The sequence below is a fragment of the Paenibacillus sp. FSL K6-2859 genome, from assembly GCF_038008265.1.
GTDB lineage: Bacteria > Bacillota > Bacilli > Paenibacillales > Paenibacillaceae > Paenibacillus_AQ > Paenibacillus_AQ nitricinens.
This window is the reverse complement of sequence record NZ_JBBOYU010000001.1, coordinates 461372-576714: the sequence shown is the minus strand read 5'-3', so window position 1 is coordinate 576714 and position 115343 is coordinate 461372. Positions and strand designations below refer to the sequence as shown.

The 115343-nt window shown below is 45.0% G+C and carries 94 protein-coding genes, 1 tRNA gene, 2 pseudogenes and 3 riboswitches (2 of these 100 running past the window's edge); of the genes and pseudogenes, 36 read left to right on the top strand and 61 right to left on the bottom strand.

Going from position 1 to position 115343, the window contains the following annotated elements:
* From MHB64_RS02530 to MHB64_RS02520, 3 genes are all read left to right on the top strand, one after another.
* Nucleotides 1-740, top strand: partial view of an FAD-dependent oxidoreductase gene (locus MHB64_RS02530; RefSeq protein WP_094874533.1) — the 3' end only. The gene continues 1141 nt to the left of window position 1, outside the view; only the last 740 of its 1881 coding nucleotides appear in the window; the start codon falls outside the window, past its left edge; it ends in the stop codon at nt 738-740.
* A gap of 247 nt (nt 741-987) precedes the next feature.
* Nucleotides 988-1437, top strand: coding sequence for a hypothetical protein (locus tag MHB64_RS02525; protein WP_341133646.1), 450 nt, complete (start codon nt 988-990; stop codon nt 1435-1437).
* Nucleotides 1438-1454: 17 nt separating this feature from the next.
* Nucleotides 1455-2435 carry a polyprenyl synthetase family protein gene (locus tag MHB64_RS02520; protein ID WP_094878688.1) on the top strand — a complete coding sequence of 327 codons (981 nt, stop codon included), beginning with the start codon at nt 1455-1457 and terminating at the stop codon, nt 2433-2435.
* 619 nt (nt 2436-3054) lie between these two features.
* On the opposite strand, the gene MHB64_RS02515 is transcribed toward MHB64_RS02520, so the two are convergent.
* From MHB64_RS02515 to MHB64_RS02470, 10 genes are all read right to left on the bottom strand, one after another.
* A complete protein-coding gene (locus tag MHB64_RS02515; protein WP_094874531.1) occupies nt 3055-3939 on the bottom strand; it encodes a UbiA-like polyprenyltransferase in 885 nt (294 codons plus the stop codon).
* Nucleotides 3940-3979: 40 nt separating this feature from the next.
* A complete protein-coding gene (locus tag MHB64_RS02510) occupies nt 3980-5266 on the bottom strand; it encodes an aspartate aminotransferase family protein (RefSeq protein ID WP_341133645.1) in 1287 nt (428 codons plus the stop codon).
* Between the two features lie 99 nt (nt 5267-5365).
* Nucleotides 5366-7291: a peptidase U32 family protein gene (locus MHB64_RS02505; RefSeq protein ID WP_094874529.1), complete on the bottom strand. Its 1926-nt coding sequence runs from the start codon at nt 7289-7291 to the stop codon at nt 5366-5368.
* A gap of 43 nt (nt 7292-7334) precedes the next feature.
* Nucleotides 7335-8126: an energy-coupling factor transporter transmembrane component T family protein gene (locus MHB64_RS02500; protein WP_042184497.1), complete on the bottom strand. Its 792-nt coding sequence runs from the start codon at nt 8124-8126 to the stop codon at nt 7335-7337.
* Nucleotides 8119-9024, bottom strand: a complete 906-nt coding sequence (locus MHB64_RS02495) for an ATP-binding cassette domain-containing protein (RefSeq protein ID WP_094874528.1) — start codon at nt 9022-9024, stop codon at nt 8119-8121. Before MHB64_RS02495 ends, MHB64_RS02500 begins: the two co-directional genes overlap by 8 nt.
* Entirely contained in the window at nt 9015-9869 is an 855-nt protein-coding gene (locus MHB64_RS02490; RefSeq protein WP_094878683.1) for an ATP-binding cassette domain-containing protein, read from the bottom strand. Before MHB64_RS02490 ends, MHB64_RS02495 begins: the two co-directional genes overlap by 10 nt.
* Before the next feature lie 29 nt (nt 9870-9898).
* Nucleotides 9899-10456, bottom strand: coding sequence for a Gx transporter family protein (locus tag MHB64_RS02485; protein WP_094874526.1), 558 nt, complete (start codon nt 10454-10456; stop codon nt 9899-9901).
* Nucleotides 10440-10829 (bottom strand): NusG domain II-containing protein, encoded by a 390-nt coding sequence (locus tag MHB64_RS02480; protein ID WP_094874525.1) that lies wholly within the window; start codon nt 10827-10829, stop codon nt 10440-10442. The genes MHB64_RS02485 and MHB64_RS02480 overlap by 17 nt, the downstream gene beginning before the upstream one ends.
* An 820-nt stretch (nt 10830-11649) precedes the next feature.
* Nucleotides 11650-12585 carry an alpha/beta hydrolase gene (locus MHB64_RS02475; RefSeq protein WP_341133644.1) on the bottom strand — a complete coding sequence of 312 codons (936 nt, stop codon included), beginning with the start codon at nt 12583-12585 and terminating at the stop codon, nt 11650-11652.
* A 172-nt stretch (nt 12586-12757) separates the two neighbouring features.
* A complete protein-coding gene (locus tag MHB64_RS02470; protein WP_341133643.1) occupies nt 12758-14995 on the bottom strand; it encodes a choice-of-anchor A family protein in 2238 nt (745 codons plus the stop codon).
* Nucleotides 14996-15105: 110 nt separating this feature from the next.
* A riboswitch (cyclic di-GMP riboswitch) is annotated at nt 15106-15196 on the bottom strand.
* Nucleotides 15197-15688: 492 nt separating this feature from the next.
* Here MHB64_RS02470 and MHB64_RS02465 point away from each other — a divergent pair.
* The gene (locus MHB64_RS02465) at nt 15689-16081 is read left to right on the top strand and encodes a hypothetical protein (RefSeq protein WP_094874463.1); all 393 of its coding nucleotides are present in this window, start codon (nt 15689-15691) and stop codon (nt 16079-16081) included.
* A gap of 444 nt (nt 16082-16525) precedes the next feature.
* Entirely contained in the window at nt 16526-16900 is a 375-nt protein-coding gene (locus tag MHB64_RS02460) for a winged helix-turn-helix transcriptional regulator (RefSeq protein WP_341133642.1), read from the top strand.
* A 64-nt stretch (nt 16901-16964) separates the two neighbouring features.
* Here the strand turns inward: MHB64_RS02460 and MHB64_RS02455 are convergent.
* From MHB64_RS02455 to MHB64_RS02440, 4 genes and pseudogenes are all read right to left on the bottom strand, one after another.
* Nucleotides 16965-17507 (bottom strand): annotated as a pseudogene (locus tag MHB64_RS02455) (NAD(P)H-dependent oxidoreductase).
* Nucleotides 17508-18048: 541 nt separating this feature from the next.
* Nucleotides 18049-18180, bottom strand: a complete 132-nt coding sequence (locus tag MHB64_RS02450) for a YjcZ family sporulation protein (protein ID WP_218832805.1) — start codon at nt 18178-18180, stop codon at nt 18049-18051.
* Between the two features lie 205 nt (nt 18181-18385).
* A tRNA-Thr gene (locus tag MHB64_RS02445) sits at nt 18386-18457 on the bottom strand.
* A 95-nt stretch (nt 18458-18552) separates the two neighbouring features.
* Nucleotides 18553-18861 carry an MTH1187 family thiamine-binding protein gene (locus MHB64_RS02440; protein ID WP_094874465.1) on the bottom strand — a complete coding sequence of 103 codons (309 nt, stop codon included), beginning with the start codon at nt 18859-18861 and terminating at the stop codon, nt 18553-18555.
* Between the two features lie 376 nt (nt 18862-19237).
* Nucleotides 19238-19471: riboswitch (cobalamin riboswitch) on the top strand.
* 217 nt (nt 19472-19688) lie between these two features.
* Between MHB64_RS02440 and MHB64_RS02435 the strand changes: the two genes are divergently transcribed.
* The 4 genes from MHB64_RS02435 (at nt 19689) to MHB64_RS02420 (ending at nt 25854) form a co-directional block, all read left to right on the top strand.
* On the top strand, nt 19689-21674 hold the full coding sequence (locus tag MHB64_RS02435; protein WP_341133641.1) for an anaerobic ribonucleoside triphosphate reductase: 1986 nt from the start codon (nt 19689-19691) through the stop codon (nt 21672-21674).
* Nucleotides 21671-22186: an anaerobic ribonucleoside-triphosphate reductase activating protein gene (gene nrdG, locus MHB64_RS02430; RefSeq protein ID WP_341133640.1), complete on the top strand. Its 516-nt coding sequence runs from the start codon at nt 21671-21673 to the stop codon at nt 22184-22186. The genes MHB64_RS02435 and nrdG overlap by 4 nt, the downstream gene beginning before the upstream one ends.
* Before the next feature lie 55 nt (nt 22187-22241).
* Nucleotides 22242-24575: a ribonucleoside-diphosphate reductase subunit alpha gene (locus MHB64_RS02425; RefSeq protein ID WP_094874468.1), complete on the top strand. Its 2334-nt coding sequence runs from the start codon at nt 22242-22244 to the stop codon at nt 24573-24575.
* Between the two features lie 247 nt (nt 24576-24822).
* Nucleotides 24823-25854 carry a ribonucleotide-diphosphate reductase subunit beta gene (locus tag MHB64_RS02420; protein ID WP_094874469.1) on the top strand — a complete coding sequence of 344 codons (1032 nt, stop codon included), beginning with the start codon at nt 24823-24825 and terminating at the stop codon, nt 25852-25854.
* Between the two features lie 172 nt (nt 25855-26026).
* On the opposite strand, the gene ssuE is transcribed toward MHB64_RS02420, so the two are convergent.
* Nucleotides 26027-26575 (bottom strand): NADPH-dependent FMN reductase, encoded by a 549-nt coding sequence (gene ssuE / locus MHB64_RS02415; protein WP_094874470.1) that lies wholly within the window; start codon nt 26573-26575, stop codon nt 26027-26029.
* A 497-nt stretch (nt 26576-27072) separates the two neighbouring features.
* Here ssuE and serS point away from each other — a divergent pair, with 497 nt between their 5' ends.
* Together serS and MHB64_RS02405 are read left to right on the top strand one after the other, a co-directional pair.
* Nucleotides 27073-28359, top strand: coding sequence for a serine--tRNA ligase (gene serS, locus MHB64_RS02410; protein ID WP_341133639.1), 1287 nt, complete (start codon nt 27073-27075; stop codon nt 28357-28359).
* A 377-nt stretch (nt 28360-28736) separates the two neighbouring features.
* Entirely contained in the window at nt 28737-36644 is a 7908-nt protein-coding gene (locus tag MHB64_RS02405) for a 5'-nucleotidase C-terminal domain-containing protein (RefSeq protein ID WP_341133638.1), read from the top strand.
* A 161-nt stretch (nt 36645-36805) separates the two neighbouring features.
* On the opposite strand, the gene MHB64_RS02400 is transcribed toward MHB64_RS02405, so the two are convergent.
* From MHB64_RS02400 to MHB64_RS02350, 11 genes are all read right to left on the bottom strand, one after another.
* Nucleotides 36806-37444 carry a histidine phosphatase family protein gene (locus tag MHB64_RS02400; RefSeq protein WP_341133637.1) on the bottom strand — a complete coding sequence of 213 codons (639 nt, stop codon included), beginning with the start codon at nt 37442-37444 and terminating at the stop codon, nt 36806-36808.
* A gap of 38 nt (nt 37445-37482) precedes the next feature.
* Nucleotides 37483-38286 carry an aminoglycoside N(3)-acetyltransferase gene (locus tag MHB64_RS02395; RefSeq protein WP_280787180.1) on the bottom strand — a complete coding sequence of 268 codons (804 nt, stop codon included), beginning with the start codon at nt 38284-38286 and terminating at the stop codon, nt 37483-37485.
* A 149-nt stretch (nt 38287-38435) separates the two neighbouring features.
* Complete coding sequence (locus tag MHB64_RS02390; protein WP_341133636.1) at nt 38436-39998, bottom strand: response regulator; 1563 nt, start codon at nt 39996-39998, stop codon at nt 38436-38438.
* Nucleotides 39995-41905, bottom strand: a complete 1911-nt coding sequence (locus tag MHB64_RS02385; protein WP_341133635.1) for a cache domain-containing sensor histidine kinase — start codon at nt 41903-41905, stop codon at nt 39995-39997. The genes MHB64_RS02390 and MHB64_RS02385 overlap by 4 nt, the downstream gene beginning before the upstream one ends.
* A 119-nt stretch (nt 41906-42024) precedes the next feature.
* Nucleotides 42025-43725 carry an extracellular solute-binding protein gene (locus MHB64_RS02380; protein ID WP_094874189.1) on the bottom strand — a complete coding sequence of 567 codons (1701 nt, stop codon included), beginning with the start codon at nt 43723-43725 and terminating at the stop codon, nt 42025-42027.
* 109 nt (nt 43726-43834) lie between these two features.
* A complete protein-coding gene (locus tag MHB64_RS02375) occupies nt 43835-44725 on the bottom strand; it encodes a carbohydrate ABC transporter permease (RefSeq protein ID WP_094874190.1) in 891 nt (296 codons plus the stop codon).
* 18 nt (nt 44726-44743) lie between these two features.
* Nucleotides 44744-45694 (bottom strand): ABC transporter permease, encoded by a 951-nt coding sequence (locus MHB64_RS02370; protein WP_256990030.1) that lies wholly within the window; start codon nt 45692-45694, stop codon nt 44744-44746.
* A gap of 305 nt (nt 45695-45999) precedes the next feature.
* On the bottom strand, nt 46000-49227 hold the full coding sequence (locus MHB64_RS02365; RefSeq protein WP_341133634.1) for a cellobiose phosphorylase: 3228 nt from the start codon (nt 49225-49227) through the stop codon (nt 46000-46002).
* A gap of 28 nt (nt 49228-49255) precedes the next feature.
* The gene (locus MHB64_RS02360) at nt 49256-50593 is read right to left on the bottom strand and encodes a glycoside hydrolase family 30 protein (RefSeq protein ID WP_094874193.1); all 1338 of its coding nucleotides are present in this window, start codon (nt 50591-50593) and stop codon (nt 49256-49258) included.
* 305 nt (nt 50594-50898) lie between these two features.
* Nucleotides 50899-51918 (bottom strand): LacI family DNA-binding transcriptional regulator, encoded by a 1020-nt coding sequence (locus tag MHB64_RS02355; RefSeq protein ID WP_094874194.1) that lies wholly within the window; start codon nt 51916-51918, stop codon nt 50899-50901.
* A 52-nt stretch (nt 51919-51970) separates the two neighbouring features.
* Complete coding sequence (locus MHB64_RS02350; RefSeq protein WP_094874195.1) at nt 51971-52453, bottom strand: hypothetical protein; 483 nt, start codon at nt 52451-52453, stop codon at nt 51971-51973.
* Between the two features lie 362 nt (nt 52454-52815).
* Between MHB64_RS02350 and MHB64_RS02345 the strand changes: the two genes are divergently transcribed.
* Nucleotides 52816-53541, top strand: coding sequence for an HNH endonuclease (locus MHB64_RS02345; RefSeq protein WP_094874196.1), 726 nt, complete (start codon nt 52816-52818; stop codon nt 53539-53541).
* 104 nt (nt 53542-53645) lie between these two features.
* Here MHB64_RS02345 and MHB64_RS02340 read toward each other — a convergent pair whose 3' ends face one another.
* On the bottom strand, nt 53646-53843 hold the full coding sequence (locus tag MHB64_RS02340) for a YwbE family protein (protein ID WP_042184438.1): 198 nt from the start codon (nt 53841-53843) through the stop codon (nt 53646-53648).
* 61 nt (nt 53844-53904) lie between these two features.
* Here MHB64_RS02340 and MHB64_RS02335 point away from each other — a divergent pair, with 61 nt between their 5' ends.
* Nucleotides 53905-54207: a hypothetical protein gene (locus MHB64_RS02335; RefSeq protein WP_094878233.1), complete on the top strand. Its 303-nt coding sequence runs from the start codon at nt 53905-53907 to the stop codon at nt 54205-54207.
* 28 nt (nt 54208-54235) lie between these two features.
* Here MHB64_RS02335 and sdaAA read toward each other — a convergent pair whose 3' ends face one another.
* The 3 genes from sdaAA to MHB64_RS02320 all read right to left on the bottom strand — a co-directional run bounded on the left by sdaAA (nt 54236) and on the right by MHB64_RS02320 (nt 56667).
* The gene (gene sdaAA / locus MHB64_RS02330; protein WP_060626723.1) at nt 54236-55114 is read right to left on the bottom strand and encodes an L-serine ammonia-lyase, iron-sulfur-dependent, subunit alpha; all 879 of its coding nucleotides are present in this window, start codon (nt 55112-55114) and stop codon (nt 54236-54238) included.
* Complete coding sequence (sdaAB, locus tag MHB64_RS02325; protein ID WP_076285196.1) at nt 55111-55821, bottom strand: L-serine ammonia-lyase, iron-sulfur-dependent subunit beta; 711 nt, start codon at nt 55819-55821, stop codon at nt 55111-55113. Before sdaAB ends, sdaAA begins: the two co-directional genes overlap by 4 nt.
* 264 nt (nt 55822-56085) lie before the next feature.
* Nucleotides 56086-56667 carry a DUF4269 domain-containing protein gene (locus MHB64_RS02320; RefSeq protein WP_094874199.1) on the bottom strand — a complete coding sequence of 194 codons (582 nt, stop codon included), beginning with the start codon at nt 56665-56667 and terminating at the stop codon, nt 56086-56088.
* A 129-nt stretch (nt 56668-56796) separates the two neighbouring features.
* On the opposite strand from MHB64_RS02320, the gene MHB64_RS02315 reads away from it, so the two are divergent.
* Both MHB64_RS02315 and MHB64_RS02310 read left to right on the top strand, forming a co-directional pair.
* Nucleotides 56797-57696, top strand: coding sequence for an SDR family oxidoreductase (locus MHB64_RS02315; RefSeq protein WP_341133633.1), 900 nt, complete (start codon nt 56797-56799; stop codon nt 57694-57696).
* A gap of 32 nt (nt 57697-57728) precedes the next feature.
* Nucleotides 57729-58184: a hypothetical protein gene (locus tag MHB64_RS02310; RefSeq protein WP_341133632.1), complete on the top strand. Its 456-nt coding sequence runs from the start codon at nt 57729-57731 to the stop codon at nt 58182-58184.
* A gap of 7 nt (nt 58185-58191) precedes the next feature.
* Here MHB64_RS02310 and MHB64_RS02305 read toward each other — a convergent pair whose 3' ends face one another.
* From MHB64_RS02305 to MHB64_RS02295, 3 genes are all read right to left on the bottom strand, one after another.
* Nucleotides 58192-59832: an NAD(P)H-hydrate dehydratase gene (locus tag MHB64_RS02305; protein WP_341133631.1), complete on the bottom strand. Its 1641-nt coding sequence runs from the start codon at nt 59830-59832 to the stop codon at nt 58192-58194.
* A gap of 46 nt (nt 59833-59878) precedes the next feature.
* The gene (locus MHB64_RS02300; protein ID WP_341136042.1) at nt 59879-60511 is read right to left on the bottom strand and encodes an NAD(P)-dependent oxidoreductase; all 633 of its coding nucleotides are present in this window, start codon (nt 60509-60511) and stop codon (nt 59879-59881) included.
* A gap of 217 nt (nt 60512-60728) precedes the next feature.
* Entirely contained in the window at nt 60729-61142 is a 414-nt protein-coding gene (locus MHB64_RS02295) for a GNAT family N-acetyltransferase (protein WP_094874204.1), read from the bottom strand.
* 256 nt (nt 61143-61398) lie between these two features.
* Here MHB64_RS02295 and MHB64_RS02290 point away from each other — a divergent pair, with 256 nt between their 5' ends.
* Nucleotides 61399-61707 carry a hypothetical protein gene (locus tag MHB64_RS02290; RefSeq protein WP_094874205.1) on the top strand — a complete coding sequence of 103 codons (309 nt, stop codon included), beginning with the start codon at nt 61399-61401 and terminating at the stop codon, nt 61705-61707.
* Between the two features lie 331 nt (nt 61708-62038).
* Here the strand turns inward: MHB64_RS02290 and MHB64_RS02285 are convergent, their stop codons facing one another.
* From MHB64_RS02285 to MHB64_RS02270, 4 genes are all read right to left on the bottom strand, one after another.
* Nucleotides 62039-62263 carry a YezD family protein gene (locus tag MHB64_RS02285; protein WP_042184406.1) on the bottom strand — a complete coding sequence of 75 codons (225 nt, stop codon included), beginning with the start codon at nt 62261-62263 and terminating at the stop codon, nt 62039-62041.
* Between the two features lie 111 nt (nt 62264-62374).
* Nucleotides 62375-63238, bottom strand: coding sequence for a sulfate ABC transporter permease subunit CysW (gene cysW, locus MHB64_RS02280; RefSeq protein WP_042184404.1), 864 nt, complete (start codon nt 63236-63238; stop codon nt 62375-62377).
* A gap of 512 nt (nt 63239-63750) precedes the next feature.
* A complete protein-coding gene (gene cysT / locus MHB64_RS02275; RefSeq protein ID WP_076285184.1) occupies nt 63751-64605 on the bottom strand; it encodes a sulfate ABC transporter permease subunit CysT in 855 nt (284 codons plus the stop codon).
* A 266-nt stretch (nt 64606-64871) separates the two neighbouring features.
* Entirely contained in the window at nt 64872-65999 is a 1128-nt protein-coding gene (locus MHB64_RS02270) for a sulfate ABC transporter substrate-binding protein (protein ID WP_094869717.1), read from the bottom strand.
* Between the two features lie 441 nt (nt 66000-66440).
* Here MHB64_RS02270 and MHB64_RS02265 point away from each other — a divergent pair, with 441 nt between their 5' ends.
* Nucleotides 66441-68651 (top strand): poly(ethylene terephthalate) hydrolase family protein, encoded by a 2211-nt coding sequence (locus tag MHB64_RS02265; protein WP_341133630.1) that lies wholly within the window; start codon nt 66441-66443, stop codon nt 68649-68651.
* A 128-nt stretch (nt 68652-68779) separates the two neighbouring features.
* On the opposite strand, the gene MHB64_RS02260 is transcribed toward MHB64_RS02265, so the two are convergent.
* Nucleotides 68780-69829, bottom strand: coding sequence for a lactonase family protein (locus MHB64_RS02260; protein ID WP_094869702.1), 1050 nt, complete (start codon nt 69827-69829; stop codon nt 68780-68782).
* A gap of 250 nt (nt 69830-70079) precedes the next feature.
* Between MHB64_RS02260 and MHB64_RS02255 the strand changes: the two genes are divergently transcribed.
* From MHB64_RS02255 to MHB64_RS02245, 3 genes are all read left to right on the top strand, one after another.
* Entirely contained in the window at nt 70080-70340 is a 261-nt protein-coding gene (locus MHB64_RS02255) for a GlsB/YeaQ/YmgE family stress response membrane protein (protein WP_094869701.1), read from the top strand.
* A 233-nt stretch (nt 70341-70573) separates the two neighbouring features.
* Nucleotides 70574-71074: a CcdC family protein gene (locus MHB64_RS02250; RefSeq protein WP_094869700.1), complete on the top strand. Its 501-nt coding sequence runs from the start codon at nt 70574-70576 to the stop codon at nt 71072-71074.
* A gap of 171 nt (nt 71075-71245) precedes the next feature.
* Nucleotides 71246-72208: an L-lactate dehydrogenase gene (locus tag MHB64_RS02245; protein WP_341133629.1), complete on the top strand. Its 963-nt coding sequence runs from the start codon at nt 71246-71248 to the stop codon at nt 72206-72208.
* A 70-nt stretch (nt 72209-72278) separates the two neighbouring features.
* Here the strand turns inward: MHB64_RS02245 and MHB64_RS02240 are convergent, their stop codons facing one another.
* Nucleotides 72279-74525: a heavy metal translocating P-type ATPase gene (locus MHB64_RS02240; RefSeq protein ID WP_341133628.1), complete on the bottom strand. Its 2247-nt coding sequence runs from the start codon at nt 74523-74525 to the stop codon at nt 72279-72281.
* 232 nt (nt 74526-74757) lie between these two features.
* Between MHB64_RS02240 and MHB64_RS02235 the strand changes: the two genes are divergently transcribed.
* Nucleotides 74758-75519 (top strand): CPBP family intramembrane glutamic endopeptidase, encoded by a 762-nt coding sequence (locus MHB64_RS02235; protein WP_280787168.1) that lies wholly within the window; start codon nt 74758-74760, stop codon nt 75517-75519.
* A 107-nt stretch (nt 75520-75626) separates the two neighbouring features.
* On the opposite strand, the gene MHB64_RS02230 is transcribed toward MHB64_RS02235, so the two are convergent.
* The 7 genes and pseudogenes from MHB64_RS02230 to MHB64_RS02200 form a co-directional block, all read right to left on the bottom strand.
* Nucleotides 75627-75992, bottom strand: a complete 366-nt coding sequence (locus MHB64_RS02230) for an ArsR/SmtB family transcription factor (RefSeq protein ID WP_094869696.1) — start codon at nt 75990-75992, stop codon at nt 75627-75629.
* 109 nt (nt 75993-76101) lie between these two features.
* Nucleotides 76102-76835, bottom strand: a pseudogene (locus tag MHB64_RS02225) (ABC transporter permease).
* Between the two features lie 2 nt (nt 76836-76837).
* Nucleotides 76838-77554 (bottom strand): ABC transporter permease, encoded by a 717-nt coding sequence (locus MHB64_RS02220; protein WP_094869694.1) that lies wholly within the window; start codon nt 77552-77554, stop codon nt 76838-76840.
* Nucleotides 77551-78462, bottom strand: coding sequence for an ABC transporter ATP-binding protein (locus MHB64_RS02215; RefSeq protein ID WP_094877907.1), 912 nt, complete (start codon nt 78460-78462; stop codon nt 77551-77553). Before MHB64_RS02215 ends, MHB64_RS02220 begins: the two co-directional genes overlap by 4 nt.
* A 70-nt stretch (nt 78463-78532) precedes the next feature.
* Entirely contained in the window at nt 78533-79957 is a 1425-nt protein-coding gene (locus MHB64_RS02210; RefSeq protein WP_341133627.1) for a HAMP domain-containing sensor histidine kinase, read from the bottom strand.
* Complete coding sequence (locus MHB64_RS02205; RefSeq protein ID WP_094877905.1) at nt 79954-80628, bottom strand: response regulator transcription factor; 675 nt, start codon at nt 80626-80628, stop codon at nt 79954-79956. Before MHB64_RS02205 ends, MHB64_RS02210 begins: the two co-directional genes overlap by 4 nt.
* A gap of 149 nt (nt 80629-80777) precedes the next feature.
* Complete coding sequence (locus MHB64_RS02200) at nt 80778-81197, bottom strand: pyridoxamine 5'-phosphate oxidase family protein (RefSeq protein WP_341133626.1); 420 nt, start codon at nt 81195-81197, stop codon at nt 80778-80780.
* Between the two features lie 161 nt (nt 81198-81358).
* Here MHB64_RS02200 and MHB64_RS02195 point away from each other — a divergent pair, with 161 nt between their 5' ends.
* The 6 genes from MHB64_RS02195 to MHB64_RS02170 all read left to right on the top strand — a co-directional run bounded on the left by MHB64_RS02195 (nt 81359) and on the right by MHB64_RS02170 (nt 87608).
* Nucleotides 81359-82573 (top strand): MFS transporter, encoded by a 1215-nt coding sequence (locus MHB64_RS02195; RefSeq protein ID WP_341133625.1) that lies wholly within the window; start codon nt 81359-81361, stop codon nt 82571-82573.
* An 80-nt stretch (nt 82574-82653) separates the two neighbouring features.
* Entirely contained in the window at nt 82654-84108 is a 1455-nt protein-coding gene (locus MHB64_RS02190; RefSeq protein WP_341133624.1) for a hypothetical protein, read from the top strand.
* 154 nt (nt 84109-84262) lie between these two features.
* A riboswitch (TPP riboswitch) is annotated at nt 84263-84373 on the top strand.
* Nucleotides 84374-84534: 161 nt separating this feature from the next.
* Nucleotides 84535-85584, top strand: coding sequence for an ABC transporter substrate-binding protein (locus MHB64_RS02185; RefSeq protein ID WP_341133623.1), 1050 nt, complete (start codon nt 84535-84537; stop codon nt 85582-85584).
* 113 nt (nt 85585-85697) lie between these two features.
* Entirely contained in the window at nt 85698-85991 is a 294-nt protein-coding gene (locus tag MHB64_RS02180) for a thiamine-binding protein (protein ID WP_036682688.1), read from the top strand.
* Entirely contained in the window at nt 85988-86749 is a 762-nt protein-coding gene (locus MHB64_RS02175; protein WP_076300092.1) for an ABC transporter permease, read from the top strand. Before MHB64_RS02180 ends, MHB64_RS02175 begins: the two co-directional genes overlap by 4 nt.
* 16 nt (nt 86750-86765) lie before the next feature.
* Nucleotides 86766-87608, top strand: a complete 843-nt coding sequence (locus MHB64_RS02170) for an ABC transporter ATP-binding protein (RefSeq protein ID WP_341133622.1) — start codon at nt 86766-86768, stop codon at nt 87606-87608.
* A 114-nt stretch (nt 87609-87722) separates the two neighbouring features.
* On the opposite strand, the gene MHB64_RS02165 is transcribed toward MHB64_RS02170, so the two are convergent.
* The 7 genes from MHB64_RS02165 to MHB64_RS02135 all read right to left on the bottom strand — a co-directional run bounded on the left by MHB64_RS02165 (nt 87723) and on the right by MHB64_RS02135 (nt 95300).
* Nucleotides 87723-89273, bottom strand: a complete 1551-nt coding sequence (locus MHB64_RS02165) for a flavocytochrome c (RefSeq protein ID WP_094869686.1) — start codon at nt 89271-89273, stop codon at nt 87723-87725.
* A gap of 216 nt (nt 89274-89489) precedes the next feature.
* Complete coding sequence (locus tag MHB64_RS02160; RefSeq protein ID WP_373455877.1) at nt 89490-89879, bottom strand: RidA family protein; 390 nt, start codon at nt 89877-89879, stop codon at nt 89490-89492.
* A gap of 14 nt (nt 89880-89893) precedes the next feature.
* Complete coding sequence (gene nhaC, locus MHB64_RS02155; protein WP_341133621.1) at nt 89894-91381, bottom strand: Na+/H+ antiporter NhaC; 1488 nt, start codon at nt 91379-91381, stop codon at nt 89894-89896.
* A gap of 78 nt (nt 91382-91459) precedes the next feature.
* The gene (locus tag MHB64_RS02150) at nt 91460-92638 is read right to left on the bottom strand and encodes a MalY/PatB family protein (RefSeq protein ID WP_341133620.1); all 1179 of its coding nucleotides are present in this window, start codon (nt 92636-92638) and stop codon (nt 91460-91462) included.
* A 36-nt stretch (nt 92639-92674) separates the two neighbouring features.
* On the bottom strand, nt 92675-93352 hold the full coding sequence (locus tag MHB64_RS02145; protein WP_341133619.1) for a helix-turn-helix transcriptional regulator: 678 nt from the start codon (nt 93350-93352) through the stop codon (nt 92675-92677).
* A gap of 238 nt (nt 93353-93590) precedes the next feature.
* Complete coding sequence (locus tag MHB64_RS02140; RefSeq protein ID WP_341133618.1) at nt 93591-94340, bottom strand: WecB/TagA/CpsF family glycosyltransferase; 750 nt, start codon at nt 94338-94340, stop codon at nt 93591-93593.
* 78 nt (nt 94341-94418) lie between these two features.
* Nucleotides 94419-95300 carry a nucleotidyltransferase domain-containing protein gene (locus MHB64_RS02135; protein WP_341133617.1) on the bottom strand — a complete coding sequence of 294 codons (882 nt, stop codon included), beginning with the start codon at nt 95298-95300 and terminating at the stop codon, nt 94419-94421.
* A gap of 185 nt (nt 95301-95485) precedes the next feature.
* Here MHB64_RS02135 and MHB64_RS02130 point away from each other — a divergent pair, with 185 nt between their 5' ends.
* Nucleotides 95486-96529: a YncE family protein gene (locus tag MHB64_RS02130; protein WP_341133616.1), complete on the top strand. Its 1044-nt coding sequence runs from the start codon at nt 95486-95488 to the stop codon at nt 96527-96529.
* A 68-nt stretch (nt 96530-96597) separates the two neighbouring features.
* Here the strand turns inward: MHB64_RS02130 and MHB64_RS02125 are convergent, their stop codons facing one another.
* Nucleotides 96598-98121: a DHA2 family efflux MFS transporter permease subunit gene (locus tag MHB64_RS02125; protein WP_094869679.1), complete on the bottom strand. Its 1524-nt coding sequence runs from the start codon at nt 98119-98121 to the stop codon at nt 96598-96600.
* A 192-nt stretch (nt 98122-98313) separates the two neighbouring features.
* Here MHB64_RS02125 and MHB64_RS02120 point away from each other — a divergent pair, with 192 nt between their 5' ends.
* The 5 genes from MHB64_RS02120 to MHB64_RS02100 all read left to right on the top strand — a co-directional run bounded on the left by MHB64_RS02120 (nt 98314) and on the right by MHB64_RS02100 (nt 103732).
* Nucleotides 98314-99204 carry a TetR/AcrR family transcriptional regulator gene (locus MHB64_RS02120; RefSeq protein ID WP_341133615.1) on the top strand — a complete coding sequence of 297 codons (891 nt, stop codon included), beginning with the start codon at nt 98314-98316 and terminating at the stop codon, nt 99202-99204.
* A 25-nt stretch (nt 99205-99229) separates the two neighbouring features.
* On the top strand, nt 99230-99919 hold the full coding sequence (locus tag MHB64_RS02115; RefSeq protein ID WP_094877892.1) for a response regulator transcription factor: 690 nt from the start codon (nt 99230-99232) through the stop codon (nt 99917-99919).
* On the top strand, nt 99916-100920 hold the full coding sequence (locus tag MHB64_RS02110; protein WP_341133614.1) for a sensor histidine kinase: 1005 nt from the start codon (nt 99916-99918) through the stop codon (nt 100918-100920). The genes MHB64_RS02115 and MHB64_RS02110 overlap by 4 nt, the downstream gene beginning before the upstream one ends.
* Nucleotides 100921-101034: 114 nt before the next feature.
* Nucleotides 101035-101796, top strand: a complete 762-nt coding sequence (locus MHB64_RS02105) for an ABC transporter ATP-binding protein (RefSeq protein WP_094869677.1) — start codon at nt 101035-101037, stop codon at nt 101794-101796.
* Nucleotides 101786-103732, top strand: coding sequence for an ABC transporter permease (locus MHB64_RS02100; protein ID WP_341133613.1), 1947 nt, complete (start codon nt 101786-101788; stop codon nt 103730-103732). Before MHB64_RS02105 ends, MHB64_RS02100 begins: the two co-directional genes overlap by 11 nt.
* A gap of 59 nt (nt 103733-103791) precedes the next feature.
* On the opposite strand, the gene MHB64_RS02095 is transcribed toward MHB64_RS02100, so the two are convergent.
* Both MHB64_RS02095 and MHB64_RS02090 read right to left on the bottom strand, forming a co-directional pair.
* Nucleotides 103792-104337 (bottom strand): GNAT family N-acetyltransferase, encoded by a 546-nt coding sequence (locus MHB64_RS02095; protein ID WP_094877889.1) that lies wholly within the window; start codon nt 104335-104337, stop codon nt 103792-103794.
* A 69-nt stretch (nt 104338-104406) separates the two neighbouring features.
* Entirely contained in the window at nt 104407-105078 is a 672-nt protein-coding gene (locus MHB64_RS02090) for an O-methyltransferase (protein WP_094869674.1), read from the bottom strand.
* Between the two features lie 394 nt (nt 105079-105472).
* On the opposite strand from MHB64_RS02090, the gene MHB64_RS02085 reads away from it, so the two are divergent.
* Nucleotides 105473-106369 (top strand): LysR family transcriptional regulator, encoded by an 897-nt coding sequence (locus MHB64_RS02085; RefSeq protein ID WP_341133612.1) that lies wholly within the window; start codon nt 105473-105475, stop codon nt 106367-106369.
* Between the two features lie 80 nt (nt 106370-106449).
* Here the strand turns inward: MHB64_RS02085 and MHB64_RS02080 are convergent, their stop codons facing one another.
* Entirely contained in the window at nt 106450-107682 is a 1233-nt protein-coding gene (locus tag MHB64_RS02080; RefSeq protein WP_256990483.1) for an MFS transporter, read from the bottom strand.
* A 187-nt stretch (nt 107683-107869) separates the two neighbouring features.
* On the opposite strand from MHB64_RS02080, the gene MHB64_RS02075 reads away from it, so the two are divergent.
* Nucleotides 107870-108445 carry a TetR/AcrR family transcriptional regulator gene (locus MHB64_RS02075; protein ID WP_341133611.1) on the top strand — a complete coding sequence of 192 codons (576 nt, stop codon included), beginning with the start codon at nt 107870-107872 and terminating at the stop codon, nt 108443-108445.
* A 42-nt stretch (nt 108446-108487) separates the two neighbouring features.
* Here the strand turns inward: MHB64_RS02075 and MHB64_RS02070 are convergent, their stop codons facing one another.
* The 3 genes from MHB64_RS02070 to MHB64_RS02060 form a co-directional block, all read right to left on the bottom strand.
* Entirely contained in the window at nt 108488-108970 is a 483-nt protein-coding gene (locus MHB64_RS02070) for an NUDIX hydrolase (protein ID WP_094869671.1), read from the bottom strand.
* A gap of 33 nt (nt 108971-109003) precedes the next feature.
* Nucleotides 109004-110719 carry an ABC transporter ATP-binding protein gene (locus MHB64_RS02065; RefSeq protein WP_094869670.1) on the bottom strand — a complete coding sequence of 572 codons (1716 nt, stop codon included), beginning with the start codon at nt 110717-110719 and terminating at the stop codon, nt 109004-109006.
* Nucleotides 110720-111036: 317 nt separating this feature from the next.
* A complete protein-coding gene (locus MHB64_RS02060) occupies nt 111037-113289 on the bottom strand; it encodes a beta-L-arabinofuranosidase domain-containing protein (protein WP_341133610.1) in 2253 nt (750 codons plus the stop codon).
* Nucleotides 113290-113434: 145 nt separating this feature from the next.
* Between MHB64_RS02060 and MHB64_RS02055 the strand changes: the two genes are divergently transcribed.
* A complete protein-coding gene (locus tag MHB64_RS02055; protein WP_341133609.1) occupies nt 113435-114328 on the top strand; it encodes a helix-turn-helix transcriptional regulator in 894 nt (297 codons plus the stop codon).
* 342 nt (nt 114329-114670) lie between these two features.
* On the opposite strand, the gene MHB64_RS02050 is transcribed toward MHB64_RS02055, so the two are convergent.
* A protein-coding gene (locus MHB64_RS02050; RefSeq protein ID WP_094869667.1) for a sigma-70 family RNA polymerase sigma factor crosses the window boundary here: on the bottom strand, nt 114671-115343 show its 3' end. The gene runs 884 nt beyond the window's last position; 673 of the gene's 1557 nt are visible here — the last part of the coding sequence; the start codon falls outside the window, past its right edge; it ends in the stop codon at nt 114671-114673.

The window sequence follows — 115343 nt, the reverse complement described above, 5'->3', positions numbered from 1 at the left end:
ACTTTATCAATATGTTCTACCTGTCTCAGGTTGTAGGCTTCAATAAAGTTTGGACTTACATGATGCATGAGTTCTTCCATGTTGAGAACCGTAAGAGCTTCTTGGGCGGACACTTCTCCAAGCGTTCACCTAACTTCTGGCTCGTTCCGCTTCGCATGTTGCTTGGTGGAATGTGGTTATATGAAGGTATAGATAAGTTACGGAAAATTTGGGTAGATCCTAATAAGATATTCCTAATTCCAGCCGCTCCTTTTGCAACGGATGCTTCATCAGCAGCCAGCGTAGCGGTGGATGCAGTTAAAACAACAGTAGATGCACAATCTGCAGCTTCAGCAGTATCCACTGCAAAAGAAGCGGTTGAAGCATTGCCAGTTCCTGGTTTCGTATATGATATTACGAACTTCTTCATGGATTTGATGTTCTACAACAACGACGGAAGTTATACTTTCCTCGCGAAATGGTTCCAAATCGGTATGGTATGTGCAGAAATCGTGTTCGGTATTATGCTCATCGTTGGTCTGTTCACAGCTATTGCTTCTATAGCGACGATAGCCATGTCCGTCATGATCTGGTCGACCAAAATGGCTTCTACAGAAATGTTATGGTATGTTGGTGCGGGTATCGCCTGCATCGGCGGATCGGGCAGCACATTTGGCCTAGATTACTATGTACTTCCTTGGCTTAAGAAACATTGGAAGAGAGTTCCAATCGTCAGACGATGGTATCTATACACCGACTGATTATAAAGCCCTGATTTCGTGTAATCATTTATTTTAAAGAAAATATGTAGATTGCATGTCAGTAAGCTAAATATGGATGTACTTCAGAGTAATGTGTCCCTAGGACACATTACTCTCCTTATTTACAAGAAGAAAATAATCTTCCTAATATCAGGAAATGGTCAGTTTATTCTTTAATGAATGGTTTTGTAGGGATGATCAGGGGTATGGTTTCTTCCGGCAAAACCGACAAGAAGGAGAGAATCTTGTGAACAAACAACTCATAGAAGATACCCTCCGGTTGTTGCATACTGAAATGTCACCTATTGCCGGAATTGAGCTTAATCCCTCTCCGGCTGCATGTGAGCAGCTAATCTCGGTACTAGAACGCCATGATCTGGAATACAACCGCAAAGTCAATTTGCTGGGTATTTACACTATTCTCACTTTGGCAGCTGAGCGCCATATGGAATGTATCCCACATCATCCCGACCTTACACGCAACATTTTGGATGGAGATTATTTGTACAGCTTTTACCTTCAGTTTGCGCTGAAATGCCGTGAGCTCGACCTAGTTGCTTATTTAGCTCCTTCGATCAAAAAAATGCAAATTAGACGGTCAAATGGAGACTTCGCGGAACATGATCCAGCGGCTGGAATCGAACAATTCTTGATTCAAGAGTGCAGACAGCGTAGTCGCACAAGCAAAGCCATTTGACAGGTGGGATCTATAAGATGAAGCTGCATGAGGCCTTAAACATAGACATAGATGAAATTAATCGTGAAATCGTAAATCTTGTGGCACGAGATAAGGATGTTCCTAAGAAATCTCAACTCGGGCAGAGTGTTCTTGAGCTTATAAATTCTGGAGGTAAACGCCTCCGCCCTCTTATGGTCATTGTTGGCAGTCGTTTTGGCCGAAAGGATACAGGTCGAAGAGCGCTTCAATTAGCTGCTGCCGCTGAATTTATTCATGTTGCCTCATTAATTCATGATGATATCATCGACGATTCTGAGTTACGGCGGGGCAAACCCGCCCTACATACTAAGACGGGCACACGATCAGCAGTGCATATTGGCAATTATATGTCCGCTCGGGTTATCGAACTGTTAAGCAAATATACCGGAGACAAAAACAAATATGTTCATGACTTATCTTCTGTAGCTACTGCTCAGCTCTGTCTAGGTGAGTATCAGCAAATGGAACATGCTTTTGATTATGAGATTACAATGGAGCAGTATCTGGAGAAGTCCTTAAATAAAACAGCTCTCCTTATGGCTACCTGCTTACGTGTGGGTGCATTATCCACCGAAAGCTCAGAGGAAGTGGCCAACCTCCTGTATACCTTTGGCGAAGCCTTAGGCATGTCTTTTCAAATACAAGATGACCTGCTGGATTTCACGCAGTCTGAGGCTGTGCTTGGTAAGCCCGCCGGTAGCGATCTGCGTCATGGTCAGGTTACCCTGCCAGTGCTTTATGCATTACAGGATCCAAAGCTTTCGCCTGTGATTCGTGCAATCGGCCCTGATTCTTCCGATGCTGAGGTGGTACATGTGCTCGCCCTTATTAAGAGAAGCGATGCCCTAGCTCGCGCAGAAAGGGTCAGCCAGAACTACCTGGATAAGGCTGGAGCGATTGTGCAGCAGCTCTCCTCCTATCCGGCGCATGCCGATCTGGATACGCTACTGCAATATTTTGCCGACCGTGATCGCTAAAGCAGATGCTAACGTAGCAATTAAAAACGGATACCTCCCATTCACTTGGGTGGGTATCCGTTTTTTTGTGTACTTTAGCTAAACAAGCCGAACGTAGCGCAGCGCCCGTGAGCGTGTTTAGCCTTTTAGCTTCCAGGCTCTACTATTCAACATATAGGGAAATCCTCCCTTTAATTAGCTTAAAATCGATTGGAATCCACGATTATAAGGAATTCCTCCCTCTAAAAACTTGAATTTGTATGGTTTATAGACTAATCAGCCAATTTAGAGGGGGACTTTCCCTATAACAAGATCTAAAGTCAATAAAGCTCGGAAATATAGGGAGGTTTTCCCTATAAGTCTACCTTGGATTAGTTCAGCCCTCTCACACGGCTCTAGCCCCCCTCGCAGATGCCCACAAAAACAAAAAAGGAAAGCCGCGTTGCCAGCTTTCCGATCCCTTTGCCTACCCTGTTTTGGGTAGGCTGTTGTCTTTTGTTGTTAGCTTGGAGGCAATGCGCCAATGGTTAGGACTTCACTGCGTGGAATTTTGGAACTGTAGAAGCGTAGCGCTCGAAAGTCCAACATTCCACGCAGTGCAGCTTCCTAACCTCCTAACCATCCATCGAACTAACTCTCCCTAGCTAACATAGAAAAAATCAATCAGCGTACACAATAAAATCACCATGCTGATCACCTGATTCAGATTATAAGAGGCCACCTTCATCAACTTACGATTGGATGGTTTAATAATCTTATGCTCGGTCATCAGGAGCAGCGTCGCAATGCCAATCCCCACCAGATACATCCAGCCGAGGTCACGCCATACATATAGGAACAATAGCAACATAATCATGATGAAATGTAGACCTTTTGAAATGCGCAGGGCATTCTCCAGTCCGAAAAAGCTAGGAATAGACCATAGCCCATGCCGCCGGTCAAATTCGATATCCTGAGTGCCGTAAATAATATCAAAACCGGCAATCCACAGCATAACTACTGTTCCGATGACAAACGGTGTAAATGCGATATTTCCAGTGACAGCAAACCATGCACCAATCGGTGCAGAGGCAATAACAAACCCTAAATATAAATGACTGAGAAAGGTAAACCGCTTCGTATAGGAATAAGTTGATATCAATACGATAGCCACCGGCGATAAGATCAAGCAGAGCAAATTAAGCATGCCTGAAGCTACAATGAAAATAGCATAGTTGACGATAACAAAGACAACAACTTCTTTTTCCGCCAGTAAACGTCGAGGCAGATGCCGATGTGCCGTACGAGGATTCTGTTCATCGAACGTACGATCCACCAGCCGATTGAAAGCATTGGCGCCATTACGGGCGCCGATCAATGCAATCAATCCCCAGATCATCAAATGTCCCGATGGCCAGCCCCCTGCGGCCCATACCATCGATATAATGGCAAACGGCAGCGAAAAAAGCGTATGAGAGAACATGACCAGTTCGCTGAACATTTTAAGTTTTAGTCCCGCAGTTTTACATATGTTTAGAATCGCCATTCGTGCATTCCTCTTTCTTTACTACTTGTGTTTAAGTTCATTAATGATTATGCTCTGCAAGAACTTCGTTCAGGACGTTAAGCATCCCGTCAATATCTTCTTCCGTAATAATCATCGGTGGCTGGAAGGCCAGTACATTACGTCCTATGCCATTTTTGCCGATTAGATAACCCCGGTCCTTCATCGTTTCCAGCACTTGATCTGTAAGTGCCGCTGCGCCTTCAACATCTGCACCGGCAAGTTCTGCACCCAGCATAAGTCCAGTTCCCCGCACCTCAATAATTAGCGAAGGATAACGGGCTTGTAGCGCCTCCAAACCTGCTTTCAATCGTTCTCCGAGTTCTACCGAGCGTTCCGGAAGCCGTTCATCTCGAATATAATCAAGCACAGCCAGCGCTGTTGCAGCAGATACCGGATTGCCCCCAAACGTAGAGGCTGACGGGCGGTTTAGTGCAAGGGCAATCTCATCGGTTGTAGCAAAGGCTGCGACCGGAATTCCGTTGCCAAGTGCTTTGGCCATACTTATAATATCGGGTACGACATCAAAATGCTCCATAGCAAACATTTTGCCAGTACGTCCAAATCCAGTTTGAATTTCATCAGCAATCAGGAGCACGCCATATCTCTCCAACAATGCTTTTACATCCCGGAAGTAGGATCGGGTTGGCATGATCATTCCGCCGTTGCCTTGGATTGGCTCTAAGATCATAGCAGCGATAGTATTGCCCTTCTCTTCGAGCACCCGCTCCAGCGAATCCAGGGATAACGAAGCCGCTTCCTCCAGAGATAGATCCTGATGATACGGACGAGGAATAAACTCGACATCATGATCCAAATATTTATCCGTGCGCCACATTGGCAGACCTGTCACACTCATAGTCAGATTGGTACGGCCATGTAGACCGCTCTCCAGCGCTATGAACCCTTTACGTCCCGTATACATCCGTGCTAATAGCAGAGCTCCCTCATTCGCCTCAGAGCCACTATTAACGAAGAAGGTTCGACGTAAATCACCCGGCATTACCTCTTCCAAACGTTCAGCTAAATCTACACTTGGTTGGGTTAAATAAATAGTTGTCGTATGCTGCAGCTGTTGCAGTTGTTCAATCGTACGTGCTGTTATGGCTGGATTACAATGCCCACAAGCGACTACGGATACACCCGCGAAAAAGTCCGTATAGGATTTACCCTTCTCATCATAAACAAACTGCATTGAACCACGAACAAGCTGAGGTGCATCACGGTAAAAATGCTGTGTACAAGGATAGAAATATTGCTTACGTTTGGATGCTACCGCTTCTCTTCCGATGAAGTCTTGTTGTTCCATGAAGGGTTCTCTCTCCTTTTTGTGAAAATAGTAACTTATTCATAGAGTCCTGTGCATCACCCTATTACACGGCGATATCTAGTCCCCATTAAAATACAATTAGTTGAACTGCAATGAGCCCAAAGTATAACCCGCATAGACCGGCTTGAGGCCGCCCAGCATGTCATCCTTCTTATCGGATCCGTTAATTGCCTGTTGATATGAAATAATAATTTCACGAAGCTGTTCGACGCTATAGGTTGCTCCTTCAATACGGAAGCTTGATATTCCTAGTTCACTCATTTCATTCAACAATGGTAAATAGCAGAGTTCTTTGGCAAATAACAGATGGCAACGGCCGTGCTGATCACGATATACCGGATTCTCACCTTTGTCTGTCTTTAGAACCAAAACACTATTGTGCACATATTCATTATCCTCTTCAGCAATAGGCTCCATCAACTCAGTATTCTCATAAAGATCATGTTCCATATACATTAGTGCAGGTGTACCATGAACTACCACTTCCAAAGGCGCTTTACAACGTGAGGCAAAGGTAGCAAAATGCTCCACCGTCATTTCCGGAGACACTGAAAGCTGAGTCAAGCCTAAGTTAGTATATAATTGCGCTGACAGATGATTGTATACATTTAAATTACTGTCCCCAATTAGCGGGTATCCTGTAGCGTTGTAACGACGAATGGCTCCTAAATTTGTAACGATAAGACCGTCAATCGGCAAGCGTTCTCCCTGAAGTAATTGATCATATTGATCAAAATGCAGCTCTGTCATCATACGTGGCAAACCTAAGTAAATTTTGCTATCGCCTTTCCGTTCACCAAGTTCCTTAATGTCCCGTTTCGTAAAAGGTTGATCGGGTTCAAAAACATCCCCCGGCAAGTACAAGCTATCAACACCAAGCTCTAAGACCATCCGGGCCTGTTCCATATTATTTACTCGGACAGCTAGCTTAGCTTTTGTCTTCTGCGGTTGCTTAACCTCAGCCAAACTCTCCCGCACCTGCTCAACACGTTTTTCAGATAATTCCCGCTCTGCGGTTGGTGTACTGAACACTTTTCCAGTGCTATAAAATTTGCCTGTACCTTCGTAACGGCGGTTAATGTTAGCCAAGCCTGGTTTGCCAAAAGCATAAGCTGTCGAAAAGTCACGTTTGCGGTTGTTATAGAGTTCTTTAGTATCGACCGTACGGTCAAAGCCAATCGGATCATCGATATACCGGTCAATAGCTTCACCATAACTATTCGCCAGCATCACCATAAATTCCTTATCCCGCATGCGGCCCTCTATTTTGAAGGAGGTAATGCCTGACTCAATTAATTCCGGCAGATGCTCATACATGAACATATCTTTTACAGCCAATGGATATTCAGCAGGATAAACATAACCATCTTTTTTCACCCGATAATCCCAGCGACAAGGCTTCATACATTTCCCACGGTTACTGCTCATACCGAATACATGAGAGCTGAAATAACAATTCGCTCCGTGAACTGAGCACATATCTCCGTGAATAAAATACTCCAGTTCCATCCCACTCCGCTGACCAAGCAGTTTAGCTGTCTGCAAATCCATTTCCCGTGAAGTAACCACACGACTTACACCCAGATCACGCAGCGCGTAGATCATTTCCAGGTTGTGCACATTCATCATTACCGAAGAGTGAATCGGAAGATTAAGCCCCATCTCGCGAATAAGCTCCAGCACTGCCATATCCTGAACAATTAAGGCATCTGGGCGAGCACCGTCAAGGAAACGCAGATATTCTTTAGCCTCTTCCACATCTTCTTCACTAAACAGGTTATTCACTGTGATATACACTTTTTTGTCTAGACGGTGAGCAATATCTAGTGCCTCTACGATCTCCTCATGAGACAGATTATATCCTTTACGCATCATTCTCATATTCAATACAGGTCCACCAAAATAAACTGCATCACATCGTGCCTGGATCACTTCCTTGAAAATCTCAAACGTTCCTGCGGGTGCTAATAATTCAATCTCTCTACCGTTAAAATAACGTGCCATTCAAGTTCCCTCCCAAGTTGATACTCTCCATACAAGTTGTACTTTACACCAAAGCTACTGCAATCCCCATTACAATAAACATAGTAATAAAAATAGTATCGAATATGCCCCACCTTAGTCGGTGATACTGGCTACGCGGAGCATCCATACGAAAGCCACGGGCTTCCATGGAATATACCAGATCCTGCGCACGCCTAAACGCACTAGCGATAATCGGAACCAGCAAGGACACTAACATTCGTCCCTTTTCCTTTAAAGGCAGCTCCTTCAGATCAGCACCCCGTGAGGCCTGCGCTTTCATGATAATCTGCGACTCGTCTAGAATCGTAGGTATGAAACGAAGGGAAATGCTGATCATCAGTGTGATACGGTCGGGCTTCAAACCAAACTTTTTGAAAGGAGCCAAAATCCCCTCCAGCCCTTGATTCAGCTTACCCGGCGTTGTGGTGAATGTAAGTAGTGCCGTGAACGTGATCAGAAAAAACATGCGGATGACCGAAAATGCGCCTAATCTTAGCCCTCCCTCATAAATAGACCACGAACCAAGCGTCAGCACCGCCTCACCCGTCTTCACAGACAGCAGCTGTACGATAAAGATAAATAGCATTAAATACCGTAAAGGCTTAGCTGCTTTCAGAAAGTATTTAAGCGGAATCCGAGTGGAAGCCATAACCGCTATTGAGAAAATAGCCAGCAGCGCCATAGCCATCCACGAACGGGAGAGCAGGATAACAGCTACGTATAATAGCATTCCAGTGATTTTGGCACGAGCATCTAGCTTATGCACCCATGAACCGGTCTCAATACTGCGCCCTATGATTAGCTTCTCATTCATGGCTATCCCTCTTTCCTTCGTGCTGCTCGCTAGAGTTGCCTGATCCAGATGGCAGCGAAGCAATTAGCTCTGCTAAGCTCTCTGCCGTTAAGCGAGGAGCTTCATCCGTAAGACCAAAGCGATCAGCGACTGCACGCCAGTAACGAAGAGACTGCGGAACCGTCAAGCCACACTGTTCCAGAATCGAAGGGTCATCTGCCAGCGCCTTTACGCTGCCTTGAAACGCCGTGCTGCCCTCTTTAAGGACAAGCCAGTTGTCCGCGTAAGGCAATAACTCATCCATCCGATGCGTGACGACGATGATCGTTCTCCCCTGTTCACGGCATAAACGCTCCAGCAAGTGGATTAGCTCTGCACGGCTGATGGGATCAAGCGTAGCCGTCGGTTCATCCAGAACGATGACCTCAGGGTCCATAGCTAGCACGGAGGCGATAGCTGCCTTGCGCATTTGCCCACCGCTCAATTTAAAAGGATTCCGCTCTAGCAGCGCAAGATCCAGCCCCATATCTAGCATGGCCTGTCTTGCGCGTGCCTTTGCCTCTTCGAGGCTCATGCCGAAGTTAAGAGGACCGAAGATAAGATCCTTTTCGACCGTATCTTCAAACATTTGCTGCTCTGGAAATTGAAATACCAATCCGACTCTACGGCGCAGCGGCATCAACTTAGGTGATTTCTCCCCCGCCTGGATGGTTACATCGAGCACTTTTACCGTACCCTCCGTTGGTTTCAATATCCCGTTAAACAACTGCAGTAGCGTCGATTTACCAGAGCCTGTCGCCCCAGCAATACCAACCATAGAGCCTAGTGGAACACTGAGGTTAATGTCGCGGAGCGCCGTCAGCTTCCATAGGCTTCGGTCAGCATAGGAATAACTTACTTGCTGTAATTCTATGGCCATAACGTGTCTATAAGCTCCTTTTCACTGGCGGGAACATCCACATAGATGCCCTGATTCTGCAGCTCGCGTGCAAGACGCCAAGGATACGGCTCACACAGATGGCATTTTTGCAGAAGCTCTTCGTCCCGGAACAGCTCCGCCGGTGTAACATCAGCAGCTAAACCACCTCCATGCAGTGCAAGCACCCGATCCGATGCCAAAATCTCATCTGCATCATGTGTAATCATAAGAATCGTATACTTTCCTTCCGCTCGCATATCCTGCAAAATACCAAGAAGATCATTTCTGCTTCCTTCATCCAACATAGAAGAGGCCTCGTCAAAAATGACGATGCCTGGTTCCATAGCAAGAATGGAGGCGATAGCGACACGCTGCTTTTGGCCTCCAGACAGCTCACCTGGGTGTTTGGACAACAGATGATTTATTCCCAGCCTCGTCGTATAAGCGTGTAATCGTTCAGCCATCTCTTCGTACGACAAACAAAGCCCTTCCAGGCCGAATAAGATATCTTCCTCTACAGTGGCTCCAATAAACTGATTATCTGGATTTTGGAACACCATACCGATGCATTGCCGAATGCTTCCGATCGTCTCCTCACTGAGTTGCATACCACTAACCACAATTTCACCAGCACTCTTAGGCAGCAAAGCATTTAGTAGCTTAACTAGCGTAGACTTCCCGCAGCCATTGGGGCCAACCAAGCTAACCCATTGTCCCTGTGAAATAGATAACGTTATATTTTGAAGAATCGGATGCTCAGGATCATAACCAAACGATACCCCATCCAAAGAGATGACAGCTTGTCCTTCTCCCTCTAACTCTTGACCATCATATGATTCATTCATGTTAGTCATCCTTCCGCTGATGTGACTAATCAGTCCAAAAACTCTTCAAACAACGATATTTTTGACAATGAAGCCACCAAATAACGGACTGCATAGCCCACGGCAATTCCTGTTACTACTCCAGTGATCAGCAGCATGGGAAGATAATAAAAAATACTAAGGGACGAGAATACCATAGAAGCTGCCAGCAGCTGACCGATATTATGTGCAATTCCACCAGCTATACTAATTCCGATCAAGCTTATACTTTTACCTTTGCCACTAAGCAGCATTAACACGAACATTACAACAAAGCTAAAAAGCGAACCGAATAAACTGAACAATAAGCTCGAAAAGGTACCTAGCAGAAATGCAGTAAGCAGTGTTTTGAGAATGACAAGCAGGAAAGCGTCCCGTCCACGTAAAAAGTAAATACAGGTCAAAATCATAATGTTAGCTAGTCCAAGTTTAGCACCTGGCACCAGTCCCATCCCTGATAATGGGATCTGAGCCTCTATTAGACTGAGCACTACCGCCACTGCGGCAAAAATCGCAATAATTACCGTTCTTTTTAAAGCTGTTGCAGATTCACTACTGGACATAGGCATCTATATCATCCTCCCCCGACGCACTTGTGATCTCCACTAATACTCTATGTGGTAGACAGACAATCGTCTGTTTGGGCAGGGTAATAAAACCAAAACCTAGGCATACTTGATCCGGGCAATCGGCATCGTACATTTCAATCCCGTAATCATGCACCTTCAAGATGTTATAACCACGTTCGGTACGGACCTCAATGGTTTGTTCTTCTTTTGTAAGCTTTACCGTTTTAAATAACTCGCCGTCCACAGTCACATTGGCTACGAGATTTTTACCGGCCCCACCTTTATCATCATTGTCCGAAAACCATCTCGGTACGAGAAAAGCGAGCGCAGCAATCAATACGATGGAAATCAACCACACATCTGCGCGTTTCATATAAATCTCCCTTATTTTTTAATTAAAATCCAGACTTATTAATTATAACGGTCTGCCCTCAATCCTTCAATCAATGTTGGGGTTTTATGTAAGTTTTAAAGACCTGTTCACAAAATAGGCACGCAAAATAACCCCCACAGACTCAAGCCTTTCGCTTCGAGCAAATTCAGGTGTAATTTGCAGCGTTTGCAAAAATTAAACTTACACTTTAGCCCATTTGAACCGAGATTGCCCATCTCTTCTGGTTTACTAGCTTTTCCGAAATATTCCACAATTAATCTAGTCTAAGTCACATTCGGATCTGAAACGCCCCCTCTGGAGACTTGTTCCCCTCCTAAGCAAAACCATCCTTATCTTGGAATTCATTATTATATTTGCCTTTTAAACAATGCTGTGTTATATTTATATCGTATTTGTTTTTCGATATATTGTATATCCCCATCAAGAAGATGTCAGGCCGACTATTTTACACTTCGGCAATTTGGACACAGAGGCTTCATGTTTTCTTGCAGAAACTTTCCTTTTTATGAGATTAAATTCGAAATATAGCATTCCGATTCACACTGGCGCGGTCAATGGAGCCGCAAGGGCAAAAGAGAGGTAGGGCTTTTGTCGTATTGGAAGGATTATTCTCGCCACACGGCTGCTGGAAATAACAAGGAATTAAGACACCCGTTACTCACGAACGGCGGGGGATGAATATAACGAAAAAGCATGGCTGTACGAACCTTACACAAGGACACATGCCATGTGTGGAAAAATATAGGCGCCCGATAACCGCTACCAAGCGGATATCGGGCGCTGTCTACGTTCAGGGCCACTAATTTACATATTGATTCACAAAAGCTGTTACTACATTTATGTAACCCGTTTTATCCGTATCATAAGCTAATCCATGCCCCGCTTGCGGCACTACGAACTTCTCTTTTGGACTCTGACATGCCTCATATAATTCATTCATCATACTATATGGTACAAAATTATCAGCATCCCCATGAATAAAAAGAATCGGCACCTTCGCCTTACGCACCTGTTTCAAGGCAGACGCTTCACTAAAACCATACCCTGCTTTCAAACGAGTAATTAGACTTGCACTTTGGATAAAAGGGAAGCTTGGCAAGTGATACATACGCCTTAGTTGGTAAGCTAATTGTGCTTTAACTGAGCTGTAAGCGCAGTCCGAGACAATAGCTTTGACCTGCGGTGGGAGATTTTCACCTGAGGTCATTAGCACTGTAGCACCGCCCATAGAAACCCCATGAAGCACAACTTGAGCACTGAGCCCAGTCTTTTCTATTATATATTTAATCCAGTTTAAATAATCCTTGCGCTCATGCCATCCAAAGCCAATATAATTTCCAGCGCTTTCCCCATGTCCCCTGGCATCGGGAATCAGGATATTAAAGCCCAGTCTCTCGTAATAGATTTTGGCGTACGCCCCCATATCCTTCCCTTTTCCAGAATAACCGTGGGCTAGAATCGCCGTACGACCTTCAGCACGATCCGAAAGGAGCAAATACCCTCTTAGTTGTAGCCCGTCCTCAGATGTAATCTCCACATTCTCAAAGCTCTGACTGGAGATCCAATCCTTCCCCTCACCCCAAGAAGCCCCGGCAACCGGGGGATCAACCTTCAAGTCACGATTAGTACTCAGGAATTCCTTCGGTGCTCGTTTAATAGCAATGCCATAAAAGAAAAAGCCAGCATAGATCAGAGCTCCAATAACGATGACAGCACTAATGAAGAACCATACCAATTCGTCTTCCCCGTCCTTTCCTTATGTTCGTTGTAAATCAGTATAACATCTACTTAGAATGCGCCAAAATAGAACAATCATGACAAAATAGAGCCGCCATCGGAATATGTCCCGAAAGCGGCTCTTCTATTCTTCACGGCTTAGCTTGCGTTCACGCTATAATCACCGTTTATTATTTCTTGTTCGAGAATCTATTTCTCATTAGCAATCCAATAAGAGCAAAACCTAGACCTGCTGCATAATAAGGAACTGGACTTGATTCTCCCGTTTTTGGCAGTTCATCCACAGGTGGATTACCTAGCGGAATTGTATCATCCACTACTGCAATATCCTCTGGTGACGGCGTTTCCGTTGCCACCGGTCCTAGTGGGATTTCATCGTCGTCAACAAGGACTTCTGTATTGCTCGACGGGGTTGGTGTGGGTACTGGTGCTGGCGTCGATGAAGCTACAGGACCCAGCGGCACAGGGTCATCATTAACAACAATAGTGCCAATTACAAATGATGGTGTTGGTGTCGGAAACACCGGAGGCTCCGGCGTTGGCGTTGGTGTCACTTCCGACGACGATGTCGGTGTTGGTGTTGCCTCTGGCGACGATGTCGGTGTTGGCGTCACTTCCGACGACGATGTCGGTGTTGGCGTTACCTCTGACGACGGCGTCGGTGTTGGCGTTGCTTCCGGCGACGGTGTCGGCGTTGGCGTTGCTTCCGGCGACGGCGTCGGTGTTGGTGTTGCCTCTGGCGACGGTGTCGGTGTTGGTGTCACGTCGGGTGTTGGTGTTGGCGTCACGACTGGCGTTGGCGTTACTTCCGGCGTTGGTGACGGTGTCACGCTTGGCGTTGGCGTTACTTCCGGCGTTGGTGACGGCGTCACGCTTGGCGTTGGCGTTACTTCCGGCGTTGGTGACGGCGTCACGCTTGGCGTTGGCGTTACTTCCGGCGTTGGTGACGGCGTCACGCTTGGCGTTGGCGTTACTTCCGGCGTTGGTGACGGCGTCACGCTTGGCGTTGGCGTTACTTCCGGCGTTGGTGACGGCGTCACGCTTGGCGTTGGCGTTACTTCCGGCGTTGGTGACGGCGTCACGCTTGGCATTGGCGTTACTTCCGGCGTTGGTGACGGCGTCACGCTTGGCGTTGGCGTTACTTCCGGCGTTGGTGACGGCGTCACGCTTGGCGTTGGCGATGGTGTCACGCTCGGTGTTGGTGTGTGCGTTGGTTTTGGTGTGTGTGTTGGCTTTGGTGTCGGTGTTGGCTTTGGTGTCGGCGTCATGCAAGGCGTTGGCGTCGGTGCCACGGTCGGCGTTGGCGTTGGGGCCACGGTCGGCGTTGGCGTTGGTGCTACGGTCGGTGTTGGTGTTGGTGCTACGGTCGGCGTTGGCGTCGGTGCCACGGTCGGCGTTGGCGTTGGGGCCACGGTCGGCGTTGGCGTCGGTGCCACGGTCGGCGTTGGTGCTACGGTCGGTGTTGGTGTTGGTGCTACGGTCGGCGTTGGTGTCGGTGTCACGGTCGGCGTTGGTGTCACTGTTGGTGTCGGCGTCACTGTTGGCGTCGGCGTAGGAGGCGACTCTACCCCTTCATATGGATACCAATGCATCTGCACACCACCAGCAAATCCTTTCGCAATCAATGTCCCATGCAGTTCTCCGGAATTATAAGTTACTTTTGCAAGCGGAGCTAGAATAGTTCCTTCTATTGTTAAACTTCCAATGTTTACAGTGCTAGCTTCATAAAAATTAAATAATACCTTGTTAGGGCTGCCTCCCCAAATTTGAAAGCTTGGAATTTCAACTGAACTTCCGCTAACGTTAACGATAACTGTGGCGTTATTTGCAATATTAAACTGTAAGCCATTAGCACCAACGAAATCAGCAGCACTTAGATTAAGAACGTTAAATGATTCCGGAGCATCAATTGTTATTTTCCCATATTCCTTTTTGAAAGTTCCGACTGTAGCAAGTGAAGAGAATTCATTAGAACGTCCAATAAGATATTGCTCTTCATAATCAAAATCAATAGGTGTCCCTTTTCTCGCTGGTTCTTTAAGATCTACACCGTTTCTGATAAAAACACCACCATGAACGGATGCTCCATGAACAGTCCCATTAGTAAAAGTGATGTCATTGCCAGCAATAAGGACATCTCCACCTGGATTATCCTTGGATACGCCGTAATTCTGCAAAGTAATATTACCTTTGGCCGCCAGGCGCCCGTGAACCTGATCATTAGATTGATTGAAGTCACCAAGGATAAAAGTATTAAAATTTCCTGCAATGCCTAACACAGGTGTAGGAATATACGGAAGCACAGGCCCTGCCGCACTGACCAAATAACCACCTCCAGAAAGCCCACTACCCACCATCAAAATCCCCGCTATTACTAATGAGAGCAACGGTTTCATTCTTCTTTTCAAAATGCGCACCTCCTAAAACTATGATTTATAATTAAACAGAATAATTACCAGAACTCTAAAGAACCTAATAACAAAAAAAGACCGCCAAAAAAGAAGTAGAATTCCCTTCTCATGGCAGTCGGACGGTCATAGTGTCTTTTAGACACTTTAGACTCCTGAACTTTGCGTCCCACCCTTTCAGGCGGTTTGCTATTATCATGATTATATATGTATAGCCTTTGCAAATTAGAACTAGTAGCTTAAGCATCCTATTAAATAATGGTCTATGACTTTTAATACTTTGGAACTAACAATAGTTTAGCGCTCCATCCCCTCAATTGTCAATCAATTCCTTTTGATATTTACACGCGTAAGCAAGCACAAAAAAAGCGCCAAAAGGCGCTTCACACAAAGGTTTTCCTTCAATTTTAAAGTAACTTTATCCAACCTAATATCGATATCCATAATGGAATACTTAGAATCAAACCAAATACCATTCCACGGGCGAGACTTCCTTCCTCTTTCATCCAAATTCTCCCTTTATATAAGTCTGAAGCATTAATTTTTATTATTACAATTTTAATATATTTTATTCTTTCTAATTTAATTGTGAATTTAATCACATTGGACTAGCTGTTTAGAAATACCATTGATTATTTTTGGAATATCGGGGTAGAATACGAATATACGTTCCCATTAGGGGTGATGAGATTCATGCATAGAGCTGAAAGCAGGGACAATATGCTGGTGAAATCTTATTTATTGCTTCCGATGATTTTATCAGCTTTCGAACGGGACTCCGCCATTCTATCTGCACATTTACGAACACCCGCCCCCTATCTGGAGGTTCTTGAAACAGCCGCAGCAGTTGCTACAACAGATTTAAGAGATGTTCGTTCAGAGATGAGAAAACGGGGAATCAAGGTTTATGAGCAGAACAGACTTAATGCAGGGATCGAAGCCAAATTTATATGTCGTGGATACCATGAACGAATGCTGCTATTAAACGACATTGTCGCTGCCCAAGCTGCAATTCATATGCGCAGATATCTCGGTCTGGATATTTCATCTTTTAAGAGCTATGAAGAGCAGTATCAGATTAAGTAAAGCCGCGTAGAGGCTGTCCCCCTTCCCCCCATTTCCATTAGCGAACAAAAAAATAGGCCTTACCATGGGAGTTGGCAAGACCTGAGAGATTTATACCACAAAACACTGGGGGGTGTTTGGTGTCTTCAATATAAACCTTGAACCTGAAAATAAGATGATGCTCACATGAAAATTACATTAAAAACATCAATTCGTCGCTTAGACTATCCGCTTGACACTTTTGATTTCCAACCAAAGTAGCCCGCTTCGCCGACAGAAAAACCGACCGATGGATAGCTAGCCACGAGTGCTTTGAACTAATTGTTTTAAAATGATATAGTGGGTTCGTTGCTCGCAGGATGACTTGGTAGCTGGTTGTAAAACATAATAAAGTCGAGACCTGAGTACGGAGAAGCAATAGGCGTTTGCCTTTTCGTTATATTTTCTGAAGGAGGGTAATAGCCCATGAGTGATGAAATCTGTATACCACCTGGCATTCATCAGAAGGACACTAGCTTCGGCTACACCTTGTCTATCATTAGTGGTAAATATAAAATGACTATTCTCTACTATCTCTCTGAAAACAAGATCGTGCGATTCAATGAACTGCAACGAGGTATCGGTACAATACCTTTTAAGACGTTAAGTGTTATGTTGAAAGAACTGGAAGCGGACTGTCTCGTCAGGCGCGAGGAATTCCCCCAGATTCCCCCTAAAGTTGAGTATTCCTTGACTGAGAAGGGCCAATCGCTTATTCCGGTGCTGGATATGATGTGCACTTGGGGAGAGAAAAATTCCGTTCCAGCCGCGCAAGAGATAACAGTACCGTTTACGATTTAGCGACGACTTATGACAAAAGCAGCATTTCCATTAATGAAAATGCTGCTTTTTGTTTCAATTCTAATTACATATTATCGATAAATTCAACATAGCCTTGCGAACTGATGTCCAATTTTTTAAAATAATCCGTACTTCCTACCGTCTTAGATTCCGTACCATAAATGGCATAGAAGGAACGATAATCAGCGTTGCAGTAAACAAAAGTCGTGTCAAAGGGAGATAAAATACGGTCAAGCCCGTAGCCGAGTTTACCATCTTCACTGAAGTCTTTTTCACTTCCTCCGGCAGTTACAGCTAATGCGATTTTACGATTTCTTAATTTATCACTCTTCGAGCCCTATGCCCATCCGTAAGTAAATACTTCGTCCAGCCACTTTTTAAGCTGAGGCGGACTACTAAACCAGTAGACAGGGAATTGTAAGACGAGCTTATCATGCGCTTAAATTAGTTGTTGTTCCTTTTCCACGTTGATTTTTTCATCGGGATAGGCTTTGTACAGCTCATGTACCGTATATTTGTCTGGATATTTATGGAGTTCTTCGATCCAGCGTTTATTAACAACGGATGTTTCGATGTTTGGGTGCGTAACGACAACAAGTGTTTTCAATGGTGTATCCTCCATGTTTGAATCAGATTTAGGACTTGAGTTATACCTCCCATCACGCCATCGCGTAAGTATGCACTTTTAGTTCACGTACTTACCTAAAGGTAAGCATTGCAACCTGTCTGCACGTATATTGACGTACAGTCTTCGGGGCGATTCTCATCTTCGGTGTACACCCAAATATCACACAAGAGAGACTGGGTCATTCCTCCATCAATGTTACACTGGATACTTATTCACATGTTCTCCCCAGCTTACAAGAAGCAGCCCTTCGAGGGATCGGCGACTCCATTCTTGAAACGTGCAAAGAGGTCGGGATTACGACTGATCCCTCACTTTACTTGAGTAAAGGTTAGAAGGATGTTAGAAGATAGGTGATTTCAAGACAAACGGCGCGGTTCGGAGATCCCCGAAAACCGCGCCGTTATTCCATTCTTAGAGATGCTGGTGAAGGAAATTGAACCCCTGGGCTACACCAGATTAAGGCTGATATAGCTCTGTGGAAGCACATCCTCAAGCTTCCAAGCAAAACATCCTTCTCATTTTATAGCAAGATAGTCTTAGAAATAATTACAAGGAGGATAAACAGTACCAAGATTGCACCGGTAGATGTAAAGGCTCCTCCGATACCGCCACCATATCCGACACCACCAAAGCCAGCAATATTTTCGCTCATTTTAAATTTCCTCCTTTGTATTTAAGTTCATCTTAGCTTATGAAATCCACACTATAGTGCTTGGGTAAATAGGTAATTAGATATCTATCCATTTAAAGCCCCGACCGTAGGCAAAGGTTAGAAGAATGTTAGAAAATAGATGATTTTAAGACAAATGGCACGGTCCCGAAATCCCGGAAGCCGTGCCATGCGCAATTCTTAGATATGCTGGTGAAGGGAATTGAACCCCCGGCCTACGCATTACGAGTGCGTTGCTCTACCCCTGAGCTACACCAGCTTAAAGCTGATTTTTCTGTCAAACAAAAAATATTATACAACTTCCACCCAGAAACGCAAGCCTATTTCTCTCTATTTCCCTGCTCTCCCGAATTGCTATTCCATCTGTAGTTTACGCTCCACAGATTCCAGCTTTCCACGGCTAGTAGAGGGTTTATCTCGGCGGTCGTCTATTTTAAGTGAGGTAGAGACACGCTCTGCACCTGCGGCAAAAGGAGACTCGTGCAGCGCCTCGACTGCAGCAAAAATACGCTGAAGAGGCCCTTCGATAATTGTACCCATGGATGTAAGCTCATAAGTAATCCCTTCTACCGTCTTCAGCACTCGCTGCATATCCGCAACATAGCTGCTAAGGCTCGTACTACCTGTTCCAATCGGAATAACGGTTACTTCAGCAATAGGCATGGGAATACCTCCTCGGAATTTTAAAGTATGTGTCTCCTTCTATTGTAACAACTCCACCGCTCTCCCACAAATGATCTCAGCTTTATTATGCCCCTTCTTCTTTCCCCAAAAAATTCTCCGAAATATGACTTTCGCCACGGGTATTTTTTCTTACGTGAATTCTAGGGTCATCTGCACTACATTTATGGACTCTTTGTGGCATCTTTTCGGACAATTTATGAATCATTTTTCATATGCCTGTGGATCAATTGTGGATTACTTATGGACAGCCTGTGGATCATTTGTGGAGTACTTTTGAAGAACCCGCTCCCCGCGCGGGTTTTCTAAAAAACTGTTTACAAACACAACATCTTGGGTTATTTTTATCTAACGACAACAAAATATAGTGGAGACAGGCGCTTTGATCCTTAATCGGAATTAGAGCTTAATAGGGAAGTACGGTGAAAATCCGCTGCGGTCCCGCCACTGTAACCGGATGCCCTTTACAAGCTTTTAGAAGCTAAAGATGGGCAGATCTCCTGGCAGAAGCCACTGAGGGTAAGAACCCCCTTGGGAAGGCGCTGAGAGGTCCTCCGGAAGCCAGGAGACCTGCCTGTTTCGACGACACCAACTATGAGTGCCTGCGAGGAACAGGAGCGGTGTCCGCATGCGGTCATCTTCATAGAGACCACTACAAATATCTGTGTGGATATTTACATAACGCATCGGGCATTTTCAGCCATCCTCGCTAGGGGATGCTTTTTTTATGAGATCACAATGAATATACGGCCGCTTATGCGGCCCCACTTCTTAATGATAGGACGATAGACTGAGAGGAGAGCTATACAATGACGTTGTTGGAGAGACAATTTAACGGTACAACAAATGCACGGGAAGTTCTTTTAGAAGAGCTCATTGATTTAGGACGCGATATTATCGACAGCCGGGATTTGGACTTGCTGCGCGAGAATGCCAATTTGAACGGAGAGAGTTTCTCCGGTAAAATGAGCAAGTTCGGCAGTGAATATTCAAAATGGTACGCCCGTAACTTTACGATGCCGCCGCAGCTGGTGCAAGCCATTGATGACAATGTCGTCTATGTGCATGATCTGGATCAATACGCAATCGGAACGACTAACTGCATTTTTATCCCGTTTGATAAGCTTCTCCGAGAAGGCTTCAACACCGGCAACGGCAGTGTTCGTCCTCCGAACTCCATAATGACAGCTATGTCACTAGTAGCAATCATTTTTCAATCCCAGCAAAATGCTCAATATGGCGGCGTATCCGCCAATAAACTCGACTATGATCTGGCACCTTATGTAACCAAATCCTTCGCTAAGCTGTTCCGCAAGGGTCTGGATTATTTTGATGAGGGACAAGCTAATGAATCTTTGGGCGAGATCACAATGAGCCGGACCGATCTGGCGGAGGTATATCCGAGATCGTTCCGTTATGCACTGAAAGAAACTGAAATCGAAACCCTGCAAGCGGCTGAAAGTATGGTACATAATCTCAATACCATGTCCAGCCGATCCGGCGGGCAAATTCCGTTTACCAGTATCAATTATGGTACTTGTACTTCACCAGAAGGTCAGCTTGTAATCAGTTCCCTGCTAACAGCAACGATGAACGGGCTTGGCAGCGGAGAAACACCTGTATTCCCTATTCAAATCTTCAAATGCAAGCAAGGAATCAACCAACAGCAAGGCGATCCTAACTATGAATTGTTCCTAAAAGCAGCGGAATGTTCTGCACGCAGACTGTATCCGAACTTTGCTAATCTAGACGCTCCGCTCAACTTGCAGTATTATGATCCAAGTGATCCTGATACGGAATTTGCTACAATGGGCTGCCGCACTAGAGTGCTCGGTGACCGTTTTGGGCGTAATCATTGCTCCGGGAAGGGCAACCTTTCCTTTAATACACTGAATCTGGTTCGGCTCGGTCTGGCACACGGCACAGTAACAGGCCGGCGTACCGTCGCAGACGAAGCTGGCTTCTATGAGGATCTAAATCACTATATGGACATTGCGCTGGAAGGACTTCTTCATAGGTTCCGCATCCAAAGCGCGCAAAAAGCTAAAGCATCCGATTTCATGATGCGAGAAGGCGTCTGGGAAGGCGGCGAAACCCTCGCTCCTGAAGACTCTGTAGGTGAACTGCTGAAGCATGGTAGTCTGTCGCTCGGCTTCATCGGTATGGCGGAATGCATGAAAGCCATGTACGGCAAACACCATGGCGAGGATATGGAAGTCCATGCCAAGGCTGTGGCTATCGTACGTCATATGCGGGAGTATTGCGACCGGAAAAGTGAAGAACTGAATCTCAACATCACCTTGTTCGCAACACCAGCCGAGGGTCTGTCCGGTAAATTCACCAAGATTGATCGTAAGGTATTGGGTTCTATTCCAGGCGTAACTGACCGTGAGTATTATACGAACTCTTTCCACATCCCTGTATACTATGATCTAGGCGCTGCTCAGAAGATCAGCTTGGAAGCTCCTTTCCATGAATACTGCAATGCCGGGGCTATTTCTTATGTCGAATTAAACGGTAATGCCCGCAGCAATCCAACCGCTTTTATCAAAATCATTAAATACGCACTAGAACAACAGGTCAGCTACTTCAGCATTAACCATCCGATTGACCGCTGCTCAAGCTGCGGATACGAAGGCGTAATTGGGACAAACTGTCCTTCCTGCAACGCACATGAGAATGACGTGCACATCCGTCGTTTGCGCAGAGTTACAGGTTATTTAACTGGCGACTATCAGACCCGCTTCAACGCCGCCAAACAAGCCGAAGTACGGGATCGTGTTAAGCATCTATGAATATTTGCGGATACTATCCGGAGTCGATTAACGAGGGAGAGGGCATGCGGGCCGTCCTCTTCCTCAGCGGCTGCCGCCATCGTTGCCCGGGATGCTTTAATCCCGAGACATGGAATTTTAAATATGGAGAAGTTTTCACCTTAGAACGTCAACATGAAATCATCTCAGAAATCGCCGCTAACCCATTGCTGGATGGTTTAACACTAGCAGGCGGCGATCCTTTTTTCTCGGCAGAAGAGGTACTTGGGTTCATTCATGAGCTTCGCGCCGTGCTCCCAGGCTTCCCCATCTGGATTTACAGTGGGTATACGTATGAGGAACTAAACGCCCTTCCCGGTTCTCCGGAGTGGAATCTACTTACACAGTGTCAGGTATTAATAGATGGACGTTTTATAGAAGAATTAAAAGATACTACACTTCCTTACCGAGGAAGCTCTAACCAACGCATAATCGACATTCCGGCCAGTATGAACGGCTCGGAGGTCTTTCTGTGGCAGCCTACTGCGCTATAATATATCAATTTTTGATATTCAAAATTAATCCAAAATAAGAAGGGATGAAATAACCATGCCACAATTCGTAGTTAAACCAGATAATCGCCAACTGGCTTTTGATGAGAAACGCCTTTCCATATACGCCGACCGTATCTTGGAGGGTCTTGATCAACTAAATAAAGAAACATTGCTGCGGGGAGTAATTTCCAAACTGCGCCGTGACTCCGTAAGCGGAGAAGAAATTAGCAACGCCTTCACTATGAGTGCCCTAGAACTTGTAACAAAAGAAGAGCCTACTTGGAAGTTTGCAGCTGCCCGTGCCCTTCTGACTACCCTTTATAAAAAAGCAGCCGTTCACCGCCGCTATAAAGCTTATCCAGAAGAGCCTTACGGTGAGCTGTACCCTCTAATCACGGATCTTGTTAAAAAAGGAATCTACCGTGAGGAGCTTCTAACGCATTACACTAAAGAGCAAATCATCGAGCTAGGTGGATGTATCGATTATACACGCGACCTTCTATTCGATTACATTGGTCTGCTTACGCTATCTGACCGTTATTTGGCGCATGATTTTGACGGCCGTGTAATGGAGCTTCCGCAAGAACGTTACATGATTATCGCTATGTACCTCATGCACCGTGAGCCAGCCGAGAAACGTCTTGAGCTTGTAAAAGAAGCTTACTGGGCTATGAGCAACATCTACATGACAGCTGCTACCCCTACCATGTCCAATGCCGGTAAAAAGGTCGCTGGACAGCTCTCCAGCTGCTTCATCGATACGGTGGACGATTCCCTAGAGGGTATCTTTGATTCCAATACAGACGTAGCGCGCCTTAGCAAAATGGGCGGCGGTATCGGCGTCTACCTGGGTAAAGTACGGGCACGTGGTTCGGATATCCGTGGTCACAAGAACACTAGCTCCGGCGTAATCCCTTGGATTCGCCAATTGAATAATACCGCAGTCAGCGTAGATCAGCTAGGTACTCGTAAAGGTGCTGTCGCTGTCTACCTTGATGTATTCCATAAAGATATTCTCGCTTTCCTCGATCTTAAGCTAAATAACGGTGACGAGCGCATGCGTGCCCATGACGTATTCCACGGTGTAACCCTGCCGGACTTGTTCATGGAAGCTGTTGAATCACGCAGCCACTGGAACCTCTTTTGCCCTCATGAAGTGAAGAAGGTTATGGGCTGGACGGATGAGGATGGTCGTCCGCTGGGTCTGGAAGACTTCTACGATGAAGAGCTTGGTAAAGGTACTTTCCGTGAAAAATATGCTGAAGCTACAGCCAATCTGGAATTGTCCCGTATTACCGTTCCTGCGATCGACATCATGAAACGGATTATGAAATCACAGCTCGAAACAGGTACTCCGTATATGTTCTACCGTGATACGGTGAACCGGACGAACCCGAACCGCCACCAAGGAATGGTCTTCTCTTCCAATCTGTGCACAGAAATTATGCAGAATCAATCCGCTACCGTGATTGAACAGGAAGAATTAGTAACCAAAGATGGCAAGACCCGGATTGTTATCTCCAAGATTCCTGGCGATTTCGTAGTCTGCAACCTAAATTCTATTCACTTGGCACGTGCGATTCCAGCTGGCGTGCTGGAAAGACTTGTACCTATCCAAGTACGTATGCTGGACAACGTAATCGACATCAATAATATTGAAGTTCTGCAAGCACAATACACGAACAGCCAGTACCGCGCAGTGGGTCTCGGCACATTCGGCTTGCATCACCTATTAGCACTCAAGGGCATTCGTTGGGAATCTGATGAAGCCGTAGAATATAACAATCATTTGTATGAACACATCAACTACCTGTTGGTACGTTCGAGCATGGAGCTTGCCCGTGAAAAAGGCCGTTATCCGAAGTTCGCCGGTTCCGATTGGGAGACAGGTGCGTACTTTACTTCACGTGGCTACGTTAGCGGTGAACAAGAAGGTAAATATGTAACCACTGAACAATGGCGCGAGCTGCAAGAAGAAGTGGCTAAAGACGGTGTTCGTAACGCATGGATGTTCGCGATTGCACCGAACGGCTCCACATCGATTATTGCCGGCTCCACAGCCAGCATTGATCCTTTGTATGAACTGCTTTCCTATGAAGAGAAAACAACTTACAAGATCGCTAACCCGGCACCAGATCTGTCCGACAAGACAATCTGGTACTATAAGACAGCTTTCACCATTGACCAAAACTGGTCGATCCGCATGGCTTCCGCTCGTCAGCGTCACGTCGATCAAGGCCAAAGCTTCAACCTGTATGTTCGTCCTGACATCAAGGCTACCGAGTTCCTTGAGCTGCATCTGAACGCCTGGAAGGGCGGATTGAAATCAACTTATTATGTGCGTAGCCGTGCTTTGACAATAGAAGAGTGTGATTCTTGCGCTAGCTAATTATCTTAGTGCCCTGAATAGAAAAACGATGATGAATTTCGTAACTGCGAGGAATGTTTGGGCTTCCGGCCGCTGTTGTCATCAGATGTCTTGATCTTTACCGCTATTAGCGGATGACATCCGATGACAAAGGCGGTCGCTGACGCTCCTACAGCTCCAAACTTCCTCTCCGTTACTCCATCACCGTCTTTCTATGAACAAGACACCAAAGAAAGATTACCCGCGCAAAAAAATGGAGGGATAAGAAATGCAATTACAAAAGATTTTTAATACTGAAGCACCTAACCAATCCACACGCATTATCGACGGTGAATGCTCAGGCATTCTGAACTGGAATGATATCCGCATGCCTCATATGTACAAGCTGTACAAGGTCCTTCTGCTTAATCACTGGATCGCGGATGAAATCCCAATGTCCAAAGATGCGCAACAATTCCCTATGCTGGATGCAGAGGAGCAACGTGTATTTAAGATCAACATCTCCCTGCTCGCTGTGCTGGATTCGATGCAGACGATGTTCGTCAGCGACGTGAAGCGTTATTTCACCGACTCCTCACTAGAAGCTATTTCTGCCATTATCGGGCAACAAGAAGTAGTGCATAACCAATCGTATTCCTATGTTCTTTCCTCTATCGTGTCGGATAGTGAACAGAAAGAGATTTTCGAGTATTGGAAGAAAGATCCGGTTCTACTGGAGCGCAACCAATTTATCTCCGATATTTATCAAGAGTTCCGTGATAATCCAACGAAACAAACCTTTTTCCATGCGTTGGTAGCAGATCTCATCTTGGAAGGAATTTTCTTCTACAGCACTTTCGCCTTCTTCTACAATCTGGCCCGTGACCAGAAGATGATGGCGACTAGCCAAATGATCTCTTATATTCAACGTGACGAGAATCAGCACTGCTACTTCTTCGCAGAAGTATTTAAGCAGCTGCTCGTAGACTTCCCTGAGCTGAACACCAAAGAAAACATGGATTACGTATACCGTACCATCGACCGCGCGGTAGAGCTTGAAACCAACTGGGCTTACTACACTCTCACTAATGTTCGTGGCATTGACCTTAACGAGCTTAGCGACTATATCAAATATACAGCGAACAAACGTCTGACTTTGATGGGTATGGAAAAAGCTTACCAAGGTGTTGATGTTAACTGCATGCCTTGGATCAAGCCTTTCTCCGACGATGCGCTGAATGCTACGAAAACTGATTTCTTCGAAGCCAAGTCCCGCAACTACGGTAAGGTTGGCGACGATAACGGATTTGACGATTTGTAAGACTGGACTATAACGATCCATAGATAAAAAAGAGGCCATTCTCTACTTTTACAGTGAGATGGCCTTTTGGCTATAGCAAAAAAGCGTCTCCTCAACCCTTACATCAGGAATGAATGAGACGCTTATATATTTGTTATGAATCCATCAGAAACAGAATGCCTACTGCTGAGTCCTAAGCCTTGCGCTCTATTCGATGTGTAGTTTCTTCTGCCAGCTCAGCTAATGCATCATTCAGTCGCAGCTTCAGCTCCTCAGCAAGCTCTACCACGCCGTGATCATTACGAACCACCTGAGAATCCACGGCATACACTCCACCAAGAATGTAACGTGCACCGAGTACAGACAACACAGGTTTCAAAGCATAATCAATCGTGAGGAGATGTGCAAGACTGCCACCCATGAAGAGCGGGAGTACGATTTTGCCGGCCAATCCCTTTTGCGGAACTAGATCCAAGAAGGTCTTCAGCACGCCTGTATAAGAGGCTTTATAAACCGGGCTAACCACGATTACCGCATCCGCTTCAGCTACAAGGCCATTCGCCTTGACGATAGCATCGCTCTCAAACTTGGTGTGAATCAGATCTTCCGCTGGCAGCTCAGCTACGTTAATACGCTCAACCTCAAAGCCCTGATCCGTTAAGCTTGCCTCCGCATACTCTATAACTGCATTGATACGCGATACCAGGGAAGGCGTTCCGTTAATCACAACAATTTTAGCCACTTCTCCACCTCTTTCATCCCACTTGAGCAGCTCACACTGCAATATTTAACCCGACAGGAATACTTTAAATTAATATTAATCCTATCGCAGATTAGATATTATTGTCAAACCATAAACGCTTGCGCTCATCCCACTCTTGCGATATACTAAGCAACAATATTAAATCCAAGAATCAGGCCAATGATCGGCATCCAACCGTGAGGCGTCTGCGACCGGAGCCTATAATGACTCCCTAAGTTCACCGGGTTTCGCCCGTTACCGCGAAGACCAAAGAGGGTCGATTCTTTCCTGTTGTTAAGGAGATTCGATCAACCTGGGTGGCACCGCGAGCTGACGCTCCTCGTCCCATGGATGAGGGCGTTTTTTGCGTTTTTTCAAGCATAATCACCTTCGTCGTCCTTATAAGGACGGTAAGTGTTTGTGCGAGAAATAGAAGGATAAAGTGAAGGATGAACCTTACACTTCCTTATCTTTTAAACAAAAAGGAGCGAAACGGTATGCTGGAAATGAACTGGATTAAGGATAATCAGGAACTTGTAAGAAACACTGCCACCTGGAAAAGAGTCGACTTCCCACTGGATGAATTGCTGAATTGGGACGAAAAGCGCCGAAGCCTGCGACAAGAAACAGAACAAATAAGAGCCGAACGTAATGGGCTAACCAAAGAGGTTGAACAATTACTACGTAAGGGTGACCGCCCTGCTGGAGAGATCGTCAAAGCACAGGTACGAGAACTCAATAATAGGCTGAACCTGCTGGAAGCAGATTTGAACGAGGCTGAACGCTGCTGTAGAGAGCTCATGCTGCTCGCACCGAATCCGGTGTCGCAGGATACACCCATCGGCCACGATGATAACGATAACTTAGAACTGCGGTTGAACGGAGCGGTGCCGGAATTCGGCTTTACACCTCGTGATCATGTGGAGCTAGGTGAACTCCACGATATCATCGATATCCCTCGTGGCGTCAAAGCAGGCGGCCCCCGCAGCTATGTGCTTAAAGGAGCAGGACTGATGTTACATCTTGCTGTACAGAGACTAGCCCTAGATGTGCTCACTGCACGCGGATTCACCGTGATGGATGTTCCTGTAATTGTCCGCCCTGAAGCGTTGGAGCGAACCGGATTCTTTCCCGGTGGGATGGATCAGACGTACGAGCTCAGCGGAGATAATCGCTGGCTGGTTGGCACATCGGAAGTGTCGCTAGTTTCGCTTTACAGCGACGAGATTGTAGAGCTTGATACACCGATGCGACTAGCTGGAATGTCGACTTGCTTCCGCCGTGAAGTCGGATCAGCGGGGCGAGATGTGCGCGGGCTGTACCGTGTTCATCAATTCTCGAAGATTGAACAAGTCGTCTTATGCCGAAATGACGAAGGTGTCTCGGACCATATGCTTCACGAGGTCCTCGCAAATGCCGAGCACATCCTTCAGCTCTTAGAGCTCCCCTATCGAGTCATGGCTGTCTGCACAGGGGATATGTCCCTGAAGACGCATAAGCAGTATGATATCGAGACATGGATGCCTAGCAGAGGCGCATACGGTGAGACCCATTCGGCTTCTAATCTACTCGATTTCCAAGCTCGCCGATCGGGCATCCGTTATCGGAATGCTGATGGTCGCTTACAATACTGCCATACCTTAAATAACACCGCAGTCGCTACACCAAGAATTCTGATCCCGCTGCTGGAGAATCACCAGCAAGAGGATGGTTCTATCTACATCCCTCAGGCGCTGCGCAAATATATGGACGGATTAGAGCAGCTAGAGCTTCTACAACAGTAATCTGTTTTATCCAAGTAAATTTGAAATAAATAATGCCTATTCACTTCTCAACAAGAAGCTGAATGGGCATTTTTTTGTTCTAAGACCTCCCAAATAATCGAGCCTAACAACGCCTTCTCTATGTGTTATTCAAATGTAAAATTTAACTCATATATGGGATTATTCATCCTCCAATAAACACTAGATTTTAAGGATTATTGTATTTACGCACTATTTTCAGCCCCTATTCTTATGCGAAAACAATAACTTTTTATTTTTTATTTTAATTTATAGAACCTTTAATTTATATTAATGCAAACCAACCTTTCATTTTACATTTGAATGATAAGATTTAGTAGGTTTCTAATAAAAGATTTGAGGGGAGAATACTTATCCAAATGATTATTTCTTCAAGAGTAAGGAAATGGTGGGCTAGTGGACTGGCAATATTAATGCTTGTCGGCAGTGTGCTACCAGCAATTCAGACTGCCGAGGCAGCACCGGATAATAGCAATGTTGTTATCTCACAAGTCTATGGCGGTGGAGGAAACAGCGGAGCAGAGTTTAAGAATGATTTTATTGAATTATACAATCCTACCAACAAACCAGTGGTCTTGACTGGATGGAAAGTCCGATATACTTCCGCTACTGGAACCTTTAGCACCGGAACAGATTTAACAGGAACGATTCCTGCAAATGGATACTACCTTGTCCAAGAGGCTGCAGGAACAGGAGGAACTACTGCACTACCTGCTCCTGATGCTACAGGTATCCTAGCTATGAGTGGAACAAACGGTAAAGTCGACTTGGTTGACCCATCGAATAATACAATAGATTTAGTTGGCTACGGTACAGCTACAGGTGTTGAGGGAACTCCAACCCCTGCTCTCACCAACGCAACAGCCGCTATTCGTAAAGCCGCAGCTGGTGCGCCAGCAGATAGCCGTGGTCTAGATACGGACAACAACGTTACGGATTTTATTGTTCAAGCAGCAAGTCCACGCAATAGTAGTTATGGTAAAGCACCGGAGACAGCTAGCTCCGTAGTAGCTTCACCAGCCGCTAATGCCTGGCCGGTAGGTACTGAAATCTCTCTTAATTCTCCGACAGTTGGAGCATCCGTCTATTCAGCTGTTTATGGAGCAGCTGGTTCAACTGATTTCCAACCTTACACAGGGCCTATTACCTTAACTGAGGACACTACAATTAAGGCGTATGCTTCAGAACCAAATATGCCGGATAGCCCTATAACGGCTTTTGATTACACAATTCTGACCAAAACAGACGTCGCAACAGCACGCCTTGCTAGTAAAGGCCAGAATATTTCAACAGAAGGTATCGTAACTCACATTAATGCAGCAAAAATGTATATTCAGGATGAATCCGGCGGGATCGTACTTTACGGATTCCCAGAGTTCGCCAACGTTGGAGATCGTGTTGAAGTTAGTGGCACGATGGATATCTACAGCAACCTGCAAGAAATCAAATTCCAAAGTGGACTTCAATATTCTATCGTTGCGAATGATGTGGGTGTTCCTGCACCTAAATTGATTACAGCAGCTGACTTGTCTGCAGCGAACGGCGAAAGCCATGAAGCTCAGCTAGTTACTATGAATAATGTGACCATAGACAATGTAAATGGAAATACAGTGACTGCAAGTCAAGGTGGGCAGCAATTCACAATTTTCTCTACCCTGCCTAAACTCGTTAAGGGTAAAACCTTTGACAGCATTACTGGGGTTATTGAGCAATATAATACAACTTATCAATTCATTCCACTTAACGAAAACGCTATGGTGGAAGAAACCTTTTCCGTAATGGCGAGCCCTGGTGCAGGTCGCATCATTAAAGGAAGTGCTGTGACCCTATCCAGTCCTACCCTTGGAGCACAGATTTATTACACGACTGATGGAACAGAACCAACCGCAGCAAGCAAACTTTATTCAGATCCAATTACAGTTAGTAAAGATCTTACCCTTAATGCAATTGTCGTAGCAGATGGCAAGACCAGTAAAGTGTATACCTTTGCTTATAAAGCTTCTGATCTCCCTCGTATCCATGATATCCAAGGAGAATCTCATACTTCTGAGTATGCAGGCCAGAACGTTACTGATGTTGAAGGCATCGTTACCCAATACGGATACACTTTCGCAACTGGCGCTTATAGAGGTTTCTTTATGCAGGACCCTCAGCCGGACAATAACGTGAACACATCGGAAGGTATTTTCGTTTACAGCACAAATGCATCCCTTAAGCCTAAAGTTGGAGATTTAGTGCGCGTTAATGGAGCCGTTTCCGAGTATAACGAAGGAAGTGCGAGCAATCTAACCTCCACTCAAATTAATATGACATCACTAACAGTAGATTCCTCTTCTAGTTATACTGTGCCTGAACCTATCGTACTTGGCAAAGGTGGAAGAGCTATTCCTTCTTCCATCATTGATAATGACGGCATGGCGGATTTTGAACCTAGTGAAGATGCTATTGATTTCTATGAATCGTTAGAAGGTATGCTTGTAAAACTCCCTACCCCTACGATCATTAGTCCTTACTGGACAAGTGGTAGCGGAAATTCCATGCTTTATAACATCCCTACAAGAGTAGAAAATGATACTCCTGATGTCATCACACCAGCTGGTGGACTAGTTCTAAAGGAATATAACCAATTCAATCCTCAGCGCCTTATCATTGCCTATGGAAATCCGGGTCAAGAAGTCATCACCGGAGATAAGTTCGCTGGAGATGTTACAGGGGTCATCGGATACAACAATGGTAATTTCAAAGTAATTCCGGAGAACGGTAAGCTACCAACCATTACCCCAAGTACCTTTAAACAAGAAACAACTACTCTTGAGGTTAATGAGGACAAGCTATTAATCGCTTCATACAACATTGAGAACTTCTACCCAGGTGTCGGAGCAACAAAAATCCAGAAGCTTGCCGACTCCATCACGAATAATATGAAAAAGCCTGACATTATCGGCGTGGTCGAAATGCAGGACAGCAATGGTGAAACCGATAACGGAATCACTGAAGCAAGCGCAAACGAGCTAATTAAAGCTATTGAAACCGCTGGCGGTCCTGTATACAAATACACAGATATCGCTCCGGAGAACAATAAGGATGGCGGAGCCCCAGGCGGAAACATTCGCGTAGGATTCCTGTACAACCCAACAAGAGTACAGCTTGCAGACAGTATAACTGGACAAAAAGGCTCTGCTACACAATCCGTCGGCTACAACACAGCGACAGATAAGCTAACTTACAATCCGGGACGGATTGATCCAACGAATGCCGCATTTGCAAGTTCACGTAAACCCCTCGCTGCACAATTTATTTTCGGCGGCGAAAAAGTGATCGTGATCGCAAACCATTTCAATTCAAAAGGCGGCGATAATGGTCCTTTTGGAAATGTTCAGCCACCCGTATTGTCCAGTGAAACCCAACGTCATAAAATTGCAGCAGTCGTAAACGGATTTGTCAAAGAAATTCTGACTGCAAATCCTAAAGCCAACGTAGTAGCGCTTGGCGATTTGAATGATTTCCAATTCACTAAAACTGCAACAATCTTAAAAGGCTCAGAGCTAGACAATTTGATCGATACACTGCCTTTAAATGAGCAGTATACGTATACCTATGACGGAAACTCTCAAGTACTAGATCATATTCTTGTCAGTAAAAATCTAACGCCTTCTTCAAAAGTAGATGTCGTCCATCTAAATGCGGACTTCTCACCATCGAAAGGTCGGGTATCCGATCATGATGCGGTTATGGCACAGATTGATTTCAATACTTCTGAACAATTCCCGTTAACTGTTCTACACACCAACGATACACATGCGGGACTAGACACTGTAAGCTCGCCAAATAATATCTTGCGCCGTGTAACGGCAATCAAAGAGGCTAAGGCGACTACAGAAAACCCTATTCTTCTCGATGCGGGTGATGTATTCTCTGGAACGCTTTACTTCAATAAATATCTGGGTCAAGCCGATTTGGCCTTTATGAATCTGGTCAAATATGATGCTATGACTTTCGGCAACCATGAATTTGATAAAGATTCTGAGACGCTTTCCAAATTCATCGGCAACGCTAAGTTCCCTTTTGTCTCATCCAATGTAAATTTCTCTGCGGATGACATCCTAAGCAAAATGTTCACCAACGAGATTGGTCGGTCAGGTAACGCAGCAACCATCTACCCTGCTCTGATTAAAGAAGTAGACGGCGAACAGATTGGTATCATCGGCCTGACGACAGAAGATACAGCCAACATTGCTTCACCAGGCAAAGTGACTTTCGACAATGCTGTAGCTAAAACAAAAGATACTGTCGCTATGCTGCAAAACGAGAAGGTTAACAAGATTATTGTTCTCTCTCACCTTGGCTACGAAGAAGATCTCAAACTAGCAAAAGCCGTTAACGGCATTGATATTATTGTCGGTGGTCACAGCCATACACAACTAGATCAAGCTGTTGTAGATAACAGCGATCCTAGCGCACCGAAGCTTATTGTGCAAACTGGTGAAAAAGGACTGTTCCTTGGTAAACTCGAAGTTAAATTTAACAAAGATGGCGTTCTAACAACATGGAAAGACCAATTAATCTCCATCGACGCTAAGAACGGCACTAACTATGTTATCGCAGAGGATCCTGAAGCCAAGAAGATCCTAGATACCGAGTATAAGCCAGGCATTCAAGAGCTGACCAATGAGGTAGTAGGTAACTCAGAGGTTGTCCTAAACGGCGTTCGTGATAATGTTCGCACAAAAGAAACTAACCTCGGTAATCTGATTGCCGATGGTATGCTATTTGCAGCCAAGAAAGCTGGCACTAATGCTGTAATCGCCCTGCAAAATGGTGGTGGTATTCGCGAATCCATCAATGAAGGACCGATTACACAAGGCGAAGTACTTGGCGTACTTCCATTCAACAACGATCTGGTTACGATCACTTTAACCGGACAAGAAATTAAAGATGCGATGGAGAATGGTGTTTCCAAAACTCCAGCAGCAGACGGACGTTTCCCACATGTTGCAGGGTTGAAATTCTATTATGATTCTACAAAACCTGTGAACGAACGTGTATTACGTATCGAAGTGAAGAACGGAGACAAGTACGTTCCTCTGGATCTGAAAGCATCTTATGAAGTAGCTACTAATGCTTTCACAGCTAAAGGTGGAGATTTCTATACTTCCCTTGAGAAGGCCTATAAAGAAGGCCGTGTGAATTTGCTGTATCTGCCGGACTTCGATGTATTTACAAAGTATCTTAAAGAGGTTGGAACTGTCACTGCGAATACTTCCGCTGTTGAAGGTCGTATTATAGATCTGAAAGGTACACCACTGCCGGAGACAAATGAAGACTTCCCGTTAACTGTTCTACACACCAACGATACACATGCGGGACTAGACACTGTAAGCTCGCCAAATAATATCTTGCGCCGTGTAACGGCAATCAAAGAGGCTAAGGCGACTACAGAAAACCCTATTCTTCTCGATGCGGGTGATGTATTCTCTGGAACGCTTTACTTCAATAAATATCTGGGTATAGCAGATCTCAGATTCATGAATTTGGTAAAATATGATGCTATGACTTTCGGGAACCATGAATTTGATAAAAATTCTGAGACGCTTTCCAATTTCATCCGTAAAGCTGAATTCCCTTTTGTCTCATCCAACGTAAATTTCTCTGCGGATGAAATCCTAAGTAAAATGTTCACCAATGAAATTGGTCGGTCGGGTAACGCAGCAACCATCTACCCTGCACTGATCAAAGAAGTAGACGGCGAACAGATCGGTATCATCGGCCTGACGACAGAAGATACAGCCAACATTGCTTCACCAGGCAAAGTGACTTTCGACAATGCTGTAGCTAAAGCAAAAGATACTGTCGCTATGCTGCAAAACGAGAAGGTTAACAAGATTATTGTTCTCTCTCACCTTGGCTACGAAGAAGATCTCAAACTAGCCAAAGCCGTTAATGGTATTGATATTATTGTCGGTGGTCACAGCCATACACAACTGGATCAAGCCGTTGTAGATAACAGCGATCCAAAAGCACCGAAGCTTATTGTACAAACCGGTGAAAAAGGACTATTCCTTGGTAAACTTGAAGTTAAATTTAACAAAGATGGCGTACTAACTACTTGGAAAGACCAATTAATCTCCATCGATGCTAAAAATGGCGCTAACTATGTTATCGCAGAGGATCCTGAAGCCAAATTGATCTTGGAAACCGAATATAAACCGGGTATTGAGGAACTGGGCAATGAGGTAGTAGGTAATTCAGAGGTTGTCCTAAACGGCGTTCGTGACAATGTTCGCACAAAGGAAACCAATCTCGGTAACCTGATTGCCGATGGTATGCTCTTTGCAGCCAAAAAAGCTGGTACTAATGCTGTAATCGCCCTGCAAAATGGCGGCGGCATTCGCGAATCTATCAATGAAGGACCGATTACACAAAGCGAAGTACTCGGCGTACTTCCATTCAACAACGATCTGGTTACGATCACTTTAACCGGACAAGAAATTAAAGATGCGATGGAGAATGGTGTTTCCAAAACTCCAGCAGCAGACGGACGTTTCCCACATGTTGCAGGGTTGAAATTCTATTACGACTCTACGAAACCTGTGAACGAACGCGTATTACGGATTGAAGTGAAGAACGAAGACAAATACGTTCCTCTGGATCTGAAGGCATCTTATGAAGTAGCTACTAACGCTTTCACAGCTAAAGGTGGAGATTTCTATACTTCCCTTGAGAAGGCCTATAAAGAAGGCCGCGTGAACCTGCTGTATCTGCCGGACTTTGATGTATTTACGAATTATCTTAAACAAGTTGGAACTGTCACTGCGAATACCTCCGCTGTTGAGGGCCGCATTGTGGACCTGAAAGGGGCACCACTGCCGGAGACAACTCCAACTCCAACACCAGTGCCAACACCATCACCAACAACTGAGCCAACAACAGTACCAACAACTGAGCCAACAACAGTACCAACAACAGTACCAACAACAGTACCAACAACAGTACCAACAACAGTACCAACAACAGTACCAACATCACCAGCAGTTCCAACTGCAACAACAGCACCAACAGCGACACCGGCGCCAACTGTTGCACCAATAGCGACACCGCAAGTAACAACGATTAATGCTTCTGATCTGACCAAGCAACTCAGTGAACTGGCAATCGGTAGCCATGAGCTGGTCATTCCGGTTAAAGCTACTACTAGCGGCGCTCAAGTAGTACTTCCAGGCAGTGTGCTTGTACAACAAGCTGCAGCACAGCCTAATACCGTTCTTACCTTTACAACTGCTGGCACTTCTTATTCCTTACCGCTCAGCGTTATAAACAGCGCAGCACTTACTGCTCAATTAGGTAGCAGCGACTTTACAATTACGGTATCCATTCTTCTAGCGGATTCGGGAACACTAAACCGTACAAACCAAGCTATTTCTTCACAGCTAGGCAATGCTACTTTAGCTGCTCCAGTAATTGATTTCAGTGTTTCAGCGCAAGCTGGAACAAAGCTTGTACCGCTGAACAGCTTCGGCAGTACTTACGTTAATCGGATGATCAATGTACCTTCTTCCTTAAATTCAAATAACGCAACAGCAGTTGTCTTCGATCCTGCTACAGGTAAGATTTCTTTCGTACCTGCGATATTTACGCCTAAGGCTGATGGGACCACGGATGTTACGATTAAACGGAATAGCAACAGCTATTACACCGTCGTTAAGACTTCCAAAACGTTCGGGGATCTTAACGGACACTGGGCTAAAGCGTCCATTGATCTGTTAGCTTCCAAGTTGATCGTCAGTGGAACAAATAACGATACGTTCTCTCCTTCACAGTCGATCACACGGGCTGAGTTCGCAGCATTAATTACGCGTTCTCTAGGACTTTCGACAGTAGGTGGTGAGGCATCATTTAAGGATGTAAATCCAAGCGCGTGGTATGCTGATGCTATTCGCACTGCAGCAGAAGCCGAATTGATTTCTGGTTATTCCGATGGCAGATTTAAGCCAGGTAGCCCGATCACTCGTCAAGAAATGGCCTCTGTATTAGCTAAAGCCATCAAGTACACGGGCAAAACCTTAAATGCCGATCCTGCAGCACTAGCTAAATTCAGTGACGCGGTAAGCATTCCTGCTTGGTCTCAAGCAGCAATCACAGAAATCGCTACTGCGGGCATTATCCAAGGAGCGACAGACGGTTCCTTTGCTCCACAGAAACTAGCAACTCGTGCTGAAGCCGTTACGATGCTCGAAAAGACATTGAAATATCTCCAGTTTATCAACTAATATAGGCTGATCCTCAGCTCTAGGGAAGAAACGGTGATATAGTGTTTCTATGATATCCCTGCGTTTCTCGTTACAAAAAGGCGGTTCCCCGAGTGCATTATGCACCCGAGGAACCGCCTTTATATATAAGTCCTACTAGATTGAATGTAAGTACTACAATTCTACGATTCCATCCCAGCCTTATTCACTTCATAATGACTTGTATCCCCGTGCAGCAGGATCTCCGCCACGCTATCCGTAAAATCAATCCTCGATAAGCAGGTTGGATAAATGTAAGGCAGATCCCATAGCTTAGGCAACTCTCTGCCCTCAAAATAAGCCATCAAGAGCTTGATCACTACCGTATGCGTTACGATAAGAATCGTCTCACCCTGATGGGCAGTGAGAATTTCCTGAAGCTTCTCTAGTGCTCTTATCTGCACCTCTGCGAAGGTCTCACTGCCCTCCACTTTAAATTGGTCGGGGTCCTTCCAGAAATAACGATGCTGGTCTGAATACTGAGCTGCCAGTTCAGTAGAATCTCTACCTTCCCATACACCCATGTCGATTTCTTTAAATGCATCGGAAATCTTCAGCGGAACATCCCGCTCTCCGCGTATAATTTCAGCTGTACGCAGCGCCCTTGGGCTAGAGCTTGCATAAATAACATCAAGATTCATAGCCTGCATTCCCCGGCTCAGCCATTCCGCCTGTTGTACACCAAGCGTCGTCAGCGCAGAGTCCATATGACCTTGCATACGATTCTGCACATTCCATTCTGTCTGACCATGACGCGTTAGATATATCGTTGTAGTATTCATCCGCCGCTCCTCCTCTTAGCCCCAAATCCAGAGATAGTCTACTTCCTGTTTCGCTCCATCCAGTTCACCGCATAGTCAACAATTTCACGCTGCGGAATCAATTGAGCAGCAGCTGAGGCGATGTGACCATATGTAATAAGCCCTGTTTCTTGCCCGAATTGTTCAGCAAGTTCAACGAAATCGTCAGAGTTCCAATCTAGCTCCTTGAATTCCAACCACTGTCTATGTCCATCCACCATCATAGGTGCCCCGCCAATGACTTGCTTCTTTCCTTCATAGCAGGCACGGCATTCAGCAAGATGTAATGAAGTATTATTTAAATTCCCTACGCCTAGCAGCAGTACACTTCCCCCAAGATCATAAATACGAGCTAATGGTGAGTCATCCCCCAAACCGTATTCGAGGGAGTGACCATATATAACCTCATCCCTATGATTGCCCCAAGCCGCAAATGAATGAATGGGATGATCGCTGCGTTTTACCCCTTTTTGCCTACGGAAGCAATCCGGAATAATACCCATCCCTCTCAGTGGAGTCAGGTCTGGATCATAGGCCGGCATCTGCTCACGGATACTCTGCCACCAAGATTCAGGCACTGGTGGGTTACTCCAGCCAGCAGGGTCCGTCAGATCACTTGAATGCGTCGGCATCACAAGCGTGCCTGTTTCTCCAAGGACCTCCTCAAGCGCCAAAATAACGGCAACCGGGCCACCTGCCACCCATTGGCCTAGTGATTTGAAGGACGAATGCAGTATAATCGTCATCCCCGCCTGTACACCCAGTCGCCTAAAGTCCTCTGCCAACGTCTGAACTGTAATCAAATTGCCTTGAATTTCTTCCACCCTTCATTCCCTCCAAACTCTCTTGCTGCTAATCCTAACAAAGCTTCTCACTGCCATTATATAGGAGGATTACTTCTAACGACACCCATACCGTCCATCAAGGTACAGTACAGCAATGATATTTATACTAAAGCTACTTATCCTGCCTTTTACGAAAAATCTTCAGACAGCATTTTGGCTCTATAATCCCCTGGAGAGATTCCTTCCAACTCTTTGAATACACGGGCAAATTGCTTGCTGTTCTCAAAACCTACTTTTTCCGAAACTTCCGCAAGCTTCCCACAATCTTTCGCTAACAGCTCTTTAGCATGACGGATGCGCACCTTTTTTAAATAAATGACAAAATTCTCCCCAGTATATGCTTTGAAGGCTTCGCTAAAATAAGAATAATTCAAAGAAACATGGTTACTAACCATAGCCATATTTAGTGGACGAGCATAATTCGTCTCAATATAATTTAGCGCTTCCTCCATGTCAGCATGCTCCGTATGAGCAGAGCGCACCCCTAGAATATAATCACTCACACTCAGGAGCAAATTCTCCAGCGCACGATAATAATCATGGAAATGACGATAATTGTACATATTGCCTACTGTACGATACAGTTTCAGCACCTCTACCGAGGCTTCGCCATGCACCCGAAATACTTCATCCAGCACCAATTCATTGATATTCTGTCCCACCGACTCCAAATAAGACAGGTCAAGCGCCTTCAAATGCTCGGTCTGAAAAATCTCAGCCAGAAGATGCTTCATTTCCTTCTCGCGTTCTGTTCCAAGCATATTGAGCAGCTTACGAATTCCCTCCTTCGGTAAGGGAGAATTAGACCGTTCTTGACTCACATCCGCATAATTCAATAAGTTCACTTGTGGATATACAAAAGTATACTGTAAAGCCCGGGACGCTTCCTTATAACAGGAACGAAGATCTGCGAGACTTCTTCCTTCGCTGCTTATTCCAATCGACAATCCCATTATTTCTTTAGCTTCTGCTTGTCTGGACAGCTCTATAAAATCCTGTTTTCTGGTTCCGAGTAATACTAATTTACCGTCCCAGTCCGTTGTGATTTCCGAAAAACACTTTTCAAGTGGTCCTATCAATCGTTCAACCAGCCCCTGAACATCCCCCGGCTTCATTCTTGATCCGTCATTACAATAGTAATTCAACACACCTACTGTAAAAGGAACCTCCAAGTCATCTAGACTCTCCTGCTGCTCTGGCTCCAACTGAACTTCCTGCTGCATAAACAGCCCCCGTAAACGGCTAGAGCGCAGCTCTCGGCGAAAATGTTCTGCTTCCTGCTCCTGCTGCCTTGCGCTGAGATTCTGCTCCTCCTGCTCCTTATCTATACACTTCAAAATTTCGAATAATTCATCTCTACGAATCGGTTTAAGTAAATAATCCTTCACGCGATATCGGATCGCGCTTTTGGCATATTCAAAATCGTCATACCCGCTTAAAATTACCACTGCTGGACTTTTCTCACCCCTTGTCGCCGAAGACAACTGCTTCAACAGCGTAATTCCATCCATTACTGGCATACGTATATCTGTAATAATAATATCTGCACCATCAGTCTTATAGATATCCAACCCCTCTGCACCGTTACTCGCCATCGTGATGGTATAAATGGACGGAAATTCTCTTTCTATCATAGTCTTGAGACCGAAACGAATATTTTTCTCATCATCAATGATCAGTAGTTTCTTCATAGTTGTTTTTCTCCCGTCAAAAGAACTTTCGGCAAGGCTAAACGTACCATCGTCCAGCTTCCTGCTTCACTCTGTACTACAAGCCCATATTCATCGCCATAAAAGATTTGCAGACGCTGATGTACATTTCTCAGACCAATGCCACCTGTTCGGCGGTCAGTCGCTGTCTGTTCAGCAGTGCTCTCACGGCGTTCATCTTTCGCATAAATCGCCTCGTTTAAAGCATGTAGACGCTCTGGTGTTAGTCCTATGCCATTATCACGAAGCTCTATGAAAATATCACCTTCCGTTTCCGAAATAGTAATTTGAACGATCGGGTCCTGCATATTATCTTTCTCATCGCACCAAGCATGCTTAACACTGTTCTCCACAATTGGCTGCAGTGACATTTTAAGCACCTCCAGCTCTAAATATCGGGGTTCAATATGAAGCATCAGCTTAACCGGATACTCAAAACGAATATTCATTACTTCAATGTAATTCTCAATATGACGAATTTCGTCTCGCAGCTTGACATACTCTCCGGACCATTTGAAATTATAACGCATCATCCCCCCTAGTGAGGTTAATGCATCTGAGATCGTTCGTTGGTTTTCAATTTCAGCCAGCATTTTAATATTTTCCAGCGTATTATATAAAAAATGTGCGTCAATCTGGTTATGCAGCGTACGTAACTCAGCCTCTTTTGACAATGCCTGCTTGCTTACTGCTTGAGCTACCAATGTATTGATCGTGTTCATCAGTTTAGAGAAATGATGGGCAAGCTCACCAACTTCCCCTCCACCCCGTATCATAATTCCAGTGTACGCTTCACCTCTACGCACTCTTTTCATTGTTTCAGTCAATCTACGTAGATTTTTTAGAATAAAGGCATTTGTCACATAAGCAATCAGCGTTAGCAAGGTAATAAACCCGACATTGGCACCAATGATTAAGTTGCGCGTTCGGGAGATATCCTTCATAACCCCCTCCATGGACACTACATTTAACAAATAAGCATCAATATGTTCAAGCGGAGTGTTAATCAACAAAAACGATTGACCATTCTCCGAGTACTCGCTATCCCATTCCCCAGTTTCCCGAAAATGCTTATAACGTTCTGCAATCATATCAGCCATCTTCAGATTATTCTGTAAAAAAGAATGATCCGGTCTGGTGAAAAGCTGCAGTTCACTATCCACAAGGAACATTTGGGTCTGATTATCCCGGACATCTGTATACGTCTTAGGTGTAAAACGACTCAGCATCATATCCACCTGCACCATGCCTATATGATTGTCTGCCGGACGACTCTTTTCACGCAGCAATGAGACCTTGGGCAGACTTTCCGTCGGTGCTCCCAAGTATCTCTGCATTAGATCCGGATCACTTTTCTGAAAAGACCAGTATTCCTGCCCCTTCATTTGAAGCGCTTTCTGAAACCATGGATTGGAAGAAACTCTCTCTTCACGAAAGATAATCGGCCAAATTTCATGCACTTTATTGCTTTTCGAATACAGCCGCAAATGCTCGATATTCGGATTATTAAATTGAATACGAGTCATATTCACATAGGCATTTGTATTGAAATTAATCAAATCTACTAGCTGCGGTTCGGTTTCATTCGCAAGGAAATCTTCTACATCGGTATCAGAATAAGCCATCTGTGCCGCACGTTCCATTGCCTCAATTTGATTATAGATATGTAACTTTTCCATTTGCAGCAAATAATCATTCTTCTCGATGGCATCTCTAAGATAGGTATTATTGATAGACTCATAGAAGTAGACGGATACCAGCAAGCACGGGCCTAAAATAATAAAAACATAGGCTGCAATTAAACGACTCTGGAGAGATCTTCTTCCCCACCAATAACTAAAAGAATTCCATAATTCTCTAGCTCGTTCACGTCTGTTCACTCTATACACTTCTGTACTGTCCACCTCGCTAAAATAGTGAATGCTTAACCTATTTAATATCTATACCATATTATAGATTGAAAATAACCCAATCGCCCGCAATAGCGGGCGATTGGGTCGTTTTTATTTTATTTATTTGCGAGTTTTAACTTATTCTCTTCATATTTTGTTTGTTGGAAGGCTTGCACTTTAGCCAGACCCAGATCCTCTTGCTTCTTGATGTAACCAGTCCAGATGGTATCAAATTCAGCATCGGATGAAGCCATCAAAAGCTTCGGTAGCGTTTTGCTGCGCAAATCTTTAATTTTAGATAAGATGACGCCCTCCGGGGAGCTTGCCAACGGATCGATTTGATCAAACTCGGAGATACTTTTTGTTTTTCCGCGAGTCCAGTCTTCCAGCTGTTTGAAAGGCTCTACAGCTGTAGGTGTCCATTGAGCTGTAATATTGGTATTCATCAGCATCCAGAACGTAAAGGAAGAACCATATTGCTTGTCGAATGCCGAACGGTCTTTATTCATTAGATCAAAGACTTCTGGTTTAAATTGGTCTTTGCCGTCAATCGTATCATAGCTGACGCCTTTTTCTCCAAGATAGAGGTCTTTATTACCTTCTTCGCTGTTCAGGTAACTAAGAAATTTAATAGCACGTTCTTTATCTTTAACATCTTTGGAGATCAGCGTTACTGTCCAGCCGGAAATAGCAGGGCCGTTTAGAGTAGGTGCATCCAGGTTGGTATTAGCCGGTCCGTCAACAGCGATATAAATTTTGTTCGGGTCTTGCTGATACAGCGTTCCCAGTTGGGCTGCAAAGTCAGTGCGTTGGTACAGCATCGCGAAGTAACGGCCTTGAGCGATTTTTTCTTCCATTTGAGGACGTTTATCAATAAAGATATCTTTTGCAAGCAAGCCGTCTTGGTTGGCTTGACGCAAAGTTTTCATCCAACGGATATATTCAGGGTCAGTCTCACGATTATACAGCTTTCCGTCTTTTTCTCTTGGAATAGCTAAGAAATTCTGAATGTATTGTTCCAGAGAATCGTTACCGGTTGCGGTAAATTCATGCAGACCGAGCGGAATCATCGGTTGACCATCGATTTCAGGGAATTTCTCTTTAGCTGCCTTCAGCGCAGCCACGAATCCTTCCGGTGTGCGCATATCAGGACTGCCAATCGCTTCATAAATGTCTTTGCGGACTACGAAGGTTTGGTTGGATACATAAGTGTCGCCATATTTCTCGTAATCTTTAGGTGAGGAAGAAGCATTCGGATAACCATATACATTGCCGTCGGCTTGTGTGTACCATCCCAGTTTGTCAGGGTCAGATACTTTGAAGAAATAAGGATCATATTCTTCGGCCAGTTTGTTCAGAGGAAGCACGAGATTACCTTCAATCATTTTCTTAACAGCATCTTCATACCAGCCCAGTGTAATGAAGTCCGGCAGTTTACCGGAAGCAATCAGTGTGTTCAGCTTTTCATTTTCGTTACCGGCTGGAACGATAAAGTTAATGTCAACACCGGTTTTCTTAGTGATATATTGGGAAGTAGGATCTACACCCCATTTATTAGGGAACCAGGCAAAGTTCAGGTACCAGTCAAACGTAATGGGTGATGTATCAGATTTCCAACCCGGCTCATCAGCGGATAGTGCTGTAGCTTCTGGGGCTGTTGTAGCTGTTGCCTCTGCTGTGTTACCTTCAGTTTTGTTTGCAGCATTACCTTTATTTGCGGTGTTGCCATTGTTGCCGGAACAGCCCGCTACGGACAGAACCATGATTGCTGCCATTAGCAGCAGCATTATTTTCTTTGGCTTTCTTTTCATGTCCATGCTTGTTTACCCCTTTTCTGAGATTGATTAATCATATAATTTATAACTCCAAGACTGCGGGAGCAGTCCGGAGGAGTTACCACTAGTTCGGGTGAAGTGCGACTGGCACTTAGCCCTTGATGGAGCCAATCATCATCCCTTTCACGAAATAACGTTGCAGGAACGGGTAAGCAAAGATAATTGGAAGTGTTGTAACAACCATCGTAGCCAGCTTGATGGACTGCGAGGTCACGGTCCTGGTCACGGCGCTTCCCTGTACGGCAGTCATCATCAGATTGGAACTGGACTGGGCAACAACCCGGTACAAGAAAGTTTGAATCGGTTGCATGTTTTCATTGTTCATATAAATCATTCCGGTAAAATAATCATTCCATTGGTAAACGCCATGGAACAGCGCAATGGTAGCCAGTACAGGTAAGGAGACCGGCAGGACAACCCGCAGGAAGATGGACCAGTCATTCGCTCCATCAATACGCGCCGCTTCCTCCAGACCATCAGGAATATCCCGGAAGAAGGTCATGAAGATGATTAGATCGAAGAAGCTGAACATAACCGGAATAATATAAACCAGAAAATTTTCCAGTAGATGAAGATCTCTGATGAGTAGGTACGTCGGAATAAGTCCGCCTGCAAAGATCATGGTTATCGTGCCTAACAGGATGTATAATTTGCCCCCTACCAGATCCTTGCGGGAAAACGCATATGCTACCATCGCCGTAAAGAACACATGCAGACCTACACCGAGAAGTGTTTTAGCTACGGTAAGCCACATCGCCCTCATAATTCCCGGGCTAGCGAATACGGCACTAAAGTTCTCCAATGAAAATTTGCGCGGAAACCAGTAAATCCCGCCCAGCATAGCATCTTTTCCGTCATTAAAAGCATTAATCAGCACGTACCAGATCGGATACAGCGTAACGAAGCAAATACAAAGCATTCCAATATTGTTGACTATATCAAAGACAACTTCGCCCTTTGTTCTGCGATTCAGTGTAATCATGTACAGGTCCTCCTTGGCCTAAAACAACGAGGTGTCGTTGAGTTTTTTGGATACTTGGTTGGCAATTAGCAGCAGAATGAGCGAGATAACCGATTTGAACATCCCAATTGCGGTTGAATACGAGAAGCGGGCCGAGAGCAGACCGGTATAGTAAACATAATAGTCAATCACATTGCTCGCGCTGTCATTCAGCGAATTGCGCAGTACTAGAATCTGGTCAAAATTGGAGTTCAGTACACCGCTGACCGCCAGAATAAACAAGATGCTGATCGTGCCTTTGATGGTCGGTACGGTAACATACCACATTTTCTGGAATCTTCCGGCACCGTCGATAGTGGCCGCTTCATACATTTCTGGAGATATGCTGGTAATGGCAGCCAGATAGATGATCGCTGACCAGCCCAGCTCCTTCCATAAATCCGAGGTAATAATAATGGTCCAAAAATATTTCGGTTCAGCCAGGAACGAAATCGGCTGATCAATCAAATGCAGCGCCATCAGAATATTGTTAATGATGCCCACATCTGCCAGCCAAGTGGCGAGAATCCCGCCAAGAACGACCCAGGACAGGAAGTGGGGCAGATACGATATCGTCTGAATACTCTTCTTAAAGCGAACGGATCGGATTTCGTTCAGAAAGAGGGCGAATATGATCGGAAGCGGAAAGATCAATAGTTTGATTAAGCTAATGCCCAGCGTATTCTTCATTACATACATAAAATTATCGTCTGCCAGGAACTCTTTGAAGTTCGCGAGACCGACCCAAGGGGCTTCCGAGATGGGCTTGACGATGTTGTACTCCTTGAAGGCAATAATAATGCCATACATCGGAATGTAGTTAAAAATAATCATCCATACTACACCGAGCAGTGCCATTGTCTGCAAATGTCGTTGAGTAATGAACTTCTTCCAAATCGGGGTGCGGTTTACTTTACCGGTTTCGAAATTGCCAGGAATAAGCGGCTTCATCGCTGGACTTAATTCCACGCCTTTTTTGTTCTCCATCCTTTGGACCTCCAGGCTATATATCTTTTTCTATTTCTAAAGCGCTTACAATATTTATATACTTATTGTATTTGCTTTTGCCTGTCTCCGTAAGGTATTGAATTTCGGATTATAGGTTCCATTTTTCGGGTTCAAGCTAAAACGCTTTCGGAATCCTTTAAAGACGGTAAGCGTTTATGCAAGAAAAATAAGGATAATGTATCATGTGAAGCTTCTACTTTCCTGTATATGGAAAAATATAAGGAGGGCCTATGCCCTCCCCTTTAGTGTTATGCTAATATTGCTTGAATTTGTTTAATTTCTCCACGCCGCAAAGCCTCTGCCTCTTCACCACGAACGAATGCTCCAGAAATTCCGGTCACTGTTCCATCGTGGTAGACGAGCGTCATGCTCTGAATAACAACCTTCTTCTCACCGAATGTATTCTCACGTTCTGGGTTCGAATAAGTGACTTCCGTTCCACCTAGGAACATGAAGGAAAGTTTGCCGTGTTCATCAAATAGCCAGCCAGGTAGAACCGGATCCAAAGATAATGTAAGCTGTCCATCTTCTACTCTGAAAACATGGCTTCCGGCCATCATCGTTCTCCACATACTCAGAAATTCAGCGGTCGACCCACTTAATCTTGCAACGAACCCTCTACCGTGATTGTTCGGATCAGGATTACCTCCGGTAGCGATAAAGGATGAATTTTCAAGCGTGCTGCGTCCATAGACAGCCGGGTCCAGGAACGGAACCAGCGAGGTCTTCAGTTCTCCGTAGAACTCCTCATAAAGCCCGCCCTTCAACAGCTCAAGCAAATATTTGTAGGACATATGCAGGAAGTTAGACTCCCGCTCCAGCCAGCCTGGCGTAAAGGCTCTCATTCGTCCGATCTCATGAGACTCTCCCTCTAGACTAACCGATGTTTGATACATAGACGTAGTCGGATCATATAGCTCTGTTCGCTTAATCAAATTGTATATTTCTTTCGCCTGCACCGGATCTTTCAGCGTCTTCAACCAGCGAGTAGGTCCCTCAAGGAAATATGGCAATGCATAGACCTCAAACTCCTCGACCACAGCTTTTGGCAGGCCATATCCGCTGATTACCGGTTGCCCCTCAGCATCTGTTACCTGCTGGAATTTCTTCGCCTCAAAACGGAAGTAGGTTGGGGTAAGTCCATTACCAAGTTCTACTGCCTTGTTGATCCCCTCGTCGATTTTGACCAAGAACTTGGAGAGAACCTCACGAATGTATTCTAAGTTTACTTCAGACTCAGTCCCAGTAATACCGAAACGGATACGTGCTCTATAGGCCTCACGCGCCGAAGCTACAGTGTCCCAATAATTGAATTGTTCCAATTCTCCCGACAGAACCGCCGTGACCGCATGATATACCTCTTCAAGCAACTGTGCAATTTCTTCTGGGAGGTCTACAGCTCCTTGGACGCTCTCTTTACCCTTCAGAGTCTCTAACAAAAAGACTACGGTACGTTTCAGCTCAAAAGTCTCACTCATTCCGGAGCCGAACAATCCTGGCAGCCCATTCATAGCATCGTTCCAGCCCGGCTTATTGCCTTCCATTTCTACACCCATACCATAAGGGTCAAGTGTAGTAAATTTATTCAAGGCAAGAGACAGCATCTTCACGAACAAATTGGTGTGGTAAATGGCGCCGTGACCGCCTTCAGTACGCAGCCAATGGGTATCTCCAGCTTTCCATTTCAGCTTGTGCAGCTTCTCCTCATCCTCAAGGAGTGCGCCATATTGCCGGGCTTTTCCGTCACTGATTACATATTTTTCACTGCGTGGCAGCACATACGCTGGGCTGTCATAGAACGCATAAGTGTTATCCCCAAATAGAAGCTCCTGCTTTTTGTCAGGGAAGATATCCAAATAACCTACTACCAGATCCATATTATATGTCCAGTGATCCGACCAGAAGCCTTCGCCAAAAGCAGCCTCAATGTTTTGCTGTGACAAAGCTAGTAAGCCCGACAAAAACTCTTGCTCACTTACCTTCAAGGTAACATTATGATCCGCAATATAGTTCACTAAGCTACCCGGTGTAAATCGACTGCTGCACAGCTTTACAAGCTCCGCTTGATGATCTGCTACAGCTTCTCCAATCCAATCCTCAGCTTGTGCCTTACGGTCCGGTTTCACTTCAAAGGTTGTTCCTTGTACGCTCAGTGGGTTGTAGCCATCCGCCTGAATCAAGCTATAGAACATTTTGATGTTGAAGCTGCCCACCTTCGGATTGAAGAACACATCGTTCCGCCGATTCTGATTCATATCGCGGAAATTACCATTTCCCTGTGAATAATATTCAGGAGCCAATGAGAAGAAATTGTAGTCACGCTCCAAGTCACCGTGCTTACGCGAGTATAAGTGAACTACAAAGCCATCCCCACCATTGTCGAAGACAAAAGGATAGCCTCCACGCAGGAAGTTATCGAGATAGGATTGACGGCAATACGCATCAAACACAGACGATGAAGTGTGCGTAGCAATGTCTTCTGTTAATTCCTCCGTCAGACCTGCGGCCTCTTGAGATTTAGACAGGATATATTCATCGCGGCATAGCTGCTCCGCCTTCTTATTGATTTTGTCGATGTCATTTACATGTCCAACCAGTGTATTCAGGATCAGACTGCTATCTGGTGCTAAACGTCTTGCCACTCCGCTAAAACCGCACGGAACCTTGTTGACCGGGTATTGCGGAAGCTCGCCCAGTTCGGCAAGGGTTAATCCCGCAAAGCGGTCTGGGTACGTAAGCGAGGTATTGCCACCAAAGACTAGCTCGAAATCGACGATTGGCGAGACTTTTTCTCCTTCTCCAGTGAACGACAGGTAGAAATGGCCATTGGTAATTTCGCTAACCTGTGCATCATCATTGGTGCTGGAACGCAGCTTATAGAACGGAATGCCATTCTCTAAGTTGTATACGTCCATCCAGCTGCGCAGCAGATTTCCTATTTCCTTGTATCCGCTGTTCTCTACGCCGTAAGGCAAGATTTCAGGCAAACCATCCATCAGCTCCAGCTCGATCTCTTTACCGCCAATGTTCTCAATCTCTACCCGACGTACCAATGCTGCATAATCGTCATTAGGCAAATTAAAATAGTGTACGGTCGTCTTAAGACCATGTCCGGCATGGCTTTCTTCAATGGTAAGTCCATTAGGCAAAATGGTCATGAGGCGCTTTGCAGCAGGATCTGGACGTGCAGATTGAAACGGTTCATAAATCTCTTGCTCGCCTTTAATTTTGATAAAGGTTCTGAAACCGGTCGTGCCTACGTTCTTATAAGAGATATTTGCAGGAGAGAATTCCATGATCGGCGAATTCTTATCGCGTACCCCGAAGCTGCAAATGGCCTGACCCCGATTCACATAAAAAGTCCACATCGGAATTCCCTTCAGTCCGGCAAGACCCGGTAAGAAACTGGAGAAAGGCTTTCCTTCATCAAATTGCTCCATTACAAATGTACCTGATTCGAAATAATAGTTGCTCATACTTATGTCCTCCTAAGTAGTAGATTATTTATGAAATCAAATGCGTTACGATGGAATGAGGCGATAGCTCACAGCTTGCAATTTCTTCGCCTAGACCTAGCGTTACATTGTGTACTTCTTCACTTTCATTCATCAGTACGACAGCAATACTACTGTCAGGATTACGGAATGCTGTGGTTAAGATACCTTTCGCTTCAGATGTAAATCCGATCCGTACCGCACCGGGCGCAATAAATTTACTGAAATGCCCAATGTAATAATAGGAGCTGTTATAATGCACTTCATCCGCTGTAGTATCTGCAATAATCGGTGCATCGCAGAGATTGCCTACATGGTTAGGACCTCCAGTCTCATCCAGTACCAGGTTCCAATCCAGATATCCTTCTGTCCACGCATTGAAATCTCCAATCATGTTTCTGCCGTAACGTTCGCCAGTAAACCATTCCCCCAGCTTAACGCCGCCCTCTTGGCAGCCCTCTGTGAACAACAGATGCTTGTCAGGAAATAAATCATGTACCTTTTCTACTTTGTCGAACTCCTCACCTCCGTACCAGTGAATACCTGTACCCCATACATACTTTGCAGCGTCAGGATCAGATAATACTGCCGAAGCACGCTCGACCATAATATCGCGGTTATGATCCCAAATTACAATGTTCACATCGGAATGGCCGGTTTGATGCATCACCGGTCCAAGATGATTTTTAACAAAATCCCGTTCCTCTTCCGCACTATAAATACATGAATCCCAGACCTGAACGGCAGCCGGCTCATTTTGCACGGAAACTGCCCAAATCGGTACTCCCTCTTTTCCATAAGCTTCAATGAATTTCGTATAGTAACGTGCCCAAACTTCTGCGAATTCCGGCTTCAGTGATCCACCGTTATTCATTTCTCCATTGGTTTTCATCCATGCCGGAGGACTCCAAGGAGAAGCCAGCATCGTGAATGCACCGCCTCTTACTTCCATGGCGTCTTTTATCAGCGGAAGTACCCACTTATGATCATGTGAGATATCAAAAGTAGCTAGCTCTGTATCATAATCCGCAACATACGTATAATTTCCGAGGGCAAAATCACAGCTGTGAATATGAACACGGCCCATGCTATAGCCTAACCCCTCTACAGGATGGAAGTACCGATGAATAACCTCTGCCCGTTTCTCGGAGCTCAAGCGTGACAACGTATAAGCTGCAGCTTCTGTGAAAGCGCCGCCAAATCCAATCATCTTTTGAAACTCCTGCTCTGGCTTAATCTCCACATCGGCAGACCCAGATCCTACTCTTGCGCTAAAAACAATTGCATCTTTTGGAGTTAAGCGTTCCCCTGTATCTTTTGCAGTTACCACAGTTTGAACTTTTGCCATTTCATCCATCTCCTCTGAATTGTTTTCTTACCAAAGCACTAGTCTTTACTGGATCATCTTCCGATGTTGTAAAATTCGGAGCAATGAGCCATTAATCGAAATAATCGAAACCGGTTTCGATTATTTCGAAAAAAAATGATCTTCCAAATCAATTGAAAGAGCATTTTATAAACAATGGGTCTATTATAGCTCCATCTCACTAAATAAGATGTGCCAAATACCACTATTTCATCTCATATGAACAATTCAAAGCTATACTGTCTTTTACTTTAGCAGGACTCTTTTCAGTTCGTCAAGTTATCGGACTAATATCCGTTAGTCGGAGGTGCACAGGATTCCCGTACAACCACTTCCACCGGAACTAAAATCGCTTCCTTATCTAACACTTTACCCTCAATTGTAGTTAAAAGAATGTCTGCTGCTCGGCTTCCAAGAAGTTCCGTGTCCTGACGCACCGTTGTCAACGCAGGTGAAACATACTCGGCAAGATCGATGTCATCGTAACCCATAACTGAAATATCCATCGGTACGGAAAGTCCACTATCTTTAGCGGCCATAATAGCCCCTAAGGCTAGTAAGTCACCCGAAGCAAAGACGGCGGTTGGACGTTCAGGGAGCTTAAGAAGCTCCAGCATCGCGTTATAGCCACTTTCCCGAGAATAAAAGGCTCCGTTTACTACATAGGACTTAGGCACTTTAAACCCTCGTTGCTTCATGGCGGTCTTGTATCCCAGCTCCCGCATTTTCCCTGGAAACGTGTTCATACCTCCGGATATATGGGCAATCTTGCGATGCCCCAAGCAGGCTAGATACTCCACTGCCAGCTGGGCTCCAGATGTATTATCTGAGCATACCGTATGCGTCTCAGAAGTCTCAAAATCCATAATAACGGTAGGAATATCACTCTCAAGCAGTTCACGGAAATACGGATCTTCATAATCGGACAAGAAGACAACAACGCCGTCTACGCCACGAATTCTGCAATTCTCTAAATAACCGCTTTGTTTACCGCCAACATCCTTGGAGATAAACATGAGGGCATAACCCTTTTCAACAGCAACCTTCTTAAAGCTCTCGATCACAGCGCTGAAAAAAGGATGGCGAATACCAAATCCCGTATTCTCTACGAATAGCACACCGATGGTCCACGATTTCTTAGTGGTCAGTGTACGGGCATGTGAATTTGGCAAATATCCCATTTCTTGGGCAACCCGGAATATTTCCTGACGAGTTTTCTCACGTACATCGGAATAATTATTAAACGCCTTAGAAACCGTTGTTGGAGAGTAACCGGTTCTTTTGGCAATATCGTATATCGTTGTCAAATCGGCTCGCTCCTTGCCCTGACAAATGAAATGCCTTTTGTTCACTGCAATTTTAACGTCTTTCCGTACCGCCGTCCAGCGAAAAGTAGCTTTGTACAGAGGGGAGTAGTGTAACGGCCTGAATCAACAGCCCTAGACTCATATAGATCAGATGTATAATTGCAACACTATTCAGCATGTACGTCTGCACCGTTATCCAAATGATTTGCCCAAATCCGATATACAGAGACAAAGCCCAGAAGCTATATAATTTCTTGAACGGATTTAATCGTTCCACCAAGTGCCACTGAGGTCTCTTGACCAGACCATAAACAACGAAGATGGGTAGTAGACCAAATACGATAAATAGCAGAATACCCGGGAATAAAAAATCAGAGAATGGCGATCTTTCCAGCATAGAAGTCGGCATTTTCATTAGATCCCCGCTTGGATCTATTACAAGAGCACCGCCCCCTCCTAACGCTCCAACCCCCAAAAAAATAAGAAGAATATAAAGCCATGTTACTGTACCCGGCCTTCCCTTCGTTAATTCCATTTTACTTCCCCATTTCCAAATAAGAATTAGAGCAACCCTATCTAGATAACGAATCTGCCCTTCTTTCTATTTTACAAGTTTTCCCTGTTTGTCACCGAGATGCATATCACAAATTTGGCTGTGTTTACGGTTTTTTTACGTACGATGTGAACAGCAGCGCTTTACGTTATACTAAGTTTAGAAGCTTACATTTCACCTAACGGAACTCATAAATAAACATCATTGAATCCAAAGCATAAACAACTTTTACGTCCTTATAAGCGAGAAATCCAAGACATAAAGTATGGTGTGGAACTTATAGTTTATATTTCAAAAACAAGGAGACAGGACATGCGTACACATGCGCTGCACCTAACATACCTATGAACGATACCGACCTTCTATCTACCAAGCAGTGTGCTTATTGCCACAAGCTAAAGCCGCTCACAGAATTTCGCAGACGTACAGGCAAACGTTCCAAGGGGCAGTCACGCCGTGGTGCCTGCCGTGAATGTCGCAAGCAACGGGAAACACTAAATATAAAACTCACAGCAAACCCCTTACTGGTGAAGCTTGATACGATCCAAACCCATCAGCACACTCTATTGGAGCGTCCCAAAGAGGGAAAGCCGTCTTCCGCTGCTGCTTCTTCAGGACAATCTAATCCGAACCGACGCGTACGAGGTTTGGAGCAGCGAAGAAAACGGCCGCATGCTCAAGGCACAAAGCTAAATCCCGAAGATCCAACCCAATTGATTCCTTCTGCCAAAGGGATGATTCTAATGCGCGGTCATAGCGACAAGGGACGGCGCTGGCATCAGGAGATCGATCTAGCGCTTGCAATTACCCTCGTCAGGGAACATGCCGCTATCGTTGTAAACCGTCGAACGATTCGACGATTGTATAGTAATAAGGATTTTCGCGCTTATATACTAGCCAGAGACAATTATACCTGCTACTTCTGCGGCGCTTATGGAGACACCATCGACCATTTACTGCCACGTGCTAAAGGTGGTCATACAACCCCAGATAATTGCGTCTGCGCTTGCACGTTATGTAATCAGACTAAAGCTGATAAATCTGTTGAGGATTTTATGGGCCGAATATAACAACTCAAATCAAAAAGCCCTAATCTCGGAGGTTGTTCTGTTTCCGTGAACAGAACAGCCTCCGAGGTTAGGGTCGCTTTTTAATGTGGAGAAGTGTAGTTTATTTAGTTGCCTGTAATATTCTTAACTCGTCCTACCTGTCCGCTAGTCAATCTGACCTTAATGCCGTGCGGATGCCGAGGCGAGTTCGTGAGAATATCTTTCACCGTACCGTGTGTTAGCTTGCCTGTAGGCTGATCCTGCTTAAGTACAATATCCACTTCAAGCCCAGGACGAATATCCGCTCTTACTTGTCCGTTCATGAAATAATCCCCTTTCATGGGTTATAATGTTGTCAACAACAATAGATAAGGATGAGACATTATGGCCTTCGGCATCAACAGAGAAGAATTAACCCGTTGGAAAAAAGCGGTCTCCGCAGGAGAGATCGCCTTCTTGACTCATTATTGGCTGGATCCTCGTTTTCCTGGCATCACTACCGTCACCAAGGTGGGCTGTAGTGATCTTACCACTCTGAAACATTGGTGCGAGAAGAATGGGCTGCCTGCCCAATATATTCATAATCGTTCATCGTTTCCCCACTTCGACCTCATTGGACCAAGGCAGGCAGAAATCCTTCGGCAAGAAGGTTTATGGGATCAGCTGGAACGTTTCAAAATGCTCTAAATACAAATTGTGATTTGAGACGTATTAATTACTTCTTTTTTCGTAAATCCTGCATGATTTTACGGCCGGTAGGGGTCTGTGCTAAACCGCCTCCTGCAGTCTCTCGGTGTTTCTCTGGCATAGCTGAGCCTACCTCGAGCATAACCTTGATAACTTCATCGGAAGGAATCACACTACGAACACCAGCCAGTGCCATATCTGCGGCGGCAAGTGCGGTAACTGCACCGAATCCGTTTCTAACAATACAAGGAATCTCTACAAGTCCGCCAACCGGATCACAAATCAAGCCTAAAGTGTTCTTAAGGGCTAGCCCGACAGCATGCACTGCTTGTGCAGGCGTTCCGCCGCGTAGCTCGGTTAACGCGCCTGCTGCCATCCCAATGGCAGAACCTACCTCAGCTTGACAGCCGCCTTCCGCACCCGATACAAAGGAATTATTGGCGATGACATAACCGATAGCCCCGGCTGCGAACAATCCGGATACCATGTAGTCATCATCCCAGCCAAACCGTTCCTGACAGCTGAGAAATACACCCGGAATAATCCCGCATGAACCAGCAGTAGGCGTCGCAATGATCCGGCCCATAGAAGCATTCACTTCGGATACAGCCAGCGCGTAAGCCATAGCTTGACCTGCAGGTCCACCTAGGCATGGCTCATCAGCCGCGTTATATGCGCCTACACGCTGGGCATCCATACCTGTAAGGCCGCTGCGCGAAGTTGTATCCTCATTCATTCCGCGGTGAACAGCCTCTTTCATCACGCCATAATATTCACGCATTGTGGAAAATTCATGATCACTGGAACGTCCAGATTCCGCGCTTTGCTCTTCGAGCATAAGTGCTCCAATCGTGAGACCACGTTCCTCACACAATACAGCCAGCTCGCTAAGTGTTTGAAAATTCATGTTAAACTTTCCTTCCCCTTCTCATCTTGCTTACCTTCGTTTAAGTTGACCAGCTTCACGGATTTCACAGCAGTGAGCGCTTTAAGCGCTTCAATAAGCTCCGGTGTAGCCGCTTCATCCAGCTCCAGCACCGTTAAGGCTGCACCACTACGATTCTTACGATCCAGAGACATATGCCCTATATTAAACTGTCCGTTACGCATTACTTCCGTAACACTTGCCAGAACACCTAAATAATCCATATGATTAATCAGAACTGTCGGATAGATCCCCGTAAGCTTCACCCCAAAACCGTCGATATCAACAATTTCGATGTTTCCTCCACCAATAGATGTCCCTGTTAGCGTCAGTTCGCTTCCTGTTTCTTGTCCGATGAGATGCAGCTTAACCGTGTTCGGATGTGGGAACAGACCTGTTCCTTGCTTAAAAGAAACCTCCATCCCTGCTTCGACCGCCAGTTCTAGGGAATCTGGAAGCCGGTGATCGTCGGTAGTGAAATCAAGTAACCCTCCAACAATCGCCCGATCTGTGCCATGTCCCTGATAAGTTGCTGCAAAAGAACCAAAAAACGTTACTTCAGCCACACGCGGTACTTCACCCAACACCTGCCTTGCAGCCCTCCCGATCCGTGCCGCCCCAGCGGTATGTGAGCTTGAAGGACCGACCATTGCCGGACCAATAATTGAAAATACATCCTTAAAACGCATAAAAGACCTCCTGCCTGCAAGAATAGGCAATTATCGTACTCCTATATAGTATACTGCACTAGCAGTCGGAGTTCACCGTGACATTTGCTGTGATAAATATATATCTTATATTGCGTATTCAGAGGGAGGGGAGTATTTTCTATTTTGTCCTGAGTATCACAAGATATCCTGAGAATACAGCATAATTCCACCTATATACTACCTCAGTATGCTACCACAGCTGATAAGCAGCTTCATAATTATCCGCAACCATTTTCCTATAAATCATACTTGTTCCCTCGCTTGAACAGCATGGCATAAAGCATGAAGTGTGCTCCGAGGAAGCTTTTCCAGCTCCAGCAGCGCTTCGTAAGGATCGTCCTCTAATCCCATAGCTTTCGCAAAGGCAGGCTCTGTCTTCCATCCGCTTGATTTTAAAAGAATGATTCGTTCGCGAAAATCATCATCCATCTGAGCTAAAATTTCAGCTTCAACGATCATATGCAAATAACCATTCTGGAGCTCCGTTCGCCTCGGCTGTCCAAACAGTTCGATAGGCCAGCCCTTTACCATAAAGTTAATTTTCGTTCGAGGAATGCCTTGAACCACTCGTGATTCGCTAACAAACCCCTCCATGGCTCCAAAATATCGAACAACTAGCGCTTTAAACTTCATAGGATCATAAACCTCACAAATGATATCCAAATCGCTGCCCTCCACTTGAATTCCAAGCGGTATTGTCCCAACCAACAAAGGGTTATAGTCTGTTAGCAAATTCATAATATCCAGCTCTAAAAGAAGGTTATAGACCTCTTTCTGAACCGCGGTTCCATGAATCAAATAATCAACATTTCGCCAATCATTCATTCTGGACAAGCGCCTCCTCCGACTCGGGTTTATAAACGCATATGTATGTATTGATGACAGCGCACGCTTTTCTGGGCGCATGCATAGAAATATACGGAAGATAGAATGCAAGGAGGGTATTTCAAAAAAATGAATCCCATCTACCCCTATTATGGGGAGCGGACAGTATGTAAAGAGCAGCCTATTGCTTTTCCTCCACAGCATCAAGATCGTCAGCCGGGCCTGGAAAGTCTGATGAATCCTCGTCCCATCAGTGAAAACCCTGAAATTATCGGCAGTGGAAAACTGAAGGGAAAGGTTGCACTCATCACCGGAGGCGACAGCGGAATTGGGAAAGCGGCAGCCATTGCTTTTGCCAAAGAAGGTGCAGACATTGCTATAGCTTATTTATACGAAGCCTCAGATGCAGAAGTCACTCAAAAGCGGATCGAAGAATTAGGGCAACGCTGTTTAAGGATTGAAGTTGATTTACGCCATAAGGAGAATTGCTTCAGGGCTGTGGAGTATACGATCCGCACCTTCGGCAAGCTGGACATTCTGGTCAATAATCACGGGGTCCAATATCCGCAGAAAAGTATTTTGGATATTACAGAAGAGCAATTGTACCAGACGTTTCAGACGAATATCTTTCCATTCTTTTATCTCACACAGGCCGCACTTCCACATTTTAAAAAAGGTGCATCCATCATTAATACCGCTTCCATTACTGCCTATCAAGGAAATAAAGAGCTCATAGATTATTCCTCCACCAAAGGGGCGGTGGTCTCTTTTACCCGCTCTTTAGCCTTGTCTCTCGTAGACGCTGGCATCCGCGTCAACAGTGTAGCTCCCGGTCCGGTATGGACCCCACTGATTCCCTCAAGCTACTCTGCAGAGGAAGTTAGTATCTTTGGTACAAATACACCTTTTAAACGTGCTGCACAGCCTTATGAGCTAGCAGGAGCATATCTCTTTTTAGCGGGCCCTGATTCTTCATATGTTACCGGGACATGTATACATGTCAACGGTGGAGATATGGTCACCAGCTGATACACAATACACCACGAGAGGAATGTATACCTATGAATAAGATGCCCGATTATGATATGCCTTCTGTCCGTTTAACAAGTGGCATGTATGCCTTAACAAAATTAGCCTGCGCAGGGCTAACATACGTCCTTATCTCCTTACTTATGCTTGGGTTTCCACAACATAACGGCATACCTGAGGGTTGGCCTCTTTCGATCCCCTATGCGATTTACGCTTATGGACTGCCAGCCGCACTGGTAGCCGATGTTCTGCTGCGCCTCCTGCGTTCCACATCCCACATCGTTTCCCTTGTTGTATACGTAGCCGCAGGTTTCGGTGCAGGTCTATGGCTGGCAGCAGAACAAGGTGCAGAGCTACTGCTATGGGGCCTGGCTGGAATTTTGGGACTGTTGCTGCTACGAGTGACGCAACTGGGTGTAGAGCGTTCCCCTCTGTTACTGCCAGTGTTTGCACTTTTTCTACCGCTGCTCTGCTTACTGCTGTTATAAGCTGCACTCAGAGTGCTTCTATGATATCACCGGCAATGATACCCGCTGGATTATTCCGCTGACGGGCGGCTCTCTCCCCGGCTAATCCGTGTAGATATACACCAAAAGCTGCTGCCTGCGCCTCATTCAATCCCTGAGCCAGCAGGCTGGAAATGATGCCCGTTAGCACATCACCGGCTCCACCAGTGCCCATGCCGGGATGGCCTGTGGTGTTTACATAAGCTTGTCCTTCAGGCGTTGCTATTACCGTATGGGCTCCTTTTAATACAAGCGTAACCCCATGCTCTTTCGCATATCCCATAGCCAGACTGATGCGGTCCCGTTGCACCTGAGCTATTGTTATACTAGCAAGACGGGCCATCTCGCCTGGATGAGGCGTCAGAATCACCGGATGGCGTCTACTTGCCCAGCTCTTGTAATCAGCGTCAGCTAATATATTTAAAGCATCCGCATCGATCACCAGAGGACAATCCGTCCCTTCCCAGAGATTGCGAAGCCATTCTGTATCCGCCTCGAATCGACCAAGACCGGGACCAATGGCTAGAACATCTCGCTCTTTACTTAGCTTCAGTAGCTCTGAAACGCTCCCTGCTTGCCAGCTTCCATCTTCATTACCCTCAACATCGGCTAGCATGAGTTCAGGGGCAGAACCGATGATACAGGGCAAGAGCTTCTGCGGAAGCGCCCATGTCACTAATCCGCAGCCTGCCCGGAGCGCAGCACGGGCAGAGAGCAGGCCGGCACCGCTCATTCTTAAGGTGCCGGCAACAAGAAGGACATGCCCATAAGTCCCCTTATGGCCCTCAGGCGAACGCCGGCGGGCCATATCTACGCCCAGATGGGCATGCAGCACTTCAGGTGTCAGCAGGTGAACCTGCACACCGCTTTCAGGGGCCAACGCAGTAGGAATACCGATGGCCCGGACCTTCACCTGCCCCGCAGCGCTAGCGCCGGGGTACTGCAGGAGGCCTCGCTTGAGAAACGCGAGGCAAACCGTCACCGACGCATGAATGCAAGGCTCATGCGTCTCACCCGTGTCCGCGTTCAGACCACTCGGGATGTCCGCGGACACGATCACTTTACCGCTGCTGTTCGCTGCGGCAATCAGCTCCGCATAGGCGCCGCGCGGGGCTCCCGCGGCGCCAGTGCCGAGCAGCGCATCCAAGATGCCGCTGCACTCGGCAAGGTCCAGCCGATCCCTGCCGTACACCACGGCAGGGAGACCCATGGCTGCAGCCGCATCGCGCTGCAGGGCGGCCTCGCCGGAGAGCGACTCCGGCGGCACCGCATAAACGAGCGTGACGGCGATGCCAGTCTCGCGAAGATACCGTGCGGCGGCGAGGCCATCGCCGCCGTTGTTGCCTTTGCCGACGAGGATGAACCATCGCTCGGCGGCGGCATTGTCCAGGGTCAGCGCATGATCTGCGCTGACCTGAAATGCCGCGCCAGCCAGCGCGGCATCCTTCCCGGCGTCTTCCCATCCGGCTGCATTTCTGCAGCCCTCTCCACCTCTCCGCCGGCACAGTGCAACGATCTCCTCTGCGATCACTCTTCCCGCATTCTCCATCAGCGCAATAGCTGGAATCCCCAGCCGCTGAATCGTTTCTCCGTCCAGCCGCCGCATTTGCTCAGCAGTTACCAGATACATGGTTCGGCCCCTTTCCGCTACACTTCAATCCACATCTAGCTTAATATCAATACGCTACAGTAAATCTCGTCCGGCTAAAATTCCCTTCCTCCAGCTCGTCCACCATAGCAACAGCAAAATCCTCTACACTGATTATACTTTCGCCATTCTCATCAAAAACGAGACGACCGAGTCCAATGCGGAATTGGCCTGTACGTCGACCTGAATGAACTACCGCAGCAGGACTGGCATACGTATAATCCAGTTCTGTATTTTTGTAAATTTCATAGGCTTCCGCATGGGCTTCTGCCAATGGTCTAATCTCAGCTGGGAAGTCTGCCGTATCCATCAATAGCTCTCCAGTTTCAGTCTTCAAACTACCTGCACCACCCACAACCAGCAGTCGATTTAGCCCAGCTTCTTGCATTCCCTCTACAATTGCCTTAGCAGCTGTTATCAGATTCTTCTCTTGGCCGAGTACTGGACCGTATGCACTGATTACCTCTTCATGTCCACGGACCGCAGCCGCAACTGAAGCAGGATTTAGAACATCTACAGTTGTGATATGCATACGTTCATGTTCAAGGGTTATTGATTCTGGATTCCGTACCGCAGCTGTTACCTCATGTTTTCTTTTTAAAGCCTCCTGTACAATCGCCTTTCCAATCGTTCCTGATGCACCCAATACTACAACATCCATCTGTTTTTTCCTCACTTTTTCCGGGTAAGGCCAGCGTACGACCTTCCTATTTTTTATATTTTTTAATACTCGTCTCTGTAGCTTTCCCTTACAACCTTTAATCATTATTAATCCCATGAGGTCTACTTGAAATCAAAATCCCCACAAGTTAACTTCCAAACGAAAAACCCCTTAACCAATACAAGGGGCACTCTCTACTAAGTAGCATGTACTCGCATTAACGACGCAAAAACATTCCCTGAGAACGTGGCATGACCGGTTCAAAGCCATATTGTGCATATAATTTAGAAGCTTCCCCATCTGCAATCAGACTTACATAGGAATTGCCCGGTACAGTATAAAGGAACTCCCTGATTTCCCCCATGATCAATTTCCCTAAACCGCGCCCCTGATATGAAGGCTTCACTGCGATATCCGTGACCTGAAAAAAACATCCCCCATCGCCGATCACCCTTCCCATCCCGATTAAGGTATTCTCCTCGTACAAGGTTACCGCAAAAATAGAACGAGGCAGCCCTATTGCAGCCCCTTCGGAGCTCATTGCACTCAGTCCAGCCTCTTTTCTCAGCGCTAAATACTGTTCCACTGAAGGACATTCATGACGTATATTTAGCTTTCCTGTTCTCCCCATACCGTTCACCTCCTAGCTTTACACGATAAACCAAGCTTAACACCGTTCAGCATTGCTGTACCAACTATATACGACTCTATGGTACACAGGCAAGACTCGCCGGCTTCGTTGGGTTGAACCGATCTGTTAACCATTAAGTAAAAATAAAGCAAACAGACACATCCAACAAAGTGGTAAGTATTATATTCTTGAATCCTATTACTCACTGTGTGGAATAGTATTTATAACAATACTCTAAAAGGGATGGTGAAGCATAATGTCTCCTGTAGCCAAGCTGTTCAAATGGGGAACATGCCTGTATGAAGCCTTTCTGGCTCTGCCGTTGATCGGTGGACTCTTTATCATCGCTAATGGTTGGGTCCCACTTGCCATTGCCTTTTTGCTACACGCAGTAGCTATCGTTATATTGCAAAGAGAGCGGAGACCCATCGTCGGAAACGTTCTAGGTATCATCACCTCGATTTTAGCGTTCATCCCTATCCTAGGCTGGATTATGCACGGCGTCACTGCGCTCGTACTACTGATGGAGGGTGTGTCCGCCTCACGCCAAGCCCCTCGTTATTAAAAAACTGCTTGTATCGTCGGTCGCTTGCTTGGTGAAAAGAGAACAGAGCAGCGTTTCTCCATGTTCGGAAGAATCGCTGCTCTGTCTTCTCCACTGCTGCTATTCATTAAAAAGAGCTACCTATTTGGTGTTTTTCAAGCCAATAGCGATTATAGGTTCGTTAGCATGCCAAATGTGCAAAAAACTGCGTTTAGAGTCTTCTGAGTCCGAGCGGTGTTTTGTATCAAAAAACAGAGGAGTTGCCCCAGCAGGGATTTCAAGGCTGCTGAGGCAACTCCATAATTTTTATCCAGAAAGATAATTGATCCCTTTATGATTGCCCGAGATTGCATCAACGTCCTGCCGATTGGGAATCGGCCCGCCGGGTTCCACTCTCATTAATGTAACGCCCATTTGCGTTGCCATTGCCATTCTCAAAACGTTTGCGTTCCGTACGCTCCATCTGAACAATCTGACCTTCATGCACCACGATGTGCAAGGAGCCAAATTCCATATCATCCAGAAGCCCTGCAATCCGCGTAAGCCATAAATCATCCACTTTCAGCGGTTTAGCCATTCCCTAGCCTCCCTTTCCCCATCCAAAGGATTATATCCGCCTAAATTTCATAATTCCGTTATTACCAACCAGTATACTATGAATTAACTTAGCACGGAACCAAAAGTACTGTCAATGGGCATTTTTTCGTGATAACCAGCTTTTAATAATCATCGTCACCAAAGCCAACAACAGGAGCAGAGAAGCTACTGCAAAAGAGGCTGAAAATTGATACTCATTGTACAAAATCTCGACATGCAGCGGCAGTGTATTTGTCTCCCCACGTATATGACCGGACACGACTGAGACTGCACCGAACTCGCCCATGGCCCGCGCATTACACAAAATAATGCCGTATAATAACCCCCATTTAATATTAGGAAGCGTGACTCTGAAAAAGATTTGCCACCCATGTGCTCCGAGGGTTATCGCTGCCTCTTCCTCCTGTGTCCCTTGATCCTCCATCAGTGGTATCAACTCACGCGCCACAAAAGGAAAGGTAACAAACAGTGTGGCCAACACTATGCCTGGAAGCGCAAATACGATCTTGATATCATGGGCGCTCAGCCAAGGGCCAAACCAACCGTTAGCGCCGAAGACGAGCACAAAGATCAGACCGCCGATGACAGGCGATACTGCAAAGGGGAGATCAATCAAGGTAATGAGAAACCCTTTGCCTCGAAAACGAAACTTGGTTACTGCCCATGCAGCCGCTACGCCAAAAAAGGTATTCAGTGGAACAGTGATCGCTGCAACAAGCAACGTCAGCCGCAGCGCGGAGCGGGCATCTGGATCGGTCAGAGCAGCTATATATACGTCCCAGCCCTTTTTCAGCGCCTCTGTCAGCACTACAATCAAAGGCAAGGCAATCAGCCAAAAAAGGACTAGGCCAGCAGCTCCGATCAATACCCATTTTACAGCCTTGGTTTCCGTTGTCGCTGGCGAGGACGTATTCTTTTGCAGCCGGGGGGCTTGGAGTGGGATGGTGCCTGCCACAAGTTATTCCTCCTTTAAAGGGTTTTACGAAAGCATGATTAGCTTCTGAAAAATGCCGAACAACGGGAAATATGAAGCGTCTTCGAGTGAATTTTGGAGTTATCGGGCGGCTGGAATCGTTCAAACAAGATTACTGGTAATGGGTCACTTCCAAGGAATATTGGACTTCCGATCGCTGTTATCCTCAGATTTCCTGATTTGAACCGCTCACCGCGGAAGAAATCCGAGGATAAAGGCGAACGCTAACGCTTCTACAGTTCCAATATTCCTCTCCGTTCCTTTCTTACCAGTTATCCGGTTCAAAACTTCGAGATCGCTATCGCTCCTCTAAAAGAAAATTCACTCTGCGAATCCTCAATTTCCCTTGGGATTCCGCATTTTACTGAAGCAAGAATGCTTCGTAAAATAAAGTCGTCATTTACCTGTTCGGTTATAGCTTCGCTAATACTCGCTCAGCAAAACAAAACTTCAAAATTAAATACTTGCAATATAGAGAGTCAAAACCTAAGAACTTACCGAGAAGTCTTACGCACCCAACGCTGGAGCGTATTAATGACTAACAGCATTAAGAAGGAAATGAGAAGCAGGAGCAACGCAACGGCGGTAGCACCAGCATAATCATACTGCTCCAGTTTGGACATAATAAGCAAAGGCGCAATCTCCGTTCTCATCGGCATATTACCGGAGATGAACACGACAGAGCCGAATTCGCCAATACCACGGGCAAATGCCAAAGCAAAGCCTGTTAACAACGGCGGGAACAGCTCAGGCAGTACTACTGAACGAAAGGTTCTCCAGCGGCCTGCACCGAGGGTTGCCGAGGCTTCCTCCATATCTCGGTCCAAATCCTCCAGCACCGGCTGTACCGTTCGCACGACGAACGGTATTCCGATGAACATTAAGGCGAGGGTAATGCCAAGCGGAGTAAATGCCACCTTTAATCCTAGTGGCTCAAGCCACGCCCCGATCCAGCCATTTGTGGCATAAAGAGCCGTCAAGGAGACACCAGCTACAGCTGTCGGTAAAGCAAACGGAAGATCAATCAGCGCATCAAATATTCTTTTACCCGGAAATTCGTAACGCACTAGTACCCACGCTAGCAAGAGACCTAGAATAGCATCCACAAAAGCAGCGGCCGCTGCCGTAGACAGACTGACACGATACGAAGCCAATACACGCGGATCAGTAGCTACATCCCAGAATTTCGCCCAGCTCAGCCCAGTAGAATTGAACAGCAATGCTGAGAGTGGCAAGAGTACCACGAGACTCAGATAAAGTACGCTGTACCCCATCGTTATCCCAAAACCGGGTAGTATCTTTCGTCGCGTTGTCGCCGATACAGCTGTAGTCGTTGCGGTGACATTCATCCCCTATTCATCCTTTCTCGCCTTCGGCAGGTTAGCCGATCAGCCCCTTACTAGGGACAAATCTCTTAATGAGGTTGTTCAAAAAGTCCACTTTTGATCACGAAGTATCCCAAGAAGCTTACTCGACATCGAATATTGAATTCAGGCGTAGCTTCCACTACGCTCCGCTCCTCAGTTTCTACCTTCTTTCAATCTTCTCGGTGCTGAAAACCGTACTTTTTGAACACGCACTTAAAGAAAAATATAATTTCCGTTTTATTAATCTGTTATTTAGCACCCGGCACATAAATCTTGTCAAAGATCCCGCCATCGTTAAAATGCTTCTCTTGCGTTTCTTTCCAGGTTCCGAATTTATCAGCCAATGTGAAGAGCTTTATTTCCGGGAACTTATCTTTATATTGTACTTTCACGCTTTCTAGCGTCGGGCGGTAGTAGTTCTCAGCTGCGATTTTTTGTCCTTCCTCCGTATAGAGATACTTCAAGTAAGCCTCGGACACTTCACGCGTATTTCTTTTATCCACAACCTTATCTACTATTGCTACCGGCGGTTCGGCCAGGATGCTCTCAGATGGATTCACGATATCGAATTTATCTGGACCAAGCTCTTCTACAGAAAGATAAGCTTCATTCTCCCATGCAATCAGCACATCGCCAATTCCACGCTCTACAAAAGTAGTCGTAGAACCGCGCGCACCCGTATCCAGCACCGGAACATGTTTGAACAATTCTTTTACAAATTCCTCAGCCTTAGCTTCGTCGTTATTGTTGTGGTCTAGCGCGTAACCCCACGCCGCCAAGTAGTTCCAACGTGCGCCACCTGATGTTTTCGGATTCGGTGTAATCACTTCTACGCCTTCCTTAAGCAGATCTGGCCAATCTTTGATTCCTTTTGGATTTCCTTTGCGTACTAAGAATACGATCGTCGAGGTGTACGGTGAACTGTTATGATCAAATTTACTTTGCCAACCTTCATTAATAAGGCCCTTTTCTTGCAATGCATCAATATCATAACCAAGTGCTAATGTCACAACATCCGCTTCCAGACCATCAAGCACAGCACGGCTTTGTTTCCCCGATCCACCGTGGGATTGTTTAATCGTGACCTTCTGTCCTGTTTCTTTCTCCCAATAGGCAGCAAAAGCTTTATTATAATTCTCGTACAATTCGCGAGTAGGGTCATAAGATACGTTCAGTAGTTCTACTGGATCTTTGGATGGCGCTTTTGTAGCTTCAGCAGCATTCGTGGCCTCCGCTGTGTTGGTTTTTGCTGGTGTGTCCGTTGCCGAACTAGCACTATTTCCGCTATTGTTATTGCCGCCGCAAGCAGCAGTAAGTCCTGCCGTCAACAACAAGGTAAATCCTACAAGAAGCCCTTTATTCATAGCTCTCTTCATCATTCCCACTCCCCCATGTTTTTCTTGCCTTCATTTCTTTCGTAAAAAAAGAACGGAGGAAAGCCCACGTATGGCAAGTCAAACCGGTCCTATGACACGTGTCTGCGAGCCTAATGCAGGCGTTCCTCCGTCTGTACGGTAAGAACTTTCTTCAATTATTCCTATCTACTTAGTTGGTTTATATGGATATAATACTGAAACCCTTTAACCGTGTCAAACCTTTTTTTCCAACCAATGACAAAGGAATCTTTCAATTCCCCTCGCTATACAGGCAATGGTGTGGGTTCCTGTAAGATCCACTTGTTATTGATGCTATAAAGTAATATTATTGCTACAGCTTATGGTCTAGAGAAATTACCGCTTAATGTCGGGAGTGAGAATATCATGGGTATGGATTTAGAGTACGCCCCTGCGCCGATAAGACCACGGCTTCATAGGAGAATGACTCAAGAAATTAGTCGAAGGATTAGGGGAACTTACCGTTATGATACAACGGTCTGGAGGACAGCAATCGCTGGTCTTTGGATCGTTTGCTTTTTGGCCTTCACCACTGCCGTATTAGGTATCCCCACTGGATTAGGGGTGCCAACAGATATTGCACTTGCTGCAGGGACGAGTACTATTCTGCTGGCCATTGCCAGCAATATCATTGCTGGCCTGATCGCGTTGACCGGACTGCGCATCCCGCGTCTATTCGCAGGCTGTGTATTGAGCGATGTTGGAGCGATTCTACTAATCTTATATTACGCAGATTTTGAGATTGAAGCTGCGGCTGTCATTGCTGTTCTACTATCAGTATTAGGTGCCTTGGGCGGATTAGCCATCGGTCTGCTGCGCAGTAAAAGAATAACTATGGGACTTCTGCTTACTATTACGGTGACTTTTTCCCAACTTGCTCTGGCAAACGGAGTGCAGGAACTACCTACTTTAGAACCCATTGATATCAGTGATTCCGATGTAATTCCATTAACAGCCGCAAGTCCGTCACAACCTGGCAATCAAACCTATCAGACCTTCACTTATGCCAGCGGTAAGGATTTGCATCGGACCGAATACGGCAAGGATACCAATGTGATCTCTTCTACAGTAGATGCTTCTGCTTATATTAAGGATTGGTCAAAACTCCGCACTTTATTCTGGGGTTTCAATTATAATGCACTTCCACTGAACGGCCGAGTATGGATGCCTGAGGGCGAAGGTCCCTATCCGGTAGTTCTGATGGTGCACGGAAATCATATGATGGAGGATTACTCTGACGGAGGCTATGCTTATCTCGGTGAACTCTTGGCCAGCCGGGGGTTTATCGCAATTTCCCTGGATGAGAATTTTCTGAACTATTCTGCTTGGTCCGGTATTCCGGACAATGATTTCAAAGTACGGACCTGGATCATTCTAAAACACCTGGAGCAGCTAGCAGCTTTCTCGGATGAACCAGACAATCCTTTTTATCAAAAGATAGATTTCACAAAAACCGCCCTGCTCGGCCATAGCCGTGGAGGACAAGCTGTTGCTATGGCAGCAGATGCCGATCGCTGGTTCAAAAATGATCCCGTGATGAAGGCAGCAGATCGTTTTAATATAGCCTCTGTAATCGCTCTTGCCCCTACGGACAAAACGATAGACGATCAGCAAGCCCGTCTCAAGGATGTCAACTATTTGACGCTCCAAGGGGCTCGTGATGGGGATGTACATGATTTCTATGGTGACCGGCAGTATATACGTACTTCCTATTCCCAAGGGTCCTCTGCTTTCAAAAGCTCGCTGTATATTGCGGACGCCAATCACAGTCAATTCAACAGCGATTGGGGCGCGTATGATCAGACATTACCTGCTGGCCTCTTTTTAAATCGAGCGCAAATTATGGATGCAGACAAGCAGCGGCAAATCGCTAAAGTGTATGTGTCAGCTTTTCTGGAGACCACTTTGCATGGAAAAGACGAATACCAGAGCTTATTCCGGGATTACCGCAGCGGACTGAAATGGCTGCCGGAGACCACTTACTACAATCGATTCCAGGATGGGGGATATCGGCCAGTAGCCACATTTGACGAGGATCGCAACAAGAATACCGTTAATCTCGGAACAGCAGAAGCATCCGGATTATCCTGGTCGGAAGAGCTCGCGAAGGATCGTGAATCGAAGAGCAAAGCCACATATGGTGTCGTTCTTGAACGTACAGCCAAAAAAGACGAGGAAGCTTATTACAACATTAAGCTTAAAGATAGTGTTGTTACTGAAATGGCCCTTTCAGACGCAGATGGCCTTACATTTTCCTTAGCAAACCTCAATGGTGATATCAAAGATGAACTAAGTATTCCGCTACCTCCCAATGTAGAGGTTGAGTTAACCGACAAAAATGATACCTCAGCACGCTTGCCGTTAAGTGTGGTAATGGATATTTTGCCACTGCCGCAAACTCAGTTCACGTTATTCCCATGGCTTGAAGAACGGATTAATGATGGGAAGTACGGTGATCTGTCCGAAGCTGTATTTCAAACCTATGAGATGCCGTTCGAACAGTTTCAAGAGGAGGAACCTGAGCTAGAGCCTGAGAACCTGACGGAAATCACCTTCTACCTTGAAGCCGAGGGAGATAAAATCATGCTAGATGACATCGGATTTTACGATCTAGGAATTCGAAATATATTTTAAGGTAACTTGCTATTATACCTTTAAGGCCTTCCCCTCAGCACATGTACAGCTGATTGGAAGGCCTTTTATTTTGATGAATTTCGGGGAATAGCCCCTAATATTGAAACATACAATAACCTATTGCCAGCCTACAAGGCTTGAATACAAACCGGTGTCTTAATCTTCAACTCATTCCCTGTAGGAATTAATCTGCCACTGTCACTATCGATGGAGAACGAAGTAATAATATCACTATTTTGATTCGCAGCGAGCAGCTTGCCACCAATAATGGCGAAATTACGCGGAGTACGTCCGCCTGTAACCTGCCAATCTACCGCTTCAAGATGACCAGTTGAACCCTCAATATGGAACAAGGCAATACTGTCTTGTCCCCGGTTTGAGACATACAAGAATTTACCACATGGCGATACATGAATATCGGAAGCTGTATCGTCACTACCCGCATTATATTGCTCTGGAAGCGTGCTGACATGCTGTAAAATGCTGAGGTTTCCATTCTGCTCATCATTAGCAAACACCGTAACTGTACAGTTTAGTTCATTCGCCAGGTAAATCCATTGTCCTGATGGATGTACTGCCAGATGGCGGGGGCCTGAACCTGGTGGGAGATCAATCTCCCGATGCTTAGACAGCTTACCTTCTTCAAGGCGATAAATCAGAATTTGATCCAATCCCAAGTCGCAAACCAAGATATGCTTACCGCTTCCATCCGGAATAACAGAGTGTGGATGCGGAGCTTCCTGACGGTCTTCACGAATTCCTGAACCCACATGCTTCACTTGGTCAGACATGACCTGAAGCGAACCATCCTCATTTACAGGAAATACGTTGGCATTGCCACCGGAATAATTAGAGACGAATATGTAATCTTGCTTAGGACTAATCGAGACATAACAAGGAGCGCCACCTTCCGTAGGACGACTTCCAAGTGGACTCAGCGCTTTAGTAACAGGATTAACAGCAAAAGCATAGACCTCGCCCTCATCCTTCTCACTAACCGCATAGAGCACGCTGCCTGTGCTGTTTACTGCTAAAAACGATGGATTCTCAATACCCTTAGTACCCTCTAGAATCTTCATTTCCCCTGATGAAGGACTAAGTGAGCATAGTAGAATAGCTTCCTCACCTTCAGGGTTATACGTTCCCACATAAAACAATACTTCATTAGGCCGTTCCATAGTAGCGACTCCTTTGTTTGTATATAGTGTATTTACTTCTTAATTACCCTTTACTAATAGCAGCTTACGCAGTATTTCATAATATTTTTTCACTATAGCATGTTTATAGTTGTAATACATTATCGAACGCGTATTTTAAGGCCATTTCCTAACTATCCCGGAACATGTAAGTTTTTACAAGTGGTTTAAACATGATTGGCAAGGTTAATAGTAGACATCGAAAACAACAAAACGAAGGAGTTGAAGTAACATGAGTTTCTTATGGATGTTAATTGTTGGTGGGATTATTGGTTGGTTAGCGGGTCTGGTTATGGGCAGAGATATTCCAGGCGGGGTTATTGGTAACATTATCGCTGGTATTATCGGTTCATGGCTCGGCGGCGTGCTTCTGGGAAGCTGGGGACCTAAAGTAAGTGATTTCTACTTCTTCCCTTCTTTGATCGGTGCGATTGTCCTGATCTTTATCGTCAGCCTTATTCTTCGCTCGACAAGTGGACGTAGCCGTTCATAAGCTTAGGCTGAACCAATAACTATTGGACTACTTATATTATTAAAAATAGCAGGTCAAGGTTAACTACCTTGACCTGCTATTTGGTGTTTTCGGCCCCTTTCTACTTAAAGTAGTATGCAGTGCTTTTTATGGAGCTACTACCTCCATACAGCGGCTACACTTCAATGTTCTGCCATCGTTTTTCTGTTATAATGAAGATACAAGTGACTCAAATCATAGAGAGGTCGTGAATCATGGGTAGCATCAACCCCTCACTCCTACATATCGGCTCCACTATAGGGACCTTGCTCATGGCGCTAATGGTTATTTTTATTCGGCTAAAAGCTAGCGCACGTCCGGTTACCATTCGAAAAATATGGATTCCACCTCTCGGGATGTCGACTGGCTTTGCCATGTTCGTTGTACCTGAAGTTAGGTTCCCTTGGTGGTGGGCAGCGCTCGCCTTTCTAATTGGCTGGTTCATCTTTGCGTATCCTCTAATACGCAGCACAAACTTCGAACAACGGGATGGACAAATTTATGCTCAGCGTTCAAAGAGCTTTGCTTTCATTCTGCTCGGCCTCCTTTTAGTTCGCACCTTACTCCATGAATTTATTAATAGTTATGTTAGTATCCCTCAGTCCGGTGGATTATTCTTCATCTTGGCCTTCGGAATGATTCTTCATTGGAGATTCTTTATGTACAAACGTTATAAAGCTATCACCTCCTCGGAGGCACAGTCCCTACAGTCATAAGTATATATTGATATTCTAAGAAGCCATCTCAATTCATACGATTGAGATGGCTTCTTACGCGGATGAATACCTTAAAGTAAACAACATTTTTTTATGTCCGATGTTAGGTAACTTCTGGAGGGATACGTTAAAATATATGCATACTAACAATAGAAAGCGAGGTCAAGGCAATTGAAAAGCAAATCAAGAAAAGTTGCCATCGTCGGTGCCGGAATGGTCGGTTCCAGCTGCGCCTACTCCATGGTTAATCAGGCCATTTGCGACGAGATCATGATGATCGACCGCACCTATGACCGCGCTATGGCACAAGCACTTGATCTCTCACACTGCATGGATTTCACAAGCACACGCACCAAGGTGTATGCCGGAACCCATAGCGACTGCGCAGGAATGGATGTAGTTATCTTAACCGCTGGCGCTAATCCAAAGGCTGGTCAGACAAGACTTGACGTCCTGGAAGCCTCTGCAGTTATTACTAGAGAAATTATTACCAACATTATGGCTGGGGGATTCGATGGAATATTCGTAGTCGCCGCTAATCCGGTCGATATTGTCACCTATATGGTATGGAAAATATCAGGGCTTCCTCGCCATAGAATTATTGGTACAGGAACCTCCATTGACTCCTCGCGCCTTAAGACACTACTGTCTGATGTGTTCTCCATAGATCCACGCAGCGTTAACGGCTACGCACTTGGAGAACATGGTGAATCCCAGTTTGTAGCTTGGTCACATGTGACGATTGGCGGCAAGCCCATCCTGCAAATTATGGATCAGCATCGTGAACGCTTCCACCATCTGGATCTGGAGGACATCTCCCGCAAGACCAAAGATGCGGGCTGGGAGATATTCACCAAAAAAGGCTCCACACATTTCGGTATTGGCAGCGCACTGGCTTACATTACTCGTTCCATTCTGAATGATGAGCATAAGATCATTGCCGTATCCGCAATTCTGGATGGAGAGTACGGGCAAAGTGGTATATGTACCGGCGTACCTGCCATTATTGGCAACACTGGAATTCAAGAACTACTGGAGCTTAACCTAAACACCGAAGAAGCGGAGAAATTCAACGCCTCCTGCAGCATTGTTCGCTCAAGCATTGAGAGCCTACATTTGGAAGACAGCATTTAATCTCCTGCAAACGGAAAAATCGCTCTTTAGGGATCGGTAGATAACACCAATACCCTAAAGAGCGATTTTTTTATCCTTGATCTTTAACCTTTAATGCTCGGATACTGTTCAGTACAGCCAGCACGGTTACCCCAACATCAGAGAAGACAGCCTCCCACATCGTGGCAATCCCAAATGCGCCGAGAATAAGAAATATAGCTTTAACACCTAAAGCGAAAATAATATTTTGCCATACGATCATCCGTGTACGCTTGGCAATTCCGATAGCAACAGGAATCTTCGAAGGTTCATCCGTCATAATTACAATATCTGCCGCTTCAATCGCAGCATCGGAGCCCAGTCCGCCCATTGCGATCCCAACATCTGCTCTAGCTAGTACTGGGGTATCGTTAATTCCATCACCGACAAAAATAATTTTCTCGCGATGTGACTTTTCACGATCCAGCTTCTCGATGGCCTCTACCTTATGCTGCGGCAAAAGCTCCGCGTGTACCTCATCTACACCTAACCGCTTCCCAACATCTTCAGCTACAGAAGAAGCATCGCCAGTTAACATCACCGTTTTACGGATGCCAAGCTTCTTGAGGCTCTGAATAGCCTGCTGCGAGTCCTCCTTCACTTCATCAGCAATCACCAGGTAACCCCCATACTGATGATCCACCGCGATGTGAACAACTGTACCACTCTGCTCTGGCACCTCATAAGCTATACCTTCTCGCTCCATCAGACGCACGTTACCTGCAAGTACAGTCTTGCCTTCAATCGAAACCTCGATCCCATGACCGGAAATTTCATTGTAATTCGAGATCGCTTCCTTAGAAATCTGTTCTCCATAAGCCGCCCTAATCGATTCGGCAATCGGATGGTTCGAATGGCTCTCCGCATAAGCAGCTGTCTGCAGCAATTCATCCTTAGATTTGCCACCTGACGGATAAATTCCTGTAACCTTAAATTGCCCCTTAGTCAATGTTCCGGTCTTATCAAAGACAACTACTTTCACATCATTCAATGCTTCAAGATAGTTGCTTCCTTTAATCAGAATCCCACTGCGTGAAGCTGCACCAATCCCTCCGAAGAAACCAAGTGGAATCGAGACCACAAGCGCACATGGGCAGGAGATCACTAGAAAGACAAGCGCCCGGTAAATCCAATCTGAAAAGGTCGCCCCGCTAATCACTAGTGGAGGAATGACAGCTAGCAGTACTGCTGTGATCACTACTACAGGGGTGTAAGCCCGTGCAAATTTAGTAATAAAGTTCTCCGTTTTGGCCTTGTTGCTCGAAGCATTCTGCACTAGCTCCAGAATTTTGGATACCGCTGATTCTCCAAAGGTCTGAGTGACTTGCATCGTAATAACACCGTTCCGGTTAATAAACCCACTTAATACCGTACTTCCTGGTCCAGCCGAACGCGGCACAGATTCCCCGGTAAGTGCTGATGTATCCATCATAGCGTTACCCTCAAGGATCGTTCCGTCCAGAGGTACCTTCTCACCCGGTTTCACAACAATCAAATCACCGATCGCTACTTCCTCGGGAGAGACTTTTTTCAGATCATTTCCAAGCTTAAGATAAGCAAATTCAGGACGGATATCCATAAGTGCTGTGATAGATCGGCGTGAGCGGTTTACTGCTAGACCTTGGAACAGCTCGCCGATTTGGTAAAAGAGCATAACCGCTACGCCCTCTGGATACTCACCAATCGCAAAAGCACCGATGGTTGCAAGAGCCATCAAGAAATTCTCATCAAACACCTGACCCCGGATAATGTTTTTAACCGCCTGCCAGACAACTTCACTGCCCACGATGAGATAGGCTGCTAAGAAAATCAGCAGTTCTACTACACCCTCTACCGGTAAGAATATTCCGGCAAGCGCAAGTATCCCACCGCCACCTAACCGCAGTAGAATCTTACGGGTATCACCTACTCTATGCTCGTGGCTGTGGCCATGGCTGTGACCATCCGCATCATCATGCTTATGTCCGTCTGCAGTCTGATGATCATGTTCATGGCCATGTTTGTGATCCTCCCCATGCTTGTGACTACTGTTATTCTGCAGCTTGCGACTGCCCTGAGCCTTCTCTCTTACATTTACATGGGGCTCAAGTGCCTTCACCGTTTTCTTTGCTTCTACAATCGCCGATTCCTCATAACCTGCGGCGGTTTCCATCGTCATTGTCTTCGTAACAAAATTAACGGAACAAGACGATACGCCCTCGATTTTACTCACTTTATCTTCAATTTTCCTTGCGCAATTGGCGCAATCTAAGCCTTCTAATTCCCACTGACGTTTTACTTTTCCTTGCATCGTATCCATACGGCACATCTCCTCAAATAAAAACCATATATGAGCACTTGTTCATATGTTTTCTTATTGCTATTATATTCCCTTTATTTTTGAAGGTCAATACGGGATATACACCATTTTTCTCCGCTCCCATAAAAATTAAATAAATTGACCTTTTCGTGAAAATATGGTAAATCATGTATGATTGCATCCGAGATGGATTGGCAACTAAATTACACAGAAGGAAGGATGAATATATACCATGTCAAAGCTAGCCAAGACGTCTTCTTTTTCACAGAAACACCCTGTTTGGACCGTTGTTATTATTGAGGTGCTGTTACTTTTAGCGGTATCTGCCGCCGGAACTTACGCTACAATCAAAGAGCTTTCGTATACCGCCCCTGTATTGATCTCCTTTATTCCAATCGCACTTGTACTGATCATCTACTTCACGGTTAAGAACAAATGGAGTGATCTTGGCTTCCGTCCTCTGAATACCATTTCCTCTGGGAGGTGGATCTATTATGCACCTCTAGCTGTCGTCCTGATCACCATATCCTTTAAAGGTTTTCGTGAGATCAGTACGTCTGAGGTGTTGTTCTTTATCTTCTTCACCCTGCTTGTAGCCTTTGTAGAAGAAAGTATTTACCGCGGATTGATTTTCAAGACTTTACTCACTAAGGGCGCTAAAACGGCTGTGATTACTTCAAGCATACTCTTCTCTATTACCCACTTACTTAATGCTTTATCCGGTACAGACATGACGCAAATCCTCCTACAGCTCGTATATTCTGTTCTGATCGGTTTTGTGCTTTCTTTGTTGATGCTGAAAAATAATAATATTCTACCGCTGATATTGTTTCATTTTGTACATAATCTGATTCAGTTTGTTGGTAACGATAATACAAGCGAATATATGGGGATCGATCTATTCATTCTTCTCGTACTCGCTGTGCATTGTCTCTGGCTGGCTCTATCCTTTAGGAAACCAACCGTATCGAGCAACCTAAATCAATCTAGTTAACAAACTAAACCCTTGCTTCACGATATCTATAAGAAAAGGGAATCCCGTCAGCCATTACAGGCTTTTGAGATTCCCTTTTTTGATGTAAAAAAATACTTAATACCCAGCTATTCGTGACGGACATGCTCATGGGTCTGCAGAAAAATCTGCTCTACATGCGCATCGTTGAGCGAATAGAATACCGTCTTTCCTTCTTTACGACGCTTCACAATTCGTAAATTCCGTAAATAACGGAGCTGATGGGATATCGCAGATTGTCCCATATCAAGGATCACGGACAAATCGTGTACACATAATTCTTGCTGGGACAAAGCGTAAATGAGCCTCACTCGTGTGGGATCACCCAACGCTTTGAACATCTCTGCCATTTTATCCGTTATTTCTCGGTCAGGCAAAATCAATGCAATGGATTCCGGTTCAAGCTCCGAACCCTTGCATGTGTTATCGCAATCTTCTAATGCCGTTGGCTCCATGCTATCGCCTCCTCCACCAGCTAGTCAGCTTTGCTGATTGTGTTCCTCAATTATATGAAAACCAGCTCTGGATGTCCATCGAGAAGGCGTTTATAAGAATCGCTGTAAATCAGACCGCTTTACGATAAAAGGAGAGTAGTCCTGCCGCAAAAAACACAATAAAACTACCGCCCACTACTATCATCAGCGTTTCGAACGGTAAATTAAAAGCACCAAACGTGTCATCACCATACGGCATCATAGCCAACATCGGCTGTACCCAAGGATAATAGGGGCCATAGGTTGAAGAATTGGCGATCAGCATATTAGGAATGGTCAGACTCACATTAAGCGCCAGCGGTGCGCCAAAACTGCTCCAGCCTTGAGAGTTGCCAGCTGCAGTGCAGCGAGTGGCAGACAGGCAATAAAGCCGCCAAATACCGAGCTTAGTAGCAGCGACCAGGGAATTGATCCTGGAACATCTCGGAATAAGCCCATCCCTAGTACCATCACCAGAAACGTTAGTTGAACCGCAGCCAGCAATCCGATAATCATCACATATTTTGAGAGGTACACTGACAACCGAGTCACAGGCAGAGACAGCAGCATCTTCCAGCCCCCGTCATGATGCTCATAACGACAGATCAGCGCTGCAAAAATACCCGAGAGCACAGGTAGAAACAGCAAGGCATGCATCATGGACATCACATTTAACAGCAGTTCCCAACTCATCTTCTCCCCTTGATTATCTGCCAATGCCCCGGGAAGTAATGCTAAAATCGGGCTGCCTATAACTAAAATCCAGACATATGATTTAGACATTTTTAATCGTTCTGCCGACAACACTCTCCAAAATGTATTCATCGTTAATCCACATCCTTTCGTGCGAAGTGCAGTGCACCCGGCAAAAGAATCAGCAGCCCCAGCAGCAACCCTGCACCGCTAAATAAGAGACGATGCGAAGATTCCCAAGCCATATATGGCCATGTTAAAGGGACCCACTCCGAAAGTAACATGGAGAAGATAGACACCAGAGATAAGGTTATTCCAAGAGCAACTGGCAATGTCTGATTACGGTTAGCCAGAGAAAGCCACAGCTGCAAAGCGATAACCGGCAACGCTGCAATAAAGGACATAAAGCCAATTCGTAATACATCCAAATATGGTATCAGTTCGACCTTGAAGCCTAAAACAAGCCCTAAACCAACTGTACCCACCGAGAGCAGCAAACAAGAAACCGCCACTAGCGCCAAACATAATACCAGCTTAGCCATAAATACTGAAGTACGTGAGATAGGTAGCGCCAAGAGCTGCTTCCACGAGCTCATCTGATGTTCTACATTTGCAATCAACGAGCATACTAAGGTCCCTCCGAGAAAAAGAGCAATGGGCACAAAGGCAGCCACATTGTTCAGAAGCCCACCCCATAGATCCGCGCCATACTGCTCACGAAGATAGTCATAACGAAGGCCGAAGTTTAGGCCTTGCATGGCTACAAGTCCAAGCGGTCCAAGAAACACTAGAAACCAGAGTCCCTTGCCACGGATTTTGAGCCAATCCGCCGACAGTGCCCGCCACATCATGATTCCTCTCCTCCTACAACCTGCAGGAAGAAGTCCTCAAGTGATTGTCTCCGCTCCTCTACACGATAAATAGCATGCCCGTTCTCTACCAAGGCTTTGACTAGCAAGGCAACTCTTGCATCGATCATCCGGGAGAAGACTAGCTTTTGGTCTTGAAGTATCCCTGTGTATCCCCGTTCTTCAGCAAGGCGCAGTGCGGCCTCCGGATCCGAGACTGCTAACCGCATTTCTCCCCCGGCTTGCCGCTGCAGATTCGTTATACTATCTTGGTATACCATTTGCCCTTGACGAATGATCCCTACGGTATCCGCCATTTGCTCAATTTCACTAAGCAAGTGACTGGATACTACGACAGTAATCCCTTGCTCCTGTGGCAATCGTTTAATCAGTCCGCGAATCTCCTGAATCCCTGACGGGTCAAGTCCGTTCGTCGGCTCATCCAGAATAAGCAGCTCCGGTTCCCCGAGCAAGGCAGCAGCAATACCTAGTCTCTGCTTCATCCCGAGAGAGAACCCTTTCACTGGACGTTTCTCTTCCCCTGTTAAGGAAACAATATCAAGCACCTCAGCAATCCGTGACTTCGGAGCACCAAGAATACGGCGGATGGCTTCAAGATTATCCACAGCGCTTAAGTGCCCGTAATAGGATGGAGATTCGACAAGCGACCCTACCTTCCGCAAAATTTGCAGCTTATGCTTGCGAAGATCCTGGCCGAACACCTCAATCCCTCCTGATGTCGGAGTGATCAGTCCAAGCAGCATACGAATCGTCGTTGTTTTTCCAGCCCCGTTTGGGCCTAGAAAACCATAGATTTCTCCCTTGCGGATATTCAAATTTAAATTTTCTACCGCAGCCCGGCCACGGTATTTTTTTAATAAATCCTTCGTTTCAATCACTGTTTCTTTCATCTTCCTCACCTCGGTAATTAGCATAACGTCCCAAGGTTAAGAACAAGGCGGCACGAAGTTTAAGTTTTGTTTAAATTTCATCGCGTGGATTGAAGATTACAATAGAGGTACCATCTCCTGTACTCTCCATATCCCACTCTAACTCCATATGCTTCATTAACAGATCCACGATGGACAGCCCTAATCCTGCCCCTTTGTAATCGGATGGACTCTGGATACCTCTGCCGTGATCCGTAATCAAAATAACACGTTTCCCATTACGGGACTCCGTAGAAATCCCTACATAAAGACCACTGCTGGCATGACGTACAATATTCTGAAATAGATTATCAAGAATACGGCGGAACCAGACCTCATCCACCATCCAGAACAGCGGTTCAGCCTCCAGGTCAATATCGATCTCGAAGGTCTCTTTTTCCCATACGGGGTACCAAGCAGCAGCACTTTCCCGCAACAAGCGCAAGACATCTTTACGCTCCCGCTTCAAAGTGATCCGTCCGCTGTTGAGAAGATTGTAGGATAAAAGATTCTCAATCAAGACGCTAAGATCTGCTATACGCTTATCCATTAGCTCTAGGGACTGTTGTCCTTTTGGGGTTAAGCTCTCCTTAGTCATTACATGGATGTGGCTGCGGATAACGGTTAGCGGTGTACGTAAATCATGAGATAAGTTGGATACTAGACGCTTACGCAGCTCTTCCTCTTCGATTTCCCTCTTTCGGCTTTCGTCAAGCTTCGCCACCATCGTATTAAAAGCTTCCTCCAGTCTGCCTATCTCATCCAGCTTGCCCGTCATAATAGACTTAGGCATTCTATCCGGTCCCGTAATTGTCATCGCGGTTTGCAGCTGTAGTAGCCGTTTGCGTATTTTTCTAAAGAACAGCAAAGAAACCAGTGCGAACCCTCCAAAAAGTACAAAGAGCACAAAGTAATACAAAGCCCAAGCCCCGACTCCCCCATAAGCGCCTTTGTTGAGCAGCTTGTTTGGAATTTGCATTACCATAAACCCTTTACCCGCATCCACTCGGTCTCCCATGAAGGCGACGATGGCTAAAGGATCACGCTTTGTACTTTCTTTCATAAAATAAATAGCCTCAGCCGCAGTCCACTGCTCCGGAACTCCGCTGCCATGATCCGGATTGCCTTTATCAGGTGTGAGAATCAATCGGGTCATTCCCTGCCCATCTACCCAAAACATAGTAGCCTCAGTGTATTTCCGGCTCAGTTTATCTAACCGCTCATTTATGCTTTCCGAAGAAGCATCTTCCAATTGAAGCGCCTCTTTATGCCACATGGTCTCCAGCGCTGCAACACTCGAATACAAAGAGGTATCTACAGGCGGAGCCCCTTTAGTCACTTCATTAACCATATTGTAGAGAACAAAAGATAACGGCAGAACCACAGGGATAAAAAGCAGTGCAGAAACGATAATAAGCAAATATCCCGACAGCAAAGAGGAGTTGCGCTGCTTACGAATGCGCCCTAACCCCCTCATGCTCTTACCCGATATCCAATCCCCCGGACAGTTTCTATAATTTCCGGATTGCCCGGATCAAGTTCTAACTTTTCGCGCAAATATCGTATATGTACCATCAAAGTTTTATCCCCTTCGAGATAGGCTTCTCCCCAGACGGCTTCATAAATCTGCTCTTTCGTCATAATCTGGCCGAGATGACGCAGCAAATAAGAAAAAATCTGAAATTGCTTACCCGTAAGCATGACTTCTTCCTGAGTCTGAGCATTTATTACTCGGTTATCTCCTTCATATACGATTAGGTGCTTAAGCGTGAGTGAATCCTGAACAGATGCCCCATTCCGCCTGAGCAGCACTTCAATTCTGGCTGCTAATTCATCCGGATGAAAAGGCTTCGTCAAATAATCATCCGCGAATTCAAGCCCCTGCAGTTTATCATCAATGGAAGTTCGTGCGGAGAGCATCAAGATCGGAAGCTTAGGGTACGCCCGCTTCAATCGTTGTCCGACAGTAAAGCCATCCAGGCCCGGAAGCATTACATCCAGAATGGCCAATTGACAAGGCGAAGCTTCCTCCGTCGCTCCCTCCCCGCTCCGCAGCCAACGCACACTATAACCACGCTCACTTAAATCCGCAGACACGACGCTGCCGATTTCATGATCATCTTCAATATATAACAGAGTAACGGTCATGTATTTTAAGTCCTCCCCTGAGAAATTACGTAAAAAGTTGAAGTCATTATAACATGTTTTAACAGGACACTCAGGGACTTATCTTTTAAAAAAAGCCCTCCTAAACCCGTGGGGGATAGGAAGGCTCTCGGAAACGATTTTAAATTGGTTTAGGGAGTCCACACGCCGTGCTCTTTATTACTGCCAACATACTCAATACGCGTTGGAGTAAGTTCAAGAATCACATAATTAGGATCATCGGGTCCTGTAAACCATGGCTCCAGCTCTTTGTTCCATACCTTTGTGCGCAGCCCTTCATCCTTAGAAACGGCAGCGGTGGCTTCAATCTCCAGCACATCTTTGCTTCCGCCTGCCTCATATCCAAGCAGCAAAAAGGCGTTCGGATTATTCGATAATTCCTCTACCTTATGAGTTTTGCGATTCGTAGCTAAATAAATCTTCAAACCCTCATGGAAAATAGCCATATAACGTACTTTCGGCTTATTTCCTTCTTCGATCGTACCAAAGGAACCGAACTTGTTGGCATCCAATGCTTTAATAATGAGTTGCTCCAGTTGTTTGTTATCCATTACGTAAATCTCTCCCTTCAAGCATGTAAACAAAAGTTTATATATCCAAGCTCACCGTTTGGATTTATCATAACAATGGTGCTTATTATAATGTACCCTTCAGGTTCACATTGAATCCGACCTTACTCCATAAACTACATTCAATATAAGGGGCTTACTTCGTGAAAAAACTGATTTGGATCGGCTGTCTTTCCTACTTTGTCATTGGACTTGCTCATGTCGTACTGGGATCTATTCTTCCCGTTCTGTTACAGCATTATGACCAAAATTACAGTGCCGGCGGGCAATTAATCTTTAGTCAATTCGCTGGTTTTCTGGCTGGTGTGCTTGTCTCTCCCCTACTCAATCGCCGTTTTGGCAAACGAGGAGGCATCATTATCGCCACCGCTCTTCTCCTGACTGCTGAAATTGCATATGCTTTTCTGCCACCTTGGGGATGGATGTATGTCATTGCTGTTGCGGCTGGCTTTGGTTTCGGTATGATCGAAGCCGTCATCGGCACCATCATTATCGGAGCTGTGACAGAAGGAACCGCGATCGCGATGAGCCGACTTGAAGTCCTTTTTGGGGTAGGGGCACTCCTAATGCCTCTTATCGCCAGTCCGCTCATTGCTACCGGAGCATGGAGATTGACATTTCTAATTGTCGCTTGCTTCTCATTACTTTCCCTCATTCTCTGGGGAAGAGGCCATTTCGGGAATCTGCAACGTATACTAGACGAGCGAGCACCTCGCAAAGTCTCAGCATCCCCGCATTCCTCGCAGTCCAGCACACAGCTTCCGTATAAAGGGAAACAATGGATTCTGCTGGGTATCTTCATTCTTTTCTTCTTTCTCTATGTAGGTACGGAGATGAGTCTGGTCAACTTTATGCCCGCCATCTTTATCGCCAAGCTAGGAATGACAGAATCTGCGGCGGCGCTGACAGTTACTTTCTTTTGGCTAGCTATGTCTACGGGAAGATTGTTTGCTGGAGTGATTGCAGAGAAAATTTCTTACCGTGTATACATTTTAAGTAGCTGTTTACTGACCTTGTTACTATTGGCTCTTTTTCCGTTCACAGAAAATCGATTAGCTGCATTCATCGTAATTATGCTACTTGGGCTATTTATGTCCGGTATTTTCTCCATAGCTTTAGTCTTCTCCAGCAAGATGCTGCCAGGAGCCGAAGAATCAACACCCAGCATAATGATCGCTGCTGGAGGTGTCGGTGGAGCTCTGCTGCCCCTATTTATGGGCTGGTCTATGGACCATTTAAAAGTAGCACAAACTGCTGGGGTACTTGCCGGCTTTGCCGCCTTCCTGTTCTTGCTGAGCATTGCCGCATGGAGATTCCAATCCAGGCAAGCAGTACAAAGAAAGAGTTCCAGTATTTAGAATGTTAGAATGGTATCAACCTAATCTTTTTAGGGTAATGTCATCTATAAGCATATTCTGAGCACAAGGATGGACGATGAATGGATAAGCTTTCAACTGAACCTTTATTACATACTGCGCTTATGCAGTTTATTTTTCCCTTTTCAATAAAAAAGGGTGATTCTAAGAAGCTCATCCAACAATTGCAGGATGAAGGCTTCACACGTTTTTTTCTGGATAATAAAGAGCTAGAAAATGCTTATTACGGAGAAGGCTACTGTGTTTCCCATGAACGGCTGGAGCGTACCTATTTACCGTTTGCTGCACACATTCTTTTTCCACGCAAGAAGGATGTGGACTCTTTCCGCCGCTTTTCCAGAGTCAATGATCTGGACTGTATCCTAGAGATTCCTCAGCAGTCTATATTTTTTAAAATTCTCTCGACGGATATATTCATATGTCCTTTTCAGCTTGGATTTGTGACCATGCGTGTCCAGCTTGAGGGGGATTCGATTCCCTTTAGTATTGCACTGGAATTCGCGGACCGCTTCCGGACGCTTGAGAATACCTTCGTACAGGATGATTACACCTATATCCATTGCGGGGAACAGACCTATGAGATGGTAGAGGATTTTGTCTTCCGAAATCTGGTGGATGGACTGGAGCCTTTTCTGGATCACTCGGATATCAATGGGGCTTATTTCGAGACCCTTCCCTTTTTCGTAGATGAAAGAATGCAGGTGCAAGCCTTTTATGGCTTTCAGAATGAAGGAGATTCTGATGAGATTAGTGTAAATATCCGCTATCGCGCCTCTCAGCTTGATGGAATTGATCTGAACGGCAAGCCCTATGCCAGTGCCAGCGATCCAGCGTATATTGCGAATTATTGTCATGAGCATTCCTATAATCGATGGGGCCCAGACACGTATTATATGATGAATGAGCAGACCTTTTGCTGCCTTACCCGAGCTGAACCAAAGATCGCCATTAGCCTGGCCGACCAGATGTACGGGCAATACTATTACGGATTTCTACTCAATATTTTCCACAAAATCGTTCTGCTAAAGCTGGCAAATATGCATTCCCGACTACGCATAAACCACGATTATGATGAGATCGATAATTTAATCTACTCGATTAATAAATTCTCGGCAAAGTTTTATTTCTTAGAGCTAATCTCACAGTCGCAAGGACGGGAGATTTTTCTTCAGCTGCGTAAAGTATACGGGAACGATGCTCTATTCGAGGAAGTAAAAGAAACCTTGACTGACCTGTTTCAGTATCAAGATAAATTCCAGTCGAAGCGCCGGGATAATCTGCTGATGATCCTCACTGTATTTACGGTGGTAAGTGGGATTTATGGCATGAATCAAGTCATTGACGATCTGGATGGAAAGATTCAGTGGAGTAAAATGGTTAGCTATTCCCCCTTTGAGTTTCTTGCTCTCTTCGTGATTATGAGCGGGATAATGATCAGTGTTGTCCTTACACTAGGTGCTCTGGTTACTGAGCTTAAGCGGCGTCATCGCAAGAAACATAAAGATCTGGATGAATGAAAACGGACTAAGAGATTTGAAAAATTTAGGATCATGCTACTAGACATTCCGAGAACAGCCGTCTATAATACAGCGTATGCAAGAAATATAAGCTATAAAGTATAGGTGCAAAACCTAAACTTTCTTATATTTCAAGTGGAAATACCCGTTAACTTCATAGAACCAGGGGTGCTGGAATTGGCCGGCTGAGATTGTATCCCACAAGATACTGACCCTTATACCTGATCTGGATAATGCCAGCGTAGGAATTGCCAATTGGTTTTGGTCCCTGTGACCTTTACTAACCTTGCGCCAAGCCAGCGTCCCGATCACTCGGGGCGCTTTTTTTTGTGTAGATCACAAAAGATGTAGAAGAAATGTACATACTACACTTTATGGTTCATGTTGGATGACGGGATCTGGCAACCTTAAAGGAGAGAAGAAGACATGCATGTCAAAAAAGCACTCATGCTTAGCCTCATCTGTATGCTCATTCTTGCGATTGCCGGATGCGGCAGCAACAACGGGAATACAGCCGGAAACAAAGGGACTGCTGCGGAATCGAATGCAGAGACCGGATCAAATGCTTCAAAAGAGCTTACCAAAGTTAAGGTTGCACTGGACTGGACACCGAATACGAATCATACCGGTCTTTACGTAGCCAAGGATCTTGGTTATTACGCGGAAGAAGGTCTGGATGTAGAAATCGTTCAACCTGGCGCAGCAGGCTCCGATACCATGGTTACTTCTGGGGAAGCTGCTTTTGGGATCAGCGCTCAGGAAGGATTGACTCTAGCTCGTCTACAAGGCGTCCCCCTTGTCTCGATTGCAGCCATTATTCAACATAATACGTCGGGATTCGCCGCTCCAGTGGATCGCAATATTAAATCGCCAAAAGATTTTGAGGGTAAAACTTACGGAGGCTGGGGCTCTCCCGCCGAGGAAGCAGCCATGAAGGCGATCATGGACCCTGTTGGTGGCGATGTGAAAAAGGTGAAGCTAATCAGTATTGGTGAAGCTGACTATTTTACCGCAGTCAAACGTGACATTGATTTCGCTTGGATCTTCTACGCTTGGACCGGTATTGAAGCCGAACTGCGTGGAGAGCCTCTGGATATGCTGTACTTGAAGGATTATGCGCCTCAGCTCGATTATTACACCCCTGTGCTGACCACGAGCGAGAAGCAGATTTCTGAGAATCCAGATTTGGTGAAGGCTTTCCTGAAAGCCACATCGAAGGGTTATCAATATGCGATTGATCACCCAGAAGAGGCTGCCGCTACATTATCCAAAGCTGTGCCTGACCTTGATGCCGAGCTTGTCCTAGCCAGCCAAAAATGGCTTAGCCCGAAATATAAAGACGACGCCCCCCGCTGGGGAGAGCAAAAAACCGAGGTCTGGCAGAATTACGGCGACTGGATGTATGATTTGAAGCTGCTGGACAAACCGCTGGATGCAGCTAGTGCATTCACGAATGATTTTTTACCGGCGGAGTAGACCGGACTTCCCAAGTTCGTTCAAGATTCGATGTCGAATCCGCTTCCTGAATTACTTCGTTATCAAAGTTGGCTTTTTGAACTTACCTATACAAATTGAGAGGATTGATTATTGTGGCTAACACATTGCTCAGCATTCAAGTAATTCCTAAGACTCCAAACAATGAGGATTCCATCCCATACGTCGATAAAGCAATTGAAGTTATTCAAAAATCCGGCGTTAAACATCAGGTGAACCCGCTGGAAACCACGATGGAAGGTGAACTTAGCGAGCTGCTTGAGGTTGTTCGTCAAATGCAGGAGGCGCTGATCGAAGCTGGTAGTCCAAGCGTGATCTCACAGATCAAAATTGCTCATAACCCTAACGGAATCAGCATGGATAAATTGACGGAGAAATATCGGCCGTGAGATCGACCTGGAAGCTAATATGGCCGCCCCTTGTGGCGGTCGTCTTCTTTTTAACCGTATGGCAGTTATCTGTTTCTCTATTCCATATCGAATCCTGGATTCTGCCGAGTCCTGCTGATATTGCCCGCGAATCCACCAGTAATGCCTCAGGTCTCTGGGCTCATACGATGGCTACGCTCCGACTCACATTAATCGGTTTTCCTATTGGTACAGGTGTAGGCTTGATCGTCGCTCTACTTTTGCATCTTTTGCCTTGGGCTAGACGCGCTTTTTATCCACTGATTATTCTGAGTCAAAATGTTCCCTCTATCGCACTCGGACCACTGCTTATCATCTGGTTTGGCTTTGGTCTTTTGCCCAAAATCGTACTGATTACACTGGTATGCTTCTTCCCGGTAGCTGTCGCTGCAATGGGCGGCTTGTCTCAAAGTGATCAGGTCATGATGAATTATATGAAAATGGCGGGCGCAAGCAAGTGGCAAATCTTCACCAAGCTGGAGCTTCCGTCTTCTATACCGGCACTATTTTCCGGTGTGAAAATATCAGCTACCTATGCGGTTATGGGAGCCGTGGTCGCTGAATGGATTGGCGCGGATAAAGGGATTGGCTACTATATGCTCCTGCAAAAATCGGCTTACCGTACGGATCGGATGTTTGTCGCTATTGTTATTATTGTGCTCCTTAGTCTTGTACTTTTTGCGATTATCGCCTTGCTCGAAAAATGGTTAGTTCGCTGGAAACCGCGCCGTAACTCATAGAAAGGAAGATGCCTGTATGTCTCAAGCGACGCAAATAGGGCAAAGAACAACTGAAATCATAAGCTCTCCTGAAGCTCATACTGCACCACCTGCTCTAGAAGTAAGCGGCATCTCCAAGTCCTTCACCCATCGCCGCCGCGAGACGAACGTGCTGAACAACGTCTCTCTTAAGGTAGAGCAGCAAGAGTTCGTTTCGATCGTCGGTCCTTCCGGCTGCGGAAAAAGCACCTTATTCCATATGATCGGCGGACTAGTGAAGCCTGATGCAGGAACGATCCGCATGAACGGCAAGGTCGTTACAGGTCAACGTGGTGAAATCAGTTATATGCCGCAGCAGCCCGCGCTTTTCCCTTGGCGTACGATTGAGGATAATGTGCTGCTCGCCGGGGAAATCAAAGGTGCTCTGCAGGATGGAGCTCGTGAAGAAGCGCGCCAGTGGCTCGAAAAGGTTGGCTTGAGCGGGTTTGAACAGGCTTACCCGCATATGCTGTCTGGGGGGATGCAGCAGCGTGCGGCTTTTCTCAGAGCATTGCTAGCTCCGCAGGAGTTGATGCTGCTCGATGAGCCTTTCAGCGCATTGGATGCCCTAACTCGCAGTGAAATGCAGCGTTGGCTGCTCGAACTGTGGGAGGAGAATCGCCGCTCTGTGCTGTTCATCACCCACAACATCGAAGAAGCGTTGCTGCTCTCGAATCGTATTTATGTATTCTCGGGCCGCCCCGGCTCCATCCTACATACTGTTGACGTGCCATTTCCACGGCCACGCCGCGATGAGATTACGGATTCCCCGGAATTCCTTAAGCTCAAACGCCAGCTGTCACAGTGGATGCGCGAAGAACAGGCTAAGAGCGGGAAGTAGCTTTTTGAATAGAGGTCACTCTACTCACTTTAAACAAGAGATTAAACAAAGAACCGCCCGGGCTTCAATTAGCCCAAGCGGTTCTTTTGTTTTAATCAGAATAGCAGTTAAATCTTATTGTGCTTGTACAAACTCAGCAGATTTAATCCCTGCTTGACGGCCGAAAATAATGATTTCTGCTACAGAGTTACCGCCGATCCGGTTTTGACCGTGCAATCCACCTGTAACTTCACCAGCCGCATACAGGCCAGGAATAGCAGCGCCGTCTTTATTTAATACCTCTGTATTCGTATTGATCTTCACGCCGCCCATGGTGTAGTGAATCCCTGGGGCGATCTTAATAGCGTAGTAAGGACCAACGGACAAATCATTGTCCATCCCGGTTGTTCTGCCGAATTCAGCATCGTTCTTGTTCTTTACTGCGCTGTTCCAAGTATCAAGTGTCGCTTTTAGCTTATCGGCTGGAACACCGATTTCTTTCGCCAATGCTTCGATGGTATCCGCTTGGATTACGAAGCCCATTTTGTCATATTGTTCAATTGCTTTTACGCGTGATTTAACGCCGGAATCAAAGACAAGCGTTGCCGCTTTTTCAGGAAGTGCATTGATCGCTTCGGTAACTTTATCACGTGTAGTCAATTCGTTTACAAACCGTGTGCCTTCGCTGTTCACGAGGATAGATCCTTCACCGCGAACGGCTTCCCCGATCAGATAAGATTTATCTTGTTGAACTGTTGGGTGAACTTGAATTTGATCCATATCGACAGTAGTTCCGCCAAGTGCCTCGATCATCTTGATGCCGTCGCCTGTACTACCGATTTGGTTAGTCGTAACGTATCCTTCCAGATCAGGTCTAACTTTTGATATCATATCCATGTTGGATCCAAAACCACCTGTTGTTACAACAACTGCCTTCGCTGTAATGGTTTTTTCATCAGCTTGATTAAAGAGTACTTTGACGCCGTTGGCCTTACCGTCTTTTTGAGTAATTTCTTTAACATCAGCGTTCACAAACAGTGGAATTTCTTTTTCTTGTACGTTTCTAACCAATCCTTTGACAAGGTATTGGCCTACCGCAGATCCATCTTCTGGACGGTGGGTGCGTTTTTCGCTCATGCCGCCTGTGATTGTAATATTGTTCAGCTTGATTCCGATCGAATCCAACCAATCGATCGCACTTGCGGAATTGTCAACGAAGAAACGAAGCATCTCTTTATCATTCGTGTCATGACCGCCTTTTAGCGTCTCTTCATAAAACTTATCATTGCTATCTTCAATGCTTTGCTCTTTTTGAAATTTCGTTTGGGAAGCGTTCATCCCTGAGGAGGATTTACTTGTATTCCCACCTGCAACCGGCATTTTTTCTAAAATAACCGGATTCAAGCCCTTAGCCTTAGCTTCCAGTGCAGCAGACATTCCCGCACCACCAGCACCGACAATAACGATATCATAATTATCTTTTAATTGATCCAGTGGTGTGTAACTAGCTTCTGATGCACCTGATACGGCTTCAGCTTTATCATTTTTGGCCGTCTCATTTACCTTACTTTTGTTCTCATTGCCATTACTATTACCTGCGCTGTTGCTATTACTGTTACCGCAGCCTGCGATTACGAGCATGACAGAGAGAATGAGAATGAGAGCAGTACTTGTTGTCTTCTTCATCTTTATAACGCCCATTTGTGAATGTTTTCACATTTATGATAACGCAAGGATGCTGTTTTGTGAAGGTTTTTTAGTAATTAGTTATACTTACTGTTACATTTTCATGAATATTTTCATTTAAATTTTCATAAAAATTCTTGCTTTCTATATCCGCAACTTACTACTCAAAAAAAGCCACCCTTTTCAGGGCGGCCATCTGCCTTATTTTCTAGTCACTTATGGTATATAAGCAATAACTTCAATTTCTACGAGCCCATCCTTAGGCAGACGTGCTACTTCAACTGCGCTGCGAGCAGGATATGGCTGAGCAAAAAACCTTCCATAAATCTCATTTACCTTAAGAAAATCATTCATATCCTTTAGGAAAACGGTCGTCTTTATTACCTGGTCCATGCTTGTACGCGCCGCTTCCAGTATGGCTTTGACATTCAGCAACGACTGTTCCGTCTGTTCCTCAACCGTAGCAGGAAAAGTCCCACTAACCGGGTCTAGTCCGAGTTGTCCTGAAGTATATAGGACGTTCCCAAGCTTTACAGCTTGAGAATAAGGTCCAATTGCACCTGGTGCATCCGTTGTTATTACAGTTTCTTTATGCATATTTTTCATTTTAAAAGACTCCTTTATCCAACTTGTTCATTAGTTTTACCGTCATATTCCTTTAGCATTTCTGCCTGTTGCTCTGGCGTTAACTTCGCGATACCAAATCCCGTGAAGCCCCATATCGTCGCAAAGATTATTCCTGTCCAACAGAGAACAGCCCAAGGTAAATAGTCTAACGTTGCAACACCCAGCGTTCCCGCCATATAAGCACCTGCAGCTGTCCAAGGCAGAATAGGCTCGGTAATCGCCGCTGAATCCTCGATCGTACGTCCCAAATTCTTCGGATGCAAGCCCCGACGGATATATGCTTCACGCAGCATTTCACCTGGCATTAAGATGGATACCTGACCATTACTTGTAACCCCGATCATCGTAAGACCTGTAACAATGGTTGCTACGATCATTGAACCTGTGGAATGGACGAACTTCAAAAGCTTATTAACAATCAATTCCAAGGATTTCGTCAGAGATATGGTTCCAGCAAACGTGATTGCACAGAAGCAAATGAGAAGTGTACCCATCATGGAGTTCATTCCGCCACGATTTAGGAGACGGGGTACATCTTCAATAATGTTAGCAGAATCAAATCCAGCTACGTGAACCATAGAAATATTAAATCCATTAACAACAGAAGATACGACCTCATTCAACGTAAATCCCTGAAATACAAGTGCGTTGGCCATAGCGAACATGGAAGAGATCAGCATGACTGGGATGGTCGGCTTCTTCGTAATAGAACCATACAAGATGATTAGTACAGGTACTAATAGCAGCAGATTAAAGTCGTAAATGGTATCTAATGTTCCCATGATCGTTCCAACCTTTTCTGGAACAATAGCACCGGCAGCATCTGTGTTTAGGCCTGTGATAATAAAGACAACGCTTGCAACGATAAACGAAGGAAGTGTGGTATATAGTAAATGTCCAATATGCTCATAAAGATTGACACCTGTTGCTAACGCAGCAATATTCGTTGTATCTGAAAGCGGTGACAATTTATCACCAAAATAAGCACCTGCAACAACAGCACCAGCTACGGCTGCTAGGTTCGCATCCATACCCGCGCCAACACCCATAAAGGCGACCCCGATCGTTCCCGCTGACCCCCAAGACGTGCCCGTACAAAGTGAAACGGCAGCTGTCGCAATAAATGCGGTGATAAGCAGAAATTGTGGATTAATGATATTCAATCCATAATAAATCATCATGGGGATCGTTCCACCAACCATCCATGCCCCAATCATAAAACCAACCATGATCAGAATAAGAATGGCAGGCATCGTTTTCGCGATCTTGCCAGCGATAGATTCTAGTATGTCGTTATAGCTATAACCAAGAATAATCGCGATAATACCAGCAACAACCGCAGAGGTAATGATAAGTGGTTCAGGTGGTAATTCAAACAACACGTACCCTAAACTAAGTAACACAATCATTGTAATAATCGGTAATAGTGCTAAGAACATCGTCGGCTGTTTCTTGACTCTTGGTGATTCTGATTTGGACATGGTTATTTTCCCCCTTGATACGGATCTGAGAAAGGCTACTAATGAGGTATTTCAAGGTCATTGATAAAGTATTTTTTATTATTTCAAATTTTTTAATGGATAGGCTTGGTACAGCCGATGAAATGCTTCTTGCAACAAAGGCAGTGGCGTTGCAATATTTAAGCGGATAAAGCCTTCTCCTGATGCTCCAAAACCTGTCCCAAAGCTCACGCTAACCTTCGCATCCGACTCGATCCACTGCTTTAGCTCTGCTTCGTTGGTACTGATTGCCCTACAATCCACCCATAACAGATAGGTTCCTTCTGACTCGATCACGCGAAGTTCAGGCATAGATTCAGCTATATATGCTTTCACCCAAGCGATATTGGCTGTGATATACCCTCGTAATTCTTCCAGCCATTCATCGCATTCCGTATAAGCCACTTCTAATGCAGGTACTGCAAAAAAGGTGGGGTTATGACAGCCCGCTTGCTGTAAACAACGTCTGAATTTCTCCCGCAACTGGTCATTCGGAATCACGATGTTAGCAATTTCAAGGCTTGCAAGATTGAAGGTCTTCCCTGGGGAAGTACAGATAAAGGATCGCTGCTCAGCCTCGGTCGATATCTTCCCGATTATCGTATGCTCATGACCTTCATGGATAAAATCGGCATGAATATCATCCGATACAATATAAGCATCATACTTTGTACACAAGCTAACGATTCGTTCTAGTTCAGCTCGTGTCCATACCCGTCCAACCGGATTATGCGGTGAGATGAGCAGTACAATTTTAACCCCTGCTTGCATCCGCAACTCCATATCAGCAAAATCGATCTCATAACGCCCGTTCACTTCACGAAGTGGACTTTCCACTAATACGCGGTTATTTAGTTCTACCGATTTAGCAACCGGCTGATAGGCTGGCGTATGGATTAACACTTGATCACCGGGTTGAGTGAAGTTCTGAATGATCAGAGAAACCGCTTGCACAATACGAGGGCAAAACACGATCCATTCTTGCGGAACCTCCCAATCGTAAGCTTTTTTAATCCATCCCTGAACTGCCTCATAATAAGGTGGAAAAGGATCGGTATATCCATATATGCCATGCTTCGCCATCTCCGTTACTCGCTCTATCACCTGTGGAGGGGCTTGAAGATCCATATCCGCAACGGAAAGCGCTATCATTTCTCTGCCCAACACTTGCGCCATACCATCCCATTTCGCGCAATTGGTCCCATATCGGCTAACAACCTTATCAAAATCTATTGTCATCTAGCCCACTTCCTCTCTTGAGAGTATTGTTTATTCTCACTTAATTTTTTGCAAATAACGATAAACGGTTGGCTCAGATATCATCAAGGACTTAGCGACTTGAGAAACTCCACCTTTAAGTAGAAACACACCCTGCTCGTTAAGTACTTTCACAAGTTCAATCTTCTCCTGCGAGGACAATCGCTCAGCCGGGACATTAATTTTACCGAGCACCGAATCAATCATGTGCTGGAGCAGATCATCAACGTTTCCTTGTAAATACTCTTCCGTCTGCTTCTCTACAACCTCTTGTTGTGGTATTAACGGTACTGGTGGAAGTGTTGATCCTCCTTGCAAAATGTTTTGTATCCACTCAGCTGCAACCTCCATATGTGTGACATCAATGTTAATACACATCATACCGACCAATTCGCTGCTGCTGTTTTTAATATAATAAGTAGCGGAGCGAAATACCTGACCTTGCGAACCACGCGCTTTATAGTTAGCAATAAACGGTTGCTCACGGTAGGACTCATCCTTCAACAGCTTAAGCACTAGATCGGTTGAACTATCGCCTACTTTACGCCCACTAATGTATCCGTTCTCAATAAATATAATTGAACGCTCTGGATTGCTTATATCATGAATAACAACCTCACATTTCGAACCTATAATTGAAGCAATAAAAGAAGCGATTGGAAAATAGGACTCTAGACAGCTGCGATCTTCTATCATGTGAGCATTTCACTCCTTTCGTTTTGCGTCTAATTTATTTTGATAATAATTTATTATCTTGATAAGATTTTATTACAACATTCTTAAAAAAGCAATCAGTAATATATTGGAATTGTTCCAGCCAATATTTTCTCTTAAATACTTAGGGCATATTTCCTGTAAGCGACCACAAAAAAAGTCCTTCACTACTTCTACAAATTGCAGAAATCGTGAAAGACTATCTATTTACTGCTATACCTCATTTCCTTATCATTGCTCGATACACGAATTTAGGAAGAACTGCTTGCCTGCGCCAGCGCGACTTTTGTCCTTTGGCTACAGGGGCGAATAACAGCCGATGCAACCACTCCAAATTGAGTTTTTTCCATATCGCAGGGGCTGGAGTCACTTTTCCCGCTATAACATCCAAGCTTCCCCCGACACCAAAAACAACCTTAACCTGAGAAAGCGCCTGTTTATGCTTATAAACCCACTTGTCAGAGTATGGAGCCCCCATCGCGACAATCAGGAAATCTGGCTGTGCGTGCTGAATCTCTGCCACAATGGCCGGTTCCTCTTCTTTAGTAATAAAACCATTATGTCTTCCGGCAATTTTAACATTCGGATATAGCTCTGTAATCTTTTCGACCGCTTTACAGCTGGTATGCTCATCCGTGCCTAAGAAATAAAAGCTCCAGCCCAGCTTATTCCCTTGTGCGAGCAGTTCAAGAAGTAGTTCATACCCCGTAACTCGTTCAGTTATAGGGTCACCTTTTCTTTTCGATGCCAGCACAATGCCAATCCCATCAGGAGTAATCAGATCTGCCTCATGGAGTATGGTTCGAAGCAGCTCGTCCGATTGACTTGTTATCGTAATTTCCGGGTTCGCCGTAATCAAATGAAATAGCTTTGGTTCTCCGGCTTGAATATGTTTTGTTAGATGAAGTGTTGTCTCGTGTAGTGTTAATTTTGAAAAAGGAACGCCTAATATAGAGACTGTCCCAGCCATTTAATCACCTCTTACTGAAAAGTTCATTCCAGTATACCTTACCGTAATCCATAAGCATAGTCACCCTCATTACTCCGTTTATTCATCCGAAAATTTCCACCACTCTATTAACCAAGGTTCATCGATCCCCCGCAGGCGGAATTCCTCCAAAAGTATCTTTCGAAATTGTTTTTCCATTTTGACAAAATTATTGTCCTCCTGGTACATGGGAGCAAAGGATTCATCCTCCCTAAGATAACTCCAAAAATCGCCTGCACACTCCAAAATCTTTCGACCTACGACCGTTTGCTGCGCTACGGGAACAAGCCATTTGTCATAAGGATACGGATAACCTTCAATAGTGATTGCACAGCGTAAAGCCTCTTTATAAAGGGAAACCGCTAAGAACAAGATGGGAAAGGCGTCGCCACGAACTACAGGATGATCTAGACTTCTGGCATAGCTTCTTAGCTGTATATATGAATTCTTACGAAATTTCATTAGCACTTCAGGCTGGAGTGGAACATAGGAATGAAAAAGTGACTTCAGATCCAGCAGATCGTAGCAAATATAGGATACTGATGCATTCCACAGCCATTTCATATCCCCGCTCATTAAAGCTTCTTTGATATCAGATATTTTATGGAGTGTATAATGCCCTGTCTTCCCACTTGGAAGCCTTAAATCCATAAAAAAACTACTGTACTCCGGAATCAGCCCTGCTTCCTCGAACCGATGATTAATACTGTTGTAAGACTCATCCTCACAAATAATGATTATATCTACATCCGACTGCCCATCTACCACCCCGAGTGCGGTCGATCCATCTAGGATAATGCTTACCCTCTGACGATCTTCTTGCAATAACGGATGATTTAGGATCTCTTGCGTAATGAACTTTCCAATCTCCTCTAGTAATTCGCGATGAAGTAGCAACTTATCAGGTGTTAGTAAAATATCCGACAATACTGATTTCATCATCGTATCCATCAGCCTCCAATCGATCTCAATTCCCTTAAAAATATAGCGCTTACATTTAATCTGAAATGTGGATTTGGGAATATCATTCTATACTCTGGAGATACATCTTGCAACGATATATAGTACCCTTTTGCCCTTGCCCAAATATAATGAATCATCTAGTCATTTGAAGAGGGGGTTATATCATGGCGTTACCCACCATCATAACCACAGTTCCTACATCCGTACCTGTCGGAGATATTGAGGTAAATCCCATCACCAATCGGGTATACTTCGTAAATCCTAACACTACAGCCGGAACTGTTGGTGTATTAAGCACCCTGACCAATCGGATCATTGCAACCATACAAGTAGGCAGATTTCCGCTCAAGCTAGCCATCAATCCAAGAACAAACCGTGTGTACGTCACCAACTTCCGCGATGGGACGGTATCTGTAATTAGCGGACGGACAAACCGTGTAATCAAGACCCTCCAAGTAGGCAGAAACCCTGATAGTGTTAACGTTAATGTTCGTACGAACCTGATTTATGTGTCGAGTGCCTCTGGCATCGTAACTGTGATCGATGGCAGATCGAACTGTATTCGAACCACTATCCACATCGGCGGCCGTCCTTCCGCTATCGTCATCAATAAACGTACCAATCGCATTTATGTAACGAATACGATAAACAATTCCGTATCTGTCATCAACGGCAGTACACAAACCGTGATAGCAACTATAAAGGTTGGCAAGAACCCCATTACCATACCAGCATTAAATCCGATTACCAACCGTATTTATGTAGCGAATAATTTAAGCCGCTTTCTTTCCGTGATCAATGGCCGAACCAACAAGCTCCTCAAGAATGTACAGCTTGGAAGGTTACAAAGTGAGGTCATCCTTAATCCGCTTACGAACCGTGTTTACGTGTCTAGCGCTCAACAGGTTAAACAAGGGAAGCTTTTTGTGCTTAATGGAAATACCAATAAGGTGATCACAACTAGAGTGTTATCCTCCTCCTCCAGCACATTCATCAACCCGATTACAAATCACTTATTTGTCAGTAATTTCAATAAGAACAGAATGTCTGTTTATAACGCCAGCACGTTTAAAAGAATTGCGGTATTCCCCTCCGTAACAGGCGTAAATATTGTCCTGAATCCACTAACAAATAGGTTATATGTCGCGAACGATAATTCCATCACAGTCATTCAGGATGGTCCAAGATTAACCCATCATTATAAATAATCTACACTTTCTTATATTTGCAAAAAAAGGCGCATCACCTATAAGGTGAGCGCCTTTTTGAATATAGATTAATGCGTTGTAACCTGCTTGGCAGCTACTGGCTTCGCAGTCACTTTCTCTTCTGCTGTTTCCTTAGGCTGAATGCCTCTTTTAATAAAGAAGGCTAGAATAAATGCAATAATCGCTACGCCTACAGAGACTAAAAATGCATCGTTAATTCCTTCAATAGTAGCTTTCGCAATAACTTGATTTTGTATACCAAGCAATTGGTCTGCCGAAGGTTTAGTCGTTAATTTACTTACAGCATCAGCGACCATATCCTTCACATGTGAAGTGGTACTGTTAGACATAATAGTTACGAGCAGTGCCCCACCAATCGCTCCTGATACTTGCTGAATCGTACTGTTCATCGCTGTACCATGCGGCGTATATTTGGCTGGAATAGAATTCAGTCCATTAGTCATCACTGGCATCATCACCATAGAGATCCCGAACATTCTTACAGAATATAGAATCATGAGTGTAGAATATTTAGTCGTTTCAGTCAAATCACTAAAGAAATACGTACTAATCACTACGATTGCTAGACCGACTAGTGCTAATACTTTACCTCCGAATTTATCGAACAATTTACCTGTGATTGGTGACATAACACCCATAATTAACGCACCAGGCAACATTAGAAGTCCTGAATCCAGTGGTGAAATGCCTCTAATATTTTGCAGGTAGATCGGCATCAGCATCATCGCCGAGAACATTGCCATATTTAGCGTAATCGAAATCGCTGAGGATAACGCAAACATCGGATATTTGTACACTCTGAAGTTCAGCATAGGCTCCTTCATCTTCAATTGGCGCATAATGAATATTACTAATCCAATCGCCCCGATAATAAGAGCGGAGTAGACCATTGGATCATCCCATCCTTTATTCCCAGCGGAACTGAAGCCATATAGAAGACCCCCGAAACCAATTGCGGATAAAAGCACAGATAGGAAATCGATCTTAATCGCCACATCTTTTTTAGGATCATGTAATTTAAAGAAGGCCAGAATGAACACCAATACAGCGATTGGGGCAATCATAAAGAATAGAACAGGCCATTCATAGTGCTGAATAATCCATCCAGATAATGTAGGTCCGATCGCTGGTGCAAAAATCATAACCAACCCGAACATCCCCATAGCTGAACCACGTTTCTCAGGCGGAAAGGTAGTGAACAATACGTTCATTAATAATGGCATCATGATTGCAGCCCCGGAAGCCTGAACCATTCTGGCGATCAATAACACAGGGAAACTAGGTGCGAACCCTCCGATAAAGGTTCCTATCGCAAATAATCCAATGGCGATTAGGAACAACCGTCTCGCGGTATACTTTTGAATCAAAAATGCTGTCGAGGGAATCATGATCCCGTTCACGAGCATATAACCTGTAGATAGCCATTGCACTGTTGAGGCACTGACATCAAAATCCTTCATAATCGATGGTAAAGCTATATTGAGTAAGGTATTACTCAGTAAAGCAACAAATGCACCAATCATAAGGATTGCCAATATCCCGTAGGACGCTTTATTTTCTTTTGCTTTCATTTTGGAATCCTCCATTCTATAATCATACTATTGGTTCAAATTTGAACTCTAGTTACAAACCAGTGTAGAATATATTACTCCCTTATTTACTGCTTGGCAAGACAAAATTCATTTAAAATTGAAATTGTAATAAGAGGAAATATAAGCTAGTCTATATTGGAACAAAGAGTCCAGCTTAAAGGGGCATCTCAGATGATTAATAAACGAAAAGAGCAAGTGATTCATAAAGCACATGAATTATTTATTGAAAAAGGGTACCACGCCACTTCCATTCAGGATATTTTGAATCATAGCCGGATCTCCAAAGGGTCTTTTTATAACTATTTCCCTTCCAAAGGGGATCTTTTCAAGGCTGTATTCACATCTATTCATATTCAGCTTGAAGAAGGGCGAAATTCAATGCTCATTGGTCAAGACCCCTCTGACATTAAGATATTTGCCGAGCAGGTTCAGCTGGTCATGAAAATCAATAAAAAAAATAGATTATTACAGCTCGTTGAAGATGCTTTAGTCTCCAATGATCCAGACTTAATTACATTTATCAAAAAAACGAAGTTCAACCTGCTAACTTGGGTATATGAACGTTTTCTTCATATTTTTCCTGCGGATAAAAAACCTTATATACTGGATGGAGCCATTATTTTTAACGGGATTCTGCAGAATATGCTGCAAATCAACAGTGCTATGAATGAAGTCATCACCTCTAAACAAATCATTGATTATTGCACTACTCTTATCCAAAAGGTTGTTGAAGAAGTAAGTGACATGGGAATTCAACTCATCTCACCAGAACATGTGGACAAGTTATTGCCCGCAGCGGAATACAGTGATTTTTTCAATAATGATCTATCCTTTGCGACAATCAGCCTGAAGAAAATAATAGAGAGATCCTTCGCGCCAGGTGATACGAACCGCACTAATTATCTAAAGCTGTTGTACTTTATCCAAGAAGAAATCATGAATAATAAGGAACCGAGAGCGTTCTTAATCGAAAGCGCTCTGCTATCCTTAAGAACATGCCCTAATCTAAATGAAGCCAAAGAGTTCAAGCATTATCAGGATGTATTATCCAAAATGCTGTAAAGCTAACTAAAAGTGTGGTGAAGATGTGTTCAAGCTATTATTAATAGAAGATGATACAACGCTGTTTAATGAGATCAAAGAGCGACTTACCCAGTGGTCTTACGATGTGTATGGCATTCAAGATTTCAGCAATGTCACGCAGGAATTTATAGAGATCAAACCTGATTTAGTCATCATCGACATCCAATTACCTAAATTTGATGGCTTTCATTGGTGTCGAATGATTCGCTCTCACTCCAACCTTCCGATTATCTTCTTATCGTCACGCGATCATCCTACGGATATGGTGATGTCCATGCAGCTTGGAGCCGATGACTATATTCAAAAGCCCTTCCATTTCGATGTACTCATTGCCAAAGTACAAGCGATTCTTCGGCGCGTCTACAATTACAACACAGAGAACATTGAACTCAAAACATGGTGCGGAGCAACCGTGGATTATGAGAGAAATCTGTTGACGAATGAAATGGGATCGATTGAGCTTACGAAAAACGAGATTTATATATTAAAACTGCTTATTGAAAAAAAGAATAAAATCGTCACCCGCGAGGAATTAATCAATAGCTTGTGGGATGATAAACGTTTTATTAGTGACAACACCCTTACCGTCAACGTAAATCGGCTGCGCAAGAAGCTGGATGAGCTTGAATTAGGTAATTTCATTGAAACGAAAGTGGGACAAGGGTATATGGCCATCGAAGAGGAAACCCTATGATTAAGAAATATCTCTTGGAAAGAAGCAGCTGGATCCTCCTTGTTCTCTTTACCAACCTGTTTATACTCTTTGTCACCTATATGGACCCGTCGATTCCATTCTCTTCGGTCCTCTATCTGGTCTCCTTGTCGATGTTTTTGTTCGTAATGTTCTTAATCCTTCGCTATCCCAGGGAAACCAGATTCTATAAAAGCTTGGCGGAGCGAGAGGATGATCTGGATTTAACCAGTATCGCTTCCCCCGAAAGTCCATTTGAGAAAATGATTGAAGAGAGCATCACCAATCAAGCCAGATGGTTGAAACAGACTGCTTCACATAATCAAATGACGCTAGAGCAGGAGAAAGACGAGCTTTTGTCGTGGATTCATGAGGTGAAGACCCCTTTGACCGCGATGCACCTAATGATTGAACGTATGGAAGATGACGGAATGAAGAAAAATCTGACCTATGAATGGCTGCGAATACATCTCTTACTGGACCAGCAGCTCCATCAAAGGCGGATTCCCTTTATTGAGAATGATTTGTATATAGAACATATCGATTTAGAAACGCTTATTTTCGGGGAGATTAAGACGTTGCAATCCTGGTGTATTCAGAAGGGACTCGGCTTTGAACTGAACTTGGAAGTAGCTGAAGTGCTTAGTGATGCCAAATGGCTGGCTTTTATTATCCGACAACTACTAACCAACGCCGTGAAATATAGTGAGGCTTCAGATATTACAGTGAGTAGCTATCAGCAAGCTGAGCATATCGTTCTTGAGGTGAAGGATGGTGGGCGCGGGATAGATCCAAAGGATTTGCCTCGAATATTTGATAGAGGATTTACTTCCACCACCGTGCATCGCGACAATGCCGCCACAGGTATGGGCTTATATTTAGCCAAAAAAGCAGCACAATCCTTGTTGATCATCATCGGAGTTGAGTCGAGGCTCGGATCAGGGACGGCGTTCACTTTAACCTTTCCGCTTAAAAATGAATTCGTGAAGCTCTCAAGCGTGTGACAACAATGTCACATGCTTTTTTATTTTGTTCGGGCAATCGAAGGATAAGAACGGCAAAGCCTTTTATAATAAGGCTATACAAAAAGAACGAGTATAAAAAGGGAGTGAATCAATATGGCAATTCTAGAAGCCACTAAAATTCATAAAAGCTACGGAAACAAATTAAACAAACAATCCGTGTTGAGCGGACTGGATATTTCTATTGAAGAAGGAGAATTTGTTGGCATTATGGGATCTTCCGGTTCAGGAAAAACCACCCTGCTTAACGTTCTCTCCTCTATAGATAAGATCAGCAATGGATCAATTACCATCGAAGGTAATGAAATTTCGACTATGAAAGAAAAGCAATTAGCTGAGTTTCGGAAAAATCATTTAGGATTTATTTTTCAAGAATACAATCTCTTAGATACGCTGACGGTGAAGGAGAACATCCTGTTACCTCTATCCATTACTAACACCCCTAAGAAAATTGCCAATGAGAAATTCGAGAATGTCGCAAAGGAACTGGGGATTTTAGAATTAAAAAATAAGTACCCGAATGAAATCTCTGGGGGGCAAAAACAACGTACCTCCGCAGCTCGGGCCTTCATTCATGAGCCGAGTATCATTTTTGCTGACGAACCTACGGGGGCCTTGGATTCTAAATCTGCTTCTGATTTGTTAAACAAGCTAAGTGAACTAAATCAAAGACGAAAAGCAACGATCGTTATGGTTACCCATGATCCAGTGGCAGCTAGCTATTGCAGTAGAGTTATTTTTATAAAGGATGGTACGATCTATACGCAATTAAATAAAGGGGAACAATCCAGACAAGTCTTCTTCAACGACATCATAAAAACACAAGGTGTATTAGGTGGTGTGCAGAATGAGCATTAATGTATTGATGCTGCGAAATCTGCGAAAAAACATCAGAAATTACTACCTGTATGTGTTTGCTCTCGTCTTTAGCGTGGCCTTATATTTCGCCTTTGTTACGTTGCAATATGATCCCTCGATGGATGCGGTAGAAGGCTCGGTCAAAGGGGGCGCAGCAATTAAGGCTGCCTCGGTCTTACTGGTCGGGATTGTATCCATTTTCCTGTTATATGCTAATACCATCTTCATCAAACGCCGGGGCAAGGAAATTGGCTTGTTCCAGTTAATTGGAATGACCAAAGGTAAAATATTCCGGATTCTTTCGGCAGAGAACTTTATCCTGTATTTCGGTTCTTTAATTCTAGGAATCGCCGTAGGTTTTTCTGTTTCAAAGTTAATTCTAATGATTCTCTTTAAAACGATTGGGGTCGATGCGATTGCTTCCCTTCGTTTCTCTACTCCGGCTTTAGTCCAAACGCTGATTGTATTTTTTATAATCTATCTCTTAATCATGCTGATGAACTATAGCTTTATTAAAAGACAAAGCATTTTGTCCTTATTCCGAGTGACCTCAACCACAGAAGGTACCGTGAAAAAGCTGTCCTTCTTCGAAATGATCATCGGGATCGCTGGTATTGGATTCATTATACTTGGCTATTCGATTTCATCTCGATTATTTAGTGGAGATTTAACATCAATGACTGAGCTATCTATAGCCATGATTACTATTCTGGCTTCGGTTATCATTGGGACTTATCTTTTCTATAAAGGCTCCGTAAGCTTTATCTTTCATCTCATTCGTAAACAGAAAAATGGGTATCTGAACATTAAAGAGGTATTGTCTCTCTCCTCCATTATGTTCCGAATGAAGTCCAACGCCGTATTACTGACCGTCATTACAACGGTGTCGGCACTAGCAATAGGTCTATTATCCTTGAGCTACATCTCATTCTACTCTACTGAGAAAAATGCGAAGCTGTACGTTCCGTCAGATTTTATTCTTACCGATATCCATGAAGCCGAACGATTTAAAGAGGTATTAACTGCGAAGAACTTAGTGTTTACAGAAAAAAAGACCGAGGTCATTCAGGTAGATGTAAATGTGAAGAAGATTCTGGGTGAAAATACAAAGGACTCTAGTATAATCTCTGATATCATGACCCTTCCTGTGATTAGTGAAAAGGCACTTGAAGGTATCGATGTATCGCCGGATGAGACCTATTTTACAAAGACAAGTAGTGCACTGGATAATATGATTGCTATGAAAGACAAAGGCCCCATTGAATTGAAGGGATTGCATGAGGTTATTCCACAAGCTTATGAAAAAATAAATATGGATGCACCTATTTTATTATCTTTCACAGGTGGCGGCTTACCCGTTGCTATTGTAGACGAAACGATCTTCGAACGCTTACAAAACGATCTAGATCCAGCCCTTCAAAGAAAGTCCTCTCTTAATATCGGAATCGATATGAAAGATCGGTCAAGCGTTGAGCAGGCGAATGATCTTTTTCAGAACATGAAATTTGAAAAAGACAACCGGCGTGACTCTCAACTGGAGACGAAAAAAAATCAAAAGGAAACTATGGGACTGATCATGTTTATCGTTGCTTTTCTGGGGCTAACGTTCCTAATTACCTCCGGATGTATTCTTTATTTCAAACAAATGGATGAGAGTGAGAACGAAAAGCCTAACTATACGATCCTAAGAAAGCTTGGATTCACGCAGGGTGATTTGCTTAGAGGGATTCAGATGAAACAATTGTTCAATTTCGGGATTCCATTAGTTATAGGCCTGCTTCACAGCTACTTTGCCGTCAAGTCAGGCTGGTTCTTCTTCGGCACTGAGCTTTGGACACCGATGATTCTGGTAATGCTCTTATACACGGCTTTGTATTCGATCTTTGCAGTGCTGTCTGTTTTCTACTATAAAAAGGTGATTAAAGAGTCACTTTAAAAAAGGAGGGGTTCCACAAGCCAGCATGGCTTAGGAACCCCTTGTTGTTATCATACCACTTATCTCCTATCTTCATATTCAATTCTAGTTAACCCGTAGAAGACTATATCCTCGAATTTATCCCATTTTAAAATATGCCGTTTAAATTCCCCTTCAAATCTCATTCCAGCTTTTTTCATAACGTTAGAGGAAGCTGGATTTCTAGTCATTGCCGCTGCCCATATTTTATTTAATGACAGGTCTTCAAATCCGAAATCAATCAGCTTCTTAGCCGCTTCAGTCGCATAACCATTCCCCCAAAAAGGTTTGCCTACCCAATAGGCAAGTTCCCCTCTTTTATGCGATTTGTCTATATTTAGACTCATACAGCCTAGTAAGGCATTACTCTCTCTACTAATTAAAGCAAATGGAAACCCATCCCCTTCGGCTGCACTCCTCCTACAGGCACTAATCCAAGATTCAGCCGCTCCATCCGGATAGGGATGGGGAATAGACAGGGTTGTTCTAGCTACTTCTATATCCCCAGCAAGGTCTTGCACTTTACTTGCATCTGTAGATTGAAACGGTCTTAGCGTTAACCTTTGTGTTTCAAATATAGGTTGCATAGAAAGTACCTCTCACTATTAGATTTTCCATAGATTATATTACAATTGTTGGATATTGCAATACATAACTTAGCTATTCACAATCCCTAATACGAATCCGTCATACCCTTTACTCCCTACCGTTTGAAGGGCAGTAGCCGAAATCCTAGGCTCTTTAGCCAACAGATCATAAAATTCGCGAACGCCTACAACACGAGGATCTTTACTATTCTTGTTAATGACCTCACCTTCACGGATCACATTATCGCCTATAATCACCGTACCGGGCCGGGAAAATTGAAGCGCCCATTGTAAATAGTTAGGGTTGTTGGGTTTATCGGCATCAATGAATATAAAGTCAAAGGGTTCCACGCCCTCTTGCTTCATCTGAGACAATTGCCCCAACGCATCTCCTATACGCAGTTCTATCACATCGTCCACCCCAGCAAGCGAGAAATTAGCCCCAGCCACCTGAGCATGCGACGGATCTAGCTCCAAAGTAACGATATGTCCGTCAGACGGGAGCGCCCTTGCCATCCAAATTGTGCTGTACCCACCCAAAGTGCCAATCTCCAGAATCCGGCGTGCCCCTTTCATTTGAACCAATAGGTTAAGGAATTTGCCCTGACTTGGTGAGACATCAAAGGGCGGCAGCCCTGCCAATTGATTAGCGGTCAATACTTCCTCCAGCACGGAGTCCTGCGGAATTAGGCGCTCTGTAATGTACTGATCGACTTTATCCCATGTATTCGTTTGATTCATATTTATCACTTCTCCTTTGAAATAAAATTTTCATTTCCACAATTAGGGATCGGTCGTAACTACGAGGAGTGTTTGGACTTCCGGCCGCTGTTGTCTCCAGATTTCTTCGATTAAAACCACTATTCGTGGTTGAAATCCGTAGAGCTTATGCTTACGAAGTGAGCTTTCCTACGGAAAGCTTTTAGTCGGTCGCTGACGCTCCTACAGTTCCAAACCTCCTCTTCGGTACTCCTTTTCCCTAACTAAAGATTCAAGTTCAACTTCAACTTCAACTTTATACCTGTATTGTAAATCAGTTATAATCATAAATATAATATATCTTTAAACCATAATTATATATTTAATATATGAATCAAACGATAGCAGATAGCAGATAGCAGATAGGAGCTTAACCATGAATCTACACGCCTTACGCTTATTCCATGTGATCGCATCAACGGGTAGCGTGACACGCGCCTCTGAAGTATTAAATATCAGTCAGCCTGCGATTACGGCTCAGATCAAGAAATTCGAAAAGGAACTATCCTTCGCCCTGTTCAAGCCTCAAGGTAGAGGAATTGCTTTAACGGATGCGGGTGAGGAGCTTGCCCTACTCGCAAAAAGACTGTTCGCTGTCGAACAGCAGATCGAACAATTCACTCAGGATTATGTTAACGGCACGAATGGAAGTATACGCCTAGCCGCGACGTATTTGCCTGCTCATTTCCTTATCCCTACCTGGATCGCAAAGTTCAAGCAACAATATGAGCAAGTAGAAATGGTGATTACGACCACCAATTCAAGCGATGCCCTGAAGCAGCTGTTAAATGTAGACGTGGATATGGCGATTTACGGAGGGATTTCCGAGGCCTATCCAGATACGATCCGGACAGAGGAGTTATTTCAGGATGAGTTATGGTTTGTGGTCGCACCCCATCACCCCTATGCGAATAAGCAGATTTCTTTATCCGAAATGATGAAGGAGCCTTTTGTCATGCGTGAGGAAGGGAGTTCGACGAGAGAGCGATTATTATCGTTATGCCGTACATATAATACGCCAGCTCCCACGATCTCTTTGCAATTTAACGGACTTCATGAAGCGATCCAAGCCGTTATCGCCGGGTATGGCGCCAACTTCGTCTCTTCACTCGTTGTTCGCGAAGATGTTGAACGGGGAGAGTTATGCCGAGTTTATGTTGAAGGCATACATCTGAAGAATAGCATTGCGATTTGTACGCGAAAAAATGAAACGTTATCCGCCTCGGCGTCAAACCTCATTCAAATGATTCGCCAAAATCCTTATACCGTTTAGGAATTCCAAAAAAGACTGCTCTCTAGGCTGAATATATTCAGCCTGGAGAGCAGTCCTTGTAATGCCTTTATTTGAACCTCTTACGCTTGTTTTTTCTCCGTTAAATAGTACAGGAAGGCTAAGATCGGCAGAGCCAGCCCGATCAAGCTGGTCAGACTCCAGCCGCCGTACGCATATGCCCAGCCCCCCAGTGAAGAACCAACGGCTCCTCCTACAAAAAATATCGCCATAAATAATCCGTTCAAACGTCCTCTCGCCTCGTTCCCAAGGGAATAAATCGCCCTTTGTCCAAGCACCAGATTACCCGATACCCCCATATCCAGCATGATGGCCGCTGCGACCAGCAATCCAAGGGTTACTCTCGAATCCTCCTGAAACAAGTAAGCTAGAAGAAAAGCCACAGCTGCCAGCACAAACGCAAGACCGGTCAGCGACCGGGTCCAGCCGCGGTCGGCTAATCTCCCGGCGATGGGAGAAGCGATAGCCCCGGCTACTCCAGCCAGTGCAAACAAGGCAATGCCTTGCTGACTTAAATGATACGTATCGGACAGATGCAAAGAGACTGTCGTCCAAAACAGGCTGAAAGCGCCAAACAGGCTAGCCTGATATATTGCCCGGCGGCGCAGCACTGGCGTATTCTTCAGTAAAGTACCTAGCGAACGGATCAATCCACCATAATTCATTGTAGGCACAGGCTGGCGCTGCGGCAGCACACGGGACAATAGAAGTGTTAATAAGGCAATCACTACTGCCGATATGGCATAAATCGCATGCCAGCCCCACAATCCAGAGACAAAGCTAGCCAGTGGCCGGGCGAACATAATGCCGAGCAGCAGCCCACTCATTACATTACCGACCACCCGGCCGCGCTGCTCTTCAGCAGCCAGAAAAGACGCATACGGCACAAGAATCTGGGCAGCTACGGAACCGAGGCCAATGAACAGAGACGCTCCCAGAAAGATTGCAGCATTCGGAGCTAGTGTGGCTGCTACCAGTGACACCACCACCACAGCCAGTGACGCCACAGTCAGGCGGCGATTTTCAATAATATCGCTAAGCGGTACTACGAACAAAAGTCCAAGAACGTATCCTACCTGAGTCAAAGTTACAATCAGACCTGCTGCCCCAGAAGAAAGCTGCGTAGCTTGGGCAATCTGTCCGATCAGGGTTTGGGCGTAATACAGATTAGCCACAATAAGTCCGCAGGAGGCCGCCAGTAACAATGTAATCCATCCAGGGATCGTTTTTCCTTCCGAATGTTCCTTTGCCGGATTTACTGAGCTAACAGGATTCATTTGATTACCTTGATTCATAAGATCTCCACCCTTCGATATTAAATACTGTACGTAACGTTTACTAATTGGTTTAAATATATACTGAACGTTCAGTTTTGTAAATAGGTGATTGGCTACTTCTTAAAATATTTTGTATAATGAACGTACAGTTTCTTTTTTTGATCGCAAGTAAAATAAAGGATAGATTAGTCGGGAGGGATCTCTTATGGATAAAAAAAGAGGACGGCCGCGCAATAACGAAGCGGAGGCTTCTATTCTGGCAGCATCGTATGATCTACTGCTGGAGACTGGATTTGGTGCGGTGACCGTAGAGAAAATTGCGGAACGGGCCAAGGTAAGTAAAGCGACCATTTATAAATGGTGGCCTAACAAAGCAGCTGTGGTCATGGACGGCTACCTCACTGCAGCATCCGCAAGATTGCCAGTGCCGGACACCGGTTCGGTCAGGGACGATATTATGATCCATGCCACGAATCTGGCTAATTTTTTTCGCAGCCGAGAAGGAAAAGTAATTACCGAATTGATCGGTGAGGGACAATTCGATGCTGGCCTTGCTGAGGCCTATCGTGCGAGGTTCTTCGCTCCCCGCCGCCAAGAGGCGCGACAGTTGTTGGAGCGCGGGGTGACCCGAGGCCAATTAAAAACGGAGCTGGATATTGGGATCACGATTGATCTGCTCTATGGACCGATATTTTATCGGCTTCTAATCACAGGGGATGAGCTAGACGAAGCTTTTGTGAAATATTTGATCACCTCTGCCTTTGAGGGCATCAAAGTATAATCAAAAAAGCCATCCTTTGCAGGATGGCCTATCACTTTTATTTTACACCGTTCGATCCAAATTAACTTCAAACGTGTCCCCAGTTACATAATCCATATACCTCGTATTCCCATCGTAATCCAAATAAGCTTGATAGCGGGTACGAATAGCCGGTTGTGTAATCCAATCAAGCACTTTCTCTTTTGCCACCCACATCACTTCAGAGGTTTCCTCCGAGGTACATAATTCCCCACCCACGGGCTTGCAGATAAAATCAAACATGACCTTAGTAGGAACATCTGTTACACCGTCATACCATTTATGAATGCCTGTATTCGAATACACACCAATCAATTGAGATACCGTGACATCTATTCCACTTTCCTCTTTAATCTCTCGAATTAATGCATCCACCAGGTTCTCTCCGACCTCTACTTGTCCACCAGGGAATACCCATCCACCATCATGCGTCTTTACTAAAAGGATATCTCCTTGTTCATTTTCTGCGAATCCACCTGCTGCTACAATATGTGTTGGCCATGCCATAGACTGCACCTCTTTTTAGAAGAGGTTAACAATTTAATCAGCATTTGTAAACGATATTTTTCTATTCCACAACGCTTTAAAAGCTTCACAATGCGCTATCAAATCATCAAATTTCCCTTCACCCACGACCGAACCTTGATCCACTACCAGTATCTTATCAACATCTTTTATAAAATTTAGCCGGTGTGCAACAATAATGATGGTTTTGTCCTGAAATTCCTGCAAAATCGTCTCCATAAGGCTTTGCTCCGTAATATTATCAAGTGCTGACACTGGCTCATCCAGAATTAGAATGTTTCTTTTCTGAGCAATGATTCTGGCAAAAGCTAATCGCTGTCTTTCCCCGCCTGATAATTTGACGCCTTTTTCACCTACCAATGTATCTAGACGATCCGGTAATTGGCTTACCTTTTCCTGCAGATGAACCTTCTCCAAAATTTCATACAACACTTCATCGGATAAGGAATGCTCATCAAATATAATATTGTCCCTAATCGTAGCGTCAAAAATCGGCGTGTCTTGTGATAAGTAAGAGATATGATCATAGTAGCTATCCAGATGGATCTCATCGATATCTTTACCATCCAATAAGAGTTCACCTTCGTCCTTTTTTAATAAGCCTACGATTAACTTAATCAGGGTTGATTTCCCGCCCCCACTTAATCCGACAATAGCAACCGACGTTCCTCTCGCAATCGAAAAGGATAGATGATTCAAGATCTTCACTTGTCCATAATCAAAAGATACATCCCTAAATTCAATATTACCTTGGATCTCAGTGATAACTTCTCCTCGTTCTAGATTCTTATCTTCTGGGGCATGAATAAATTCCTCGAATCTTTTGTAGGTCACTCTATTCAGTCTGTAATCTACAAAGAGGACATTGAAGATAGCAATCGGCGAATAAATCTTATCAATAAACATAAACAAAGCGACCACAATACCAAGTGATGTCTCACCTGCGACAATGCTTTTTACACCGTAAATCAGGACAACAACTTTAATAATCGTGACAAACAACTCAAATATCGCGAAAAAAGCTTCATGGATCATTTGTAGCTGAGCATTTTTGTGAATGATAGTGCGTGCGGTCTGGCTTAATTTATCGATCTCTTTCTCATATCTTTTGTTCGTCCGGAAGACGACCAATTCCATAAATCCACGGATAGAGAATCTGGACATCTTTTCTTGTTCCTGTAGAATGGTTGCCTTCATCGCATACAGAAATTTCAACAGCAGATTCGTTATCAAAAAGACGACCACGTAGCCCGCTGCAATGACTACCATGATCCTTAAATCATAGAAGCTGATAAAGATGAGACTGAACAGCAGCGTGGGCAATAACTCATGTAATGTTTTAAGGAAAAAGGAGAAAATCATGCTGTTCCCAGCCGCCGCTCCATTCTCGATCACTTTAATCATCTGCCCTGTGCCGATATCCTGATAGGCTTGATAGTCGATTTTGGATATTTTAGATAGTGCAAGTATCTTTAATCGCTCCGTTATACTGTTCGATAAATACACGCTAGGGTATTCATCTACATAATTTAGAATTACCACCCCAGCCAGCAAAACCCCATACATCATAATCAAATTCAATATTTCACCAAAGCTGCCCATCATCGTGGCCTTGTCTAATATTTTTTGAAACACAACAATCCCTAAACTACTCAGCAGCTGAATCGTAAAACCCAATAAAATATAACCGCAAATCCACCACTTTAGGTGGGCTAGACTCTTTTTTAACATCACGTTCTCCTCCTCTTTCAATTGAATGCAAAAAAGCCAGGCAACCCCCACCATCCCACTGTAAAAAACCATTCACAAATACACGGTTCTCTAAGTTAAATAGGTTAAATAGGTTAAGTGCCTGGCTTTATAGAAATAGCTGCCTATGGCACCGTTCAAAGCTCTAGTTCATGGATCAAAAGGATAGACTTCTCCCTTGATAGCTGGTACGCGTTTCACCCAGCCCGATAACTAGTTACTTCGAACGATACGGAACGACATCCATTTCACCTCAATTAAAAGAATTGCTCCTATTATAATTCTCGAAGCTTTATTATTCAAGAATTACGTTTAACGATACGTAGTCCGGCCACTTGGCCCACCTTATGTCCTTCATGCGAAGCAAACTTGATTGTAGTAGCTGATGCACCACCCGTGACCAACTGCGGAAGCTCGTAACGAATCGTCACCAGCTTGTTCATCTCTTCAGACTCAAGGACACCTAGTCCAAGCCGTTCACCATCTGCCGTAATATCGAAGGCCACCGAAGTATCGTTGGACTTCAAGTACGTTACCACCAGATCCACTTGCTCCTCTGGCAAGATTTCCATTGTGAAAGAGAACCAGCCATTGATCCAGCTATCGCGATACTTGCGGTTGTAGATTTTGCCTAAGCCTACATGCTCCCCTTTGAAATTATGGTCTCGTTCCGGCTGCATTTCAGCAGGTTGCACCGAATCTACGGTTAGCTGTTCAAGTACTAGATTGTTCTCAACAGCCTCGCGATATTCAGCCTCCACCAGCTTCCACTCCTCTGACGTGAACAAATCCCAATACACGGAATAACGATGATCATGCATAGGGTAGAATGGACGAAGCTCATGGTCTCCTGCATATCCTAAACCTTTCATCCGGAACACATTTTTGCTCACATTTGACTGAATGAGGCTGTCTGTTAGCGTCTCGCGATCACCGATTAATACGGAAGCAAGCGCGCGGTCACGATTCAGCTCCGCATCTATTGGCCCGAAATCGCCTGCCAGCACAAGGGGGCCGTAAAGGAACGCAATACGGTTCGGGTTATCCGGCATCGCTTCGATTCTTACCGACATCGGAATATCATATGCGACAACGTCTCCATCCTGCCATACTCTATCCAAAGCTAGGTAGCTGGATTTACCTACATTCACAGGCACGTCTTCACCGTTTACGCTAACGCTCATTCCTTGCTCAGCCCAGTACGGGTATCTTAGCTTCAATGCGAACTTCCTGGGCTGCGCTGCGCTGATCCGCAATACACCTTGTCCCTCTACTGGGAATTTGGTCTCCTGCGTCAGACGGACACCCTGCTCTTTCCAAGTCACCGTTGAAGGCACGTACTGATTAACATACAGCTCATCCTCACTATGGAAGTATAGCGCTGATCCATACATAGAATGACTTTCCATTCCTGAGCCTACACAGCATGTAAAGCTCTCAAACTGGGAGTTGAACGACTTATGTCCACCCATTTCGAGAGATACAAAATAACACACACGTCCATCTACCGGTTCCTGAGAAGCTAGGATATGGTTATACATTGCACGTTCGTTGTAATCCGCATATGCCGCATAAGCATCCCACTGGAACATATGCTTGGTCAGCTTCAGCATGTTGTAGGTATTACACGTCTCACATGAACCCTCTCCCAATCGATCGTTCAGCTTATCCGGTTCGCCAAAATGCTCATTATAGCTGTTGCCGCCGATCACGTATGAATGATGATTAACGACCCGATCCCAGAAGAAGCGAGAGAGGCCTGCATAATGCTTCTGTCCCGTTACCTCATACTGTCTTGCCGCACCAATAATCTTCGGAATCTGAGTATTGGCATGTCTTCCTGCTAATGTGTCTTTTTCTTCGGCAAGATCATTAAGGACTTCTCCATGGTAAAAGCTTTCGGCTAAAGCAAGGAAACGTTCATCCCCGGAATCCTCTGCCAAATCCGTCAGCGCTTCATTCATACCGCCAAACTCACAACGCAGCACCTCTTGGATCTGCTCTTTACTGAGCCCTGCGAAAATATCTTCAAGCCACAGCCCCAGCTTCGTTTCAATAACGAGCGCCTTCTGATTGCCGGCCAAGCGATAAGCGTCGCGGAGACCTGCAAACAGCTTATGCATCGTATATAGCGGCACCCAACCCCCATTAAGGTCAAAGCCCTGTGAGCGAATATCGCCTGCCTTCACTTCCTCAAATAACTCTTTGCCACGAGGAATGCCGGAAATGAAGCCATTACCATGCGCAGCCTGACACAGCTCTAGTTCATCTACTACATAATTCACGCGTTTAAACAGCTCTTCATTCCCTGTTGAGGCATACATTAACGCACAGCCAGATAGATAATGACCTAGTGTATGGCCGCTAATGCCTTGAGATTCCCAGCCTTCATAGTGAGCAGCCTTAGGCTCTAAGCCAGCATATTCACGAAAACGCGACAGAAGACGATCAGCCTCCAGTATGAGTAAATAATCCGTATTTAATTCCATCGCATGGAGAAGCGGACCTGACTCAATGCGTACATTCTGCAAAGCAAAAGCTTGCGTCTTCAATGAAATCGCTCCCTCGCAATCTTGTCAGGGTGATATGACAAGTGTATATTTGTATCCATAAGATAACACCCGAACGTTGATTTGTCGGTAGATCAGCCATACAAATAGTGGACAAATCCGACTTATTGATGGCTAGGAGGACCGCATGACCTATTTGAAAATAAATGCAGATGTACCTGTTCATTTTACGGCGGCAGGAGAATTCATCTCAGAAACGCCATGGAAACATGTAGAACGTGCAATGGGCAATTACGAGCTAATCATAGGCGTGAATGAAACGGTGTATTTAAGTGAGGAAAATAAACGCTTTGAAGTAGGACCTGACGAAGCGCTACTGCTCATGCCTAATTGCACGCATGTCGGCTATAGAGAATCATGGCCTGGGGTTAAATTTTATTGGTTTCATTTCGAGCTGACCCACGAGGGGGTATTGCTGAGTGAGGAGGAAATGAAGCCTGAAGCAGAAGAAATCTTGTCGCGTACACAGCGCTTATGGTCTGTACATGATCTATATCTGCCGCAGTTCATAAAAATCGAGCACAGTGACAGGATTCATATTCTGGCAAATCAAATCCTCCATGTAGCTAACTCAGGATATTTGACCTATTCCAGTGTTAATTATTTGTTAACCTCACTCTTAATTGAGCTGTCTGAGCATGCGCTTCAGCCGTTCGCCAGTAAGCTAATCTGTCCGCAGCAAGATGTCACCTTTGTCAAAATAGCCGAGTGGACAAGGATTCATGCAGGAGAGCCTCTTACGGTGGCCATCATCGCGGAGAAATTCAATTACAACAAGGATTATTTAGCACGTCTATTTAAACAACACACCTCGATGGGGCCTTTGGAGTATATTCATTCCGTACGTGTGACTAAAGCGAAGGAGCTGCTAACCAGAACCGCCCTCAGCGTGAGGGAAATCGCGATAGAGACGGGGTTCACCGACGATAAATATTTCATGCGCCTCTTCCGCAAATACGAAAATATGACACCAACCCAATATCGTAACGCCTATCATAAGACGTTTATGAATAATGACTAAAGTAAAAAACTGCGGCAGGCTTCAACGTTTTGAAAAGAGTTTGAAACAACACTCCGTCCGCGGAGCCTCCGATAGATAATCAGGGAATTTCTCCCTAAAAAATCTGATATTCTGTTCATTTGTCTAGTGATTAGGGAATATCTCCCTAAAATTCGACCGATTTGTTGAAAAGTATAGATATTACCCCGATTTTAGGGATAAATTCCCTAATTCCATTCATTTAAAGCAAAAATCAGTATTTTTCAGGGATTTTCCCCCTAATTATTCTCAAGAAAAGAAGCTGCCTCTAAGTAGCATTCACTACTTTTGAGACAGCCCCTTCTCTAACTTACAATCTTTATATCATTGAATAGTTTGCGAAGAAAAATTCCATCGCCAGCGTGGAGTCGATCCTTGCAGATGCACCCCTCCATACCATTCATCGATTCCTTTTTTCTGAACCCAGTCTTCATTTCCAGCCCATACACTTTTGCCTAGCTCGGTTAATGCAAGCTCGCAGTCTATGAATGGCATTACTGGATCGTTATAACCAGGAAAATCATTGAACCCATAGGTTTGCAGCAATGGGTACGGGCGTTGTGCCATCTGTCTTAGAATATGCCAATATTGCAAGTCGCCCATACCTAAGATATGTAACTTATCCCCCACATTTTTGAACAACTCGTAAGGGGAGTTCATTCCAGCATGAATCATCTCCAGAGTCATCTGTTCTACGATACCAAGTCCATTATTGGTTGATGGGAACCGAGATAAATGCGCTATGAAGGCGTCATGTGCAAATGGCAAAGTGGACGTATCTGTGGTTAAACGTTGTTGCAGCGTTTCTGGATTAGGTGATACATAGGCTTCCCAGAGTGATTGGCCTAACTCTAGCTCCTTGTCGCCGATTAACTTCCACGTTCCTGATAAAGTCTCCATTTGCTCTACAGACAGTTGTCCAAGTCCTCGAAACAGCTCAATGCCGGGATATTCTCCAATGCACAATAAACTCAGCTTCGTGGATCCCTTCTTCTGC

Excerpts from the sequence above, each read along its gene's own strand:
- MHB64_RS02520 (WP_094878688.1), top strand. The coding sequence starts at position 1,455 with ATGAAGCTGCATGAGGCCTTAAACATAGACATAGATGAAATTAATCGT.
- MHB64_RS02515 (WP_094874531.1), bottom strand. The coding sequence starts at position 3,939 with ATGGCGATTCTAAACATATGTAAAACTGCGGGACTAAAACTTAAAATG.
- MHB64_RS02510 (WP_341133645.1), bottom strand. The coding sequence starts at position 5,266 with ATGGAACAACAAGACTTCATCGGAAGAGAAGCGGTAGCATCCAAACGT.
- MHB64_RS02505 (WP_094874529.1), bottom strand. The coding sequence starts at position 7,291 with ATGGCACGTTATTTTAACGGTAGAGAGATTGAATTATTAGCACCCGCA.
- MHB64_RS02500 (WP_042184497.1), bottom strand. The coding sequence starts at position 8,126 with ATGAATGAGAAGCTAATCATAGGGCGCAGTATTGAGACCGGTTCATGG.
- MHB64_RS02495 (WP_094874528.1), bottom strand. The coding sequence starts at position 9,024 with ATGGCCATAGAATTACAGCAAGTAAGTTATTCCTATGCTGACCGAAGC.
- MHB64_RS02490 (WP_094878683.1), bottom strand. The coding sequence starts at position 9,869 with ATGAATGAATCATATGATGGTCAAGAGTTAGAGGGAGAAGGACAAGCT.
- MHB64_RS02485 (WP_094874526.1), bottom strand. The coding sequence starts at position 10,456 with ATGCCTATGTCCAGTAGTGAATCTGCAACAGCTTTAAAAAGAACGGTA.
- MHB64_RS02480 (WP_094874525.1), bottom strand. The coding sequence starts at position 10,829 with ATGAAACGCGCAGATGTGTGGTTGATTTCCATCGTATTGATTGCTGCG.
- MHB64_RS02465 (WP_094874463.1), top strand. The coding sequence starts at position 15,689 with ATGCATAGAGCTGAAAGCAGGGACAATATGCTGGTGAAATCTTATTTA.
- MHB64_RS02460 (WP_341133642.1), top strand. The coding sequence starts at position 16,526 with ATGAGTGATGAAATCTGTATACCACCTGGCATTCATCAGAAGGACACT.
- MHB64_RS02450 (WP_218832805.1), bottom strand. The coding sequence starts at position 18,180 with ATGAGCGAAAATATTGCTGGCTTTGGTGGTGTCGGATATGGTGGCGGT.
- MHB64_RS02440 (WP_094874465.1), bottom strand. The coding sequence starts at position 18,861 with ATGCCTATTGCTGAAGTAACCGTTATTCCGATTGGAACAGGTAGTACG.
- MHB64_RS02435 (WP_341133641.1), top strand. The coding sequence starts at position 19,689 with ATGACGTTGTTGGAGAGACAATTTAACGGTACAACAAATGCACGGGAA.
- nrdG (WP_341133640.1), top strand. The coding sequence starts at position 21,671 with ATGAATATTTGCGGATACTATCCGGAGTCGATTAACGAGGGAGAGGGC.
- MHB64_RS02425 (WP_094874468.1), top strand. The coding sequence starts at position 22,242 with ATGCCACAATTCGTAGTTAAACCAGATAATCGCCAACTGGCTTTTGAT.
- MHB64_RS02420 (WP_094874469.1), top strand. The coding sequence starts at position 24,823 with ATGCAATTACAAAAGATTTTTAATACTGAAGCACCTAACCAATCCACA.
- serS (WP_341133639.1), top strand. The coding sequence starts at position 27,073 with ATGCTGGAAATGAACTGGATTAAGGATAATCAGGAACTTGTAAGAAAC.
- MHB64_RS02405 (WP_341133638.1), top strand. The coding sequence starts at position 28,737 with ATGATTATTTCTTCAAGAGTAAGGAAATGGTGGGCTAGTGGACTGGCA.
- MHB64_RS02400 (WP_341133637.1), bottom strand. The coding sequence starts at position 37,444 with ATGAATACTACAACGATATATCTAACGCGTCATGGTCAGACAGAATGG.
- MHB64_RS02390 (WP_341133636.1), bottom strand. The coding sequence starts at position 39,998 with ATGAAGAAACTACTGATCATTGATGATGAGAAAAATATTCGTTTCGGT.
- MHB64_RS02380 (WP_094874189.1), bottom strand. The coding sequence starts at position 43,725 with ATGGACATGAAAAGAAAGCCAAAGAAAATAATGCTGCTGCTAATGGCA.
- MHB64_RS02375 (WP_094874190.1), bottom strand. The coding sequence starts at position 44,725 with ATGATTACACTGAATCGCAGAACAAAGGGCGAAGTTGTCTTTGATATA.
- MHB64_RS02370 (WP_256990030.1), bottom strand. The coding sequence starts at position 45,694 with ATGAAGCCGCTTATTCCTGGCAATTTCGAAACCGGTAAAGTAAACCGC.
- MHB64_RS02365 (WP_341133634.1), bottom strand. The coding sequence starts at position 49,227 with ATGAGCAACTATTATTTCGAATCAGGTACATTTGTAATGGAGCAATTT.
- MHB64_RS02360 (WP_094874193.1), bottom strand. The coding sequence starts at position 50,593 with ATGGCAAAAGTTCAAACTGTGGTAACTGCAAAAGATACAGGGGAACGC.
- MHB64_RS02350 (WP_094874195.1), bottom strand. The coding sequence starts at position 52,453 with ATGGAATTAACGAAGGGAAGGCCGGGTACAGTAACATGGCTTTATATT.
- MHB64_RS02345 (WP_094874196.1), top strand. The coding sequence starts at position 52,816 with ATGAACGATACCGACCTTCTATCTACCAAGCAGTGTGCTTATTGCCAC.
- MHB64_RS02340 (WP_042184438.1), bottom strand. The coding sequence starts at position 53,843 with ATGAACGGACAAGTAAGAGCGGATATTCGTCCTGGGCTTGAAGTGGAT.
- MHB64_RS02335 (WP_094878233.1), top strand. The coding sequence starts at position 53,905 with ATGGCCTTCGGCATCAACAGAGAAGAATTAACCCGTTGGAAAAAAGCG.
- sdaAA (WP_060626723.1), bottom strand. The coding sequence starts at position 55,114 with ATGAATTTTCAAACACTTAGCGAGCTGGCTGTATTGTGTGAGGAACGT.
- sdaAB (WP_076285196.1), bottom strand. The coding sequence starts at position 55,821 with ATGCGTTTTAAGGATGTATTTTCAATTATTGGTCCGGCAATGGTCGGT.
- MHB64_RS02320 (WP_094874199.1), bottom strand. The coding sequence starts at position 56,667 with ATGAATGATTGGCGAAATGTTGATTATTTGATTCATGGAACCGCGGTT.
- MHB64_RS02315 (WP_341133633.1), top strand. The coding sequence starts at position 56,797 with ATGAATCCCATCTACCCCTATTATGGGGAGCGGACAGTATGTAAAGAG.
- MHB64_RS02310 (WP_341133632.1), top strand. The coding sequence starts at position 57,729 with ATGAATAAGATGCCCGATTATGATATGCCTTCTGTCCGTTTAACAAGT.
- MHB64_RS02305 (WP_341133631.1), bottom strand. The coding sequence starts at position 59,832 with ATGTATCTGGTAACTGCTGAGCAAATGCGGCGGCTGGACGGAGAAACG.
- MHB64_RS02300 (WP_341136042.1), bottom strand. The coding sequence starts at position 60,511 with ATGGATGTTGTAGTATTGGGTGCATCAGGAACGATTGGAAAGGCGATT.
- MHB64_RS02295 (WP_094874204.1), bottom strand. The coding sequence starts at position 61,142 with ATGGGGAGAACAGGAAAGCTAAATATACGTCATGAATGTCCTTCAGTG.
- MHB64_RS02290 (WP_094874205.1), top strand. The coding sequence starts at position 61,399 with ATGTCTCCTGTAGCCAAGCTGTTCAAATGGGGAACATGCCTGTATGAA.
- MHB64_RS02285 (WP_042184406.1), bottom strand. The coding sequence starts at position 62,263 with ATGGCTAAACCGCTGAAAGTGGATGATTTATGGCTTACGCGGATTGCA.
- cysT (WP_076285184.1), bottom strand. The coding sequence starts at position 64,605 with ATGAATGTCACCGCAACGACTACAGCTGTATCGGCGACAACGCGACGA.
- MHB64_RS02270 (WP_094869717.1), bottom strand. The coding sequence starts at position 65,999 with ATGAAGAGAGCTATGAATAAAGGGCTTCTTGTAGGATTTACCTTGTTG.
- MHB64_RS02265 (WP_341133630.1), top strand. The coding sequence starts at position 66,441 with ATGACTCAAGAAATTAGTCGAAGGATTAGGGGAACTTACCGTTATGAT.
- MHB64_RS02260 (WP_094869702.1), bottom strand. The coding sequence starts at position 69,829 with ATGGAACGGCCTAATGAAGTATTGTTTTATGTGGGAACGTATAACCCT.
- MHB64_RS02255 (WP_094869701.1), top strand. The coding sequence starts at position 70,080 with ATGAGTTTCTTATGGATGTTAATTGTTGGTGGGATTATTGGTTGGTTA.
- MHB64_RS02250 (WP_094869700.1), top strand. The coding sequence starts at position 70,574 with ATGGGTAGCATCAACCCCTCACTCCTACATATCGGCTCCACTATAGGG.
- MHB64_RS02240 (WP_341133628.1), bottom strand. The coding sequence starts at position 74,525 with ATGGATACGATGCAAGGAAAAGTAAAACGTCAGTGGGAATTAGAAGGC.
- MHB64_RS02235 (WP_280787168.1), top strand. The coding sequence starts at position 74,758 with ATGTCAAAGCTAGCCAAGACGTCTTCTTTTTCACAGAAACACCCTGTT.
- MHB64_RS02230 (WP_094869696.1), bottom strand. The coding sequence starts at position 75,992 with ATGGAGCCAACGGCATTAGAAGATTGCGATAACACATGCAAGGGTTCG.
- MHB64_RS02220 (WP_094869694.1), bottom strand. The coding sequence starts at position 77,554 with ATGATGTGGCGGGCACTGTCGGCGGATTGGCTCAAAATCCGTGGCAAG.
- MHB64_RS02215 (WP_094877907.1), bottom strand. The coding sequence starts at position 78,462 with ATGAAAGAAACAGTGATTGAAACGAAGGATTTATTAAAAAAATACCGT.
- MHB64_RS02210 (WP_341133627.1), bottom strand. The coding sequence starts at position 79,957 with ATGAGGGGGTTAGGGCGCATTCGTAAGCAGCGCAACTCCTCTTTGCTG.
- MHB64_RS02205 (WP_094877905.1), bottom strand. The coding sequence starts at position 80,628 with ATGACCGTTACTCTGTTATATATTGAAGATGATCATGAAATCGGCAGC.
- MHB64_RS02200 (WP_341133626.1), bottom strand. The coding sequence starts at position 81,197 with ATGGATAACAAACAACTGGAGCAACTCATTATTAAAGCATTGGATGCC.
- MHB64_RS02190 (WP_341133624.1), top strand. The coding sequence starts at position 82,654 with ATGGATAAGCTTTCAACTGAACCTTTATTACATACTGCGCTTATGCAG.
- MHB64_RS02185 (WP_341133623.1), top strand. The coding sequence starts at position 84,535 with ATGCATGTCAAAAAAGCACTCATGCTTAGCCTCATCTGTATGCTCATT.
- MHB64_RS02170 (WP_341133622.1), top strand. The coding sequence starts at position 86,766 with ATGTCTCAAGCGACGCAAATAGGGCAAAGAACAACTGAAATCATAAGC.
- MHB64_RS02165 (WP_094869686.1), bottom strand. The coding sequence starts at position 89,273 with ATGAAGAAGACAACAAGTACTGCTCTCATTCTCATTCTCTCTGTCATG.
- MHB64_RS02160 (WP_373455877.1), bottom strand. The coding sequence starts at position 89,879 with ATGAAAAATATGCATAAAGAAACTGTAATAACAACGGATGCACCAGGT.
- nhaC (WP_341133621.1), bottom strand. The coding sequence starts at position 91,381 with ATGTCCAAATCAGAATCACCAAGAGTCAAGAAACAGCCGACGATGTTC.
- MHB64_RS02150 (WP_341133620.1), bottom strand. The coding sequence starts at position 92,638 with ATGACAATAGATTTTGATAAGGTTGTTAGCCGATATGGGACCAATTGC.
- MHB64_RS02145 (WP_341133619.1), bottom strand. The coding sequence starts at position 93,352 with ATGATAGAAGATCGCAGCTGTCTAGAGTCCTATTTTCCAATCGCTTCT.
- MHB64_RS02140 (WP_341133618.1), bottom strand. The coding sequence starts at position 94,340 with ATGGCTGGGACAGTCTCTATATTAGGCGTTCCTTTTTCAAAATTAACA.
- MHB64_RS02135 (WP_341133617.1), bottom strand. The coding sequence starts at position 95,300 with ATGATGAAATCAGTATTGTCGGATATTTTACTAACACCTGATAAGTTG.
- MHB64_RS02130 (WP_341133616.1), top strand. The coding sequence starts at position 95,486 with ATGGCGTTACCCACCATCATAACCACAGTTCCTACATCCGTACCTGTC.
- MHB64_RS02125 (WP_094869679.1), bottom strand. The coding sequence starts at position 98,121 with ATGAAAGCAAAAGAAAATAAAGCGTCCTACGGGATATTGGCAATCCTT.
- MHB64_RS02120 (WP_341133615.1), top strand. The coding sequence starts at position 98,314 with ATGATTAATAAACGAAAAGAGCAAGTGATTCATAAAGCACATGAATTA.
- MHB64_RS02110 (WP_341133614.1), top strand. The coding sequence starts at position 99,916 with ATGATTAAGAAATATCTCTTGGAAAGAAGCAGCTGGATCCTCCTTGTT.
- MHB64_RS02105 (WP_094869677.1), top strand. The coding sequence starts at position 101,035 with ATGGCAATTCTAGAAGCCACTAAAATTCATAAAAGCTACGGAAACAAA.
- MHB64_RS02100 (WP_341133613.1), top strand. The coding sequence starts at position 101,786 with ATGAGCATTAATGTATTGATGCTGCGAAATCTGCGAAAAAACATCAGA.
- MHB64_RS02095 (WP_094877889.1), bottom strand. The coding sequence starts at position 104,337 with ATGCAACCTATATTTGAAACACAAAGGTTAACGCTAAGACCGTTTCAA.
- MHB64_RS02090 (WP_094869674.1), bottom strand. The coding sequence starts at position 105,078 with ATGAATCAAACGAATACATGGGATAAAGTCGATCAGTACATTACAGAG.
- MHB64_RS02085 (WP_341133612.1), top strand. The coding sequence starts at position 105,473 with ATGAATCTACACGCCTTACGCTTATTCCATGTGATCGCATCAACGGGT.
- MHB64_RS02080 (WP_256990483.1), bottom strand. The coding sequence starts at position 107,682 with ATGAATCAAGGTAATCAAATGAATCCTGTTAGCTCAGTAAATCCGGCA.
- MHB64_RS02075 (WP_341133611.1), top strand. The coding sequence starts at position 107,870 with ATGGATAAAAAAAGAGGACGGCCGCGCAATAACGAAGCGGAGGCTTCT.
- MHB64_RS02070 (WP_094869671.1), bottom strand. The coding sequence starts at position 108,970 with ATGGCATGGCCAACACATATTGTAGCAGCAGGTGGATTCGCAGAAAAT.
- MHB64_RS02065 (WP_094869670.1), bottom strand. The coding sequence starts at position 110,719 with ATGTTAAAAAAGAGTCTAGCCCACCTAAAGTGGTGGATTTGCGGTTAT.
- MHB64_RS02055 (WP_341133609.1), top strand. The coding sequence starts at position 113,435 with ATGACCTATTTGAAAATAAATGCAGATGTACCTGTTCATTTTACGGCG.